Raw genomic sequence first — 115,343 nt, 5'->3', positions numbered from 1 at the left:
AAGGAGAGTTAGTGCCAGATCAGGTTACTATTGATATGCTAAATAAAGAGGTTGAAAAAAATGCCGATGCTAACGGATTTATTTTTGATGGTTTTCCGAGAACTAATGCACAAGCAAAAGCATTAGATGAGTTAATGGATAAAACCGATTCACAAATTAATGCCATGGTAGCTTTAGAGGTAGATGATGAGGTTTTAGTAACACGCTTATTAGAACGAGGAAAAACTAGTGGTAGAACTGATGATGCAGACGAAGGTATTATTAGAAACCGAATTAAAGAGTACTATAACAAAACTGCTATTTTAAAAGACTACTACGCTGAGCAAAATAAATATTTTGGTGTTGACGGTGTTGGCAGTATCGAAGAGATTACAGTGCGTTTAAGTACTGTTATTGATAAACTGTAAAATCGTTTAAAGGGTTTATCTCAAAAACAATTAAATAATTAAACTTTTAAACCCATCAAATGACTGAAGGAAATTTTGTAGACTACGTAAAAATGCACGTTACTTCCGGAAATGGAGGTAAAGGGTCTTCGCATTTACATCGCGAAAAATATATTGCCAAAGGAGGACCAGATGGAGGCGATGGTGGACGAGGTGGTCATGTAATTTTACGTGGAAACTCTAATCTTTGGACATTAATTCACCTAAAATTTAAACGTCATATTAGAGCAGGTCATGGTGCACATGGAAGTTCTGGTAGAAGTACAGGTGCTGATGGTGAAGATGTCTTTTTAGAAGTGCCTCTAGGAACGGTTGTACGAGATTCTGAAACCAATAAAATCTTATTTGAAATCACCGAAGATGGCGAAGAACGGATTGTTGTTGAAGGCGGAAAAGGAGGACGAGGTAACTGGCATTTTAAAAGTTCAGTAAACCAAACACCAAGATATGCACAACCTGGAATTCCGCTAGAGGAAAAAGATATCACTTTAGAGTTAAAAGTTTTAGCAGATGTTGGGTTGGTTGGGTTTCCTAATGCAGGGAAATCTACACTATTATCTGTTTTAACGTCTGCAAAACCAAAAATTGCAGATTATGAATTTACAACCTTAAAACCCAATTTGGGAATTGTGGAGTATCGCGATTTTCAGTCGTTTGTAATGGCAGATATTCCTGGTATAATTGAAGGAGCAGCCGAAGGTAAAGGATTAGGGTATTACTTTTTACGGCATATTGAGCGTAATTCAATTCTCTTATTTTTAATTCCTGCAGATGCTAAAGATATCGTAGAGCAATACGAAATTTTAGAAGACGAATTAAGACGCTACAATCCTGAAATGCTAGATAAAGAACGTTTAGTGGTTATCTCTAAATCTGATATGTTAGATGAAGAACTGAAATCTGAAATTTCAACAATTTTAGATAAAGATTTAAAGGCTAATTATCTATTTATTTCATCAGTAGCTCAACAAGGCTTAACAGAATTAAAAGATCAACTTTGGAAAATGTTAAACGATTAATGTTTCATTTTTAAACATGAAAGCATATCTTAAAAACCTAGTAGAACTTAACGATAGTAAGCGTAGCAGACGTTTTGCGTATTTTATTCAGTTTTTAATTATATTTTCTGTAATCACATTTTCTATTGAAACCTTACCAGATTTAAAACCGCAAACAAGAGTGGTTTTAAATGCAATTGAAGCATTTTGTGTAGTAGTTTTTACATTTGAGTATTTGGCTAGAATTTATGTTGCAGACAACAAGCCTAAATTTATTTTTAGTTTTTTTGGACTTGTAGATTTTTTGGCTATTCTTCCGTTTTATTTATCATTTGGCGTTGATTTGCGTTCATTGCGATTATTAAGAATGTTCCGATTATTCAGGCTGTTTAAATTGGTACGCTATAATAAAGCCATGCGTCATTTTGCGAATGCCATGAAATTAGCAAAGGAACAAATCATCTTGTTTATGATTATTACCATTATGCTTATTTATTTTGCAGCAGTTGGTATTTATTATTTTGAAAACGAAGCACAACCCGATCACTTTTCTTCAATTTTCTCTAGTCTATGGTGGTCTATTGTAACTTTAACAACCGTTGGTTATGGTGACGTGTACCCTATTACGGTTGGCGGAAGAATTTTTACATTCTTTATGCTATTAATTGGTTTGGGCGTTGTAGCCATTCCTACAGGTATTATTTCGTCGTCATTAACAAAAGCCGTTGAACCGCAAGACGAAGACAATAAGAGTAACTTAAAGGATTAACTTTTAATTAGCTTAAATTTTGCATTTTGAATGTAAATTTTTCATAATTTTAAAATAAAAAATGATGAAAAATATAATATTCTTAAGCGTACTACTTGTTCTTACATCTTGTGGAAGCGTAGTTAACTACGACTACGAAAAATCTACTGATTTCAGCAATTATAAAACCTATAGTTATTACGATGATATGGAAACGGGTTTAAGCGAATTAGATACTAAACGTTTAATGAGAGCCATAGATAGTGAGCTTAAAACAATGGGCTTAACACGTTCAGATAATCCTGATTTTTTCATAGATATTCAAAGTCAACAAGTTACAAACCGCAATAATAGTACTGTTGGTGTTGGCGTTGGAGGTGGTGGAGGACGCGGTTTTGGAGGTGTTTCTGTTGGTATTCCCGTTGGTCAGAATCAGCAGACAAGAGAAATTATTATCGATTTTGTTGATGAAACAAAAACAGGATTATTTTGGCAAGCCGTAAGCGAAAGCAAATACAATTCTAACGCGTCTCCAGAAAAACGCGAAGCTGTATTCGCAAAATTAGTAGAGAAGGTTTTTGCAGAATATCCACCAAAATAAGATTAGTTAGAAGTCCTTTTTTTCTTAAAATTTATAGAATAGGTAAAACTTCCGTTTAGCATATTCAAATTACCACTCGTCATATTTTCAATGGGTTGAGATTATTTCAAATTTATATTTACAGAAATAAGTGTAACATTTTTATAAAATCGTTAACTGATGAAGTAACATTCTAAACTGTAAATTAAATTAAAATAATCATCATGAAAAAAACAAAATCAAATTCAAGTTTAATACTAAGCATACTTGCATTAGTATTTTCAATTAGCACTTTTGCTCAAGATATCTCAGGATCTTGGAAAGGGAGTTTAAATGTGCAAGGCCAAGAAATTCCATTAATATTCGATGTAAAAAATGATGATGGTGTATTGTCTTCTACTATGGATAGCCCTAGCCAAGGTGCAACAGGAATTCCTATGGATAAAACAGTCTTTGAGGCTAATGAGTTAACCATTGCATTTACTCAAGGAGGAATTAAATATGTTGGTGTTTTAGAGAACGAAACAATTACTGGCACCTTTTTTCAAGGCGGTATGGAATTACCACTTAATTTAACCAAAACTGTAAAAACAAAACCAGGCGACGTGTCTTTGCCGTCATCTAAAGAAGCCCTAGATAAGTTAGCGGCTTTCGATAACGCGACTTACAAATATTCTGCAGAAGATTATTTTGCCGATCCTACAAAAAGTTCATTTCAATTTTCGCCAAAAGGAAACTATTTTTCATTTAGAGAAAAGGACGAAAACGGCAAAAATCATGTATATGTAAAAGATACAAAAACTGAAAAAGTAACTTTAGCTATTAAAGAGGGTGAAGAGCTTATTAGAGGTTATGGTTGGGCTAACGATAATAGATTAATTTACATAAAAGATAATGGAGGTAATGAAAACTATCAGCTTTTTGCAGCGAATTTAGATGGAAGTAACCCAAAAGCTTTAACACCTTTTGAAGATGTAAAGGTCAACTTCTCTAATCTTTTAAATGATCAACCAGATCATGTTATTATAATGATGAATAAGGATAACAAGCAAATATTTGAGCCTTATAAATTAAACATTGTTACTGGCGAAATGGAAAAATTGTTTGAGAATAAAGATGCTACATCTCCAATTGCTGGTTACGAATTTGATAAAGATGGTGAGCTTAGAGGTTATACTAAACAGCAAAACGGCGTAGAATATGTTTTGTATTACAGAACAGGAGTTAATGAGCCTTTTAATGAAATTGTGACTACTAACTGGCAAGATTCTTTTTCTATAGTAGCATTTAATTACAACACACCTTATAAGCATGATGCATATGTATTAACTAATTTAGAAAGTAACACAAGCGAACTAGTACTTTACGATTTAGCCAAAAAAGAAATTATAGAAAAGGTTTATAGTAACGATACTTTTGATGTTGGAGGCTTAAGTCGTTCTAAAAAGAGAGATTACGAAGTGGATTATTATTACTATACAGGGGAAAAAACACATGTAATACCAGTGAGTAAATATTTTAAAAAATTAGATAAAAAGTTTAAAAAAGAATTTGGAGACAAAGTATATTCTATTGTAGACAAAACAGAAGATGAAGACAAATACTTAATCATCTTACAAACAGATAAGCTTTACGGAACGTACTATACATACGATGTTAAGAAAGATGAATTTACTAAACTATTAGATTTAATGCCTCAGTTACATGAAGAAGATATGGCAGAAATGCGCCCTATTAACTTTACAACAAGAGATGGATTAAAAGTTTACGGTTACATCACAATTCCAAATAATATTAAAAAAGGTGAACGTGTACCTTTAATTGTAAATCCGCATGGTGGACCGTATGGTGTAAGAGATTATTGGGGTTTTAATCCAGAAACACAATTATTTGCAAGTAGAGGTTATGCAACCTTACAAGTTAATTACAGAGGTTCTGGTGGTTATGGAAAAGATTTCTTCTTGGCCGGAAATAAGCAAATAGGTAGAAAGATGCTTAACGATTTAGAAGATGCTGTCGCTTATGCTAAAACTTTAGATTTTATTGATAATGAAAAAGTAGCCATCTATGGTGCAAGTTATGGAGGATTAGCGACTTTAGGAAGTCTTGTAAAGACACCAGATTTATATACTTGTGGTATAGATTACGTAGGTGTGAGTAACTTATTTACATTTTTTGAATCGTTCCCAGAATACTGGAAACCTTACATGGCTCAATTTAATGAGCAATGGTATAATTCTGAAGATGAAGCAGACCAAAAGATAATGAAAGAAGTATCACCAGCATTACATGTAGATAAAATTAAAAAACCATTATTTGTAATACAAGGTGCTAATGATCCAAGAGTAAATATTGATGAATCTGATCAAGTAGTAAAAAGTATGAGAGCGAGAGGAATAGATGTGCCATACATGGTAAAATACGATGAAGGTCATGGTTTTTCTCACGAAGAAAATAGAGTAGAATTGTACAAGGCCATGTTAGGTTTCTTTGCACAACATTTAAATTAAAAACGATAACCAATCAAACAATCAATCTAATTTGTTGAAAGCCTTTTAAGAGTTAGTCTTAAGAGGCTTTTTTATTAGTATTAACCTAATGGTTTCCGCTCGCCATAATCTATTTACCACTCATCATATTTTCAATTTTAAAACCTATTTGCTGTCTTATATTTATACTATCAATTAAAAACGAATAGAATTCATCAATCAAAAAACAACAGTATTATGTTCAATTTAGTAAAAACCATTGTCGAGTTTATAGTAGACATAGTCTTCATTTAAGCCTGTTTATTAATCCGGAAAATTACAAGAGAAGAATATTAACATAGAAGAATTTAAAAAAGGTTTTAACCTTATCTTGTGCTAACAATAAAAGAAATGCCTGCATGAAATTATCATTTAATAAATATTATATAGTATTCAATCTATTAGGTTGGATACTGTTGTTTTTATTCACACTAACAATAAGAAAAATTTATTTGTTTGAAGGTGAAGATATTTCTGATGCTAGATTTAAATATTTATGGGTAGAAGGTATTGCCTGTGGTTTTTTAGGCTTTGCGCTGTCTTTTATTGTGTCTGTATTTATAGATTTAAAACTTAATTTTAACGCTATTAAAAGGTTAGATGTCTTTAAGGTTTTAATTTTATTTTTATTTATTCAGATAATATATTCTTTACTTATTTGGCCATTTTTAGATTTTGTGGATTTTTTTGGAGGAAGCTTACCAGAAATAGCAGGAGGACCATTAACAATTGCAGGTAGAGTATCTAATTTTCTTTATTTTGGAACCTTATTTGTTATTTGGCTTTTTGTTTTTTTAACAATAAAAATTTATTATCAATTAAAAAAAGTACAATTAAGACAATTGCAACTAGAAGCAAACTTAAAAGAGTCCCAGCTCAATACATTAAAAGGGCAAATAAATCCACATTTTATGTTTAATAGCTTAAATAACATCCGTGGATTAATGTTAGAAGATGTAACCAAAGCAAGAGGCATGTTAACCAATCTATCTGAAACTCTTAGGTATTCCCTTACAAAGAGTGAAGTCAATTCCATTGCCTTAGAAGATGAATTAGAAATGGTAGAAAATTATGTAGAAATTTCTAAAATTCAATTTGAAAATAGATTAAAATTTGAAAGCAATATTGAAAGCGATACTTTAAATATACAAATTCCTCCAATGATTATTCAAATGTTGGTAGAAAATGCGCTTAAGCATGGAATCTCTAATTTAAAAAGTGGTGGAATTGTAAAACTATCAACGATTATTGAAAATAATCAATTACAAATAAAAGTTGCTAACTCCGGAACACTTAAAAAAAGTAATAATTCAACGCATTTAGGATTGCAAAACATTAAAAAACGTCTTGAATTATTATATGGAAAAGATGCAAGTTTTACTTTAAATGAGATAGAAAAAGAAGTAATTGCTACTATTAAAATGCCATTAATATGAATATCTTAAAAGCTGTAATTGTTGAAGATTCTCGTTTGGCTCGTAATGAGTTAAAAGAACTTTTTAAAGCACATAAAGAAATAGAATTAATTGGAGAAGCTGCTAATGTAGATGATGGTTTTACACTGATTAATAGAACGAATCCAGATTTATTGTTTTTAGATATCAATATGCCAGAGAAAGATGGTTTTGAACTTTTAGAAATGTTAGATGAGGTGCCAATTACCATATTTACTACGGCTTTTGATGAATATGCGATTAAATCTTTTGAGTATAATGCGTTCGATTATTTATTAAAACCCATCAGTCAAAAACGATTTACAAGTTCTATAACAAAAGTATTAGAGAAAGAGCATACTGAAACTGATACAAATAAAAAGAGTGGTGGATTAAGTTTAGACAAACAGATTTTTATTAAAGATGGTGACAACTGTTGGTTGGTAAAAATTAAAGATATTTCTCTTTTTGAAATTGTTGGTAATTACACCAGAGTCTTTTTTGATAATAATAAACCATTAATTTATAAGTCGCTTGCTCAAATAGAAGAGAAGCTACCCCAAGATGTGTTTTTTAGAGCCAACCGTCAGCAGATTATTAATATTAACCACGTAAATAAAGTAGTATCTTGGTTTAATGGAAAACTAAAAATTGAAATGAATTCTGGAGAAGAAATAGAAATCTCCAGAAGACAATCTTATATTTTCAAGGACCAATTAAGTTTTTAGTTCACACTGATTCTAACACCTTCACTATGGCTGCTAAACTCTGGCGCATACATGCTTTGTATAGTGCTAATACCATTACTCATATCTCCTGCGTTGTTCACTCTCAGGTCATATTCAAATACGTAAATTCCTTTTGGTAAATAGTCCATAAAGAAATTTGTAGCAGCATCTTTTGTGCTTTCGTAATAGCCTAAACCATCTTGCCATTTGTATTGAGATAACACATTTACAGGTTCAAATCCCGCGGCTCTCATATCTTTTAAATGTACAAATTCCATAGTTCTATCTGTTCTCAGTTCTATTCTTACCCTCACTAAATCACCTACTTTTAATTTTGAATCTTTTGTGATTTCGGTAATCTCTTCGCCTTTATATGTATTGGTTTTTAAGAAAAGTTTCTTGCTTAGTTTTAAAGGTGTTTCTGCTGAGGTTATTTTATCTAAGTCTTCAAAATATTGCCAGTATAAAGCGCCCCAAGCTATGCCTTCTCCTTTTTTAGTAATAGTAATATCGGCTTGTTCTGGTTTAATTTCAGAACCAGTCCAAGCAGTTTTATAATACCCAGTACCAGCTTCTACTGTTACATTATCTAATTTTTCTGGAGAAATGTTTTCATTTCCAACTTTTATAGCTACTTGGTCTGTAATACTTAACCAATCACTACCTTGTAATAGTAAGGCATATACAGCTTCAGTTGTGGCTTTGGTGGTTTTCCAACGGTTGGTTTGTTTATTTTTTAGCAACCATATTTTTAAATTATCGATGTCGTTGAGATTCTTCGTTTCGCTCTGAATTTTAATACCAACTTCAGAAAATACTTCAATCATTAACGCTTGTGTTTCAATAGGTGCTTGGTACCAATTCCAAGAATTAGTGTTGGTTTTCCAATACATGCCTAATTCGTCTGAAGTAATACTATTCTCCTTTAAAGATTTTACAATTTTACCAGCTGTTACTGTATCGTTTATTCGGTTCATCGCTAAAGCCATTAAACCTTTGGCATATAACGAACGTTTTAACCAATAGGTTTGAATCTGAGACTGGTAATAATCCATAATGTTTTGTACTTCTTTTGAAGGTGTCATTTCAGGATAAAAGCTTCGTGTGTATAAATAATGTAATTGCATTGGCGACAAATGGTCTTCACTTAAATCCGCATTTTTATTATACTTTCTGATGTCTTTATATTCTTGTACAAATGCTGTATCTAAATAATTTAAAGCATTTTGAATCATGTGAGACTCCTCGTTGTTATGCTCTGTTGTAATGACATTTAGTGCCTTAAGATGGCCAAAACCAGCAATAATATGTTGTGTAATAAAACGATTATCGCGTCCGCCATTAAACCAAGGCCATGCACCAGAATTGTGCTGATTGTTCTTTAATTTACTCTTGGCAGATTGTAACTCATTATTCATTTTGTTTAAATCGAATAATAAAGCGATACGGTTTTTCTGTTCGGTTTCAGATTGTGCATCGCGTAACCAAGGGGTTTCTTGTATGAGTAACGATTTTAATTCTTGATTCTTTTCTAAATTAGAAAGTAGAACGTCTGTTGATTTCCATTGATTAAAAACCGCTTCTATTTTTGGGTTGGATTGCACAATATGTTGCGCTAAAGCATTGGCATAATAACGAGAAAATGTTTGCTCATTACAATCGTAAGGATATTCCATTAAATATGGCAACGCTTGCACAGCGTACCAAGCCGGATTAGACGTCATCTCTAACGTTAATTTATGGTTGATTAATGTTGTAGAAGAATTAGTCTTTAACTTATCTAGAGTAAACGTTTTAGTTTCATTAGAACGAATCCACATTGGCATCGTTTCCGTCACTAACATTCGGTTGCTTAAAACAGGTAAGGCATTTTGTTCGCCATCGCTAAAATCGCCTGCTTTTGCAATAATTTTATATTGCACAGCTTGGATACCTTCTGGGATTTCTAAATTCCACGTTACTTGCGTATTGCCTTTAGCATTAACTTTAAAGCCTAAGTCATTATACGTATTTGATAATTCGCCATCAATTGATTTGCTTGTAATTGAATTGGTTAGTAATAATTGCGCAACACCAGACAATTCGTTTTCTGTAAGATTTGCAATTTTTGCACTAATAGTAATTTTATCACCTTCTCTTAAAAAACGTGGCGCATTTGGTATAACCATTAACTCTTTTTGTGTAACAGTCTCTAATCGTTTAATTGAACTTTCTAAGGTTTTAGTATGCGCTAATAATTGTAATTTCCATTGGGTTAAGGCTTCTGGTGCTATAAAGTTAAAACTAACATTACCTTCATTATCTGTTTTTAACTGCGGAAAGAAAAATGCGGTTTCGTTTAGGTTTTTTCGAACTTTAACTTTTTGCAATTCATTGAAGCTAGTGTTTGTGGTAATAATAATGACTCCATTCTTACCTTTTTCACCATAAGCAGATGTAGCTTCAGCATCCTTCAAAACTTTAATTTCTAGTATATCTGAAGGCTTTAATGTTCTGAAACTAGATTCGCTTACAATTTTTCCATCTATAACAAAAAGTGGCTCTGTATTACCATTTATTGATGTTACACCTCTTAAATTAACTATAGAATCTGAGCCTTGTGGTGCATTATTAGATAAAATATTTAATCCTTTAATTTGACCAGATAAAACCTTTGAAATACTCGCATTTGGTCCATACTCTGCTAATTCCTCTACAGCAACATCAGCTATTTCAATGGTATGAGGAGTAGCCATACGTTTCATGTTGCCATAACCTCGTCTCAAATAACGATTATTTCCAAAATAAAACCCAAACCAATTTAATTGATCGTAACCTTGGTATGGATAATTCTTGGTGGTATCAAAACTATTATAAACCCTAAAATAAGTTTTGCCAAAACTCTGTTGCGCGTTTTTATAAATTCTACCGTAATAAACAGGGTTACTAATTGGATTAAAACTCCAGCTATGTCCTTTAAATTCGTCTAAAGACGCATCATACATACTGGCTAATAATTCGGCAGTTACTTTTTCACCTTTTGGTCCTTTAATTTTAAAACTCCAGGTTTCGTCTTGTCCTGGTTGTAGTTTATCTCTAAATGTAGTGGTCTCAATTTGTAGATCAGTCTCAGGATACGGGACATTAACGTTAAAACTTTGTGTTTTAAACTCGTTATACGCCGAAAAAAATGTGTGTATGGCAAAACCACCCAAATCGCTATCTAAAACCGGAACGCTAATTGTTTGTTTAGAATTGTTAAGTTCTACTAATTGCGTCATTATTATTTTATTGTCCTTTTCAATTTCTACAGTAACGGTTATGTTTTTAGCCGCAGAACCTAGAGTTAATTTTGCAATAGAATTTGTAGTGTAACGGTCTTTATCTAGTTGTGCAGTATACAGTTGGTTGTCTGCAACGGTTTTGTCCTTTTCGCTATATAAGGTTGTAAATACTTGTGCTTTTACGTTTTGCCCAAACTTGTCTTTACTTTCTGCAACAATTAGGTACTTACCAGAGGTCCATTTGTTTATCTTTTTTAGCGGTATTGTTTTGTTTTTTTCGGTATCAAAAGATGTGCTAAAAACTTCTTTACCCTTTTCCCAATTTGTGAATTGGTTCTCGTCTTCGTAAGCTTCATGCGGAAACAAATTTTTAAATTCTGATTCCGGAATTGTTTGGTAATCTGGTGCTGCCCAAGGTCTAGTTCTTAGAACACGTTCTGGAGCATTGAGTTTATATATTTTTAATTCACCTTTTGCAGGTGCAAAGCCACCATTTAAATTTTGAGAATTCAGACTTAGTTCAAAGTCTTTAGCACTTTTATCAATTTTTTGAGGTGCAGAAATAGTTAAGGTCATGGCATGGTAACCTACATTAACAATGGTAGAAGTAGAGTGTGTTTCGCCATTAATATCTGTTATGTCTGCAGTAACTTCATAATTAAACACAGGCAGATTATCTTGCGGAACACTTTTATCGGGTAAAGCTTTAAACTTAATTTCAAATTCGCCTTTGGCATTGGTTTTAGTTTCGCCAAAAGTTATTTCTTGAGCTTCTGTATTGTAAGAAGGTCGTCTCCAATAATACCAACCAGGAAAACGAACATTACGCTTTACAGTGTAAACTACTTTTGCGTCTGTAATAGAACTGCCAGCAAATGCAACAGCAGTACCATTAACCGTAATGCTATCATTTACTTTAAATGTTTCGGTAATAGGTTGAAATTCTGGTTTAAATTTAGGTCGTTTGTATTCTTCAACTGATATGTAGGCATATGCCGATTTGTTAGAAAACATTTCAATGGTAAAGTTACCAGTTAAGCCATCATTAGGTAAAATGAATTCACCTTGTACAGAACCATATTCATTAGTTTTTAGCAGCAATTCACTAACCACTTCACCATTTACGTTTTTTAATCTAATTTTTGCGGCTTCATCTGCTGAGACTTCTGTTTTACCGTTAGAGGATTTAGTAGCTATACCTTTAAAATAAACAGTTTGTCCTGGTCTGTAAATACTACGGTCTGTAAATATAAAATTTCTGTATTGTGTGTGGTTACCAGCGTCATTGTTGTATTTTCTATTAATGTAATAGTCTCCAAAATAACCAGTATCTTCTTTAGATGTTACTTTTACTTCTACCTCTCTGTAATAATTATCGTCTTTTTTAAACTTAAATTTACCAAAGCGGTCTGTTGTAAAAGATTTGGTTTTTCTGTTGCTATTGCCATTGTTAATATAACTGACTTCTACTTTAGCATCTACTTTTGGTTGTCCATTATGTCTATCTATTATTTGGTAAATATGGTCTTCGTTTTCATTACTCTCAACTAAAACTAAATCTGTAACTTGTATATGTGCTGCAGCAAAAACCCTATCACTTTTATTGGTTTCTGCTTTTATAAGGTATAAGCCATTGGCTAAGTTTGGAAAAACAACTTCTGTACTATGCAGTTGATAATCGCCTTCGGTTTTTAACGGACGAGAAAATGTTTCAACTGCAGTTAGTTTTTTGAAAAATGCATCCTTTTCATCAGCTCTATATATACTTTCATAACGTTGTAATTGTTTTTTTGAAACTTTATAAATTTTAAAATTTAGTTGCTTTAAGTTTTTATAGTTTACTAAAAGTTTTGATGGTAAATTAATGCCTATAAATTCTTCTGCTTGAAATTGTAAATACGGTTGTTTTATCTCTTCAATTAATACGGCACATTTCTGTGTACCAATACTTTCTGGGTATTTAGATATAGCAGAATTACAAATTGAAACAGCTTCTTTTAATTTCCATTGTTGTTCTGAGTTTTCTGGACTACCATTTATGTTAGCATCAAAAAATTGGCCTTGGCTTTTGTAAGTATTAGCAATTTCATAATCGTATAAAGTGGAAAGTTCTGAGGCTTTTAACTCGGCTGACTTAGACTCTAATGTTTTTAAAAGTAAAGCATCAACATTAGCAAATGTAGCGTGCTTCTTAACAAAGTTTAGACGCTCAATATCTACATTTACAAATGCTTTTGTTGTTTTGTTGTGGCGATGAAATTTTATTAAATTCAGATAAATTATTAAAGCATTTCGTTCTAATGATAAGGTATCGTTAGAGGATAGTTCTGCATTTATAAAAATGTTACTATCTGCAATAAAATCTTCATTATCTATGCTAAATTTATCTGCAGGTTGTGTTATGCTACTTTCTGGTGTTTTATAGAAGCTTAAGGCATTATAACTTAACAAATCAAATAAGGTAGGACGATAGTCTTTAGAGTTCTCAGCTTCATTTAACAATACACCATAATTATTCAGGGATTCTTGTTGCAATAAAATTCCGTTGTCTAGAGAACGTTGGTAATAGGTATGTATTTCGTTAAAAATAGTTTCTAAATCCCATGTTCTAAAATCATCACTAACCTTCTTTGAGGTTTTGGTTCTATTGTAGAATTTATATCGATTTTGCTGAAAATATTGCCAATACATTGTGGCTAACAAATTTTCTAAAAGGTGTTTGGTGATGATATCTTTAGTTGAATTAATTTCTGTTTTAAATCTATTTACAATAGTGAGTTGTGCATCTTCTTCTAGAATTAATTGGTATTTGCTAATGTATAATAAAGCTTTAATTCTTTGTTGCGTGTCTTCAGCTTTTACAGCATTTTTATAGATGCTTTCAACCAAATCTGAAGCACTTTTTGTTAGACCTTCGTTTTCTAGTTTTGATACTTCTTTCCACTGATTTTCAAAATTATTTTGAGTATGAGAGAAAGAAGCAAAACAGATGAGCATAAATAGAGATATATAGTGTTTCATGAAAATTTTTATTTATAGCAAAATACCTTCAAAAGGTATTCCAAAAACAGCTAAAATGAGTGTAAGGTTTATTTCGGTGAGTGAAGTTAACAATTTGTTGAGGATTCCAAACGTTATTAAATTATATATTTGTCTTATATACGTTATAATTATATGCTAAGAATTTTATTTGTATTAATGCTGTCATCGGCTTGTTTTGCGCAAACTTCTATTGAAAATGCAGAATTATTTATTGCTAAGAAACAGTTTGAAAAAGCGCAAAATGAAATGATTCAGTTTTTAAAATCTAATCCAAACGATTTAAAAGCAATTGAACTTTTGGGTGATGCGTACGGTCACCAAAAGCAATGGGATAATGCTATTGAACAGTATAAAAAGTTAAAAGATAAGCATTCAGATAATGCAAATTATCAGTATAAATATGGAGGTGCTTTAGGTATGAAAGCTTTAAGTATTAGTAAAATTAAAGCCTTAGGAATTATAGGAGATGTAAAGGAAGCTTTTCTAAAGGCAGCAGAATTAGACCCAAACCATATTGAAGCACGTTGGGCATTAGTAGAATTATATGTGTCACTTCCCGGTATTGTTGGTGGCAGTTTTTCTAAAGCTTTGGTTTACGCTCAACAATTAGAAGATTTGTCTAAAGTAGATGGATATTTGGCTAAAGGTTATGTGTATGAATATGATGACGAGCCAGAATTGGCCGAGAAATATTATAGATTAGCTATTAAAGTTGGAGGGTCTGTAACTTGTTATGAGAAGTTAACCGATTTCTACCAAGGACAAAAACAACCAGAAAAAGCTATTGATAATTTAGAAGAAGCAAAAGATAAACACCAACGTAATGCCATGCATTACCAAATAGGTAAAGTTTGCGCAGATTATAATATTCAGTTAGATAAAGGCGAAGCTATGCTAAAAGTTTATATTAAAAATCATTCTGCAAAAGATGGTGTGCCAAAAGAATGGGCTTATTATCGTTTGGCGCAAATATATAAACATAGAGATAATAAAGACGAAGCATTAGTTTGGATTAATAAGGCTATTTTAGGTTTGCCTGATTTGGAGGTTTTTCAGGAATTTAAGGAAACGATATAGTTTTTATTAGTTAGTTTGGTCAGTGAATAAAATTATATTCAGCTATTTAGTTTTTCTCTGTGAATCTTTGTGTTTTTTTGTGTAATCATTTTCTAGTGAGCATACGTCGGTTAGAATGATTTTTTCTTTCAAAAATTGTACTGAGAACCTTGAGTGATATAGTCTCATTTCAAAAAACTTGTAGTATTTTTACAGTACATATTTTTGGATACAATGAACGTACATTTTATAGCAATTGGTGGTGCTGCAATGCACAATTTAGCCTTAGCACTTCACAATAAAGGGTATAATATCTCAGGTAGTGATGATGAGATTTTTAACCCTTCAAAAGCAAGATTAGAAGCTAAAGGTTTACTGCCAGAATCTTTTGGCTGGTATCCTGAAAAAATAACATCTAATTTAGATGCTATTGTTCTAGGTATGCATGCAAAAGCAGATAATCCTGAATTGCTGAAAGCGCAAGAATTAGGCTTAAAAATATACAGTTATCCAGAATTTTTATATGAACAATCCAAGCATAAAACACGAGTTGTTATAGGAGGAAGTCATGGAAAAACAACCATTACTTCCATGATTTTACACGTGTTGCATTATCATGATAAAGATGTAGATTACATGGTTGGTGCGCAGCTAGAAGGATTTGATGTTATGGTAAAACTTACCGATACTAATGATTTTATTGTGTTAGAAGGAGATGAATATTTAAGTTCGCCAATAGATAGACGACCAAAATTTCATTTATACAAACCCAATATTGCGTTGTTAAGTGGCATTGCTTGGGACCATATTAACGTGTTTCCTACTTATGAAAATTATGTAGAGCAGTTTAGCATTTTTGTAGATTCAATTGTTACAGGTGGAAGCATTAATTATAACGAAGAAGATGCTGAAGTAAAACGAGTAGTGGAAGCTTCAGAAAATCAATTACGTAAAATTGCTTACCAAACGCCTGAATATACAGTTGAAAACGGAGAAACACTTTTAGAAACACCAGAAGGCCCAATGCCAATTGAAGTGTTTGGTGCACATAATCTCAATAACTTAGCAGGAGCCAAGTGGATTTGCCAACATATGGGAGTCGATGAAGATGATTTCTACGAGGCTATTTCAACCTTTAAAGGCGCTAGTAAACGTTTAGAAAAGATTGCCGAATCTAATACAAGCGTAGCGTATAAAGATTTTGCCCATTCACCAAGTAAAGTAAAAGCGACAACAAAAGCGGTAAAAGAGCAATATGGTAATAGAACTTTAGTAGCTTGTTTAGAGTTACACACGTATAGTAGTCTTAATGCTGAATTTCTTAAAGAATACAAAGGCGCTTTAGATGCGGCAGATGTGGCTGTGGTATTTTACTCGCCACATGCTGTAGAAATTAAAAAGTTAGAGGAAGTCTCCAAAGACCAAATTGCTAATGCTTTTGAGCGCGATGACTTAATTATTTACACCAATCCAGAAGAATTTAAAGATTTTCTATTCTCTCAGAACTTTAATAATAAATCATTGTTGTTAATGAGTTCTGGTAATTATGGAGGTTTAGATTTTGATGAGGTGAAAGGTTTGATTGGTTGATTCATGTATTAAAAACTAATTTTAGAATCTTACTCATTCTCAATCTTCTCAATCATTTCTCTAAATAAATTTAGTAGATAAGTTAATTTACTAGCATCACCTGCAGCTCTAAAACGTTGGTTCTGAATTTTTACACCATACCAATCTTGTTTGCCATTTTCGTTAAGAACCCATTTTATTTCAAGATTAGCAATGGAAGTTTTTGAGATGTCTATTTCAACATCCCAACCTGGATTATCTAAGGTAGTAATTTGAATTGCATCTCCATGTTCCCAGTCTCCATCGCAATTGTTTTGAAACCAGTTTTGTATCCACTCTAATATTTCCATGATGTATTGTTTTTTGTTGCTTCCCAAATGTCAGTTCGAGTGATTCCGTTTTTCAGCAATCGTATCGAGAACATTTAATTTACCGAAGGTTCTCGATACATTTATTTATTCTTCGTTTCACTTTGATTTAATAAACACTTGAACTGATTAAAAATAATCCGTGTTTATAGGTCTTTCACAAACTCTAAAAACACTTTCTTATGAAGTTCCAAATCCATATCTGGAGATAGAGCAACTCTGGCAATATAATCTTTATCACCTTCTTTGGTTGTGCCTTGTGTTGAGGTCGCAGGTATGGTCCAATACACACCTTTTAATTGACCGTAGCTAACGCAATATTTACTTTCATCAGGAATTTTGGTAATCATTAAATCAATTAATTTATGATTTAGTGCTCTTTTATAGGTTTCCTTTTCTTCGGCTGTGTTACCTTTTGTTGGCAAGTCTAAAGAAAACACAGAAGGCGTAAAACCTTGTGAAGCTAATTCTTCTGACACAAAATTAATTTTTGCACCTGGTAAGTTTTTATGTATAAAATTTACAAATGCTCTTGTGTTGGTGTAAGCATCTGCAATTCTTTGTTTCATAGACGGCATTTGCTTTGCTAATATCTCGTATTGAAGTGCAGTGGCTTCATTATCGCAAAGGTCTAAATGCAAAGCGATGTTAGGCATTAAATCTTCAGCCTTTTTATTCGCAACACAATAACCAGCTGTACATTTTCCACCACTCGGAAATTTAGAACCACTCACATAAGATATTGTTCTTACCACAGAAAGCGTGTCGTTTTCACCTAAAAAGTGAATATTAGGACAAAATGTTTGGTCTAAAATAAAAACAGGATCAATGGCTGTTTCTCCATTTGCTGTTTTGCGTTTTTTGCTAAGAACGTTTTTAAGCGCTTCTAAATCCGGAACTTCAACACGTGGATTGGTTGGGATTTCTGCAATAATATACGGAATAGCATCTTCTAAAGCCACTGTTGTTAATACAGTATCTATACTTTTTACCATATCATTGTCGCCATCGACTTCTAAATCTACCACGTCTACATTATCCATGCAAGCAGCAACACGTCTGGCTTGGTCATTAGTACCACCATAACAATTGGTTGGTACAATAAACTTAATTGGTTTGTCTATGTGATTGTCTAATGCGGAATGAATTAATCCCATCATTATAGCATACTGAATAGATAAACCACTAGAACCAACAACAGCTTGTGTTGCCGAATTGGTAATGGTGTTTATCTCGCTTAAAACCGTTGCTTTATCGTCTACGTTAGTTTGTTTTACTTTGAAAGACGTTTGCTCCGTAAGGGCTTTTAAAGCTAATAACGTATTAGAAGGCGTCATGGCAATAGTTTCGCGACGTCTTACATGCTGAATATCTGAAATATAGTGGTCATTTTTATCTCCATTAGCAAATAAAACACTGCCTAATTGATGGTAAAGATTAATGTAGAAATCTACATTTGGATTAAGTTCAATGACATCAATTTGGTTGTGTTCTGAAATAAAAATAGTACTTCCGTCATAGGCTTCAACCTCTTCTAAACGTTCTACTTTTTTTAGTTCAAACTTATAACCATAAACTCGTTTTATAAGGTCTGCATTAAAAGATTTAGGCAAGGTATTGGTATATACAATTTGAGTGCTTTTATTGGTAAATAAATTTGCTCTTAAAATAGATAATACAGGCACTGTTTGTGATGAAAAACTGATAACATTTTCTGCCTTTAAACCATGCAAATTAGCCATTGTCCATTCTAGTACAGAAGATAATGGATGTCCTAATCTAATATAATCGTAAGCTGTTGGTAAAGCCTTAAGTGTTTCCAAATCTGAATTACCGTTGTTATACAAGGTTTCAAATGCTTCTAAAAACTCTATTTTCGCCAGGCTTTCATTGTAAATGTCTAAACGATGCGTTGTTAGATTAAGCCAATCTGTTGGCATGTTTTTTATAACGTCTTTTATATAGTTTAGTATTTTATTGTTTGTCATGATTTTCTTTTTCAAATGGGTTGCAAAGATACGTTAGTTGGTTTTTTGTAGAAAGGCTTACATGGTGTTTGTTAAAACTAGGTTTATTTAAAAGACTACAAAACTAACAACCCAAATCCACGCAAAATATCTACAGGCTTAGAATACCAAAACAACTCAAAATCTTCAAATTGGGTTTCAAAACTGGTTTTTAATTGCTTAAAAGTCTGTGGTGCATTTTGTGGTTTTATGTCTTCTAAAGTGTCTAAAAGCCAAAGGCCTTTAGCTTTCTCTACTGTAATTTGATAGCGTTCTACAGCATCATGAAAGGTAAATTCTACGTAATCAATAGTTTTTCCTTTTTTCGATTTAGAAAACTCAGATGCTAAAGGTAAACTACCTAACCAAGTGATTTTAGCACTTGGTTTTATAGTTGGTTTTGCTTCTTCTGCAAAACAATTATAGATAAAATCCGGATGAATTGTAGTTTCTGGAACATCAAAATCAAACCAATCTTGTAACGGAATTTCAAATCCAATGCCATGCATAAAATTAAAGAGTGATTTCTTTAATCCGAAACTAAATTGGCTGTGGTCTATACCTGTTGAATCTGTAAAGTCTACATCATTATTAGCAAAACTGATGGTTTTGTAGTTGGGTGTAATTCCGTAATCTTCGGGATGTAAACCAATAGGACTATGTGCGGTTAAAGCAAACTGGTGCCAAAATCCAGATTGTAAAATGCCAATTTCAAATAGCTGACGCACCATTTCTAAACTATCCACAGTTTCTTGTACAGTTTGCGTTGGGTAGCCATACATTAAATACGAATGTACCATAATATTGGCTTCCGTAAAATTACGAGTGACTTGTGCTACTTGTGCCACAGTTACACCTTTGTCTATTAGTTTTAATAAGCGGTCAGATGCCACTTCTAAACCACCAGAAACAGCAATACAGCCAGAAGCTTTTAGTAAAAGACAGAGGTCTTGTGTAAAGTTTTTTTCAAACCTAATGTTAGTCCACCATGTAACGCTGAGGTCTCGTTTTAAAATTTCGAGCGCTAAAGCTTTCATTAAAGATGGAGGGGCAGCTTCATCTACAAAATGAAATCCGGTTTCTCCTGTTTGCGCAATTAATGTTTCCATTCGGTCAACTAAAAGCGAAGCAGCAACGGGTTCATAAATTTTAATATAATCTAAGGAGACATCGCAAAAAGTACATTTTCCCCAATAACAACCGTGTGCCATGGTGAGTTTGTTCCACCTGCCATCACTCCATAAACTGTGCATTGGATTTGCAATTTCTATGACAGAAATGTATTGATCTAATAATAAATCTGAATAATCTGGTGTTCCAACTTCGGCTTGTTTGTAATCTGGTATTGTGCTGTTATTTTTGTACGTAACAATACCATCTTCGAGTAAATAAGTGCGTTTAAATTCTTGCTCTGAGATTCTTAGTTTTGGCTCTGATTGACAAACGTTTTTATAGAGTAATTCTATAGGTAATTCACCATCATCTAAGGTGATAAAGTCAAAAAACTCAAAAACTCTAATGTCTGTTACAGAGCGTAATTCGGTATTAGGAAATCCGCCACCCATGGCGATTTTAATGTCTGGATAATGGGTTTTTATAAATTGCGCACAACGGAAAGCACTGTATAAATTCCCAGGAAATGGCACTGAAAAACAAATGAGTTTTGGTTGTGTTTCTTTAATTTGAGCTTCTAATAACTCTAACGTAATTTGGTCAATATAGGTAACGTCATCCTGCAATTGTGCATAGAGTTCGTCAAAGGCATTGGCACTTTGGCCTAAGCGTTCTGCGTAACGGCTAAAACCAAAATCTGGATCTATACATTCTACAATAAAATCTGATAAATCCTCAATATATAAGGTCGCTAAATGTTTTGCTTTGTCTTGCATTCCCATAGAGCCAAAAGCAAAATCCATGTCGTCTAATTGATCAAAACGAGATGCTTGTGGTAAAAAACCACCACTACAAATTTGTCTGGCGAAGGTTTGGTTTTTACCTTGAAGAAATAAAATAATATCATCTAATGACTTTAAATAAAGGTCCTTTAATGCATAAATACGTTGACAGTTGTCTGATTGAATACGGTCGTTTTCTAAAGCAAGTTGAAACAAGTCTTTAAATGTAGATTTAGAAAAAAGTTCTAAAATCACTTCAATACCCAAATCCATTTGAAAAGCCTCTATTCCTTTTGTATTTAAAAATCCTTTAAGATACGCTGTGCCAGGATAGGGCGTGTTGAGTTGTGTAAAGGGAGGTGTTATGAGTAAGAGGTCTTTCAACTTTATAGATTATATTAGAGTTGCAAATATAGTTGTAAAATGGTTGAATTTTTTGAATTTGAATAGAAGTTAAGAGTCAGTACTAGTGATTCCTATTTAGATATTGTGTAGATAACCATTTGGTAAACTAGAGGTTCTTAATCCATGTGTTTTTTTTCGTTGCAATTCAAATGACTAAACATGGGAACAGCCGTTTATGTAAATCGAGAAAACAATTTTCACCCATTCTTCAAAATCTCGGCAACCGCTTGTTGGTAAGCTCTAGGATTATTCGCTTTTTTAATTTTCTTAAACGTTTTTTGAGGATTAGAAAACGACTGCGAAAAGTATTCCCAAAACCCTTGCATTTTCATTTTTATAGGTGTTGGGCCTGATAAAGCTTCATCATATTGATGGTAAATGGTATCATGGAATTCTCTAAAGATTTCCCATCTGTTTTCGGGATAGGTTGTGGTGTTGTTTTTAATCATGCTTGGTAAAAATGGATCTGCAATTAAACCTCTACCAATCATAAAATGGTCTATACTAGGAAAACGCGTTTGCATTTCTTTCAATTTTGCCACAGATGTAATATCACCATTGTAATATAATTTGTGTTTAGTGCTTTCTATACATTTTTGAAACGCCTCTAAATTTACACCACCTTTATAAAGTTGTTTACCAATAAGTGCATGAATGGCAATATTTTTTAATGGATACGTGTCTAAAATCGGAAAAACATCGAGTATTTCTTCTGGATTTTCATAACCCATTCTCATTTTCATGGAAACCAAAATGTCAGTTTCTTTGTGTACACGATTTAAAATATGGTTTATTTTTTCGGGCTCACAAATTAATCCAGAACCCATACCACGTTTAGTTACCATTGGGTATGGGCAGCCTAAATTCCAGTTCAATTCTTTATAACCTAATTCTTGAATATAATCTACAACAAAAAGAAACTCATCAGCGCTGTTAGTCATTATTTGCGGAATAACCTCGAGTTCTGTGTTATGCTCAAGCTTTAAATCTCGTTGATAAGAGTTTTTAATAACAAGCTTATTATTGAATCTGATATAAGGTGCATAAAAGGTGTCAATACCACCAAAGTAATGGTTAAATGCATTCCGAAACCTAAAGTCAGTAAACCCTTGTAGTGGTGATGATAGCAGTGTTATTGACATTTAGTTTAAAATTTAGAGTAACGAAAGTCGTTCAAATTAATTAAAGTGCAAAATCTTGAGATTAATTATATAATAAATCATAAAACAAAACGTTAAGATTTTAACTAACCAACACATAGCCTTATAAAACACGATTACGTTTCAACTATTAATCAATCTTATCAATTATGAAACGAATCGTTTATGTCTTATTTTTTGCTTTAATAGTATCGGCTTGTTCTTTAGATAAAGACGATAATTTACAAGCTACAAGTTCTAATTTTTACGCACTTACCGTTGGTAATCAATGGGTTTACAAAAACTATAAATATAATACTGCAACTGAAGATTATGAGGATACTGGTGTTGTAGATAGTGTGAGTATTATTGGTACTGAAACTATTAATGGTAATGTGTATTATAACTTTAAGCGCGTAACAACAGGAAATGAAGAAGGCATTACATACTGTAATCCTAATGGTGAACATTACGAATTGTTACGAGATTCTTTAGGGTATTTAATTAATGATGGCGGACTGATAAAATATGCTAATAATGATTTTACAGAAAGAACAATGAGCCAACAAAATTGGGGAACTATTTATGATCAGCTTATTGCTTTAGATAATGAGATAACTGTTGAGGCTGGTACTTTTGAAAGTACCTATACGCAACGTTACGTTATATTATCTAATGGAGAGCAAGCTAATGGTTTAGACCACTTTTATTATGCTGATGGTTTTGGTTTGATATTTGACACCACTTCTTTTGTGTCTGGTGATATCCCAATTATTAAAAGACGTCTAGATTCTTACGTTATTAAGTAACTAGTAGTTTCATTACCATTTATTGTAAATGCTTTTTGAAAAACGCTATTGTACGTTCCCAAGATAAGGTTGCAGCAGCTTTGTCATATCTTGGTGTTGTGTTATTATGGAATCCGTGATTTACCTCAGGATAAATATAAGCAGTGTGTTCAATATTGTTTTCTTTTAAGATTTTTTCAAAAGCAGGCCAACCAGCATTTACTCGTGTATCTAATTCACCATATTGGAGTAGAAGCGGTGCTTTTATTTTTACTGCGTCTTCTGCTTCTGGTTGTCTACCGTAATACGGAACTGCCGCACCTAATTCTGGTAAGCGTACAGCCATCATATTAGCAATCCAACCTCCAAAACAAAAACCAACAACACCAACGTTTCCATCGCAATTCTCATGGGTTTTTAGATAATTGTATGCTGCAATAAAGTCTTCTAGCATGTCTTGTTGATTGCGCTTTTTTTGTAGGGCTCTTCCATCGTCATCATTACCAGGATAACCACCAAGAGGAGATAAAGCATCTGGTGCTAAAGAAATAAATCCTTCTTTTGCAGTTCGTCTTCCTACATCTTCTATATACGGATTTAGGCCTCTGTTTTCATGCACAACAATAATACCAGGTAATTTTGTTTTGTTATCTTTTGGTTGAGATAATAAGCCTTTTATTTGGCCGCCACCTTTAGGTGAGTTGTAGGTAATGTATTCTGAGTCTAATGTTGGGTCGTCTGGTTGTACAAGTAATGTATTTATATAATCTGGCGACATAAAATTTAGCAAAGAGGATATGGTAATACCACCAACAGCATATAAAGATAGCTTTTCAACAAATTGCCTTCTATTGAGTTTGTTGTGCGCGTAGTCATCGTACAAATCAAAAACTTCTTGTTTAATATCTTCTTTTTTTAGGTCTTTCATAATCAAGAATTTTATATGGTTTGTATTATAGAGGATAATATACAGTTTTTTAAATTATGGTCTTCTATTTTTTTTGCTTTTAACACGATTTAAAGTAAGTGTATCTTCATTAAATTCTGTTGGTCTGTTATCATCAAAACTAATATTTAATTGTAAAGTGTCTTTGTCTAAAAAGTTAGCGATGCATCTTAAAGTTCTGTATTCACCAGACTCAAATTGTGTAACTATAAAATCTATTTCAATTGGTGATTTATGGAAATCTATAATGTAGGTCATTTGTCCTTTTTTACCTTTTAGTTCAAATTCTTTGCCACCATATATTTTGCCATCTATTTCAAAAGAGGCATATTTTTCGGTTTCAAAATTTATATAACCTATTTCGTTTTTATCTTCACCTTTCCATCTCCCCATAATATTTTCTTGCTGCGCAATAGACTTAAAAAAGACTAAGGGAATAATTAACCATACTATATACTTCATTACATTTACATTTTAAATATAGAATCTAATAATTTCTCAATACTAATTTGGTTAGCTCTAATTAACTCTTGGCGAGCAGCTTCTATATCTGTTGGTATCTTGTCTTGAGACAGTTTAAATTTCCCTTCCCAGTTAGTAATTGTAATTTCAAACATTTCAATATATTTTAGGTTGGCGTCTAACCGTGGATTGTTTGCATCTAAAACATACTGATGATGTGGCGCTTCTAAAAATTCTGTCATTGAAATTAATGATTGTTTTAGAGCAGCTTTATCTTCAATGCCTTTTACTTTTCCTTTTAAATGTACTTTAATATAATTCCATGTTGGTAATTGTGTGGTAGAATAGATGCTTGGGGAAATATAGCATTCTGGTCCTCCAAAAATAACGGTTATGTCGTTGTTGTTTTTAAGAAGTTGAGCTTGTGGGTTATTAATATCAATATGGCCTACAAGCTTTTCGTTTTCATAAATTAAGGGTAAATGTGTAATTAGTGGTTGATTATCCTTTACTGAAATAACTGTAGCTAAAGGGTAAGTTTTTAGCACTTTAACCATATGTTGTAAATTATTGTCTTGATGCTGTTTTGGAGGATACAATAGATAGGTAATTAGAGGTTTAAATAGTATTTGTTTTGAATAACTTTAAATTTATTGATGCTTAAAATTACAATTTTTTATCTTTAGAGCATGCCACAGAAATCAAATTCATTTTCTATAAAAAATTGGTCGCAAGACGATCAACCACGAGAAAAACTAAGAGACAAAGGGAAAGCAACTTTAAGTGATGCCGAATTAATTGCTATTTTAATTGGTTCTGGTAACAGAGAAGAAAGTGCAGTAGCCCTTTGTAAGCGTATTTTTGCAAGTGTAGATAATAACTTAAATGCTTTAGGAAAATTATCTATTGCGCAATTAATGGAATTTAAGGGCATTGGCGAAGCTAAAGCAATAACTATCGCAGCTGCTTTAGAATTAGGGAAAAGACGACGACTAGAAGAAGCTTTAGAATTAGATAGAATAACATCTAGCCGTTCTGTTTTTGAAGTGATGCAACCCATTATTGGTGATTTGCCACACGAAGAATTTTGGATTTTATATCTCAATAATTCAAACAAAGTGATAAAGAAAAATCAATTAAGTAAAGGGGGAATTACGGGTACTTTAGTTGATGTGAGATTAGTACTTAAAAATGCTTTAGAGGTAGGAGCAATAGCCTTAATTTTGTGTCATAACCATCCATCTGGAACTTTAAAACCTAGTAAAGCTGACAAGGATATTACTCATAAGTTAAAACACGCAGCCCAGAGTTTAGATATTTCGGTATTAGATCATCTTATTGTTACAGAGAAAGCGTACTTTAGTTTCGCAGATGAAAATATTTTATAAAACCGAATAGTGCAGCTAAAAATATGCTACTAGTTTATACACATAAAATTACACCGCGCGTTACCTATACGTTTAAGCATATTTGTAAACGTATTTTGGGTATTGACGTTAGTTTTACATCTAAAGTAGAAGATTTTATTGCTCATGATAGTCTTAAGATGTCATATGCAAAGCAGCCTTTAAGTAATGAGTTATTTATTAGAAGCCACGATTTATTGTTTGAGACAGGGTTATCAGATTTAGATTTCACCGTTCAACCATGGGAAAACACAAAGGGCTTTTTTGTAACAGGTGAACGCAGTGCTTTACCTTTTGATATTTTTGCAGCTTCATTTTATTTACTAAGCAGATATGAGGAGTATTTACCACATGTAAAAGATGATTACGGCCGTTATTTGGCATCAGAAAGTGTTGCTTATAAAAACAAATTTTTACATCAGCCTGTTATAGATATTTGGGCTTATAAATTAAAAGCGGTTTTAAAAGAGCGTTTTTCAGATTATGAATTTCCAGTAAGAACCTACAGAGTTCTACCAGTAATAGATGTGCCTGTTGCGTACTATTTTAAGCACAAAGGATTATTGCGCAGTATTGGTGGTACTTTAAATGACATAAGACGGTTTAAATTTAAACAACTGTATTTTAGATTTTTGGTTTTAATGGGTTTTAAGCGCGATCCATACGATACATTTAAGTGGATAATAAGGAAACAAAAAAACTATAAACATAAGTTTATGGTATTGTTTCTAATAGGTGAATATTCAACTTTTGATAAAAAAATAAATACTAACAGAAAACAATTTGTTTCACTTATAAAATCAGTTGCAGATTATTGTGATGTAGGTATAAAAGCTTCTTATTTTTCTTTAGATAATATTGAAATTTTAAAAGAAGAAAAACTTAAAATGGAATCCATAACTCACAATGACTTGCAAGCGGTTAGACATTCATTTTCTAAATTAAATCTACCAACATCTTATCGTAATTTGGTGGAGTTAGAAGTTAATCAAGATTTTACAATGGGTTACATAGATATTATGGGTTTTAGGGCCGGAACGTGTACACCTTTTCATTTTTATGATTTAGATTATGAAGTACAAACACCATTAAAGGTTAATCCATATCAATGTTTAGATTTTGCGTTACTTAAGTACAATTCGCAATTAGATAAAACCGAACATTTACAACAAATAATTAATGAAGTTAAAGCAGTAAATGGTACTTTTATACCTGTTTTTCATAATTATTCTTTTAGTGATTTATCGCGCTGGAAAGGCTTTAGAACTCTATTTAATTTAATATTAGAATCGGCAGAATGAAGCATAAAATAAAACATGTTTTTTTTGATTTGGATCATACACTTTGGGATTTTGATAAAAACTCTGGCTTAACGTTCGAAAAAATTTTCAATTTAAATAATATACAAGTAGATGTTGAAGATTTTCTTCCTGTTTATGAGCCAATAAATTTAAGATACTGGAAACTTTACAGAGAAGAAAAAGTTACAAAAGACCATTTGCGTTATGGCAGACTAAAGGAGGCTTTTGATGGTATTGGTGTTGGGGTTGAAGATGATGTAATTCATAATTTATCTGAAGCTTATATTAATCATTTATCATCGTTTAATTACCTTTTTGAAGGTACTTTTGAAATACTAGACTATTTACAAAATAAATACAGTCTCCATATTATAACCAATGGATTTGAAGAAGCTCAAGAAAAGAAAATGACGACGTCAAATATTAAAAAGTACTTTACAACCGTTACTAATTCTGAAATGGTAGGTGTAAAGAAACCTAACCCAAAAATTTTTAATTTTGCATTAGAATTGGCGCGAGCAAAAGCGTCAGAAAGTATTATGATTGGCGATAGTCTTGAAGCAGATATTGAAGGTGCCGACGCAATTGGGATGGATACCATTCATTTTGATTATAAAGATGCATCCTCATTAAATAAATTTAAAAAAATATCCAAACTAAAAGAATTAGAAATATATCTATAAACAATTTAATTATGTTGAAAAAAAATATAATCTCAATTACCTGTTTATTATTAACTGTATTTAGTTACGCTCAAAAAAGTATTAATAATTACAAGTATATTATTATACCAAAGGAGTTTAGTTTTTCTAAATCTGAAGACCAATATCAGTTAAATTCTTTAACTAAATTTTTATTTAATAAGCATGGTTATGAGGCTTACTTTATTGATGAACTGCCTGAAAACGTAAAGGCTGATCGCTGTAATGCTTTAAACGTTAATGTGTCTAAAGAAAAAAGTAACATGTTTAAAACAAAAATTGAGATTACACTCAAAGACTGTTATGATGCTGTTGTAATGACTTCAAAAGTTGGAGAGTCTCGTTTAAAAGTTTATAATAAAGCTTATACGGAAGCTTTAAGAGATGCCTTTGAAACGTATAAAAATTTCAATTATAAATATTCTGGAGAAAATAAGATTGAAGAATTTGCTACTGTAAAGAATACAGCAGAACCAGTAAAGGAAGAAGACAAAGTCATTGTAGAGAAAACTGTAAAACCTCAATTAGAAGCAACTGTTAAACCTATCCCTGAAAAGGTTTCAAAAAAGGAAGAGATTGATAAAGCTCCAACAACCGTAAAGCGAGAATTATTTTATGCTCAAGAAATAGAAAATGGTTATCAACTTGTAAATTCAGAGCCAAAAGTAGTAATGATATTATTAAATACAGCCGCAATAGACGTTTATTTAGTTAAAGGAAAAAGTGCCATTGTATTTAAAGAAGATGGATTTTGGTATTACTCTGAAAACAACGGAACATTAAGAGAAAAAGAAACTCTTAATATTAAGTTTTAAAAACTAATAACCATACTTCTCTTTCCAAAGCGTTTTAAGATAGTTGCGTTGCGCTTGTTCTCTAGCGTTGTTTCCAGGATTGTATAACGTTGTATTCGCTATTTCTTCTGGTAAAAATTCTTGAGCAGCAAAGTTATTCTCATAGTTATGCGAGTATTTATACGTATCTCCATAACCTAATTCTTTCATTAGTTTAGTAGGTGCATTCCTAATGGCTAACGGTACAGATAAATCACCGGTTTCCTTTACTAATTGTTGTGCTATATTTATAGCTTCATAAGCAGCATTACTTTTTGGTGAACTAGCCAAATAAGTAGCACACTGACTCAGAATAATACGAGATTCTGGATTGCCAATTACAGAGACTGCCTGAAAAGTATTGTTGGCAATAACTAAAGCTGTTGGGTTAGCATTGCCAATATCTTCACTGGCCAAAATTAAAAGTCGTCTAGCAATAAATTTTACATCTTCTCCACCTTCAATCATTCTTGCTAAATAGTATACAGCCGCATTTGGGTCACTACCTCTTATCGATTTTATAAATGCCGAAATAATATCGTAATGCTGTTCTCCTGTTTTGTCGTAACGAGCCGCATTGTTCTGTATTTGTTTTGTAACTAAATTATTGGTGATTATAATTTGGTCATCCTCAAAAGAGGCTATTAATAATTCAAAAATATTGAGTAATTTTCGGGCATCGCCTCCAGATAACCGTAACAGGGCTTCTGTTTCTTTTAGTTTTATATTTAATTTAGAAAGCTTTGTGTCTTCCTTTAATGCGCGTTGTAATAAAGCTTCTAAGTCGTCTTTGCTAAAGGCATTTAAAGTGTAGACTTGACATCTCGACAACAGTGCAGAGATAACTTCAAAACTTGGATTTTCCGTAGTTGCTCCAATTAATGTTACCCAACCTTTTTCTACTGCTTCTAATAATGAATCTTGCTGAGATTTGCTAAATCTATGGATTTCATCAATAAATAATATGGGGTTTTTAGCAGTAAATAAGCCACCACTTTTTTTAGCTTTATCTATAACTTCTCTAATATCTTTTACGCCAGAATTTATAGCACTTAGTTTAAAGAAAGGACGTTCAGATTCATTAGCAATTATATTAGCTAGTGTTGTTTTGCCAATACCTGGAGGTCCCCAAAAAATCATAGATGGAATTACACCACTTTTTATTTGATGATACAGTATACCATCTTTACCTACTAAATGTTGTTGACTTAAATAGTCTTTTAAAGTGTTTGGTCTAAGACGTTCGGCTAAGGGTGTATTCATAATTCAAAATTACAAAATGCATTTGTGATGGATTCATTTTAAATAATAATTTCATAATAAAACTAGTTTTTTAGGAGTTGTTGTTTCTGACAATGTAGCAGATATTTTTGTTTTGGATTTAAATTTGAATTGTATTTCGTAAATTTTAGGATGAGTAAAGAGCAACAGTTTAAGTATTCTAATAGCGTTGTAGTATATCCATTAATCATTTTGTTTTCAATTTGGTTAACGTTTTGGTATCAGGTTAGAATAGATGGTAATATTAAAAATTTTGGAATTAGGCCTCAAGATTTAGAAGGACTTTTAGGGATAATTACCAGTCCTTTTCTGCATGGAGATATTAATCATATTTATAATAATTCAATCCCACTTTTTGTTCTTAGCTTATCATTATTTTATTTCTACAATAAAATTGCCTGGAAGGTTATTGGTTTTGGAATCTTAATATCAGGTTTTTTAACTTGGTTAATTGCTAATAATGGGAACCATATTGGGGCGAGTGGTTTGGTATATGTATTAGTAAGCTTTATCTTTTTTAAGGGGATTTTTGCGAAACATTATAGACTAATTGCATTATCACTGTTGGTTATTTTTTTATACGGAAGTATGATTTGGTATGTATTTCCTATAAAAAGCGGTATGTCTTGGGAAGGGCATTTAGCAGGTTTAATTACAGGTTTGATTTTTGCATTATTTTTTAGAAAACAAATTGCAAAACCAGAACGCTACAAATGGGAAGAACCTCACTATAACGAAGATGATGATCCATTTATGAAGCACTTTGATGAAAATGGAAATTTTATAGAGTTAGAATCTGAGGGAGATATTGAAATGAATACTAACGAGGCATCTAAAATCACTTATTTTTTTAAAGAAAACAAAGACTAAAATAAAAGAAAGAAGGCTGCCAATTAATGGCAGCCTTCTTAATTAGACTAATATCAAATAGAAATATATATTAGAGGTCATTACATAGGTTAATAGGGATAGGTCCAGCAGTAGGGGATGGGCCAAAATCACCAACTAAGTTGCCGCTTGGAGCATAAATTTGGAAGGTAACTTCACTGTCCCAAGAGCCGCTTACAAATTCCCAACTAAATTCATTCGAACCATCAGGAATAGTAACTGTATGGATAATGTCAGACCCAGAGGTCATACCGTATGATGTTGTAGTACCGTCTACTGTAATATCAATAGACGCTCCATTCCATCCATCACCATAAGAATCTTGTCCTTCTATAGTCCAAGATCCAACTAATGTACTAGGTAATGGACTTGGAGCTAAACATACAACAGTACCAGAATATCTAAATGGTGTACTGTGAGAGGTGCTGGCTACATTAACACCAACGTTATCTGAAGAATATATACTTCCATCAGTTAAAACTAACTCGTAACGCACAATGATTATATCTCCTCCATCTAAAACAGAAGATTCAATACCCAATGCAGTTAAAGCTTCTTCCCCTGTTACCGTAATTTCTGAAGTTGGATAACCTGAACTATCATCTACAATAAACTCACTTGCATCTATGGTTTTTAAATACATTTCATCTACGGTTATTACTTCGTTATCAATAGGAGTAGTGTCTGCAAATTCTACATAAACATTAACAAAATCCATAGTGTCATTGTCATTAAAATCGTTAAAATAGACTATAACACTAATTTCTGAAGCAGCGGGATCTCCTTTGTCTATATCTGTGCTGATTATTTCAACTTCTGTTAGTACAGCACCTTCAGTGTACGAGCTGACGTCTAGCTTATTTAAATCTTCATCTTCACATGATGTAAAGAAAAGTAAGCTTAAAATAGTTAAAAAATAAAATAATTTTTTCATGAGTTTTTTTTTAATTTATGAAATCTGTATCTGGGTTTGTGTCCCAAAATACTTTTTGGAGTACATCAGATTTTTGTGTTGCGTTAGAATTTAAATTTACATAGTCTGAAGGATAATAAAAAGATCTCAAGAACATGTTTGTGTCTTCTAGTAATAAAGGTTGTAAAGCATCTGGTTTACCTGTTCTTCTGTAGGTGTTATATGCTTCAATACCATTTCCGTATAGAGCCAGGAAATATTCTTTAACAATAATATTTAGTTTATCGTCATCAGATGTAGCTGATGCGTATCCATCTGTAACAGCAGTAATATAATCTGCTACATCTGTTGCGCTTGGCGTATATGTTGGGTCTGCATATGCTGCTCCAAAATCCATAACTTTATTTATAGATTGGGTTATCCCATTTTCTAAGTAGGTTGCGGCATTACCTGTTGTACCTAATTCTAAGCTAGCTTCAGCTAACATAAATTGTACATAGCTAGATAACATAATAGGGGATATTCCTTGTCCTTGTGTGGCTATATCTCTAGTGGTTATAGATTCAAAAGAATTGTCGTCAAAATTTCCACCGATAGGGTAAACTCCCCAAGTAGCTCTTCCTCCAGTATCTGGTGGAATTCCACTGTCGTTACCATGGTCTCTTCCCCAGTAACCTTCATCTAATGAACAATATGGAATAGAAAATCCGTACCAGCTTGGAGGTAAAGTTCCGTAGCATTCTTGTTCTGTGGTGTTTTCTGCGCTATATGAACGTTGTCTGTAAATGTAATATCTTAATCTCGGGTCTTCTACAGATTGTCCTTCTCGTAGTTCATTCATGTAGTGGTTAGACATGTAATCTGTGATGTTACCACCATCATCAAAGTTTCTTGAAAAAATTGGGTGACGGCTGTCTGGAGCACTATCATTGGTAGACCATGTAAAAATAAAATCATCTGAAGCATCTGTGATATAATCACCGCTACTAATAATAGTGTTAATACCCGCTATTGATTCCGCTTCATTTACTAATCTAGATTGTAAGTATAATTTAATTTTTAATGTATTTGCTAATTTTATCCATTTAGATTCGTCACCATCATAGAATAAATCATCTGAAGGTAATTCAGCCTCTGTTTTATTTAAATTAAGAATGGCGTCATCTAATAGCAATTGTAGGGCTGCATAAATATCCGCACCACTATCTGCGTTAGGGTTTAGAATAGAAGAATTGATAGCTTCAGAATATGGAACGTCGCCAAAGTAATCTACTAATGTTGCCATCATATGAGCTTCAATAATTTGACCAATAGCTACATGTGTATATAGTTCTTGTTCTAATGCAATTGGTGTATACGTTCTAATATCTGCTAAAGCGCCGGCATAGACGTAGCTCCATGCAGTATTAAAATCTGAGGCTGTATATGCATTGTCATAAAATGGTCCGTACATATGAATAATTCTTGTTGTTTCCATTCCTGGTTCTGAAACAGCTTCAAAAAAATTAGCCATATCTATTTGCACTGAGTTTAAGAAAAAATCTATATCAGATTCCTCAGGACTCAAGGCATTTGGGTCTGTTAATAATTCTAATTCTGTAGTCTCGCAAGAAAGATTGAGAATAAGAAAAAGAAATGCAAAAAGTTTTATTTTGTTTTTTCTATACATAATATTAATACTTTAAATAAATATTTTTAAAAAGAAAGTTTTACGCTACATCCATAACGCGCTGCACTAGGCCCTGTTAGATAGTCTATACCTAAAGAGTTTCCTACACCAGCACTAGATGAGTTAGTATCGAAATTAACATCTTTTGGCATGTTAACTGCTCTATACCATAGGTTTGATCCGCTTGCTGTAATTGAGATTGCAGAGAAAGGTGTTTTTTCTAAAACATTACTTGGTAATCTGTAACTTAAAGAAACTTCATTTAACCTAATAGTTGTACCATCAAACACTCTGTATTCATTAGCGCCATATAGCCAGTTGTCAAAAGCAACGTCAGTGGCATTTATTTGAGTAGTGTTAGGTGTTCCATCAGCATAAACGCCTGGTAAAATATATGTTCCGTATCTATCTAATGGAAAATCTACTAAACCTCTATTAACTAGGGTAGCTGCGGTAATAGAATAAATGTCTCCTCCTTTTCTATAATTAAGACCTACAGATAATGATAAGTTTTTGTAAGAAAATGTATTGGTAATAGTGCTTGTGTAATCAGGATTTGGATCACCAATTATTAAATCTGTTTCTGAGGTTACGACGTAGTTACCGTCAGACCCAACTATTGCTTCACCTGCATCATTTCTTTCAACTTGACTTCCTACTATAACACCAAAAGCTTCTCCTTCTATAGCAGCATTCAATCCACTATTTAAAAATATCATATCAATTCCGTCTGGTAATTCCGTGATTTCTGTTTCGTCGCTGTAAAATGTTACACCTGTATTCCAGCTGAAACCATCTCTATTTTTAAACCAATCTACATTTAAATCTAATTCTAGTCCTTTAACTTCTAGGCTACCACCATTAATATAGGTTGCTGTAAAACCAGTAGATGGGTCTAGTTCTCTTTGGGTTAATAAATCCGTAGTTTCTTTACGGAATAAACTTAAGTTAAGGCCAACTCTATTATTAAAAAATCTTGAATCAATACCGAATTCTAATTCAGATACTAATTCTGGATTTAAATTCGGGTTACCAAGGAAATTAGAAGTTGCATTGGACGAAATTACGTCACCCTCACTCGTTACAAATTCTCTTGCGTTTAGAGACAATGTATTTCTAGTGGTATATACAGGTGGGAAACCAGATGATGTTCCATAACCTAAACGTAGTTTTAAATAATTTAAACCAAAGTCACCATTACCTACTAAATTATCAAAGGCTGCTGTTGGAATAAATGACACACTAGCTGAAGGATAAAAAATTCGGTTGTTATCAATTTCTAAAGTAGAAGTCCAGTCATTTCTAGCTGCTAGATTTAAATATAAATAATTTTCATATCCAAGTGTAGTGTCTATATATAAACCAACAGTGTTTCTTTCACTTTCATATTGAATGTCTGCTCCAGAGTATGAATTAACCGATGAATTGTTAATATAGTTATAGTGTTTTTGTACACCAAAAACAATTTGGTTTGTACTTTCTATACCATCTCTCTCATAAGTACTTCTGGTTGCATTAGCTCCTATTAAAACTGATAGATTTAATTTATCCGTAATATCTTTATTGTAGGTTGCTGCTAAGGTATGGTCTAAAAAATTACTTGTACCTGATGTAGTTCTTAAAATACCTGTTGTTTCTCCGTCAATTCCACCTTTGTTTTGTGAATAAAACCCATTCTCTGTGTAAGTGTCTAAACCATATTTATAGTTTAAGCTTAAAGCTTCAGAAAGTTTATAATTTACGTTAAAACTTCCATAAATACGATTTACCAGCTGTCCAGTTTTAGAATTTTTTACCGTCCAAAGTGGATGTTGAATACCATTGGTTTCTCTATAATATAAAGAACCTCCATCGGCTCTTTCGTATGGGATTCCTAATAAATCTACATTTCTAGGTGTGTACATAATGTCACCAAAAATTGAAGTGCCATCACCAATTACACCACTACCATTAGATGCTGCAATAGGAGGTGATTTGTAATCTGTTTTGCTGTAGTTTAAAGTTCCTCTTACTGTGAGATTCCCTTTTTTAATTCTTCCACCAACACCAAAATTGTCTCTAGATAATTCATTGCCAGGTGTAAAACCGCTATCATTTAGCTTGCTATAATTAACGCTATATTTTACATTAGATGTGCCACCTTGCACTGCAACTGATTGATTTGTTGAAACTCCAGTTCTAAAGAAGTTTTCTACGCTATCGTACGGTTTGTAGGCATATGGAGATGCTGCTAAATCTTCGTAACCTATAATGTAATCTTGAGCTACATTAGTTGCAAAAGGGTGATTTACATATACTTGACCGTCTACTACAGAATTAAAATAAGATCCATAAACGTCAGGGTTGGTATCTGTAAATGCAGGTCCCCAATTACTAAAAAACCAGCCGAACTCTTGGTTAAAACCACCTCCAAACTCATCTTGATAATTAGGTAAGTGCGGTGTAGAGAAAAACACAGAACTAGAAATGTCTACTGTTGTTTTTTCAGAATTTCCAAAACTACCGTTTTTTGTGGTAATTAATATAACTCCATTTCTTCCTCTGTCTCCATATAGTGTAGAGGCACTTAACCCCTTTAATACATTGACGCTCACAATATTATTTGGGTCTAAATCTAACATTCTGCTAGATTCTGTTGAGCCATCTATATAAGAGTTTTGAGAGTTTGTGTCTGAGTTAAATGGTACTCCGTCTACAATAAAGAGCGGTTGGTTAGAACCAGAAATAGAAGTAAACCCTCTAATTACCATATTTGTTGCAGAACCAGAAGTACCGTTAGTACTTGTTACCGCAACACCGGCTGCTTTTCCTCTAAGTAGTCTACCAACATCACCTTCAGGTTGTTGACTTAACTCTTCACCTTTTACTTCTGAAACGGCATAACCAAGAGAACTTTTTTCTTTTTTAATACCTAAGGCGGTCACAACAACGGTATCTAACATGGCTACATCTTCTGTTAATACAATGTTGATTGTTGTAGTGTCGCTAACGGTAATTTCTTCTGTTGTGTAACCGACGTAGCTAAAAGCAATTATAGATCCTGTGTTTGTTGTAATAGAATAATTGCCATCAAAATCTGTTTGTACACCATTACTTGTTCCTTTTACCAAAACTGTTACACCTGGTAAGGGAATTCCAGATTCGTCTGTTACTTTTCCTGTGATTGTTTTCTCCTGTGCAAATGATATATGCACAACAAACGCCATGAAGAGCGTTAAGATTAATTTTAATTTTGTTTTCATATTTCTGTTAAAATTTTAACAAAAATCTAAAGAAAACATAGTTATTCCTATGGTTATATTGCAATAATGTGTTAATTATTTAACGATTATCTATTTAATTACTTAAATATTTGAAAATATGATAATTGCGAATTTAACCTAAGTGAATTCACTGCTAATTAACATTTTGTTAATAAAAAATTAACATTGTTTTTCAAAATTAAAAACGTTGCCTAACAGCTTCGTATAAAAACGCACCACAGGCTACAGAAACATTTAAAGATTCAATGTCTCCTAGAATAGGAAGTTTAGCTTGATGATCTACGACTTTTAAAACTGAAGGGTTAATTCCTCTGCCTTCAGAACCCATGATTATTGCACAAGGTTCTTTAAATGAAATATCATACAAATAATTTTCAGCTTTTTCAGTAGCTGCTATTACTCTAATACCTGACGATTGCATATGGAAAACAGCATCCTTTATATGGTCTACTTTGCAAATAGGTATTTTAAATATGGCACCAGCACTGGTTTTTATAGTGTCTCCATTTATTGGTGTACCACCTTTTTTCTGAATAATTATACCATTAACACCAGTACATTCTGCCGTTCTTACAATTGCGCCAAAATTTCTAACATCGCTTAACTGATCTAATAATAAAAATAATGGCATTTGGTCAGACTCAAGAACACTCGATACTAGATCATCAATATCATGAAATTCAATTGGAGATATTTGTGCTACAGCACCTTGATGATTGCCTTTTGCTAAACGATTCAGTTTTTCTACAGGTACATAAGATGAGTTAATGCTCTCCAAACGTATAATACTCTCTAATTCTTTAAAGAGGTCGCCATGTAGTCCTTTTTGCAAAAATACCTTATCAATAGTTTTACCTGATTTTATGGCTTCAATAATAGCTCTTATGCCAAAAATTGTGGTTTCGTCTTTCATGTATATAAAATATCCTAAAATTAAATGTGTATAATGTGCAAATGTATTGAAACAGAATTAAAAACTAGCTGTTAAACTTAAATGCACTTTAGAATCTGATAATTTAAAAGAAGTATTTTCTGTTTTACCGCTAGAGTAATTTAAACGGAATAAACCAGCATTGGTAATTAAGCCAATACCAAAACCAAATCCAAAAAGTTTTTCTTTGCTGTCGTTAAGTTTGTTTTCAAAATAGGCAGCATCAAAAACAGAATGCACATAAAGCGAATTGCTTAAGCGATATCTATATTCGGTGTTTAAAACACTATAAAGATGGGCAACTATACTATTTTCTTCAAACCCTCGTATAGAATTAATGCCTCCAAATCGAAACAGTTCATTGTCTAAATAATTATCTGAGGTTAATTTAGCGCTATTTAGTCTGGTGTAAATGCTATTCTTCCTATTTAGGTTGAAAATTTTATAAGTATCTAAAGTAAAGATAGATTGTTTTTGTGAGCCTAAATTATTATCGCGATTACCATAGCCAGATAAAAAATTAAACCAAAAGTTAATTGGAAACAAAAGGTCTGTGGGTTCTGTTTTTAGGTGGTTGTATTGAATGGTGTAATAATTTGCAGTATAATCATTTAAAATATCGGAATCAGACTCCAATAGATTTGTAGATTTTGTAGAGCTAATTCCAATACTAACTTTATTTCGGGGATTAATCAGGTAATTAATTTTAGCATATTGGCTTGCGTTTAAAAATGTAGAGTCTTTTCTAAATAGGTTTAATCCTATTTGGATTCCAATAGGTAAAGAAAAGATATAGGGTAATTCAGTGTCTATTTTTAGGGTTTGTTGGTCTATCTCGTCGCTTTTATAATATAGGTTTAAAGTTTCTCCGTAATTAAGATTATTTATTAATCTTAAATCTAAATAGCCATCGAACTCAATTTTGTTTGTGTCTTCATTGGTTCCAAATCCTAAAAATCCATCAAAAATATTAGTCTTGCTTTTTTCTACATATATATATAAGGATGTAGAATCTTCTGTAAAAAGAACTTCAGGGTCTTTAATTTTATTTGCGAATTGTAAATTATTTAAAAGTTCAGTCTTTTTTTTAATAGTGTTTAGGTTAAAAGTTTTTCCTGATTTCAATTTTAAAAAATATGTAAGATATGATTTTGGGAATTTTTCATAGCCTTTAATAATAATATGATCAATTCGTCTTTTTTTGTTAGAATTGATTATAAGTTCCGCAGAAATGATGTCTGTCGTTAATTTGGTATGGTTAATTAGTTGCAGACTAGAAAAAGGGTCGCCATTTTCAGTCATTTTAAGATTAAGGTTGTTTAGATAGGTGTTTAAATCTTTAATCTCAATATCTATGTAATTTTTGTCATTGTAATTAGTTAGAAGGTTTGGGTGGTTTTGTTTAAGTTCTGAATTTATAAAGAGTCGCAGTTTTTTGATTTTATTTCCCAAGTAGAGTTTAGCTTCAAATAGTGAATCATTAATTTTAGCGATTTTTTCAATAGAGGTATCTATATAGCCTTGCTTTGTAAGTAGTTGTTTTAATATTGAAACTTCGGCTTTTAAATTCTGATAATTAGAAAATTGTTTTTTATAGGAAATAGAGTCGATTATGGTAGTTTTCTCAATAGTTTCACCAGTAATCTTCAAATTTATGGATTGAGCTATGCTGTGATTTGAAAAAATCAGTATAACAATAGTAAAAAAAAATCTTTTGTAAAATGGCATGAATACTAAATAGTGTAACTTTTATAACAACGTAAAAATAACGGATAAAATATACTCAAGAAATGAAAGTTTATAAATCTTTTGAAAATTAATTCCCAAGTATTTGAATAATAGATATTAATTCATACCTTTGCAGCCCTCAAAAGTGAGGGTTAATAAAATTTTATATAGAAATATATGCCAACAATTTCACAATTAGTACGAAAAGGAAGAGCCAAAATAACCAAGAAGAGTAAATCGGCTGCTTTAGATTCGTGTCCTCAGAGACGTGGTGTATGTACTCGTGTTTATACAACGACACCTAAAAAACCAAACTCAGCAATGCGTAAGGTGGCAAGGGTTCGTTTAACAAACGGAAACGAAGTAAATGCATACATCGGTGGAGAAGGTCACAATTTACAAGAGCACTCGATAGTATTGGTTAGAGGTGGAAGGGTAAAAGATTTACCAGGAGTTAGATATCACATCGTTCGTGGTGCTTTAGATACAGCAGGTGTATCTGGAAGAACACAACGTAGATCTAAGTATGGTGCAAAACGCCCTAAGAAGTAATTTAAAACTTTAAGAAGAAGACATGAGAAAAAGAGCAGCAAAAAAGAGACCGCTTTTACCAGACCCAAGATTTAATGATCAGTTAGTGACACGTTTTGTTAACATGATGATGTGGGACGGTAAGAAGTCTGTAGCTTTTAAAGTATTCTATGATGCAATTGATATTGTTGAGGAGAAAAAAAATGATGACGAAAAAACAGCTTTAGAGATTTGGAAAGAAGCTCTATCTAACGTAATGCCTCACGTCGAAGTACGTAGTCGTCGTGTTGGTGGTGCTACATTTCAAATACCGATGCAGATTCGTCCAGATCGTAAGGTTTCAACTGCGATGAAATGGTTAATAGGCTATTCTCGTAAAAGAAACGAAAAATCTATGGCGCAACGTTTAGCTTCGGAAATTTTATCTGCAGCTAAAGAAGAAGGAGCTGCTGTTAAGAAAAGAGTAGATACGCATAAAATGGCAGAAGCAAATAAAGCATTCTCACACTTTAGATTTTAAGAAATGGCAAGAGATTTAAAATTCACAAGAAACATTGGTATTGCAGCACATATAGATGCTGGTAAAACAACAACTACAGAGCGTATCCTATATTACACTGGGGTTTCTCATAAAATTGGAGAAGTTCACGATGGTGCGGCAACAATGGACTGGATGGAGCAAGAGCAAGAAAGAGGTATTACAATTACTTCTGCTGCTACTACTTGTACTTGGAAGTTTCCGTTAGAAAACGCAAAACCAACACCTCAAACTAAGGATTATCACTTTAATATTATTGATACTCCTGGCCACGTTGACTTTACCGTAGAGGTAAACCGTTCATTACGTGTTTTAGATGGTTTAGTATTTTTATTTAGTGCAGTTGATGGTGTTGAGCCACAATCTGAAACTAATTGGAGACTTGCAGATAATTATAAAGTTCCTCGTATTGGTTTTGTTAATAAAATGGATCGTCAAGGGTCTAATTTCTTAGCAGTTTGCCAGCAGGTAAAAGATATGTTAAAGTCTAATGCAGTGCCAATTGTGTTAAATATTGGTGACGAAGCAGACTTTAAAGGTATTATTGATTTAGTAAAAAACCGTGCTATTGTATGGCACGATGAAACTCAGGGGTCTACGTTTGACGTAATTGATATTCCTGAAGATATGAAAGAAGAAGCTCGTAAGTACCGTGCGCTTTTAATTGAAGAAGTAGCAACTTACGATGAAAATCTTTTAGAAAAATTCATGGAAGATGAGGATTCTATTACAGAAGATGAAGTGCACGCTGCGCTTAGAGCTGCTGTAATGGACATGGCTATTATTCCAATGATTTGTGGTTCTGCGTTTAAAAACAAAGGGGTTCAGTTCTTGTTAGATGCTGTATGTCGTTATTTACCTTCTCCAACTGATAAGGAGGGTATTGTAGGTACTAATCCAAATACAGATGAAGAAGAATTGCGTAAGCCAGATGTTAAAGAACCATTTGCGGCCTTAGCATTTAAAATTGCTACAGATCCTTTTGTTGGTCGTTTAGCATTCTTTAGAGCATACTCTGGTCGTCTAGATGCAGGTTCTTATATTTTGAATAATCGTTCTGGTAAAAAAGAACGTATATCTAGGATATATCAAATGCACTCAAATAAGCAAAATGCTATTGATTTTATCGAAGCAGGTGATATTGGAGCAGCAGTAGGATTTAAAGATATTAAGACTGGTGATACCATGTCTGATGAAAAACATCCTATAGTTTTAGAGTCTATGGACTTCCCTGATCCGGTAATTGGTATCGCAGTTGAGCCTAAGACTAAAGCAGATGTTGATAAGTTAGGTATGGCTTTAGCTAAACTAGCCGAAGAAGATCCAACATTTACAGCAAGAACTGATGAGGCTTCAGGACAGACTATTATTTCTGGAATGGGTGAGCTTCACTTAGATATTATTGTTGATCGTCTTAAGCGTGAGTTTAAGGTTGAAGTAAATCAAGGTCAACCTCAAGTTGAGTACAAAGAAGCGATTACTAAAAGAGCAGAGCACAGAGAAGTTTATAAGAAACAATCTGGTGGTCGTGGTAAATTTGCTGATATTGTCTTTACATTAGAACCAGCTGAAGAAGGAAAAGTTGGTTTAGAGTTTGTTTCTGAAATTAAGGGTGGTAACGTTCCTAAAGAATTTATCCCTTCAATAGAAAAAGGTTTTAAAATGGCAATGGTTAATGGACCTTTAGCAGGTTATGAAGTAGATGCTATGAAAGTAACTCTAACTGATGGTTCTTATCATGATGTGGATTCAGATCAATTATCATTCGAATTAGCGGCAAAATTAGGATTTAAAAATTCAGCTAAAGCTGCTAAAGCTGTAATTATGGAGCCAATTATGAAATTGGAAGTTATCACACCAGAAGAAAACATGGGTGATATTGTAGGTGACTTAAATAGAAGAAGAGGACAAGTAAGTGAAATGGGAGATAGAGCTGGTGCAAAAACTGTAAAAGCAACTGTTCCGTTATCTGAAATGTTTGGATATGTAACTACTTTAAGAACGTTATCTTCTGGTAGAGCAACTTCAACTATGGAATTTTCACACTATGCTGAAACACCTTCTAATATATCAGAAGAAGTAATTAAAGCTGCTAAAGGCGTTGAATCGTAAATCTTAAGAAAATGAGTCAGAAAATCAGAATAAAATTAAAATCTTACGATCACAATTTAGTAGACAAGTCTGCTGATAAGATTGTAAAAACAGTAAAGAGTACAGGTGCGGTTGTAACAGGACCTATTCCGTTACCAACTCACAAGAAAATTTTCACTGTGTTACGTTCACCTCACGTAAATAAGAAGTCTAGAGAACAATTTCAATTAAGCTCTTACAAGAGGTTATTAGATATATACTCTTCATCTTCTAAAACAATTGATGCTTTAATGAAGCTTGAATTACCAAGTGGAGTAGAGGTTGAAATTAAAGTGTAATTGCACAGTAACATGTCCTAAGCTGCGGGCGAAGGAAAAACGGTAAAAAATACAATTCAAGGCTGAAACGTATTTTTCAGCCTTGAATTTTGAATAACAAATAGTAATAATTAATAAATAATAAATATGTCTGGGTTAATTGGAAAAAAAATCGGTATGACCAGCATTTTCGATGAAAATGGAAAGAACATTCCATGTACAGTAATCGAAGCTGGACCATGTATCGTTACCCAAGTCAGAACTGAAGAAGTGGATGGTTATTCAGCCCTTCAATTAGGTTTCGATGACGCGACAGAAAAAAGCGCTACTAAAGCAGACTTAGGTCATGCTAAAAAAGCGGGTACTTCTGTAAAACGCAAAGTTGTTGAATTCAAAGGTTTTGATTCGGAGTACAAATTAGGAGATGCAATCACAGTAGAACAATTTACTGAAGGAGAGTTTGTTGATATTTCAGGAACTTCAAAAGGTAAAGGTTTTCAAGGTGTGGTAAAACGTCACGGATTTGGTGGTGTGGGTCAAGCAACGCATGGTCAACATAACCGTTTAAGAGCTCCTGGTTCTATTGGTGCAGCTTCTTATCCTGCGAGAGTATTCAAAGGAATGAAAATGGCCGGAAGAATGGGTGGTGAAACAGTAAAAGTTCAAAATTTAAGAGTTTACAAAGTAGTTGCTGAAAAGAACTTACTTGTTGTAAAAGGATGTGTTCCTGGTCACAAGAATTCTTATGTAATCATTGAGAAGTAATGAAGGTAGCAGTTTTAGATATAAACGGAAAAGATACGGGAAGAAAAGCAGAGCTTTCTACAGACGTATTCGCTATAGAGCCTAATAATCATGCTGTCTATTTAGATGTTAAGCAATACTTAGCAAATCAAAGACAAGGAACGCATAAGGCTAAAGAAAGAGCAGAGATTGCTGGTAGTACACGTAAGATTAAAAAACAAAAAGGAACAGGTACAGCACGTGCTGGTTCTATTAAGTCTGGTGTATTTAAAGGTGGTGGACGTATGTTTGGTCCTAGACCAAGAAACTATGGCTTTAAACTAAATAAAAGTTTAAAGCGATTAGCACGTAAATCAGCATTGAGTATTAAAGCAAATGACAATTCAATTTTAGTTATGGAAGACTTCAATTTTGAAGCTCCAAAAACTAAAAACTTTGTCAATGTTTTAAAGGCATTAGAGGTTGAAAACAAAAAATCTCTTATTGTGTTGGGTGGGTCAAATAATAATGTATATTTGTCATCACGTAATTTTAAAGGTTCAGAAGTGGTAACTGCTTCAGAATTAAGCACTTATAAAATAATGAATGCTAATAAAGTTATTCTTATTGAAAGTGCATTAGAAGGAATTGAATCGAATTTAAGTAAATAGAACAGATGAGTATCTTAATAAAACCTATAATCACAGAAAAAGCAACTATGCAAAGCGAGTTGTTAAATGCTTATGCATTTGAAGTGAATACTAAGGCGAACAAGGTAGAAATCAAAAAAGCGGTAGAGGCTGCTTATGGAGTTTCTGTAGAAAAGGTTCGTACAATAAATGTCCGTCCAGATAGAAGAACACGTCATACAAAGACTGGTATTCAACATGGTAAAACAAATGCTGTAAAAAAGGCAATTGTACAACTGGCGGAAGGTGAAGTAATAGATTTATACACTAACATGTAATTTATATATTAATGTCAGTAAGAAAATTAAAACCGATCACATCAGCTCAGCGATTTAGAGTAGTAAATGGATTTGACGCCATAACTACTGATAAGCCGGAGAAAAGCTTGCTTGCTCCGAAAAAAAGATCTGGTGGTAGAAACAGTCAAGGAAAGATGACCATGCGCCAATTAGGTGGAGGTCACAAGAAACGTTATCGTATTATTGATTTTAAACGTAACAAGGCAGGAATTCCTGCTGAAGTTAAGTCAATTGAATATGATCCAAACAGAACAGCATTTATTGCTTTACTTAATTACCAAGATGGTGAGAAACGTTATGTTATTGCTCAAAATGGTTTACAAGTAGGACAAAATATTGTGTCTGGTGAGACAGGTATTGCTCCAGAAATTGGAAACGCAATGCCATTAAGTGAAATACCTTTAGGTACAATTATTTCATGTATTGAATTACGTCCTGGTCAAGGAGCTGTTATGGCTCGTAGTGCTGGAGCATTTGCTCAGCTAATGGCAAGAGGTGATAAGTTTGCTACAGTAAAATTACCATCTGGTGAAACTAGAATGATTTTAGTTACTTGTATGGCTACAATAGGAGTTGTTTCTAACTCTGATCATCAATTATTAGTATCTGGAAAAGCAGGTAGAAGTAGATGGTTAGGTAGACGTCCAAGAGTAAGACCAGTTGTAATGAATCCAGTTGATCACCCAATGGGTGGTGGTGAAGGTAAATCTTCAGGTGGACATCCAAGAAATAGAAACGGTGTTCCTGCTAAAGGATTTAGAACACGTTCTAAGACGAAGGCGAGTAATAAGTATATTGTAGAACGTAGAAAGAAATAATTAAGATAGTATGGCACGTTCATTAAAAAAAGGACCTTATATCCACTATAAATTAGAGAAAAAAGTTGCAGATAATGTAGCTTCAAACAAAAAGACGGTAATTAAAACTTGGTCTAGGGCATCAATGATTTCACCAGATTTCGTTGGTCAGACTATAGCAGTTCATAATGGTCGTCAATTTGTTCCAGTATATGTTACTGAAAATATGGTAGGTCATAAATTAGGAGAATTTTCACCAACAAGATCTTTTAGAGGTCATGCAGGTGCTAAGAATAAAGGTAAAAAATAAGAATCATGGGAAGTCGTAAAAAACAAATGGCGGAAGCTATTAAGGCTGAAAAAAAGCAGGTTGCTTTTGCTAAGCTAAATAACTGTCCTACATCACCAAGAAAAATGCGTTTAGTAGCGGATTTAGTAAGAGGTGAAAAGGCAGAGAAAGCTCTTCAGATTCTTAGATTTAGCCAAAAAGAAGCCTCTCGTCGTTTAGAAAAACTTGTAATGTCTGCAATTGCAAACTGGCAAGCTAAAAATGAAGATGCAGATGTGGAAGAAGCTAATCTTTTTATTAAAGAGATAAGAGTAGATGGAGGAGCTATGCTTAAGCGTTTAAGACCAGCACCTCAAGGTAGAGCACATAGAATTAGAAAAAGATCTAACCATGTAACTGTGGTTGTAGATGCATTAAATAAAACACAAAGCTAAGATAGAGATATGGGACAAAAGACAAATCCAATCGGAAATCGCTTAGGAATTATCAGAGGATGGGAGTCTAACTGGTACGGAGGAAACGATTATGGTGACAAACTTGCCGAAGACGATAAGATTAGAAAATACGTTCACGCGCGTTTATCTAAAGCTAGTGTAAGTAGAGTAATTATTGAGCGTACGCTTAAACTTGTAACCGTTACTATCACTACTGCTAGACCTGGTATTATTATTGGAAAAGGTGGGCAAGAGGTAGATAAGTTAAAAGAAGAGCTTAAGAAGATTACTGGTAAAGAGGTTCAATTGAACATCTTTGAAATTAAAAGACCTGAACTAGATGCATACTTAGTAGCGGCAAGTGTTGCGCGTCAAATAGAAAGTAGAATTTCTTACAGACGTGCTATTAAGATGGCTATTGCAGCTGCTATGCGTATGAATGCAGAAGGGATTAAAATTCAGATTAGTGGTCGTTTAAATGGTGCTGAAATGGCACGTTCTGAGCACTATAAAGAAGGACGTATTCCTTTATCTACATTTAGAGCAGATATTGATTATGCTCTTGTAGAAGCACATACTACTTATGGTAGATTGGGCATCAAAGTTTGGATAATGAAAGGCGAAGTATATGGTAAAAGGGAACTTTCTCCATTAGTTGGATTATCTAAACAAAAAGGTAAAGGTGGACGCGGTGGAAACAAGAACCAATCTCGTCGTAGAAAGTAATTTTTTAAAGAAAAGAAAAAATGTTACAGCCTAAAAGAACAAAATTTCGTAAGCAGCAAAAAGGGCGCATGAAGGGTAATGCAGGAAGAGGTCATTTATTATCAAATGGTACTTTCGGTATTAAGTCTCTAGAGTCAACTTTTATCACTGCACGTCAAATAGAAGCAGCACGTATTGCAGCAACTCGTTACATGAAGAGAGAAGGGTCATTGTGGATTAAAATATTTCCAGACAAGCCTATTACAAAAAAGCCTCTTGAAGTACGTATGGGTAAAGGTAAAGGTGGTGTTGAATATTGGGCAGCAGTTGTTAAACCAGGACGTATATTATTTGAAATAAGTGGTGTGCCATTAGACATAGCTCAAGAAGCTTTACGTTTAGCAGCACAGAAACTTCCGGTAAAAACTAAGTTTATCATAGCTAGAGATTACGAAGCTTAATAAAAAAATATTATGAAGCAATCAGAAATTAAACAGCTTTCAACAGCTGAGTTACAAGAGAAACTTAGTGAGACTAAAAAGAGTTATACAGACCTAAAAATGGCTCATACTATTTCTCCTTTAGACAATCCTATTCAGTTACGTGTCGCTCGTCGTGCATTAGCTAGAATGGCAACTGAATTAACTAAAAGAGACGTACAATAATTGTATTCTGCTGAAAGATGGAAAAAAGAAACTTAAGAAAAGAACGTATAGGGATCGTAACTAGTAACAAAATGGAGAAATCTATTGTTGTTTCAGAGGTTAAAAAAGTAAAACACCCTATGTATGGAAAATTCGTGTTAAAAACAAAGAAATATGTTGCACACGATGAGACAAATGACTGCAACGAAGGTGATACTGTAAAGATCATGGAAACAAGACCTTTAAGTAAATCTAAATGTTGGAGATTAGTAGAAATAATTGAAAGAGCGAAGTAATTATGGTACAACAAGAATCAAGATTAAAAGTAGCTGATAATACTGGTGCAAAGGAAGTTTTAACGATCCGTGTACTAGGAGGAACTAAAAGAAGATACGCTTCTGTAGGTGATAAAATTGTAGTATCGGTAAAAGATGCAACACCTAACGGAAACATCAAAAAAGGTGCTGTTTCAACAGCAGTTGTTGTACGTACTTCTAAAGAAGTAAGACGTCCAGATGGATCTTATATTAGATTTGATGACAATGCATGTGTACTTTTAAACCCTCAAGGGGAAATGAGAGGAACTCGTGTTTTTGGTCCTGTAGCTAGAGAACTTCGTGATAAACAATTCATGAAAATTGTATCATTGGCACCAGAAGTGCTTTAATTGATAAATAAAATGACAAAGCTTAAAATAAAATCAGGAGATACGGTAAAGGTAGTTGCTGGAGACCATAAAGGTTCTGAAGGTAAAGTGCTTAAAGTATTAATAGATAAGAACAAAGCCATTGTAGAAGGTGTTAACATGGTTAAAAAACATACTAAACCAAGTGCACAAAACCCTCAAGGTGGCATCGTAGAGAAGGAAGCATCAATTCATATTTCTAATTTAGCATTGTTAACTTCAAAAGGAGAAGTAACAAGAGTTGGTTATAGAATGGATGGTGATAATAAAGTGAGATTTTCTAAGAAATCTAATGAAGTAATTTAATTATGGCTTACGTTGCAAGATTAAAACAAGAGTATCAGGACAAAATTGTTTCTGCTCTTACAGAAGAATTTGGATATAAAAATGTAATGCAAGTACCAAAACTAACTAAGATAGTTATATCTAAAGGTGTTGGTGCCGCTGTTGCTGATAAGAAATTAATTGATCACGCGGTAGAAGAACTTACAAAAATATCCGGACAGAAAGCTATACAAACTATGTCTAAAAAGGATGTTGCTTCTTTTAAGTTACGTAAAGGAATGCCTATTGGCGCTAAAGTAACATTAAGAGGTGAGCAAATGTACGAATTTTTAGATCGTTTAGTAACTTCAGCTTTACCTAGAGTTAGAGATTTCAGCGGAATTAAGGCTAATGGTTTTGATGGTCGTGGAAATTATAACTTAGGTATTACAGAACAAATCATTTTTCCAGAAATTGATATTGATAAAATCAATAAAATTTCAGGAATGGATATTACATTTGTGACTTCTGCTGAAACAGACAAAGAAGCGAAGTCTTTATTAACAGAACTAGGATTACCATTTAAAAAGAATTAAGTATGGCTAAAGAATCAATGAAAGCTCGTGAGGTGAAGCGTGCAAAGACTGTAGCTAAATATGCTGAGAAGAGAAAGGCTTTAAAAGAGGCAGGAGATTATGAAGCATTACAAAAGTTACCAAAAAACGCATCACCAATACGCATGCACAACCGTTGTAAACTTACAGGAAGACCAAAAGGTTATATGAGACAATTTGGGATCTCTCGTGTAATGTTTAGAGAAATGGCTAATAAAGGGTTAATTCCTGGTGTAAAGAAAGCAAGTTGGTAAAATTTACGAAGCGAATAAGCTTCAGTACAATTATCAATATAATTATTGTATAATCGGAATTTAGGTTCGAGAATTTCGAAAACCATTTTCCAAAATTTAAAACTATGTACACAGATCCAATAGCGGATTATTTAACGCGAGTTAGAAATGCTGTGAAAGCTAACCACAGAGTGGTAGAAATTCCTGCATCTAACTTAAAAAAGGAAATAACTAAAATATTATTCGATCAAGGATATATTTTAAGTTATAAATTTGACGATTCAACAGTACAAGGTACTATCAAAATTGCTTTGAAGTACAGTAAGGAGACTAAAGAGTCAGTCATTAAAAAAATTCAAAGAATCAGTAAACCAGGTTTACGTAAATATGCTGGTGCTAACGAAATGCCAAGAATCTTAAACGGTTTAGGTATTGCAATTGTTTCTACGTCTCACGGTGTGATGACTGGTAAGCAAGCGCAAAGAGAAAATGTTGGTGGCGAAGTATTATGTTACGTTTACTAAAAACAGGAAATTATGTCAAGAATAGGTAAAAGCCCAATCACAGTTCCTGAAGGTGTAACTGTAGAAATTAAAGATAATGTAATTACAGCAAAAGGTAAGTTAGGAGAATTAACTCAACCTTACTCTGATGTTGATATTACTATAGAAGACGGTACAATTACTTTAACTCGTTCTTCGGAGAGAAAAGATCAGAGAGCAAAACATGGTCTATATAGAGCGTTAATTGCTAATATGATAGAAGGCGTGTCTAAAGGATGGACTAAAGAGTTAGAATTAGTTGGTGTAGGTTATAGAGCGTCTAATCAAGGACAGAAATTAGATTTAGCCATAGGATTTTCTCATAATATTGTTATGGACATTGCACCAGAAGTGAAAGTTGAGACAATTTCTGAAAAAGGTAAAAATCCAATAGTAAAATTAACTTCTTTTGATAAACAATTAGTTGGTCAAGTTGCTGCTAAGATTCGTGGCTTCAGAAAACCAGAACCTTACAAAGGAAAAGGTATTAAGTTTGTTGGTGAAGAAATTAGAAGAAAAGCAGGTAAATCAGCGTAATAATTAAGTTATGGCATTGACAAAGAACGAAAGAAGATTAAGAATTAAAAACAGAATACGTAAAGTAGTATCTGGTACTGAAACAAAACCAAGATTAGCTGTTTTTAGAAGTAATAAAGAAATTTATGCTCAAGTTGTAGATGACGTTTCTGGTAAAACTTTAGCTGCTGCGTCCTCAAGAGATAAAGATATAGCTAAAGCTAAGGGAAACAAAACAGAAATAGCAACTTTAGTTGGTAAGTCTATTGGAGAAAAAGCTTTGAAAGCTGGTATTGAAACTATTTCTTTTGATAGAGGTGGTTACTTATATCATGGAAGAGTAAAATCATTAGCAGAAGGTGCTAGAGAAGCAGGACTTAAATTTTAAGACATTATGTATCAAAAATATAAAAACGCAGAGCTTGTTAAACCAGGCGGATTAGATTTAAAGGACCGTTTAGTTGGTGTACAGCGTGTAACTAAAGTAACAAAAGGTGGTAGAGCATTTGGTTTTTCTGCAATTGTTGTTGTAGGTGACGAAACAAATGTTGTAGGGCATGGTTTAGGTAAATCAAAAGATGTTGCTACCGCAATTGCAAAAGCTGTAGAAGATGCTAAGAAAAACTTAGTAAGAATACCAATTATAAAAGGTACTTTACCACATGAACAAAAAGGTAAATATGGTGGGGCAAGAGTAAACATAATACCAGCTGCACCAGGTACAGGAGTTATAGCTGGTGGTGCAGTGAGAGTTGTACTTGAAGCTGTTGGAGTCCATGACGTGTTATCTAAGTCTCAAGGGTCTTCAAATCCTCATAACGTAGTAAAGGCAACTTTTGATGCTTTATTACAATTAAGAGATGCTAAGTCTGTAGCTAAAGAACGTGGTATTTCACTTGAAAAAGTATTTAACGGATAATCGATAGTATAAGATGGCAAAGATTAAGGTAAAGAAAGTAAAAAGTGCAATCAATCGTACTAAAAGACAAAAGTTAACATTATTAGCTTTAGGTTTAAAAAAGATTGGTCAAGTAGTAGAGCACGATGCCACACCAAATATTCTTGGTATGGTTAAGAAAGTTGAACACTTAGTTTCTGTAGAGGAAGCTTAATAATATAACTTAACAATGGATTTAAGTAATTTAAAACCTGCAGAAGGTTCAGTAAAAAGTCAAGGAAAACGTATTGGACGTGGACAAGGTTCTGGAAAAGGTGGTACGGCTACACGTGGTCACAAGGGAGCAAAATCTCGTTCAGGTTATTCTAAGAAATTAGGATTTGAAGGTGGTCAAATGCCATTACAAAGACGTGTGCCTAAATTTGGTTTTACTAACATTAATAGAGTAGAGTATCAAGGTATAAACCTAGATACGTTACAAAAGTTAGTGGATGAAAAGAAGATTAAAGATAGTGTTGACTTTGAGTCTTTAGTATCTATGGGATTAGCTGGGAAAAATGAACTAGTTAAAATTTTAGGTAGAGGAGAGTTAAAAACTAAATTAACAGTAACTGCTCATAAATTTACTGCTACTGCAAAAGCTGCAATTGAAGCAGCTGGTGGTGAAGCTGTAACTTTATAAGATTTATAGGATGAAAATAATAGAAACATTAAAAAACGTTTGGAAAATCACAGAACTTAAGGATAGAATTATTCTAACCTTAGGTTTACTTTTGGTTTATCGTTTTGGTGCTCAGGTTGTATTACCTGGTATTAATGTCGATGCTTTAGGTGGTTTACAAGATGGAACTACAGGTGGTCTTTTAGGATTACTAAATGCCTTTACAGGAGGTGCTTTTGCAAATGCTTCTGTATTTGCTTTAGGTATTATGCCTTACATATCGGCTTCAATTGTAGTTCAGTTAATGGGTATTGCGATTCCTTATTTACAAAAGCTTCAAAAAGAAGGAGCTAGCGGTCAGAAAAAAATTACTCAAATAACGAGATGGTTAACCATTGGTATTTGTTTGGTACAGGCGCCTGGTTATTTAGCTAGTATTCCTGGATTATCTGGTGCTTCTTCAATGAGTTCTTTGTTAGTATCAGGGTTTAGTGAGAGTATTTTTTATTTCTCTTCTGTAATTATTTTAGTAACAGGTTGTGTATTTGCAATGTGGTTAGGTGAAAAAATTACAGATAAGGGAATTGGTAATGGTATTTCATTATTAATTATGGTTGGTATTATTGCAACATTGCCTGCATCATTTATACAAAATGCAGCTTCTAGATTAGAAGGTGGTAATGGTGGATTTATGATGATATTAATAGAACTAGTAATATGGTTCTTAATAATCCTAGCATCTATATTTTTAGTAATGGCTGTAAGAAAGATTGCGGTTCAGTACGCTAGAAGAACTGCTTCTGGTGGTTACGAAAAAAATGTTTTTGGTTCTAGGCAATTTTTACCACTAAAATTAAATGCTTCAGGTGTAATGCCTATTATCTTTGCACAAGCTATTATGTTTGTACCAGGTTTAATTGGTAGTTCTTCTTGGTTAAAAGATACAACTGCTGGTGTATGGATGCAAGCTAATTTTGCAGATATGTTTGGTTTTTGGTATAACTTAATGTTTGCTTTATTAATCATTATATTCACATACTTTTATACAGCAATTACTGTACCTACAAATAAAATGGCAGATGATTTAAAACGTAGCGGAGGATTTATTCCAGGTATACGTCCTGGATCAGAAACGTCAGAATATTTAGATAAAATTATGTCTCAAATTACTTTACCTGGCTCTATATTCTTAGCATTAGTGGCAATTTTTCCTGCTATAGTTATGAATTTAATGAAGGTACAAGCAGGTTGGGCATTATTTTTTGGTGGTACATCTCTATTAATTATGGTAGGTGTGGCAATAGATACTATGCAACAGATTAATTCTTATTTATTAAATAAGCATTATGATGGTTTAATGAAGACTGGTAAAAACAGAAAAGCGGTTGCGCAATAAGATATTATTATGGCAAAACAAGCAGCAATAGAACAAGACGGAACAATTATTGAGGCATTATCTAATGCTATGTTTCGCGTAGAATTAGAAAATGGTCATATAGTGACTGCACATATCTCTGGTAAGATGCGTATGCATTACATTAAGTTGTTACCAGGTGATAAGGTGAAATTAGAAATGAGTCCTTACGATTTAACTAAGGCTCGAATAACTTATAGATACTAATACGATGAAAGTTAGAGCATCAGTAAAGAAAAGAAGCGCAGATTGTAAATTAGTGCGCAGAAAAGGTAGACTTTACGTCATTAACAAAAAGAATCCTAGATTCAAACAAAGACAAGGGTAATTATGGCAAGAATTGCAGGTGTAGACATACCAAAACAGAAAAGAGGAGTTATCTCTTTAACTTATATCTACGGAGTAGGTAGAAGTAGAGCGAAAGATATTTTAGCAATGGCTAAAGTAGACGAAAGCACTAAAGTACAAGACTGGACTGATGACGAAATTGGAGCAATCCGTGACGCCGTTGGGACATTCACAATTGAAGGTGAATTACGTTCTGAGACTCAAATGAACATTAAGCGATTAATGGATATTGGATGTTATAGAGGTATTCGTCATAGAGTTGGACTTCCGTTAAGAGGTCAACGTACTAAGAATAATTCTCGTACTAGAAAAGGTAGAAGAAAAACGGTTGCTAATAAAAAGAAAGTAACTAAATAATAAAATAGTCTTTGGTCTTTAGACGTTGGAAAGAATCTGTTTGAAATTTTAAGGTTTAGGATTCTAGCGACTATATACTAAAACTAAAAACTAAAAGTAAACATGGCAAAGTCAAGTACTAAAAAACGTAAAGTAATTGTAGATGCAATTGGTGAAGCACATATAACAGCTTCATTTAATAACATTATTATTTCTTTAACAAATAAAAAGGGTGACGTTATTTCTTGGTCATCAGCAGGTAAAATGGGATTCAGAGGTTCTAAAAAGAACACGCCATACGCTGCACAATTAGCTGCAGAAGATGCTGCAGGTGTAGCAAAAGAAGCTGGATTAAAGAAAGTTAAGGCGTATGTCAAAGGTCCTGGTAATGGTAGAGAATCTGCTATTAGATCTATACACAACGCAGGTATCGAAGTTTCAGAAATTATTGATGTAACTCCAATGCCACATAATGGTTGTCGTCCTCCAAAAAGACGTAGAGTTTAATCTGAAATATATTCAGTACCCTAACTTTAATAAGTTAGATATATACTCAAAACTATAAGTAAACTAATATCATTCATAAAAAATGTATTGATATTAGTTTATTTTGCATAAATTTGCAAACCGAAAAAATTAACACAAGTATCAATCGAGAGGTTAACGGTTACAGAAGGATAAGATTAAGACCTTAATTCTTTAATCACTCTCAAAACAAATTAGAAATGGCAAGATATACTGGTCCTAAAACTAAAATCGCTCGTAAATTTGGACAAGCGATTTTCGGAGATGATAAAGCCTTCGAAAAAAGAAATTACCCTCCAGGGCAACACGGAAACAACCGTCGTCGTGGTAAAAAATCTGAATATGCTATCCAATTAATGGAAAAGCAAAAAGCTAAATATACTTATGGTATATTAGAAAAGCAATTCAGAAACATGTTTAAAAGAGCAACGGCATCTAAAGGAATTACTGGTGAAGTTTTACTTCAGTTATGTGAGTCTCGTTTAGATAATGTAGTTTATAGAATGGGTATTGCTCCAACTAGAAGTGGTGCAAGACAATTAGTATCTCACAGACACATTACTGTAAATGGTGAAAAGGTTAATATTCCTTCTTACCAATTAAAAGCGGGTGATGTTGTAGGTGTTAGAGAAAAATCTAAATCTTTAGAAGCTATTCAGAATTCATTAGCTAACTCAAGTAATGTTTTTGAATGGATTACATGGAATACGGGTTCTATGGAAGGAACATATGTTGCTGTACCAGCAAGAGTTCAAATTCCAGAACAAATCAACGAACAATTTATCGTTGAACTTTACTCTAAATAATAATTAATCATATTGGTATTTGGCCAAAGGATTTATTTGACTTCTTCAAACTTATAAATCGCGCAACCAAGTCACAATTAAAACGAAGAAAAAATGGCAATATTAAATTTTCAAAAACCTGATAAAGTAATCATGATTGATTCTACTGATTTCGAAGGTAAATTCGAATTCAGACCATTAGAACCAGGATACGGATTAACAGTAGGTAATGCTCTTAGAAGAGTATTATTATCATCTTTAGAAGGTTTTGCAATTACTTCAGTAAGAATAGAAGGTGTAGATCATGAGTTTTCTACCATTTCTGGCGTAGTAGAGGATGTTACTGAAATGATTTTGAACTTAAAGCAAGTAAACTTTAAGCGTCAAATTGATGAAATTGATAATGAAGCAGTTACGATTTCTATTTCAGGGCAAAATCAAATTACAGCGGGTGATTTCCAAAAATTTATTTCAGGCTTCCAAGTATTAAATACAGATTTAGTAATTTGTAACTTAGATCCTAAAGTAAATATCAATATGGAATTGACTATTGAAAAAGGAAGAGGATACGTACCTGCAGAAGAGAATAAGAAGGCTTCTGCTCCAATCGGAACTATCTTTACAGATTCAATTTTCACACCAATTAAAAATGTGAAGTACGCTATTGAAAATTACCGTGTTGAACAAAAAACAGATTATGAAAAATTAGTTTTTGAAATTCAAACTGACGGTTCAATAAATCCAAAAGATGCTTTAACTGAAGCAGCAAAAATATTAATTCACCACTTTATGTTATTCTCTGATGAGCGAATCACTTTAGAGGCTGATGAAATAGCACAGACTGAAACTTATGATGAAGAATCACTTCACATGAGACAATTATTGAAAACTAAATTAGTAGATATGGATCTTTCTGTACGTGCATTAAACTGTTTAAAAGCTGCAGAAGTTGATACCTTAGGAGACTTAGTATCATTTAATAAAAATGATTTAATGAAATTCAGAAACTTTGGTAAGAAGTCTTTAACTGAGCTAGAAGAATTAGTAAATGTTAAAGGATTAAATTTCGGAATGGATTTAGCAAAATATAAATTAGACAAAGACTAATATTAATTAATACAAATCATATTTTGCTCCTCACAATGAGTTTAGTAGCAAGATGATAAAACAAAGGACATGAGACACGGAAAAAAATTCAATCACTTAGGTAGACAAACAGCACACAGAAAAGCAATGTTAGCCAATATGGCTTGTTCTTTGATTGAGCACAAGCGTATTAATACAACGGTAGCAAAAGCAAAGGCTTTAAAACAGTTTGTAGAGCCAATGATTACAAAATCTAAGACAGATACTACACACAACAGACGTATTGTAATGTCAAGACTTAGACAAAAAGAAGCTGTTTCTGAATTATTCAGAGAGGTAGCTTCAAAAATTGGCGATCGTCCAGGTGGATATACACGTATAATAAAATTAGGAAACAGATTAGGTGATAACGCTGATATGGCAATGATAGAATTAGTTGATTACAACGAAATCTACAACGCTGGTAAAGCACCTAAGAAAACAACACGTAGAAGTAGAAGAGGAGGTAACAAATCTACTACAACGCCACCAGTGGAAGCAAAAGCTTCTAACGAGGAAGAATAATAAAATGCTAGTAAAAGTGAATGTAAAGTTTAAACTCTATAGAGAAAAAAATTTCACAATGACTTTTTCATTATTTAAATCTCGATTATCGGGTGTTAATAAGCATTAATAAATATAAAGGATAGACTGTTTTAGTTTATCCTTTTTTTTTGGATTTTTGCAAAGCAATTTCAAGATTTGGGCGTTACCCAATTAGTTTTTAATAAAACTTATTCGGTCGCGCTTTCACTACTCGCTCTCTGCGAGGAGCTTAAACAAATCGTTCAATCGCTAATGCAAAAGGAATTTGACAGTACATCAATAACAACAGAATATAATTTTTGAGTTAATAGCAACAAACGATTCAACATAACAACGATGAAATATAAACAAAGAAAAAAAGCCCTTATTCTTCTAGCAGACGGAACAATTTTCCATGGTAAATCCATAGGTAAAGAAGGTTCTGCTTTTGGTGAAGTTTGTTTTAATACCGGAACAACAGGTTATCAAGAAATTTTTACAGACCCTTCATATTATGGGCAACTTATGGTAACTACCAATGCACATATTGGAAATTATGGAACCAAGGAAGACGAAGTTGAATCCGATGATATTAAAATTGCAGGTTTAATATGTAAAAACTTCAGTTTTAATTATTCAAGACCTGCAGGAGACTCATCTCTTGAAGATTTTTTTGAAAAGCATAATAAATTAGCCATAGCTGATGTAGATACAAGAGCATTAGTAAGCTATATTAGAGATAATGGAGCAATGAATGCTGTAATTACTACAGAAATTGATAAGCTTGAATCACTTAAACAACAATTAGCCGAATTACCTTCAATGAAAGGATTAGAATTAGCCTCTAAAGTGTCTACTAAAGAACCATATTTTGTTGGTGATGAAAAGGCAACTTATAAAATTGCAGCTTTAGATATAGGAATAAAAAAGAATATTCTTAGAAACTTAGTAAAACGTGATGCTTATGTAAAGGTATTTCCGTACAATGCTAAATTTGAAGAATTAGAAGCATTTAATCCTGATGGTTATTTTCTTTCAAATGGTCCAGGAGATCCAGAACCATTAGTGGATGCACAACTTTTAGCAAAAGAAGTAATAGCTAAAAACAAGCCGTTATTTGGGATATGTTTAGGTCACCAAATAATAGCTTTAGCTAATGGTATTTCTACATATAAAATGCACAATGGTCATAGAGGTATCAATCACCCAGTAAAAAATTTAATTACAGGGAAAGGAGAAATAACATCACAAAATCATGGTTTTGCTATTAATAGAGAAGAAACAGAGGCCAATAAAAATGTTGAAATAACACATGTTCATCTCAATGATAATACGGTTGCAGGTATTAAAGTAAAGGGCAAAAATTGTTTTTCAGTTCAGTATCACCCAGAAGCTAGTCCTGGTCCAAATGATTCGTTATATCTTTTTGATCAATTTATAGAGAACATCAAAAATAATAAATAATAAAAACGCAATAAAAGAGATCTTTTATTGCGTTTTTTTAGTTTCGAAAACAATATCGTAAATATTAATAGGAAATATGATTTTTGTTAGGTTTTACGGGGTATATTTTTGTAAATTTGATAAGAAATCAACATTAAAAATAATATAAAAATGAGCATTATAATCAATGTACACGCAAGACAAATATTAGACTCTAGAGGTAATCCAACCGTAGAAGTTGATGTCACTACAGAGAACGGTGTTATGGGAAGGGCGGCAGTACCTTCGGGAGCATCTACAGGAGAGCACGAAGCTGTAGAATTAAGAGATGGTGGAGATACCTATATGGGTAAAGGTGTTTTAAAAGCTGTAGAAAATGTAAACTCAACAATTGCTCAAGAGTTATTAGGTGTTTCTGTTTTTGAACAAAATGCTATAGATCAAATGATGATAGATTTAGATGGTACACCAAATAAATCTAAATTAGGTGCTAACGCAATTTTAGGTGTTTCTTTAGCTGTAGCTAAAGCTGCTGCTAATGAATTAGGTATGCCATTATATAGATACGTTGGAGGCGTTTCTGCAAATACACTTCCATTACCAATGATGAATATCATTAATGGAGGATCTCATAGTGATGCGCCAATTGCGTTTCAAGAGTTTATGATTATGCCAGTAAAGGCCAAAGATTTTACTCATGCTATGCAAATGGGTACTGAGATTTTCCATAATCTTAAAAAAGTATTACACGATAGAGATTTAAGCACTGCAGTTGGTGATGAAGGTGGTTTTGCACCTAATTTACCAGGTGGTACAGAAGATGCTTTAGATACTATTAAAACGGCTGTAGAAAAAGCAGGTTATAATTTTGGAGAGGATGTAATGATTGCATTAGATTGTGCTTCTGCCGAATTTTATAAGGATGGAAAGTACGATTACACCCTTTTTGAAGGTGATAAAGGTGTTGTAAGGACTAGTGCAGAACAGGCTAAATACCTAGCAGAATTAACAGTAAAGTACCCTATTATTTCTATTGAAGATGGTATGGATGAAAATGATTGGGATGGATGGAAAGATCTTACTCAACAAATTGGAGATAAGGTACAGTTAGTAGGAGATGATTTATATGTGACTAACGTAGAACGTTTATCTCGAGGTATTGAAAATGGAATTGCAAATTCTATTTTAATTAAAGTAAATCAAATAGGTACTTTAACCGAAACTATAGCAGCAGTCAACATGGCACACAATGCTGGTTATACATCTGTGATGTCTCACAGATCTGGCGAAACAGAAGATAATACTATTGCAGATTTAGCAGTGGCATTAAACTGTGGGCAAATAAAAACTGGTTCTGCATCGCGTAGTGATCGTATGGCTAAATACAATCAGTTATTACGTATAGAAGAAGAATTAGGAGATGTAGCTTATTTTCCTGGAGCAAATGCTTTTAAAGTGAAGTAAAAATTATTAATTAACAAAAAAACCTGTAAACTTAATTTACAGGTTTTTTTATGTTTTGATTTAAGGAAATTTATTATGTTAAATTTTACAGATAAGACAAATAATTAAGCAATAATTTTTTAACAAAGAATAAAACTTTTTTAAAACTTAATTGAATTGTTAAAACGATTAAAATTCTACTTTCGAAATCGTTTGATATTTTGTAGATTTACCACTCTAATAATATATAAAAATCCGAAAAATAAATATGTCAGATAAAGCTACATTAGAAATTAATGGTGAAAAGTATGATTTTCCATTAATTGTAGGTACAGAAAACGAAGTTGCAATTGATGTTAAAAGTTTAAGAAGCGCTACAGGTGGTGTTATTACATTAGATCCTGGTTACAAAAACACCGGAAGTTGTGAGAGTGCTATTACATTTTTAGATGGAGAAAAAGGTGTTTTGAGATATAGAGGTTACTCTATAGAAGAACTTGCAGAGAAAGCGGATTTTTTAGAAGTTGTTTATTTGTTAATTTTTGGCGACTTACCAAACCAAAAAGAGTTAGATAAGTTCCATGCAGATATTAAAAGTCATTCAGTAGTTGATGATGATTTAAAAAAGATTTTAGATGCTTTTCCTAAGTCTGCACATCCTATGGGTGTATTATCATCTTTAACGAGTGCTCTTACAGCCTTTTATCCGGCTTCTGTAGATGTAAGTTCAGAAGTTGCTATGTATAATTCAATTGTTACAATTTTAGGTAAATTTCCAGTAATTGTTGCATGGACTATGCGCAAAAAGCAAGGTCTACCATTAGAATATGGTGATGATAAATTAGGGTATGTAGAGAATATATTAAAAATGATGTTTAAGAGTCCAAATAGTGACTATGAACAAAATCCTATATTAGTAAATGCTTTAGACAAATTACTAATATTACATGCAGATCACGAGCAAAATTGTTCAACATCTACTGTAAGAATTACAGGATCTTCTCATGCAGGACTTTTTGTATCACTTGCTTCTGGTATCTCTGCACTTTGGGGACCATTACATGGAGGTGCAAACCAAGCTGTATTAGAAATGTTAGAAGCCATTAGAGAAGATGGTGGAGACACTAAAAAGTATATGGCTAAGGCAAAGGATAAAACAGATCCTTTCCGTTTAATGGGCTTTGGTCATAGAGTTTACAAAAACTTTGATCCTAGAGCTAAAATTATTAAAGTAGCAGCAGATGAAGTATTGTCTGATTTAGGAATAGAAGACCCAATATTAGATATTGCTAAAGGTTTAGAAAAAGAAGCTTTAGAAGACAAATATTTTGTAGATAGAAAATTATATCCAAACGTTGATTTCTATTCTGGTATTATATATAGAGCAATGGGAATACCAGTAGAAATGTTTACAGTAATGTTTGCGCTAGGACGTTTACCAGGTTGGATTGCACAATGGAAAGAGATGCGTACGAGACAAGAACCAATTGGTCGTCCAAGACAACTTTATATAGGTGAAACATATAGACCATTTAAGTCAATTGATAAAAGATAATTTATCATTATAAATGTTTAAAAGCTTCATATTTATTATGGAGCTTTTTTTATTTTTACATCTATGAAATTAAACATAAAAAACGAAACTTCTCGTCTTAAAGCTGTTATTTTAGGAACAGCAGAAAGTGTTGGGGAAATACCATCAATACAAGATGCTTATGACCCTAAATCTGTGCAGCATATAAAAGCTGGTACATACCCTAAAGAAAGTGATATGGTTATGGAGATGGAAGCTGTGGATGCTGTGTTTAAAAAATATGATGTTAAGGTTTACAGACCAAAAGTTATAAAGAACTATAATCAGATCTTTTCAAGAGATATAGCTTTTGTGATTGAAGATAAATTGATTAAAGCAAATATTTTACCTGACCGTGAACGTGAATATGAAGCCATAGACCATGTGTTGGACGAAATAGGTGAGGAAAATATTATTATTCTACCAGAAGAATGCCATGTAGAAGGAGGAGATGTAATGCCTTGGAACAACTATATTTTTATTGGCACTTATTCCGGAGACGATTATTCTAACTACATCACTGCTAGAACCAATATGGATGCCGTGATTGCAATACAAGAATTGTTTCCACATAAAATTGTGAAATCATTTGAATTAAGAAAATCTAACACAGACCCAAAAGAAAATGCATTGCACTTAGACTGTTGTTTTCAGCCTATCGGAAAAGACAAAGCAATTCTGCACAAAAATGGATTTTTAGTAGAAAAGGAATATGAATGGCTCTTAAATTTTTTCGGAAAAGAAAATGTATTTGAAATAACAAAGGACGAAATGTATAATATGAATAGTAATGTCTTTTCTATTTCTGAAGATGTTATTATTTCTGAAAAGAATTTTACTAGATTAAATACCTGGTTAAGAGAAAATGGCTTTATAGTAGAAGAAGTTCCTTATGCTGAAATTGCGAAACAAGAAGGTTTATTAAGGTGTTCTACTCTACCTTTAATTAGAAAATAGGGCTACTATTTTCTGTATAGAAAATAATTATTAACAAGATTAATGTATTCTTGTTTAGCTTCATCTTGGGTAATGTCTTTAACCTGAAATAAAGCGTTTGTTTTAAAAGCATTAATTATAGGTTTACGGCTACTAGGTCGTGTATAGTTATTTGTTGCTTTCTTGTAATAAGCGTATAAACGTAATAGAAAATCTGCAGGAAAAGGCTCTGTATAATCGTTTACACGATCTACAGCTGCATTAAATTCTATATCTAATTCTTTTGAAACCATCTAAAAAGATTACTTCATTTCTGCAATAACAGATTCTCCTCCACGAACTTTTTGGTTTAGCTCTACCTTAATATCTGCATCTAACGGTAAAAATAAATCTACTCGTGATCCAAATTTTATAAAACCAGAATCAGCACCTTGTTCTACTGTAGTCCCAACTTTAGCATAGTTTACAATGCGTTTAGCTAAGGCACCTGCAATTTGCCTATGTAATACTTTACCAAAACTTTCGTTTTCTACAACAACGGTTGTGCGTTCATTTTCTTCACTTGCTTTTGGGTGCCAAGCAACTAAATATTTACCTGGATGATATTTGCTAAACGTAACATTACCATCTATAGGGTATCTTGTAACATGGACATTAATTGGAGACATAAAAACAGACACTTGTATACGTTTGTCTTTAAATACTTCATTCTCTTCAACTTCTTCAATGACTACAACTTTGCCATCAACAGGAGATAAAGCTTGTTTATTGTTTGCATGTGTGTTTCGTTTTGGGTTTCTAAAAAATTGAAGTATAAGCACAAAAAACACTAGTACAACTAGCATTAAACCTTTTCTTAACCACTCGTTAGTTATGAATTCGTCGATTAAAAAAAATGAACCGACTACCATAACCAATGTTATGAATATAATTTTATGACCTTCTTTATGAAACATGAGTTGTAATTCTTAAAAATAAATAAATAAATGGTGATGCAAATATAATACTATCTAGTCTATCGAGAAGCCCACCATGTCCTGGCATAATAACGCCACTATCTTTTACACCAGCTTGACGTTTAAATTTTGATTCAATTAAGTCTCCTAGAGTGCCTAAAACACTCACTATTATCGCAAGGATTAACCAATAATTAAAATTAAGTGTCTTAGTTAACAGTGCAATAAAATAACTAGAAATACAGGCAAAAAATAAACCTCCTAAAAATCCTTCTACTGTTTTTTTTGGTGAAATGCTAGGAAACAGTTTTTGTTTTCCAAAATTCTTTCCAACGATATAAGCGGCACTATCATTTACCCAAACTAATATAAATCCGCCAAGTAATAATAATGGTGTAAATTCATTATTAAAATTAGCTACTAGAAACATAAATAAGAAACCACTGGTTAAATAAAATGTGGTTACGATATAGCGTTTAGTTTGAAACAAAGGAATTTTCTTAGTTGTAAACAAATCTTTAATTAATATTAGGTTTACAAAAATTGTAATTACTAAAATAATTTGTATTGCCGCTTTACTGCTTGTTGAGTGGTTACTTTTATAGCAGAAAAACCAGACTCCAACATAAATAATTAAGAAAATAAGATACTGAATGCTAGATTTAAGCTTAATAAGTTTACTGAATTCTGCTAAACTGATAAATCCTAATATGCCTATCAACACAAAGGAAGTTTCTTGCATAAATAGCGAACCTATTAACAGCAAAACGTAGATTGCACCAGAAAGTGCTCTTGTTGCTAATTCTTTCATTATAGATCTTCTAATAGAAGCAGGTACAAGTTTTTAGAACTACTTCCATAAGTTAAAAAGTCCTTATCATCTGCAGTTTTAAAATGCTTTATTGTTGTAATGTTTGTTGGTATTGCGGCTTTACTTTTTGCTTTAATACCTTTTAAACCTTCTCCAATGGTTTCAACAAATTGGCTTGTTGTTGCATAAATGATAAAATGATCGGGTAATTCAATTAATTTTTTTTCCGCAATTTGATTCGATGAAATTAATAACGAGCCATCATCAGAAATTAAATATTCACAAGTTGAGAGAAAATATGTACTTTCCGATAGTTTAGAAGAACTATTGAGATTAAAATCTTTAAACAATTCCGTTAACCGTTTGTCTATTAAAAAAACTTTATCGTTATGCCAATTATTTTCATCTAGGATAGCGTTAAAACTTTCTTTTACTTCTTCAAGATTTTCGCAGTATAAAAATTTACCACCATTGGCTTTAAAGTTTATGGTAAAACGTTCATCAGCAGGTAGTTTTACTTCAGGCATATATTTGCCTCGCTCTTGATTTGGTATGTCTTCTTCAGTCTGTTCTGACTTTTTTCCGAAGATTTTACGAAATAAGCTCATTCAATAGTTGCGATTAATCCTAACGTTTGTGATAATTTCAAATATAAAAAAACTTAAATTAACTATTGGTTAATTTAAGTTTTTTATATGATTATAGAGTAGTAAGATTACTCTTCTTCCTCAGTGATAATTGATTTTTCAAAAGCACGTTCACCAAATATCTTTTCTAAGTTATCTTTAAAAATCACCTCTTTATCTAACAGTACTTCTGCAAGTTCAGTAAGTTTATCTTTATTGTTTTCTAATAACTCAATAGCTCGTTGGTATTGTTTTTCAATAATATCTGATATTTCTTTATCTATCAGTTCAGCTGTTTTTTCACTATATGGTTTAGAAAAACCATATTCTGATTGTCCTGAAGAATCGTAATATGTTAGGTTACCAACTTTATCGCTAAGGCCGTATACAGTAACCATTGCTCTAGCTTGTTTAGTAACCTTTTCTAAGTCACTTAATGCACCCGTAGAAATTTTATTAAAAATTACTTTTTCTGCAGCTCTACCACCTAATGCAGCACACATTTCGTCTAGCATTTGTTCTGGTCTTACAATTAAGCGCTCTTCTGGTAAATACCATGCCGCTCCTAAAGATCGTCCTCTTGGTACAATAGTAACTTTAACTAATGGCGCAGCATGTTCTAACATCCAGCTCACCGTAGCATGGCCAGCTTCATGAAAAGCTACGGCTCTCTTTTCTGAAGGTGTAATTATTTTATTTTTCTTTTCTAAACCACCTATGATTCTATCAACAGCATCTAAGAAATCTTGTTTGTTTACTGATTTTTTGCCTTTTCTTGCTGCAATTAAAGCCGCTTCATTACACACATTAGCTATGTCTGCACCTGAGAACCCTGGAGTTTGTTTAGCTAAGAAATCAATATCTAATGTTTCTTCTTTTTTTAGTGGACGTAAGTGTACTTCAAAAATTTCTTTACGTTCTCTAACATCTGGTAAGTCTACATAAATTTGTCTGTCAAAACGTCCAGCTCTCATTAAAGCGCTATCCAATACATCAGCTCTGTTAGTTGCAGCTAATACAATTACGTTTGTATTTGTTCCAAAACCGTCCATCTCTGTCAGGAGTTGGTTTAGGGTGTTTTCACGTTCATCATTAGAACCAGACATATTGTTTTTACCTCTTGCTCTACCAATGGCATCAATTTCATCTATAAAAATAATGGATGGAGATTTTTCTTTAGCTTGTTTAAATAAATCTCTTACTCTAGAAGCACCTACACCAACAAACATTTCTACAAAATCTGAACCAGATAAAGAAAAGAATGGAACTTTAGCCTCTCCAGCAACGGCCTTTGCTAATAAGGTTTTACCTGTACCAGGAGGTCCTACTAATAATGCTCCTTTTGGTATTTTACCACCTAAGGCTGTATATTTTTCTGGGAATTTTAAGAAATCTACAATTTCTTGTACTTCTTCTTTTGCACCTTCTAAACCTGCAACGTCTTTAAAAGATGTTTTGGTATCTGTTTTCTCATCAAAAAGTTTTGCTTTAGATTTTCCGATGTTAAATATTTGTCCACCAGCGCCTCCGCCTCCGCCAGAAGACATACGACGCATAATAAATATCCATACACCTACAATTAATACAAATGGTAATAATGAAATTAATATATCACCAAAAGCATTGTTTTCTATGTCAGCATCTCTGGTTGTAGATAAATTATTATCCTTTATAATTGTGTCAATTTTATTTTCAAAATTCTGAAGGTCACCAAATTTTAGGGTATAATTAGCTTCATTAGCTGCAGGTAAAAATCCTTTTGGTTTAGCATTTTTATGTACATCTTTTTCTAATGCTGCTTTGGTTAAAAATACTTTTGCCGTTTTAGTATTACTAATAACCATAACTTCTTTTACATCACCATTTTTTAGGTAGGTTATAAAATCTGAAGTTTTGATTTCTTTTGAACTGTCAAAAGCACTACCTCCAAAAATTTGGATAGAGATGAAAATTGCTATAATTATTCCGTAAATCCAATACGGACTAAATTTTGGTTTCTTATTGGTGTTTTTATTGTCTTTAGCCATTCGTAGCGGTTCTCGTATTAGTAACTTGTTTCTATTTGGGTAGTTTTAGCGTCTCCCCAGAGACTTTCTATATCGTAATACTCTCTAATATGTTTTTGAAACACATGTACAACAACATTGACATAGTCCATTAAAACCCATTCAGAATTCTCGGTACCTTCAATATGCCAAGGTTTGTCTTTTAGAGATTTGCTTACTTGTTTTTGTATGGAGTTAACGATTGCGTTTACTTGTGTATTAGAAGTTCCTTCGCAGATTATAAAATAATCACAAACTGTATTTTCAATTTCTCTTAAATCTAGTAGAGTGATTTCTTTTCCTTTAACCTCTTCTATGCCACCAATAATTGTTGTGATGAGCTGGTCTACAGGGATTTTATCTTTCGTCATTAAATTGTGTTAATTTTGTGCAAAGTTATTATTTTTTTAGTTCTTGTGGGCTCAAAATGTCATAAGAAAACTATAAAATAAAATTGCCATATTAAATGTATATAATCAAACTTAATGCCATTGACTCAACAAACTCCTATTTAAAAGACTTAGTTTCAGCTGCTACACAAAAGGATTACACTGTTGTAGTGGCAGAGACGCAGACAAAAGGTCGAGGTCAAATGGGTTCTCAATGGCAAACTGAATGTGGTAAGAATCTAACAGCTAGTGTGTTTAAGCGAATTTTGTCGGGTAAAATAAGCGATCAATTTTACATTAGTATGGTAGTTGCTCTTTCAATTTATAAAGCATTACGTGCTTTTGAAATTCCTAAACTAAGTATTAAATGGCCAAACGACATTTTGTCAGCAAACACCAAATTATGTGGTGTTTTAATTGAAAATGTCATAAAAAGCAATCATCTTCAAGGTTCAATTATAGGGTTTGGTCTTAACGTTAATCAGAAAACTTTTACTAATCTACCACAAGCTTCGTCAATGCAATTGGTAACCGGAAATACCTATAATAAAGACGAAGTACTTTCTGAAATATTAACACAGTTAGAACGATACTTTAACCTTTTTGAGTTAAATTATTTTGATGAGATAAAATCTGAATATGAAAGTCTTCTTTTTAGAAAAGATAAACCGTCAACGTTTCAGACTTTAAACAATCAAAATTTTACAGGTATAATAAAAGGTGTGACCGAAACCGGACTTTTAAAAGTTTGGACCGAAGATGATATTATAAAAACCTTTGACCTAAAGGAAATAAAGCTATTGTATTAAATAGCTGTTTTCATATTAGTGACTAAAGTCTCAATAAATTTACCAATTGGGCCTTTAATCATCATTGCCATCATAGCATTAAATTCACCTTCAAAATTTAATTTCACATCCGTTTTATTAGCTTCAAGTTCTGTAATATCAGCAATTAAAGCAAAATCTAATTTTCCACCAGCAGCACCTAAAACTATTTTATTGTTAGCTACAGCCTCTTTTTTCTTCAAGACAATTTCTGGCATTCCTTTTAAAGCAAAGAGAAACTTATCGTTTTCTAAAACTTCAAATTTGCTAATGTTTTCAGGCATTAAGCTTTCAAAATTTTTAACGTCAGATAGAAAGGTGAATGTTTCTTCTGCGGACTTATCTAAAGTTACTTTTGGTGATTCTAATTTCATTTATAATTTTGTTATGTTGTTATACCGAAAACAAATTCAGTAGTCATAGATTTGATGTTAATTTGAAAAAGTTAAGCTAATCTACTAATTTAATATATCAATTAGCGTTCCATTTACTCGGATTAGCATTCCATTGTGTTAAAATGTCTTGTTGCTCTTTGGTGATATAAAAAGTGTCTACAGCTTGTTCTAATAGGTTTTCGTAATTACCAAGGGTGTGTAACTGAACGTTGGCATTTTTAAAGTTATCTGTAGCAACCTGAAACCCATAAGAAAAAATAGCCACCATTCCTTTTACATGTACTTCTGCTTCATTTAATGCTTTTACGGCATTAAGACTACTCATTCCTGTACTTATTAAATCTTCTACAACGACTACAGTTTGTCCTTTTTCTATGTAGCCTTCAATTTGGTTTTGGCGACCGTGTTTTTTAGCTTCTGGCCTTACATAGACAAACGGAAGGTTTAGGTATTCTGCTACCAATGCACCAATACCAATTGCACCTGTTGCTACACCAGCAATAACATCTGGTTTGCCATAGAGTTCTTCTATGTTTTTTGCAATGGTTTCCCTTATGTAATTTCTAATTTGAGGATATGAAAGTACAATTCTGTTATCACAATAAATTGGTGATTTCCAGCCAGAAGCCCATGTAAAAGGGTCGTTAGGCTGTAGTTTTATAGCATTTATTTGAAGTAAAACTTCTGCTGTTTTCTTGGCTGTATCTTTGTTGAAAATCATGCTACAAAAATAATGAATTTTCGAGGTTAGAAAATTTAATTTGAAAATAAATTTCATTTCAAATAGATTCTCGTAAAAAATAATAAATTTACAGTTCTAAAGGAAAAAGAACCCTAACGATGTACACTATTTATGTAGGTGATAAACCTATTATTCTTACTACTGAAATACATAAAGAGACGGACTTTAAAACCTTCCTATTAAATTCTGTAAATATTGGTAAGGTTATTAAAACCTTAAATAAAACTGAATTAAAGGCTGTACATTTGGTTCATAAAAATCCAGATAAACTTTTAAAAAAATTCTTGAAACTTTTGCCTAATGTGGTTGCAGGAGGCGGAAAAGCTTATAATGCTAAAAACGAAATTCTTTTTATTTACCGAAATGAAAAATGGGATTTACCAAAAGGAAAAGCAGAGCGTAAAGAATCTATAGAAGAAACCGCTATACGCGAAGTAGAGGAAGAAACAGGTGTTAAAGGTTTGGAAATTGTTAAACCTTTGCCTACCACATATCACATTTTTAAGCGTAATGGTAAACATAGAATTAAAGTAACTTATTGGTTTGAAATGAAAACTAACTTTGAAGGCAAACTGTTTCCGCAAATAAAAGAAGGTATTACTAAAGTAGAATGGTTAGACGAAAAAGCATCTAAAAAAGCCTTAGAGAATAGCTATGCTAATATTAAAATTTTGGTTTAATTTCAGGTCAAATACCTTTAAAATCTGTTCTTATAGTTAAACTACATCTCAACACAACGTTTAAATCTCACTTTAGGTACAAGCATAAATCACAATGTTTTGCTTGAAACATCTCAGTTTTTAATTTAGTATACGATAAATAGGATATTGCAAATGCGCTGGTTCATAATGTTTGCTTTGCTTGTGTAGCCAATCTAATTGCGCATACCAATTATTAGCAAAATCCTCTTCGTAACTAATTTTTATGTTGTATTCCATTTGGATTTTTGGATTGTTTTTTAATAATTCTTCGGCTTTATCTTCCCAAACATAAGGAGAAAACCCTTCTTTTTGTTGTAAAATAGTATCAAAGAAATTCCAATTAAAAAATGAATCTGGCGCAGATGGTTCTAGGGTTTCAAGGAGATAACGCATTGCTTTTTGTTTAGTGTAAACGATATAATCTCCTTTTCTAAAAGTGATGTTTTTGTTTTTAGAATTTACATTAGTATTAAAATGGGCATAGTGGCCTTCGTAAGGTTTTTTTCTAGTTTCAAAAGCACCAATTTTGTAAGCCTCTACATTTATAAGCGTATCTTTTTTGAATTGGGAGAATTCCACATTATTTATCTTTAATAAATCTATAATAGTATACCAACCTTGTGGAATAATGTATGCTTTTGGTATTACAATTTCTTCAGTTGGTTTAAAATAATTTTGATAAGTTATCTCTTTTATAAAAGGTTTTGATTTATCGTATTTTAATCGTTTAGCACCTGTTAATTCGCTAGCAATCATTTCACCTTCATAACCTTTAAATTTTAGTGTAGAGGTTTTGGAGGTGTCTATTTCCCATGCTAAAGGGTAGTTGTCACCAGCTTTCCATAAACTAGTTTGTTTTGTTCTTAGCTGTGTTATTTTATCACCTTGTTCTTCTGTGATTTCTATCATGCTTTTCATTAATTCATAAGTACCTATAACACGTTGTTTGTATGGTTTTAGCATATGTGTTTCTATCATCATTCCTAAGGAATTAAATAGAGTAGTGTAACCTGTAGAATATCTAGGTGAATCTAAAAACTGAGAAAAACCAGAATCTGGTGTACGATTAAATACATTAACGTAAGGTGTAATATCCCACGATTTTTCTTGTAATTTTTGCTCTAATTGAGGCATCATTTCAGAATGTATAAAATTGCCTAATGGTCCGCCTAGTTTGTTATGTTGTGTAAACAAGTGCGTTAGCGTGTATTGGTAGTCTGTACCATTACTTACGTGGTTATCTATAAAAACATCTGGTTGCACTAAATGAAAAATTTGCGCAAATGCCTTAGCGTTTTTAGTATCAGACTTTATAAAGTCTCTATTTAAATCGTAATTTCTGGCATTACCTCTAAAACCATATGATTTTGGACCGTTTTGATTGGTTCTAGTTGTAGAGTTTCTGTTTAAACTTCCTCCAATATTGTAAATAGGTATGGTAACAATAATGGTGTTTTTTGGTGCTTCAATTTTACCTTGGGCAAAATCTCTAAATAGCACCATAGTGGCATCAATTCCGTCGGATTCTCCAGGATGAATACCATTATTAATTAGTAGTATTCTGTTGTTGGTTCTTAAATTTTCAAAAGTATCTTCAGGGCCATTCATATTTAAAGTCACCATATGTAAAGGTTCTCCAGAATCGGTTTTACCCATGCTTTTAATGCTTATTTCAGGATATTGTGCCGCTAAATCATTATAATAGGTGATTGTTTGTTGGTATGTGGCTGTTTCTAAACCGTTACTTTTTTCAAAAACAGTGGTGAAGTCTTTGGTAGATGGTTTATCTTCAGTAATTTGCTGTTCTGTTTTGTTGTTGCAAGCGTATAACAATAGAAGTAAGAGTAGCAATTTTTTCATTATGATGTATTTTTTCTAAATTTAGCTATTTTTATTGACATGAAATCACATCAATTGTCATTTGGCTAGATTATAATACTGAAAAATAATTTGGCTGAAGTTATCATCAATCAGGGTATATTAATGGATTTGGAGATGGTAGAAGAATACCATCAATTTTTAATCAATCATTTAAAAGCTCCGTTTTCTTTATTAATAAATAAAAAATATGATTATACGTATACTTTTGAAGCTCAAAAGAAAGTAGGTGCTTTAGATGAAATTAACCGTATTGCCGTTATCGTTGAGAGCTTTATTGCTAAAAAATCTACAGAGTTTCTAATAGCAATTAATGAGCCAAGTGATTGGAATATAAGGATTTTTAATGATAGAAATTCTGCACTAAATTGGGTAGAAAATGAGGGTTGATTTTTAGTTATTATTGTATCGGAAATGAATAACTTTGCACAACTTTATTTTAAACGGTATGCAACAAACAACTAATTCTATTTTAATGATTCGACCTATTAATTTTAGGAAGAATGAACAAACAGCTGTAAATAATTATTTTCAAGAAGATTTAGAGATTAAGAATGCCGAAATAAATATTAAGGCACAAGAAGAGTTTGATGTTTTTGTGCAAAAATTAAGAGCTGTTGGAGTTAATGTTATTGTAGAAAGTGATGATGAAAAAGATGATACACCAGATTCTATTTTTCCTAATAATTGGGTGAGTTTTCATAGTAATGGCGATATCGCAAAATACCCAATGTTTGCAGAAAACAGGCGTAAAGAGCGAAGAGATGAAGTTTTTATTAGACTAGAAGAAGAAGGATTTAAAATTGAAAATATAATAGACTACACATCTGCAGAGCAAGAAGAAATATTTCTTGAAGGAACAGGAAGTATTGCGCTAGATAGAGTAAATAGAAAAGCCTATTGTGCTTTGTCTCCAAGGGCAGATGAAGAACTGTTTATTGAATTTTGTGAAGATTTTGAATTTACACCTGTAATTTTTACTGCGAACCAAACAGTAGACGGAAAACGATTGGCAATTTACCATACCAATGTTATGATGTGTATTGCAGAGAATTTTGCTGTAATTTGTTTAGATACTATTGATGATAAAAAGGAACGAAAGAATGTAGTGAAACATCTAAAGCAAGACGGTAAAGAAATTATAGCTATTACAGAAGAGCAAATGCATCAATTTGCAGGAAATATGTTACAAGTTAAAGGTTATAACAATCAACTTTATTTGGTTATGAGCGCTGCTGCACATAATAGCTTAACGCAAAATCAAATTAAAACTATAGAAAAATATTGTCCTATTCTCTCGAGTTCTTTGGAAACCATTGAAACATGTGGCGGCGGAAGTGCACGTTGTATGATGGCAGAGGTGTTTCTTCCTAGAAGCTAATTATTGTGTTTTGAATGTGTTTAACTTAGATTATTGTATAAAGTTTATTGTTTTACTTTAATCAATTTTATTAAAGATATAACCGCTTTTTTCTGCTCCCCAAACATAGTTGCCTTGAGCATCAAAACCGCGATCCCAAGAGATAACTTTATCTTCTAAGATTTCTACTTCACTGCGTGCATAAGAGGCACCGCGCATTGTACTTATACAAGTGTTATCACCAGTTTTGCCAATAAACTGTTTTGGAGCAATGCGTTTAAGTATTACTTCGCAACCTTCTTTAAGTGCAATATCTTTTAAAGTAATAGAATCAAAAGCTTTTGGGTTTTTCCATTTACCAATCCAAAGCGAGTCTGTATCTAATTTATAAATGGCAGAACTAAATGTGCTATCCGTATCTCTTTTTACCTCGTAAATTCTTTGTCTATAAGGTTTGTTAGGTGTACTTGTAAGTGATTGTTCTACATACAGAAAGTTACCTTTGTCTTCCCAAATAGGATACATGTGTAAAGAAATATTATAATAGGTTGAATCTATTTCGGCTTGTATGGCAGAATTAAAAGATCCTTGCATTAAGGTAAATAATTCCTTTAGTTCCAAATCTACTTTTACCGTATCTTTTGTCTCTTCATTGACTTCTTTTTTTGTCTCGGTTTTACAACTTAAAATAGATAATACAATAATAAAAGGAAGTAAGCGCATCATAAATATAAAATTTAGAAGCTAAATATACTTAAAATAAATAGGAGAATTAATTTTTACTTTTTGGTAATTCTACAAAGAATTTGCTGCCAACGTTTTGCGTGCTCTCAACCCATATGTTACCGTTATTTAGTTCTACTAAATCTTTGGCAATAGTTAAGCCAAGCCCTGTGCCTTTTTCGTTTTTGGTACCTACAGTTGTAAAGTTTTTGTGCGAAGCAAACAACTTGTCAATATGCTCTTTAGCTATACCAACACCAGTATCTTCAATACAAATTAATGTTTTGCCATTAATTTCTTGGTTAGAAATAGTGATTACATCTCCAATTCTACAAAATTTAACCGCATTAGTTATTAAGTTTTGAATTACAATTTCTACCATGCTGCGATCAGCATAAACAAAACCGTTTTGAGACTCGTCTATAAGCACAATGCGTTTATCTTCAACTTTTTGTTCTACTAAAGCTATTTTAGTATCAAACACGTCTTGAATATTAAATAATTCTGGTTTTGGTTCTAAGTTTTGAAGTTGAGATTTAGACCAGTTTAACAAATTATAAAGTAGTGAATTTGCATTATTGGCATTTTCACTTAGTTCAGGTATTAATTCGTAAAACTCTTCTTTAGAAATACTATCATCCTTTAACAAATCTAAAAATGCTTTAATAGAGGAAATTGAATCTTTTAAATCATGAGATACAATAGAAAACAGTTTGTCTTTAACTTGGTTAACTTCTTCTAAATGATGTGTTTGTTCTAGTATAGCTTCGGTTCTTTCTTGTTCTTGGTTTAATTTTTTCTTTTGTTTTTCGAGTTCTTTTTTATAAGATTTTGTTTGAGATAAATTATATACTAATAGACCAAGTGCCAATGCCAAAGCAACAATAAGACCATAGAGAAGGATAGAGTTAGTACTCCAAGATTCAGTAGTTTCTGGTTGCTCAATGATGTTGTTCTCAGTTAACTCACTCGTCTCTTTAATAGGTTGTTCTACTATTAATTCTAAAGGATTAACATCTGTAGGTAAAACAGGTTGATTTATTCTAGATAAAGAATCTTTAAGACTGTAAAATTTATTTTGCCAAAAAAATGCATTTTGAAAATAGCCACGTGTAGAATCTAAAGCCATATGTAGCTTATAATTCTCTAAAAGTTCTGATTTATTATTTGTTTTTTTTGCTATTTCATAAGCTTCGTTAAGCTGTCTTTCTGCTAATTTTACTTTTTTATTTTGTAAATTTAAGTTACCTACCGCATTTAGTGCTCTAAGTAGGCCTTCTTTGTTGTTTTGTTTTCGGTTGTATTTTAAACCTTCTACTAAATACTCTGTAGCTTTATCATATTCTTTAAATCGTAAATACTCACTTCCTAATTTAGGTAAAATTTCACCTCTTAAATCTTGGTCTGTTTTAGGGTTTAGAATATCTAATGCTTTCTCGTAATATTCAATAGCTTTTCTATGCTCTTTTAATAAAGAGTATAATTCAGCAATGTTTTTTGTAGACATTTTAATGCCATGTTTATCTTTAATTTCTTTATTAACCTCTAAAGCTTTAAAGTTAAACTCAATTGCTTTATCTATTTGATGTGTTTTGTAGTACGCCTCTGCGAGATGATGGTAAGCTGTGGATAGCTCTTTTTTAAGATTTTGCTTTTCAAAAATAGAAATTGCTGATAATGAATTTTGTAATCCTACTGTATAATTACCACGTTTAATTTCTAACAATCCTATATTATTACTCACTTTAGCAACACTTAAGGTGTCTTTGAGTTTTAAATAGAATTCTCTAGACGTTTCGTAATTATTTATTGCATTATAATAATCATGCTTTTCTGCAAGAATTCGGGCTTTAAGGTAGGTGGTTTGGGCGAGTCCTTTGGTATAATTTAAGTCTTTAGAAAGCGTAGAAGTCTTATTAGCAAAAAGTAAGGCTTTGTCGTATTCTTTAATTTTAAGAAGTTCATTAATGAGTACTAACGAGCCCTCTACTTTTGTAGAGTCTGCGTTTTGATATGCTAATTGAACAGTTAGTTCATCTATTTTTTCATTTTGAGAAAAAATAAAAAACATCATAAGACAAGCAGCAAAAGTGAGTACCTGCTTCATCTTAAAATAGCATTAAAACGAATTGCGATGTTTTGTTGTGAAAAACTCTTATTGAGGGAAATAAAAAGTAAGTTGACACAAAACAATAACAACTTAGTTATAGTTTCATCATTAAGTTCCATTAATGTTTGGGACATTAAATTAATAGCAAGTCAAAAGTGCTATTATGTATACAAATATGCTAATTATTAGGATTTAATACATATTTATTAGACAAACGGTTAAATATTATAGTGTCTAAAATTCGTATTTCGATAAACTGCATAAAAAATTGGTAGTAATGCGGTTTTGTAGATGAAATATTTCTCTAGATAAAATAACTGATTTAGAGTTTGTTGTATTACAAATTATTGTTAAAAATGGCTATTAAATATGAGAATAATTAAGTGTAATCATAGCTGTAATAAAACAATAAAACCTCTATCTTTGCAACCGTTTTTAAATGCCAAAATAGAATAGAATATGACGCTTCAAGAGACTTTAGAATTACATGTAAAAGCAGCAATTAAAGCTTTGTTTCAATCGGAATTAGAATCGGTAGAATTTCAAGCAACAAGAAAAGAATTTGCAGGAGATATTACGGTTGTTATATTTCCAATGTTACGTGTGGTTAAAGGAAGCCCAGTTGTTATTGGTGAGCAAATAGGTCAGTATTTATTAGATAATGTAGATTTAGTTAAAGGATTTAATGTTGTAAAAGGATTTTTAAACATTGAGATAAGTGATTCTTATTATCTAGATTTCTTTCAATCCGTAAAAGACAAAAGCAATTATGGTTATGCAGAGCAGAAGAATGATAATGCCATAATGGTAGAATATTCATCGCCAAACACTAATAAACCTTTACATTTAGGACATGTAAGAAATGTGCTTTTAGGCTATAGTGTTGCGGAAATATTAAAAGCTTCGGGTAAGAAAGTTTATAAAACTCAGATTATTAATGATAGAGGTATTCATATTTGTAAAAGTATGTTGGCATATCAAAAATTTGGTAAAAATGAAACACCAACTGAAGATTTAAAAGGTGATAAGTTAGTTGGGAATTATTATGTAAAGTTTGATCAAGCATATAAGGCTGAAATCGCAGAATTAGTAAAACAAGGTCAGTCAGAAGAAGACGCAAAAAAGAATGCGCCTATATTATTAGAGGCACAAGAAATGCTAAGAAAATGGGAAGCAGGTGATGCGTCTGTTGTAGCACTTTGGAAAAAAATGAACCAATGGGTTTATGATGGTTTTGATGTAACTTATAAAAACATTGGTGTTGATTTTGATACTTATTATTATGAAAGTAACACTTATTTATTAGGTAAAGAATTTGTTGTAGAAGGTTTAAAAACAGGTGTGTTTTATACTAAAGAAGACGGTTCTGTATGGTGTGATTTAACCGAAGATGGATTAGATGAAAAAATCGTTTTACGTAGTGACGGAACTGCTGTTTATATGACGCAAGATATTGGTACAGCAATTCAAAGAATTAAAGATTATCCAGATGTTGGCGGAATGGTTTACACAGTAGGTAATGAGCAAGATTACCATTTTAAAGTGTTATTCTTAATTTTGAAGAAATTAGGTTTTCAATGGGCTAAAAACCTATTTCACTTAAGTTACGGTATGGTAGATTTGCCAAGCGGTAAGATGAAAAGTAGAGAAGGAACTGTTGTAGATGCTGATGATTTAATTCAAGAAATGGCAGATACAGCAGAAGAAATTTCTAAAGAATTAGGTAAGCTAGAGGACTATAATGAAGATGAAAAGAAAGCACTTTATAAAACCATTGGTTTAGGTGCTTTAAAATATTACATCTTAAAGGTAGATCCTAAAAAGCGTATTTTATTTGATCCAAAAGAGTCTATAGATTTTCAAGGTAATACAGGGCCTTTTATTCAATATACATTTGCAAGAATTCAGTCTATTTTAAGAAAAGCAGAAGCAGATAATGTGGCCAAAACTACAATTGATGACGCTATTGTAATGCACGAGAAGGAGAAGCAACTTATAAAACAATTAGAATTGTTTCCAGAGATTATTAAAAATGCAGCAGAGCAACATAGTCCGGCTTTAATTGCAAATTATACTTATGATTTGGTAAAAGAATTTAATTCGTTCTATCAAAACATATCCATTTTTGGAGCTGATACAGAAATAGAAAAAAGCTTTAGAATTGATTTGTCTAGGTTAGTGAGTTATACTATAAAAAATGCATTTAAGGTCTTAGGTATTGAGGTGCCTGAGCGTATGTAAATACGTAATTCTATAGCTTTTTAAGGCTATTTTATTTGGTTAAAAAATTATAAAAAATCATCTAAGATTTTTTTTGTAACTTACTAAAGCTAAATAAAATACAACAGTTATGGAAAAATCTTACACATTAAAAAATTACGCAAGTGCATTTATTTCAATTTTCTTTTTAGCATTTTCTCTCAATGCTCAATCTGATTTTGTGGAATATAACGGAAAGGTTATTGATGGACGTACTAATAAATCTCTAGAAGCCGCAAGCTTAAATGTTAACGGAACAAATATTAGTACCATCTCAAATTCTGAAGGTAAGTTTACTTTAAAAGTACCAAAAAATTATTCAGATTCTAAAGTGAAAATTTCACTTTTAGGTTACAATACTTATGTGATACCTTTATCTCAATTAACTAATGGTAATACTGTAAAACTATACGCAGCAGTAACGGAATTGTCTGCAGTTAGTATCTCTACCTATAAAGACGCAAAGAGTTTAATAAAAAAAGTATTCAACGATAATAACGATAACTTTAAAAATGAGTCTGTCTATATGACGGCGTTTTATAGAGAAACCATAAAGCGAAGAAATAGAAATGTTTCATTAACAGAGGCTGTTGTAAATATTTTGAAAGAACCTAATAGTTCTAAGAGTCATGATGCTATTCAGTTAGGTAAAGCTAGAAAAAGTACAGATTACAAACGTTTAGATACCGTTTCTGTAAAATTACAAGGTGGGCCATTTTCAACGATTTATTTGGATATAATGAAGTATCCCGAATATATATTTAATGAAGAAAATATTAATTTTTATCAATTTAGTTTTGATGCACCATCAACGCTAAATAATAGAAATGTTTATGTGGTAAATTTTCTGCCAACAAATAAAGATTTAAAAGTAAACTATGTTGGTAAACTCTTTATCGATGTAGAAACTTTAGCACTTGTTAGTGCAAATTATGCTTTAGATTTAAGTGATGTAAACCGAACCAAAAATTTATTGGTAAGAAAAAAGCCAAGTGATATAGAAGTTTACCCTTTAGAGGCAGTATATAAAGTTGATTATAAAGCTAAAGATGGTCAATGGTATTATAGTTATTCTAATTTGAGTTTGTCGTTTAAAGTGAACAAAAAACGCGAACTATTTAATAAAGTATACACCTTATCTAGTGAAATGGCTGTAACTGATTGGGAAGTTAATACGGAAGCTAAACGTATAAAAAATAAAGATAGGTTAAGACCAACAGTAATAATTACAGATGCAATTTCTGGTTTCTCTGACCCTGATTTTTGGGGAGAGTATAATCTTATAGAACCAGATAAATCTATAGAATCTGCTATTAATAAAATTAGAAAAGGTATAGAAAAGCAAGAGCAACGTGAAAATGCTAAAACAATAAACGGCAGACCGTAAAATGCATAATTGTTTTTCTACTAAACGCAGTTGAAAAATATTAGGTTAGAGAGTACTAATATTATTTTGACTGCGTTTTTTTAATACCTAGACATAAAGCAGTTACGTTTTTAATAAAGGTCTTTGTGTTCTAAAGCTTGTATAATATGAGCTATGTGATGATTGCTGTGCCAAGCGTAAATACCAATGGTTTCTTCTAAACTAAAACGTTTGCCATGTTCTGGGTGAATAAACTCTAGTTTTAAATCTGATTGGCTTAAGCTTTTAAGTAATACGCCTAATTTTTTATGAACACCTTTTAGAATTAAAATTGAATCTTCAATGGGTTCAGTATAATCAACTAATTCTGCAAAACGATCTTCAAAATAAGGTCTAATAGTTGGTGTTTTTTCAGTAAGGGTTATTTTAAACCGTAACAGGCTGTTAATATGGCTATCTGCACAATGATGAACGACTTGTTTTATGGTCCAGCCATTAGGTCTATATTTGTAGTTAAGTTCCTTCTCTGAGAGATTTTTAGTTAGGTTAATAATAGTTTTTGGTAAAGCTTCAATATCCGCAATCCAGCTTTTTATATGGTTAATAGTTATGCTTTCTGGTTTTGTAAATTCGCTAATTGGAAATTTTAATTTGTATAATTCTGATTCAGTCATAATTATTAATTTTTTGTTTTAAAATTAAACCTATAAACGTAACCTAAACTCAATTCTGTAAAATCGGCCTGCCCAAGATTAGCATTAATATGTGCACCAATATAAAGGTTGTGTTTTGGCGCTTTGTTTGTAGACCAAACATAATATTTTAAGCCCATTCTTGCAGAAACGGTTCGTTTTATTTCGTAATACCAATCTAGCTCTCCAAGAACTTCAATAGTTTCGTTTTCAGCATTTTCAAAAGAATATCCTTTGTTAAGTTGCCAATCTATTTTGTAAAAAGGTTTGTAAATGTTTAAACCTAAATCTAACTCAATACCTATATGACTTATTAAAAGCTCTGAAGTAGCAAATAGCCCAAAAGCGGTAGCATAACCAAATGGATTTTTAGTGTAATGTGGTACTTGCTCTGCTACTAAAGCTTCATTATTATTTATATAATTGTAATAATGCTCATAGAATCTGTAATAAAATCCACCGCCAAATTTAAAGGTGTTATTAATAATTTTTCCTGCAGAAGCAGCCATAGAGTAGACTTCTTTTTTTGAGTTAAATTTTTCAGATAACACATTTTGTCCTATACCTAATCTAAAGTCTAAAAAGGTTTGAGATTTAGGTTTAAAATTATGGGTCTCTATGTTTAAAGCAGTTTTTTTTCTACCGTCTATTTTTGCAGAAATACTTGTTGCTAAAGAGTTGAGTCCTTGGTTGGGTAGTTTAGTGTGTCCATTAGAATGGTGTAAAAACCCTAAGCCAAATCGCCAATCCGTGGTTTTGTTTTTAAACACATCATAATATAAAAATGAACGGAAAGACCAATTAATTTTTGTGGTTATTGCTCTGTTAAATTCATTTGAAATTTCATTGTATTGTGTGTCTATGTAAGAACTACCAAAGCCAACATGGAGGTTGAGTCCTTTAATTTTTTGTTTTAAAATTGAAAATTCTATGAAAGGTAAAATGCTATATGCATAACCAATATTTTCAGAATTACCAAAGTCTGTAAAACCTAAAGAAACTCCTACGTTTGGGTAGTTTAATCTAGAAGCCCATTCTTTATCTGTGTTATTATTATACCAGCCAAGACTGAAAAATAGGTCTTTTTGAAGTTTAGTATCTGGAAAATCTGTATTAGCTTCTAACGTTTTACCAATTATAATTTCAGGATTAAAAAAAACCATTGAAGTTTTAGAGTGATCAGTTGTTTGTGCAAAACAATTCTCATATAAAACCATAAAAGTTAATATTATAAGGAAACTTATATAGTTTTTAATATACATATGATGCCGTTGGTTGGTATTGCAATTATACCATTTTAATGCTTAAAAATTAAGTCTAAAACTAAAGTTGGGTGTAATTTTTAAAGAACGATTATCAATTTTTATTACAGAACCGTCTTCATCTAAACTATAATAACGGTTAATAATATTGGTTTGGTTAAAGATATTCCAAACCGAAGCACCTATGTTTGCTTTAATGCCCTTTGATAATTTAAAATTATATATCGCAGAAATATCTGTTCTAAAATAACTAGGTAAATTAGAGTTGTTAGGCGTATCATACTCTATGTTAAAATTACTTTGGTCTTGTGTAATAGAAGGCTCGGTGTATGGTCTACCAGAATGCCAGTTAATACCAAAACCAATTTTAAAATTACCCATACTATAAGTAAGCGACGTATTTACTACATGTTGTAAATCTATAGTATTAGGAAAGGCATTTCCGTTATATAAATTCTCAAAATGATAGTTGTTTTTACTAAACGAATAGCTTAGCCATGTGCTAAAATTATTAATACGTTTATTAATAAGAAAATCTAAACCTTTAATAGTATAAGAGCCAATATCGTTGCTAAATTGAAACTGATTTTGAAACCCTTGACTTTGAGCACTAATATTACTGACGTTTTTGTAATAACCTTCAAAAGAAATTAATAAGTTGTTTTGATTGTAACTTAAACCAGCTGAAATCTGTTGACTCTTAATTAAAGGATTATTTGTGTCGTTAGCCAATTGCCATCTGCGTTTTTCTACGCCTAAGAAATCTTGTTGTAAATCTATAACTTGGCTAATTGACTGACTTTTTAATTCGCCTAAAACTTCTAGCCTAAAATATTCTGATAGTTTTTGATTAAAAGCAAAACGAGGTTCAATAAAAAGTTCCTGTAGTTTATCAAAATAACTAATTCTAGCACCAAAACGTACATGTGTGTTTTTGGATTTTGAATAACGTTCTACTTCTCCAAATATAGCATGTGTTCTTATAATTTCTTTTTTTAAACTGATGAAGTTTGGGTTGGTAACGTCTTCAAAATCTGTAACACCAACTTCATTAAATTGATAACCAACATTTACATTTAAGCTTTTATTTACGGCGTTAGAAATATCAATTCTTAAACCATAATCTTCAACAATATTTTCTTGCTCTAAGGTCTGATTGCTCGTTATATTATTGTTTTTAGCATCTAAATCATAGTTAGAATAATAAATTTGAGAGGATAAGTTAAGACCTGGTTTTAAAAGTTTAGAGTAATTAATACTTGTACCAAAACTAACTTGTTTAAGGTTACTGTTGGTTTCTTGTAAGTCATTTTCACTTGTTATATAAACTTGCTTATAATCTAAGTCGTTGTACATGTTAAGAAAGTTAACTCTTAATTTAGTGGTATTATCAATATTATATAGAAATTTGGCATTAATATCGTAAAACAAAAAGCGTTCGTTTAAGGCTAATTGAGAGTTGTTGTCTGTGTTAAATTCAGAATCTCTAAAAATTCTATCAAAGTAAACATCATATGTCTTTGAAACTAATACATCTGTAAAAGACCGTCTCAACGCTAATTGTAGTTCTGTTTTTTTTGTCAGTTTTAGTTTAGTGAAACCATCAACACTTAACATATTTCCTCCAATACCAGAGCTGCTTTTTAGACTTAATTCATCAGAATTTTGTATAGCAATAGTGCTAGATACTGCATTACCAAATTTAGCACTTGTACCATTTTTAGAAATTGTTATTCCTTCTGATAAATAAGGGTTGAAGGCAGAAATTAAACCAAAAAAATGTCCAGATTGGTACATTCTGATGCCCTCATACAGTATGAGATTTTGGTCGTTGGTACCACCTCTTACATTTATATTAGAAATACGTTCATCTACACTAACAATACCAGGAAGGTTCTGTACTATTTGTAATACATCTGGTTCAATTAAACCTGGTAATATTTCAAATGCTTTTTTGTCGGCTTCAATGGTTCCGTTATTGGTTTTAGATAAACCTTTTGTAAGGTAATTAGTTACCACTACTTCTTCTAATAGTTGAATGCTGTTTTGTACATCTAAAGTATTATTTGGTGTTATGGCTATAAAACGGTCGTTTAAAACTTTAAAATTAAGTTTTGTAACAAGTTGTAGTTGAGTAATTGCTTGCTGTAAAGAAAGTTCAGGATATAAGGGAGAAATGAAAATTTCTTCAATGGTTTTAGTTTCAAATGAAAATTTCACATTGTATTTTTCTTCTACATCTCTAAGAATATGAGCGAGTGATTGTTTTTCCTGTTGCTCTTGGCTATGCGTTTTGCTACAGAAGTAAATGGTTAATATGAAGAAAATTAAACAAAGTAATTTTTTACTCACGCTTTAATAAAATAGATTGTCCTGATTTACTATAGCTTAAATTTAATGGTATTGTTACAGATTTTAAGGCTAAATCTAAATTATTATGTGTAAAACTTCCTGTAAATAAACGCGAGGTATCAATATCTTCTACATTAATACTTACATTGTATTGATTCTTTATCTCAGTAATAACATGTTTTAAAGCGACACTTTTAAAGCTACTTTCGCCATGCAACCAATTGGGTTGCACAGCGTTTTCTTTTTCATTTGCAAGTAGTTTCCCATCAATAAACGCGAAAGTTTGTCCTGGTTTTAATGTAATAGTTTTATTGTTATGTGTTACGCCAACTAATCCTTCATAACATGTAACTTCAAAATAAGACTCTCTCTCTTTTACATTAAATTGAGTTCCTAAAACAGTTACAGTACCAGATGATGTTATTACATCAAATTGTTGACCTTTGGCAACTTTAAAAAATGCTTCACCATTTAGTTTTACTTCTCTATTATCTGCCCAACTGTTCTCATTAAAAGATAATGAGGAATTTGCATTTAATTCTACTGTGGAGTTATCTGGTAATGCAATTGTATTCTGTTCTGCTACAAAAGTATTTATTTCTGTATCTAAATTAGATGTATAGATGTATACACTAAGTGCAATAGCTACCACAGCGGCAATTCTTAACAACGGTTTTAACCATTTTTTAGATGAAGATTGCTCTGGTTTAAGCTGCGGTTTTAAAGTTCTATAAGATTTTTCTACAGAGAATTTGGGTGCTTTAAAACCTTTAAGGCTTGCATCCATTTTAGTTAAATTGTTATAATCCTCTAACAGCTTAAAAGCTTTTTGCTCTTCAGTGTTTAGGTTGTTATCTAACCATTTTTTTATGAGTTCTTCTCTATTCATAATATATTTTCAAGTATATAACAGCTATGTTCCAAAAATCCCTACCTTTTTTAGTTTGAAAGTTTGAAAGTTTCTGAGTTAAAAAGTTTCTGTTAAAACTCAATTTTTTAATTATGCTTCACGCTTCACAGTTCACACTAAATCCCATCAATCTCTTTTCTTAATTTTTTTAAAGCACCATAAATTCGTTTTTCAACACCTTTTACAGATATATCTAGTAATTCTGCAATTTCTTTAAATCGTTTGCCTTCAACTCGGTTCATTAAAAAAGCCACGCGTTGTGCCTCAGTTAAATTACTAATGGCATTTTGTAATTTTATATGGTATTCTTTTTCTTGTAATACAAATTCTGGTGTTTCATTAGTAGTTGTTTTCTGTGGTTCTAAATGATGTTTTAAAACTACTTTTTTGTGAGCAATAACATTTAGCATTAGATTATTTGCCGTAGTGAATAAGTAACTTTTTGCTTTATCAGGGCTTATTTTACTACAATTCTGCCATAGCTTAATAAAAGCCTCTTGTACTTGGTCTTGCGGATTTAAATGGTCCCCAAATTTGTAGTATAAAAAATCGTGGAGATTTTTTGAATGCCTTTTATACAAACGCTCAAATAATTGTGATTCGCAAATATGGTCTTGTAAAGGTTTGCTCATAGTGTTTATTAGGTGCCACAAATTATAAATAATATTTTAATAATTTAAAGTAGGGATTTTTACTTTTAAACTGTTATATAATAAATAGTTAAACTAGCTTTACAATGAAATCAGTATTTAGGTGTCTTGTTCTTTTTATCCTTTTTGGGGTTTTATTTTTAACATCTTGTCAAGATGAAGTATCTGATATAGAAACTTTAGATGAGCAAGAAACCATTGTGCCAAATTCATCTTTGGCTAATTTAATGAGCAATGTTGCTACTAACAATGGCGCGGTAGATGATTTTTTAGATAATGCAAGTTGTTTTTCATTAGAATTACCAATAACAGTTATGGTTAGTGATGTAACTATTGTGATTGAATCTGAGGCCGATTTAGAAGAACTAGAATATTTATTTAATGATGTTTCTGTAAATGATGATATCTTAGATTTTGTGTTTCCTCTAACTATTATCTTTAGTGATTATAATGAATTTGTAATAGAGAATGAAGACCAACTTCAAACCTTTATTAATGAATGCGTAGAGGATGATAATGATATTATAGAATGTGCAGATTTTGTATATCCTATTTCGTTTTCTGTTTTTAATTCAGATTTTAACCTTGTTGAAACTGTTGTTATTGACAATGATCAAGCGTTATATCTGTTCTTAGATGCATTAGAAAATGATGAAAATGTTTTAATTGTAAGTTTAAATTTTCCGGTAACTTTAGAATATAATAATGGAGATACAATTGAAGTTACATCAAACAATGAGTTAGCAATTGCTATTGAAGGTGCAGAACAGTTTTGTGAAGATATTACAATAAATTGTGTTGAAGATGATATTCTTTTAGGTTTAATAGAATGTCCTTGGGATTTTACGGATGGTACAGATAACTATGATAGTTACCAATTAATATTTAACTCTAACGGTAGTTTAGAAATATCAGAAGGTATGGCTACTTCTGCCATTGGAGGTTATTGGGAATTGTCGTTAACTGATGATGGTATTGTATTAACCATATCTCAATTAACGGCTTTTCAAGATAGTTTAGAAGGCGAGTGGTTGGTTGTATCTTGTAACATTGATGATTATTCTGTAAATGAGCTCACTTTATTGCAAGGTAATCTAGAGCTTTATTTAGAACAAGATTGTTCGGATAGTGTTTTTAATTGCTTCGGTAATTTTGAAATTGTAGAATGTAACCAGCCAAATAATACTCCTGTTTACAACTTAAGTGCAAATACAATTGGTTTAGTAGATTGTACAGAATTTTATTATCCGTCATTCCACGAGACTTTAATAGATGCAGAGACAAATACAAACGCCATCTCAAATACAGAATCTTATGCTACATTAGCTTCTGAGGTTTATTTAAGAATAGAATCTGAAAATGGAAATTATCAAGTTTTCGTTATTTTCTTAAATACCGTAGACTGTAATTATTTTGAGTGTTTTCAAAGTTTTGATGCCGTTTTAGAAACCTGTTATACAGATGCAACTGTACTTTATGAATTTAATCTCGAAATAGCATTTGCAAATTGTACTCCAAGTGCAGATTATGTATCTTATTATGTAACGCAATCAGATGCAGAAACAGGAGTGAATCCTATTTCAACGCCTTGGGAATATACTACAGCAGAGTTAAATTCTACAGTTTATGTGCAGGTAGTTATCAATGATGTGTATGAGATTTTTCCAATTCAACTAAACGTTATTAATTGTAATGCTGGAAGCTGTACCGAAAGTGATATCGATGGAATATTAACCGAGTGTATCTGGAATGTAACTTATTACAACGGAAGCGATAATCTTAGCGATTATAATTTTCATTTTGAAGAAAATACAGGTGTCGTTGTAATATATAATGACTCAACAACAATAGATGCAACATGGTCTACATCGCAACCAAACGATGGTGTAATTATAGAATTCTCTAATGTTGCAGGTCCAAATATTCAAGCCATTAACGGAAGTTGGTTAGTTGTAGAATGTACCGCAGAACAGTTGGTTTTACACAATGTTAATGATAGTAGTAATGAAATTGTTTTAGATAGAACATGTAATTAATGATAATACTAAAAGTTAGTAATTTTAGTAAGTTATGTTGAAGAGGAAAGAGTCACTCACCATTTGTGGCTCTTTTTGTATATAAAATTATTAACTATTAATTTGAATTTTTGCCTGTAATTAACTGCTACTGCAACTGAAAAACTAATTTATAAACACATTAGTAATTCACTCATAAATTCTTAAATTTGCAACTTATTAAATATTACAGACTGCTTACTTGCAGACTGCAAACTGAAGACTAAAAACATGTTCAATAATTTAAGTGATAAGTTAGATAAAGCGTTACACGTATTAAAAGGTCATGGTAGCATTACAGAAGTAAATGTTGCTGAGACATTAAAAGAAGTAAGACGTGCACTTTTAGATGCCGATGTTAACTTTAAAATTGCAAAGGAATTTACCGTTCGTGTAAAAGAAAAAGCACTTGGCCAAGATGTATTAACCACATTACAACCAGGTCAGTTAATGGTAAAACTTGTTAAGGATGAGTTAACCGAATTAATGGGAGGAGATGCTGAAGGCATTAATCTTTCTGGTAAACCGAGTGTTATTTTAATGTCTGGTCTTCAAGGTTCTGGTAAAACTACTTTTTCTGGTAAACTGGCCAATTATTTAAAAAACAAAAAAACAAAAAAACCTTTATTAGTAGCTTGTGATGTTTATCGTCCTGCAGCCATCGATCAATTACATGTTGTAGGTGACCAGATAGGTGTTGAGGTATTTAGTGATAGAGGAAATACGGATCCTGTTGCAATCTCACAGGCTGGTATTGCACATGCAAAAGCCAATGGTCATAATGTTGTGATTATTGATACAGCTGGTCGTTTAGCCGTAGATGATGAGATGATGACAGAAATCTCTAACATTCATAAAGCTATTGAGCCACAAGAAACTTTATTTGTTGTAGATTCTATGACAGGTCAAGATGCGGTGAATACAGCAAAAGCCTTTAATGATATCTTAAATTTTGATGGTGTTATCTTAACTAAATTAGATGGTGATACTAGAGGTGGAGCTGCAATTTCTATTAAATCTGTAGTTAATAAGCCAATTAAATTTATTGGTACTGGCGAAAAGATGGAAGCGATTGATGTATTCTATCCTTCTCGTATGGCAGATCGTATTTTAGGAATGGGAGATGTAGTTTCTTTAGTTGAACGTGCTCAAGAGCAGTTTGATGAAGAAGAAGCAAGAAAACTTCAGAAAAAAATAGCTAAAAACCAATTTGGGTTTGATGATTTCTTAAAACAGATTCAGCAGATCAAGAAAATGGGTAACATGAAAGATTTAGTAGGCATGATTCCTGGTGCAGGAAAAATGATGAAAAATATTGATATAGATGATGATGCTTTTAAAGGAATTGAAGCTATTATTCATTCTATGACACCAGAGGAACGTTCTAACCCATCAGTTATAAATGCAAGTCGTAAAAAGAGAATAGGAAAAGGGTCTGGTACATCTGTACAAGAAGTAAATCAACTCTTAAAGCAGTTTACGCAAATGAGTAAAATGATGAAGATGATGCAAGGTGGTGGCGGAAAACGCATGATGCAGATGATGAAGAATATGCCTAGATAAAGTTTACAGTATTAGTCTTCTGTAGTTAGTTTTATGATATAGAACTCAGAAGGCTTTTTTAATAGTATTTAATCAATTAGAGCTTTGCGCCATAGCGTCTTTGCAAGAAAACAATAACCAAAAGCATGACAATTTTAGACGGAAAAAAAGTAAGTAACGACATTAAAAACGAAATCAAAGCGGAAGTTGATAAGATGAAAGCTAACGATGAAAAAGTACCACATTTAGCCGCAGTTATTGTTGGTAATGATGGTGCAAGTTTAACTTACGTTGGCAGTAAAGTTAGAGCCTGTGAACGCGTAGGTTTTGAATCTACAATGGTACGTTTATCTAATACCACAAGCGAAGTTGAGTTACTAGATAAAATAGACGAGCTTAACAATAACGACGATATCGATGGTTTTATAATTCAATTGCCTTTGCCTCCACAAATTAATACGCAAAAAGTATTAATGGCTGTGGATCCAAATAAGGATGTTGATGGATTTCATCCAATGAATTTTGGTAAAATGTCATTAGACATGTCCACCTTTATACCTGCAACACCGTTTGGTATTTTAGAGTTGTTAGATAGATACGAAGTTGAAACAAAAGGTAAGCACACCGTTGTAATAGGTCGTTCTCATATTGTTGGCCGTCCTATGAGTATTTTAATGGGAAGAAAAGGTTTTCCAGGAAATTCTACAGTAACACTAACGCATAGTCATACAAAAAATATAACGCAGATTACGTCTCAAGCAGATATTATAATTTCTGCTTTAGGAATACCTAACTTTTTAAAAGCAGAGATGGTTAAAGATGATGCTGTTATAATAGATGTTGGTATTACAAGAGTACCAGATGACTCTGAAAAAGGCTATTACATTACTGGTGATGTAGATTTTGAAAATGTGAGTAAAAAATCTAGTTTTATAACACCAGTACCAGGAGGTGTTGGACCAATGACAATTGCTATGTTGTTAAAAAATACATTAATAGCAAGAGAGCGTCATAGAAATGGTAATTAATATTGAATTCTATAATAGAACAAAACGGGAATAATTTAAATTATTCCCGTTTTTTATTTGAGAAAATTAATGATTTTAATGAATACAGTTTACTTAGCAAATAACTGACTCTTATCTTTAAACGCTTTAAATTCTAATGCATTTCCAGAAGGGTCTTTAAAAAACATAGTGGCTTGTTCTCCTATTTGTCCTTCAAATCTAATATAAGGTTCTATAATAAATGAAATGTGTTTAGATTTTAATAATTCTGCAAACTCTTCAAACGTTTTCCAGTCTAAAACAACACCAAAATGTGGTACAGGAACATCTTTTCCGTCAACGGCATTTGTATGAGTTTCTTCTTCGGATTTAGGTTTATAGTGAATGACTAATTGGTGACCAAAAAAATTATAATCTACCCAATGGTCGCTGCTTCGTCCTTCTTCAAAATTTAAAACATTAGTGTAGAAATCTCTACATGCAGATAAATTTGAAACCGGAATTGCTAAATGAAAAGGAGATATAGCCATAATTAGCGTCTATTTTTTCTTGGAGTAATAAGATTTTCCTCATAAGTTTTTTTAGAATCACTTATAAGATCTTGTAATGTTGCAAATTCGTCTTTTGTTAATTCTCTATACTTTCCAATAGGCATATCTAGCTTAATATTCATTATTCTAACACGCTTTAAGGTTTGTACTTCGTAATTAAGATATTCGCACATTCTCCTAATCTGTCTGTTTAAACCTTGCGTTAAAATGATGCTAAACGTAAATTTGTCTATTTTTTTTACAACACATTTTTTAGTGCGTTTCCCTAAGTCTTCAAGATAAATTCCTCCTGCCATTCGTTCTATAAAGGTTTGAGAAATAGGAATGTCTACAGTAACAATATATTCTTTTTCGTGATTATTGCTAGCTCTTAAAATTTTGTTTACAATGTCACCATCGTCGGTTAAAAGAATTAAACCTTCACTGGGTTTGTCTAATCGACCAATAGGAAAGATACGTTTTGGGTAGTTTATGTAATCTATAATGTTATCCTTTTCTACACGAGTATCTGTAGTACAAACAATACCAACGGGTTTGTTAAACGCTAAATAAACAAAGTCTTGTTTGCGCTCGCCAATGATTTTGCCATCAACTTTTACAACATCCTCAGATGCAACTTTTGTACCCATTTCTGGGATAACATCGTTTATGGTAACTCTTCCAGCTTCTATTAATCGGTCTGCGGCTCTTCGAGAGCAATAACCAGCTTCGCTGAGGTATTTGTTAAGGCGTTTTAAATCTTCTGACATATTGCAAAAGTACAACAAAGATTAGTGATTTATAAACTCAATAATCTTTGGTGTTAGAGAAACATCTTTTAAGCCATGGCCAAAACCTGTTGTGGTTATAAATTCAGAGTTTTTATAGCGGTTAGCAATTAATTGTCCGTCTTCATAAGGAATAATTCTATCCTTTTTATCATGAATTACTAAGCCTTTTACATTGATAGTCTTGCAAAAATCTGCTGTAGAAAAATAGGAGACAGGATGCCCAAAACGGTCTAAAACAATTTTGTCTAAGCCTTTAGAAATTTTATTGTTGTAACCCATCATTTCTTTATACCTGCTAAAGACACCATAAAAATGAGCAGGTGCCCCAAGCAATATCATTTTTTTTACTGAGGGTAAATTGTTTAGGTGTTTACTAAAAACACTTGCCATACCACCAACGGAATGTCCTATTAAAACTTCGGGTTTAAATTTTAAAACAACTTCTTTTATAAATTCAGAGTATAAAACAGCGTTAAATTGTTTACCATGAGAACGTCCATGTGCTGGAGCATCTAATGCAATAATGTTATAGTCTTGTTCTTTTAAATCTTTTAAAATGTATGCCCAACGCGATGCGTTACTTTCCCAGCCATGAGCTAGTAAAATTGTTTTGCCGTTACCTACCCAACGATAGGTGGCAATTTCCATATTGTTATAGGTGATTTCTTCAAAAAAAGCAGATTCTACAATATGTTTTTGGTGGTCGTTATAACGTCCTTTTCTTGGCGATGCAAATAAGGATAAGGCTTTTTTTGTAGCCATTTTAGACGAAACAAAACTTGTTACATTAAGCGCTTTTCCTATTGTTTTTAATACTTGGCTACTCATATTTATTTGTCTTCCCTATTTACAGAATCTATTGAAAATGCAGGTAAGCAAATAGCTAAATATTCACAAGGTTCTGTAAAAGGATTGGAGTATTGTAGTCTTGTGTTTTTTTCAACCTTAATAGATTGACCAGCTTCTAAGATAATAATCTCGTCATCTATTATAAATTGTTTTTTACCTTTTATTATAAAGGTGTATTCATCAAATTCTGGTGTTTGAAACGGCTCAGACCAACCAGCAGGAGCAACCATATGAGCAATACTAATTTGTGAGTTACCATCTGAAGCATTTCCAAAATGTTCTTTAATTATTTTACCATCTTCTGTAGGAACTACAAAAGGAGAATTCTGAATTTTATATTTTTTCATTTTAGCTTACTACTTACCAGTGAATCATAAAATATTTAATTTTCGCTTTTTCTGGAATTTGAATGGGATCAATAGTCATATCCATATCAAAACGCATACTTGCAGGTAGTTCTTTTTTATCAATAGTAAATGAGGCATTAATCTCGTTTACAGAAACGACAATTACATTTATAAGATTATCTACTTTAGAAATTTTATATGCTGCTTTTATGTCTTTAAAAGTACTTAGTGCAGAAATGTTTTTCTCTGTCTTATAACGGTCGTCTATAATACGAACACTGGCAATTACAGATGTAGAATCTAAAGCTTCTCTTGGTGATAAGTCTAGTAGTTTTTTACCACCTTTTTCAAATATTTCAATGGTGTTTACAGAGCCTACAAATTCATCGCCAGCAATGTAGCGTACTACAGAATCTTTACTAAAAATAGTTTCTAATTCTTTTACTTGTGTAGAATCTGTAAGTAAGCCAATATGGTCTTTTTTAATTAAAAATGGATCTACTTCTTTTGTATTACAACTCGATAACAGAATTGCGCAAATTAATAAAGTGAATAATGAGTTTTTCATGTTTTGTTTAAGAGTTGTTTTTAACTCTATTTTTTTGAGTTATTGAAGATTTGGTTTTTAATTATTTTATCATTTTACTTAAAATACCTAAAACACCTCTTATTACAGTAGCGCTTGTTAGTACCTTAACTAAAGGATTCATAGCTGTGCTTTTTCTTCTGGTAGTACTTGTTTTTCGTTTAGACTGGGCACGTTTTAAAGCTTCTTTTTCTTCTTTAGCTTTTTGTTTAACTTCTTCTGCTTCTGCTTTTTCTATTTTTTCATTAAGCATTTCATAAGCACTTTCTCTGTCAACTTCTTTATTGTATTTTTTTGCTAATTGAGATTGTGCTAATAAAGCACTAAGTTCAGATTCAGTTAATATATCCATTCTACTCATAGGTGCACGCATCATGGTTGCTGCCAACGGTGTTGGTTTTCCCTTTTCATCTAAAGCAGAGACTAAGGCTTCACCAATACCTAAAGAAGTTAAAACCTCTGCGGTATCATAATATGCTGTGTCAGGATAATTTTGAGCGGTTAACTTAATCGCTTTTCTATCTTTTGCAGTAAAGGCACGTAAGGCATGTTGAACTTTTAAGCCTAATTGTCCTAAAACCGATTCTGGTATATCTGTTGGGTTTTGTGTTACAAAATATAAACCAACACCTTTACTTCGTATTAACTTTACTATGCTTTCAATTTGATTTAATAAAGCACTAGACGCTTCGTTAAAAATTAAATGTGCTTCATCAATAAACATAACTAATTCTGGTCTTCCGCTATCACCTTGTTCAGGGAAGGTAGAATAGATTTCGGCTAATAAACTCAACATAAATGTTGAAAATAATTTTGGCTTATCTTGTATGTCTGTTAAACGGATAATGTTAATGTAACCTTTTCCGTTTTCATCAATGCGTAATAAATCTTGAGTATCAAATGAGGTTTCTCCAAAGAATAAATCACCACCTTGTTGTTCAATTTCAATTAATTTTCTAAGAATTGCACCGGTTGATGCCGTTGAAATACGACCATAAGCTTCTTCAAATTCTTTTTTGCCTTCATTTGTGGCATATTGTAAAATTTTCTTAAAGTCTTTAAGATCTAACAACGGTAATTTATTGTCGTCACAATACTTAAAGATAACAGAGATAATTCCGGCTTGTGTTTCGGTAACATCTAAAATTCTAGAAATTAAAACAGGCCCAAATTCACTAATTGTAGCTCTTAGCCTTACACCATCTTGTTCAGATAATGTCATAACTTCAACAGGGAAACCTTTTGCTTCAAACGGTAAGCCAATTTTTTCGTGACGTTCATCAATTTTTGCATGGCCAGGACTTGGTTTTGCTAAACCACTTAAATCTCCTTTAATATCCATTAACAAAACCGGAACCCCTTTTTCAGAAAGATTTTCAGCTAAAACTTGTAATGTTTTTGTTTTGCCTGTACCAGTTGCTCCTGCAATAAGTCCATGTCTGTTCATGGTTTTTAAAGGAACATTTACAAAAGTATCTGTAATTGTTTCTCCTTCTAGCATTGCTGAACCTAAAGTGATATAATCACCCTTAAAGTTGTTTCCTTCGTTAATATCTTTTATGAAAGTTTCAGTATTCTTCATTATTTAGAAAATTTGGTTAAAAATAATGTAATTTTATTAAGTTTAAAACGAAATTACAGGAAGTCCTAAATTCATTATTCAGTGTTTAAGGTATAGCAAAAGCTGAAACTTGAGTGCACGTCTATTTAATTAATTTTTTTTAAAATAAAACGGGGACTGATGGCTCGCAATACTTTATGACTTTGTTTGCTTGTTCATAATTTAAAATTTCTCTTTTTTTACTAAAAACAGCAACGGTGACTGTAAACTAAATAACTATCTTTGCACTCTTATGACGAGAAGAGAAAGACAAGAATTAATAGATAAAGGATTATTGCTTCCATTAATGGAGGAATTTTATACCATACAAGGTGAAGGTTTCCATAAAGGTACTGCGGCTTACTTTGTAAGAATAGGAGGTTGTGATGTTGGTTGCCATTGGTGCGATGTTAAAGAGAGTTGGTTAGCAGAATTGCATCCTCCTACAGAAACCCAAAAGATTGTAGAAAATGCTGTAAAGTATAGTGATACTATTATTGTAACTGGTGGAGAGCCTTTAACTTGGGATATGGGACCATTAACTACACAGTTAAAAGCAAAAGGTGTGCAGACGCATATTGAAACTTCGGGAGCTTATCCATTATCTGGTGAATGGGATTGGATTTGTCTGTCTCCTAAAAAAATGAAATTACCTACCCAAGAGGTTTATGAAAAAGCCCACGAACTTAAATGTATAATTTATAATAATGACGATTTTAAGTTTGCAGAAGAACAAGCTGCAAAAGTGAGCAAGGATTGTATTTTATATCTTCAACCAGAATGGAGTAAGCGCGATAAAATGATGCCTAAAATTGTAGACTACGTAATGGCTAATCCTAAATGGAAAGTGTCTTTACAAACGCATAAGTATCTAAATATACCTTAGAATTTATTAAAATGTAATTTTGGCATAGAGATTGAGTAATGAATAAAAACTAATTTAATCATTATGAAAAATTTTACCCAAAAACTTCTTATTACCTTAACATTTATTTTTTTCTCAATTTTAAATACTGATGCACAAGTAAGAATTGGTGGAGGTGTAGAAATAGATATTAGAGTTGATTTACCAGAGATTATAGTAAAACCGGCACCAAGAGAAAATAAGCCAGTGCCTAAACCTAAACGTCCTATAATTATTAAGGAGCGATTACCAAAAGAGGAACCATGTCATTGCAACGTAGAAAGCTATGGCCAAATAATGCATCAAAATAATGGTAGAGTTGACTATTCTGTAGTTGATGGTTTTATTAATTATTATGAAAACAGTGAAATAGATTTAGTGTTTAATTTAGAATCGGGTGACCAAATGATGATTACTGTTTTAGAATTGAATTCTAACGATTATAATTTTCATTATAACGCAAATAGACAAAGTAATGCTATTTTAAATGTTAGTATAAATGGTGTTGATGTTGCATTAAATAGTGGAGCTGTAGCCTTACAACCAACTAACGACGGTTATAATATAGTGTTAAACCTTCATTCTGCATTTGATGGAAGTTTTCATGGTACTGTGAATTTGTAATTAATTAAAATTAGTAATAAAAAAGCACCTTAATATTTTAAGGCGCTTTTTTATTTTATAATAAGATGTAATTACATTGTAAATGGAATAGCAACTCTAACGGTTCCCCAACCTAAATGCATGCTAACACCATTATCGTTATTGTTAAAAGCAATTGAGAATGCTTCTAAAGATTCCTCTCCTTCTGTTACAGGTACATTTATACGTGCAACATCGTTTTTTTCATTATAAGAATAACTTCCCCAGCTATTAAGGTCACTACTTATAATTGCGGTCCAATTTGAAGCTTCAGGAATAATGAAAAAAGAATATGTTCCGGCCTTTATTACCGTGTTATCTAGTTTTACATCTTTATAAAATGTAATTTCTGCAGCTTCATTTGCGCCTACACGCCAAACTTTACCTTCTTTTACTAAGTCCTCTACGGAACGTCCTTTTAGTTGTGGACGACTGTATACTATTTTTACTAATTTATCTGGGGCTTTATGAGCACTTGGATAAGAAGCTGCATCCATTGGGCTTTTGTCTAATCCTTGAAAATCTTGTGCATTTAACTGAAAAGAGAACAACATGGCAATTGCAAAAGTTGCAGCAGAAATAAATTTAAAATGTTTCATAATATTTAGTGTGATTTTTCTGCTAAAATTAGCAGATATAAAAACCAATAGTCCAAATGAAATATTAAAATTTACAGATTAAAAGTTAAATAGCTCTTTTTACCTATTGATGCTTTAATATTGTCATTAATTGGTTTTAAATTGTGTTAATTTAAAACTATTAATACCTTTTGTGTTTATAATATGAAAGTTTTATGTAATATTTGCTTCAGAATTAATAATTAAAAATAGGATAACAATCCAAATTCAAAAAAAATAAAAGTTATGTGCGGAATAGTATGTGCGTTTGATATAAAACAAAAAGTAGATGATTTAAGACCTCAGGTTTTAGAAATGGCCAAGGCAATACGTCATAGAGGACCAGATTGGAGCGGTATTTATAGTGATGATAAAGTAATTATGGCTCATGAACGTCTGGCAATTGTAGATCCTGCTTCTGGAAAGCAACCCTTGTTTAGTCCAGATCGTAAATTAGTATTAGCTGCAAATGGAGAAATCTATAACCATAGAGATATAAGAAAGCAGTATGAAGGCAAATACAATTTTAAAACTCAAAGTGATTGTGAAGTTATACTTGCTTTATATCAAGAAAAAGGTGTTGATTTTGTAGATGATTTAAACGGAATTTTTGGCTTCGCAATTTATGATGCTGAAAAAGATGAATATTTTATAGCTAGAGATCATATGGGAATTATTCCATTGTACATTGGTTGGGATAAAAACGGAACTTTTTATGTGGCTTCAGAATTAAAAGCTTTAGAAGGTATTTGTACTAAAATTGAATTATTTCCTCCAGGACATTACATGTCTAGTAGTGATGGAGAATTTGTTAAATGGTACGTGAGAGATTGGACCGATTACGAGGCGGTTAAAGACAACGAAACAAGTATAGCAGAAGTAAAACAAGCTTTAGAAGCTGCGGTACACAGACAATTAATGAGTGATGTACCATATGGTGTTTTATTGTCTGGTGGATTAGACTCTTCAGTAACATCAGCAATTGCTAAAAAATATGCCCAAAAACGTGTAGAATCTGATGATACTACTGATGCGTGGTGGCCGCAACTACACTCGTTTTCTGTAGGTCTAGAAGGCTCTCCAGATTTAGCTGCTGCACAAAAAGTAGCAGACCATATAGGAACGGTTCATCATGAAATTAAATTTACAATTCAAGAAGGTTTAGATGCTATTAAGGATGTAATTTATAACATAGAAACTTATGATATTACTACCATTCGTTCTTCTACACCAATGTATTTAATGGCAAGAGTGATTAAATCAATGGGAATAAAAATGGTATTATCTGGTGAAGGTGCCGATGAAATTTTTGGAGGCTATTTATATTTCCATAAAGCACCAAGCGCAAAAGATTTTCATGATGAAACGGTACGTAAATTAGATAAACTTCATATGTACGATTGTTTAAGAGCTAATAAAAGTTTAGCAGCTTGGGGAATTGAAGGACGTGTACCATTCTTAGATAAAGAGTTTATGGATGTTGCTATGCGCATTAACCCAAAAGACAAAATGATTAATGGCGAACGTACGGAAAAATGGGTGGTACGTAAAGCATTTGAAGACTTAATACCAGAGAGCGTAGCTTGGAGACAAAAAGAACAATTTAGTGATGGTGTAGGTTACAGCTGGATTGATACACTTAAAGAGTTGGTAGAAAAAGAAGTTACAGACGAGCAAATAGAAAACGCAGCATTCCGTTTCCCTATAAACACACCTTTAAATAAAGAAGAATATTATTACAGAAGTATTTTTGAAGGACACTTTCCTAGCGATGCAGCAGCATTAAGTGTGCCCCAAGAAGCAAGTGTAGCTTGTAGCACTGCAACAGCTTTAGAATGGGATGAGGCGTTTAAAAACATGAATGACCCTTCTGGTAGAGCAATTGCTAATGTACATGATAAGGCATATTAAAAATGACTTCAAAATAGTTTTTTAAAAACTAAATCATTATCAACTTAACTTATAAAATCTCGCTTTTGCGAGATTTTATGTTTTACTGTAGTTTTTTTTAGGAGCATGAAACTTTAAAATTTAATTTAAGCTATTTTTTAGGCGTTTTAAGGCACTTTTAAAATAATTAACAAATGTTAATAATTAATCATTGCAACGCATAAAAAGCTTTTAAAACGATTTTTAATTTCTTATATTTGTTAGTGTTCAAAAATGATACATTAGTGTCATTTTTTTATGCCTTAATTTGAACTAAAATTATTTCATTATAATGAGCGAAAAGAAAGAAGAATTTAATAAGGATAATTATTCAGCAGATAGTATTCAGGCCTTAGAAGGTATGGAGCATGTGCGTATGCGTCCATCCATGTATATTGGAGATGTTGGCGTTAGAGGTTTACATCATTTAGTATATGAGGTTGTGGATAACTCTATTGATGAAGCCTTAGCTGGTCACTGTGATAACATTACAGTAACTATTAACGAAGATAATTCTATTACCACAGAAGATGATGGTCGTGGTATTCCTGTAGGACTTCATAAAAAAGAAGGGGTTTCTGCATTAGAGGTTGTAATGACTAAAATTGGTGCTGGTGGTAAATTTGATAAAGATTCTTATAAAGTATCTGGTGGTTTACACGGTGTTGGTGTAAGTTGTGTTAATGCTCTTTCAACAAATTTAAAAGCCACTGTATATAGAGAAGGGAAAATTTACGAGCAAGAGTATGAGCGTGGAAAAGCAATGTATCCTGTAAAAATTGTGGGTGATACTGATAAAAGAGGAACGACTGTAACCTTTAAACCAGACCCAACAATTTTTACTCAAACTTTAGAGTATAGCTATGATACATTAGCAAGTCGTTTAAGAGAATTAGCTTATTTAAATAAAGGAATTACGGTTCATTTAATAGACAAACGCAACAAAAAAGAAGATGGAGAGTTTGAGGGTGAAACATTTCACTCAGAGGAAGGATTAAGTGAGTTCATTAGATTCCTAGATGCAACGAGAGAGCCTTTAATGAAAGATGTTATTTCTTTTGAAGGTGAAAAAAACGGTGTGCCAGTTGAGGTAGCCATGGTTTATAATACGTCGTATGCAGAGAATTTACACTCCTACGTAAACAATATTAACACACATGAAGGTGGTACACACCTTTCGGGTTTCCGTAGAGGTTTAACACATACTCTTAAAAAATATGCTGATGAATCTGGAATGTTAGATAAATTAAAATTTGATATTTCTGGAGACGATTTCCGTGAAGGATTAACCGCTATTGTATCTGTAAAAGTACAAGAGCCACAATTTGAAGGACAAACAAAAACAAAATTAGGTAACCGTGAAGTTTCTGCTGCTGTTAGTCAGTCCGTTTCAGAAATGCTAACCGATTACTTAGAGGAGCATCCAGATGATGCAAAAACTATTGTGCAAAAAGTAATTCTAGCAGCACAAGCACGTCATGCAGCACAGAAGGCTCGTGAAATGGTTCAGCGAAAAACTGTGATGAGTATTGGTGGTTTACCTGGTAAATTATCAGATTGTTCTGAGCAAGATCCTGCAAAATGTGAAGTTTATCTTGTTGAGGGAGATTCGGCAGGTGGAACAGCAAAACAAGGACGTGATAGAGCGTTTCAAGCTATACTACCATTACGAGGTAAGATTCTTAATGTGGAGAAAGCTATGACGCATAAAGTTTTTGAAAACGAAGAAATTAAAAATATTTTTACAGCTTTAGGTGTAACTATCGGAACAGAAGAAGATAGTAAAGCATTAAATCTTTCTAAATTAAGATATCATAAAATTGTAATAATGTGTGATGCCGATATTGATGGTTCGCATATTGAAACGTTAATATTAACATTCTTCTTTAGATATATGAAGGAGTTAATTGAAAATGGTCACATTTATATCGCTACACCACCATTATATTTGGTTAAAAAAGGAGCCAAAAAGAAATACGCTTGGAATGATGATGAGCGTGCTGCAATAATGGAAGAGTATGGTGATGGCGCAAAAATTCAACGTTATAAAGGTCTTGGTGAGATGAATGCAGAACAATTATGGGATACAACAATGAATCCTGAGTTTAGAACACTGCGTCAAATACATATAGATAATGGCGTAGAGGCAGATCGTGTATTTTCTATGCTTATGGGAGACGAAGTGCCACCTCGTAGAGATTTTATAGAAAGAAATGCTATTTATGCAAACATTGATGCGTAATTATAATTTACAAATAAAATCATAAATCAGTTTTTAAAAACACCCATAATTGGGTGTTTTTTTATTTAAAATTCTGAAAGTTCATCTCCAAAATTGTGAAATATAAAGGCTCAAGTGTTGGTTTTCAAATTAATTTTATATGTTTATGCCAATAAAAATAAAATATTTATGAAAAATATTCTAACCCTAATTGTCTTAGTTTTGAGTTTTCAATTTGCTAAGGCTCAAGACTTAGAGACTATTTTATTAGCTTCGGATGATGCAAGTTTATTGTCACAGAATTATCTTAATCCTGCTATGGAAGGATTAATGTATAGTATGAATGGCGGATGGGCAACTACTGCTAAAGTTCATAAAAAATTTGGCTTTGACCTAACAATTGGAGCTAATGCATCTTTAGTACCAGATGAAGCCAAAACTTTTGCTTTTGTGCCAAGCGATTATACATATCTTAGTTTACAAAACAATGAGTCTGAAGTGCAAACTATAATGAGTGATGACGACACAGAGACAGTGGTAGATGTAGAAATAGATAATGGAGATGGAACTTATAAGGTGGTGAGTTTTAATATGCCTGGAGGTATTACAGAAGATTTACCTGTAAATGCTGTACCAGCACCAACAGTACAAGTCGGTTTTGGTTTACCATTTAAAACAGATATTAAGGCGCGTTTTGTACCCACTCAAAATTACGATGATGTTGAAGCAAAATTAATTGGTTTTGGTTTACAACACGATCTTACACAGTATTTAGGGATTATAGATGATTCGCCATTGAGCGTATCAGTCTTAGGTGCATTTACTAACATGAGCGTTGTTTACGACATGAAAGACGAAGATGCTACTGACTATGTTGAGGTGGTAAATGGTGAGGCAGAATTTAAAATGAATACATGGACGGTTCAGGCATTAGCATCTTTAGATTTTAAGTTATTAACGTTGTACGCTAGTGCAGGCTATAATAGCGGTAAAACAACCGCTAAAATGAAAGGTGACTATATTTTAACCTACGATGTTGAGGATGAAAATGGAAATCAAATCGGTACAGTAAATGAAGCGATTTCAGACCCAATAAATCTAGACTTTGAAAACAATGGAATGAGAGCTACTTTAGGTGCGCGCTTAAACTTAAGTATTTTTAAAATATTTGCAGATTATACATTTCAAAATTATAACACGGCAACTGTTGGTATAGCTTTCAGTGTAAGATAGTTTTAGTTATTTTCAAAATAGATGATAGCATAAGATTTACTCTTATGCTTTTTTCTTTTAAAGCAATTTTATTTGTAAATTTGTGTTCGTTTTTAACACGTAGTTTCACATTAAATAAACATAAAAAATTATGAAAGTAACCGTAGTTGGCGCAGGTGCAGTAGGTGCAAGTTGTGCAGAATATATTGCAATAAAAAACTTTGCTTCTGAAGTTGTAATTTTAGACATTAAGGAAGGCTATGCAGAAGGAAAAGCAATGGACCTTATGCAATGTGCCTCTTTAAATGGGTTTGATACTAAAATAACAGGAAGTACAAACGATTATACTAAAACAGCAGGTAGTGATATCTGTGTAATTACTTCTGGTATTCCTCGTAAGCCTGGTATGACACGTGAAGAATTAATTGGTATTAATGCAGGCATTGTTAAAACGGTATCTACAAGTTTAGTGGAGCATTCACCAAATACTATTTTAATTGTGGTTAGTAATCCAATGGATACTATGACTTATTTGGCTCATAAAGTTACAGGGTTACCAAAACATAGAATTATAGGAATGGGTGGCGCATTAGATTCTGCTCGTTTTAAGTACAGATTAGCAGAAGCGTTAGAAGCACCTATTAGTGATGTAGACGGAATGGTAATTGGAGGACATAGCGATAAAGGTATGGTGCCATTAATATCTCATGCAACTAGAAACAGTATAAAAGTCTCTGAGTTTATTTCAGCAGAAAGATTAGAGCAAGTTGCAGCAGATACTAAAGTAGGTGGAGCAACATTAACAGGTTTATTAGGAACATCAGCATGGTATGCTCCAGGTGCAGCTGTAAGTGGCTTAGTACAAGCCATTGCTTGCGACCAGAAGAAAATTTTCCCTTGTTCAACATTATTAGATGGTGAATACGGATTAAGCGACCTTTGTATTGGTGTACCCGTAATTTTAGGAAGAAACGGAATTGAAAAGATTGTAGATGTTCCTTTAAGTGATGCTGAAAAAGCACATATGGCAGAAAGTGCAGAAGGCGTAAAGAAAACTAACGGCTTATTAGAGTTATAGTCTTTATAACTTTTTTAAATAATAAAACCTTACTGATACTTGTTGTTGGTAAGGTTTTTTTAATATTAATTCTAAAATTAGAATAATGAAGAACATACTATTATTAAGTATCAGTTTAATATTTAATTTAATTCTTTGTGCTCAAACACAATTAAATGAAGGAGTTTTAATAGCTACCCAGACTATGTCTAGTGATAATGAGCAGATAAATATGCAATTACAGGCTATGGGAGATACAGAAAGCGTTATTTATTTTAAAGGAGATAAATCGCGCAGTGAAACAAGTAGTCCAATGACAGGTGATATGGTGATTATTGTTGATGGTACAACAAAAGAGATGCTTATGTTAATGAATCAACCAGGTTTAGGTAAAAAATATCTTCTTCAATCTTTTGTGCCAAGCGAAGAAGATTTAAATAATGTGGTTGTAACAAAAGGCGATGAGACAAAAACAATTATGGGATACGAGTGCCAACAATATTTAGTAAAGATGCAAGAAAAAGGCCAAGAAGTAGAGATGCAAATGTTTACTACAGATAAATTATCTGCATTTAGCCATAATACTACAGCTATGGGAGATAAAATTGAAGGATACCCGTTATATTTTATAATGACTATGAATCAGCAAGGTTCAAAAATTATCATTACATCTGAGATAACAGAAATTAAAGAAGAATTAGTTTCAGATGATAAAGTTAGCTTAACACCACCAGAGGGTTATACCGAAATGGGAGGAATGTAAATTGAAACAAACTAAAGATTTTATAATGGCTATATCTAATAAATAGAGTCTTTATTTTTTTGTCTATATTTGGCGCATGAAAATCAAATTGCATTTTGGAATTATTACTGTACTCTTAGCGTTATTAGGGACGTTTTTTGAGCAAAATACAGCACCAAATCAGCAAATTGTCATTCAGTTTTCAGACGATGGGTTTACTGTTGCAGATAGAGAGAATGCTATTGAGACTATACAAAGTCAACTTCGCAAAATAGGTGTTTCTCAAATCAATATAGGTCAAAGTCAATCTGGCCAACTAAGAATTACGTATTTCAGTGAAGAAGATGTTGCACATATTAAAGATGCGCTTTTTAACGCTGAAGACTTCAAGATTACTTATAATTCTTCTAATGAATCTTCACGTGATTTTCCCAATAAAAAAAATGTAAAAGATTACGAGCTTAATGTTTCAGAAATTAAAACGAGCACGTCTAATAACTGGGATTTAGAAGGTACTCAAGTCACTGAATTTAATCACAAGACGGATCATTCTAATACATTAAAGGTACAAGATTGTGGTCATCAGGTAAATTCAGAATTAAATAACCAGATCTTAAATACTATTATTACAAGCTATAAAGTTGAATTAATAGTAAGTAACAATTCATCTTACAAAATCCCAGAAGTAAGAGCAGGACCAATGGTTTAAGGAATTTTTAATCTGAAATAATTCCTCTTCAATTCAATAAGCTTTTGTCAATCAAAAAGCTAACCATCTAATTTATAAAAAACATTGTCGGATTATAGCGTAAAAGTTATATTTGCGCGCTAGTTTTTATAACTATCGTAATTAACTAACAATCCGACATTAAAAACAACAACAATGCAAAACAAAGGAATAATTAAGCTATTTGCGCTTTTATTTGGTTTGGTAAGTATTTATCAATTATCATTTACTTTTAAAGCGAATCAAATAGAAGATGCTGCAAAAGAAGCAGCAATTGCAAAGTATGCAGAAACAGAAGACGATTACCAATCTAAGAGAAGTTTAGAAGAGGTAAGATATTTAGATTCTTTAAAAACTGAAAAAATTAAAGTAGGTGATAAGTTTGAGTCTATTGATGTATATAACTTATTAGGTATAGCACAATACAATTATAATGAAGTAGAAAATAATGCCATGAATTTAGGTTTAGACCTTAAAGGTGGTATTAATGTAATTCTTCAAATTTCAGTTAGAGATATCTTAAAAGGATTATCTGATAACAGTAAAGATCCTTTATTTAATAAGGCGTTAGATGATGCGGAAGAATTACAGAAAAATTCACAAGATTCTTATTTACAATCTTTCTTTACAGCATTTGATGCTATTAAGGGTGATACAAAATTGGCGTCTCCAGATATTTTTGCTAATCGTTCATTAAGTGAGGAGATTAAATTTGACATGTCAGATGACGAAGTTAAAGGCATTATTGAAACTAAAATTGATGAGTCTATCGTTTCTGCTTTTGAGGTATTACGTAAGCGTATTGATAAGTTTGGTGTAGCATCTCCAAACATTCAACGTTTAGGAAACACTGGTCGTATTCTTTTAGAATTACCAGGAGCAAAGGATATTGAGCGTGTAAAAGATTTAGTGACTAAAACGGCACAATTACAGTTTTGGGAAACTTATAAAGCTCAAGAAGTTTTACCTTATATAATGCAAGTTAACCAAAAATTGGTTGAAGAAAATAAAGAGAAAGAAGTTAAGGAAGATGTTGCAGATGTTGAAGAAGATCAAGACGAAACATCAGATGCTATTGATGATTTAACGGGTCAGATAGAAACAGATTCTACTAATGTTGCAGATATAAATCCTATCGGAATTCAAGATTACGGTAGAGGTGGTGGAGTTGTAGGAATCTTCTTAAAAAAGGATAGGGAAAAAGTTTTAGCACATTTAAATGCTGCAAAAAACAGAACTTTGTTACCTGCAGAAATGCGTTATTTAAAGTTTGCTTGGGGATTACAAGCTGAAGATTCTGAATATTCTGAGTTATATGCCTTAAAAGGTAATAGAGAAGACGAACCAAGATTAAGTGGTGCAGTTATAACAGGTGCTGATCAAGATTACGATCAAGTAAGCAGACCTGCCGTTAGTATGCAAATGGATGCAAGAGGTGCTAAAATTTGGGAAGAAATGACCAAAGAAGCTAACCAAACAGACGGTAACATTGCAATTGTTTTAGATAATATTGTATATTCTGCTCCAGGTGTTACACAAGCTGGTGGTATTTCTGGTGGTAGATCTCAGATTTCAGGTTCATTTACTTTAGCTGAAGCAGTAGATTTAGCAAACGTATTAAGAGCCGGTAAATTACCTGCCTCTGCTGAAATTGTACAAGCAGATGAGGTAGGTCCATCTTTAGGTCAAGAAGCTATTGATAGTGGTATGTTATCATTTGCAATTGCCTTAGTCTTTGTATTATTATGGATGATTTTTTACTATGGTAAGGCAGGTGGTTTTGCAGATATCGCTTTACTATTAAACATCTTATTAATATTTGGTGTTTTAGCAAGTTTAGGCGCTGTATTAACTTTACCTGGTATTGCAGGTATTGTATTAACAATTGGTATTTCTGTAGATGCCAACGTTCTTATTTTTGAAAGAATAAGGGAGGAATTAGCAAAAGGGAAGTCGCAGAAAGAATCTATTAAAGATGGTTTCTCTAATGCGTTGTCTTCAATTTTAGATGCAAACATTACTACAGGTTTAACGGCTTTAATTTTATTTGTTTTTGGTACAGGACCAATTAAAGGATTCGCTACAACTTTAATTATAGGTATTTTAACATCATTATTTACAGCAATTTTTATAACACGTTTGTTAATTGATTGGTATGTGAATAGAGGAGGTAATTTAGATTTCGCTACTGGTATAACTAAGAACTTATTTAAGAATGTAAATATCGATTTCTTAAGAAAACGTAAGATTGCTTACATCATTTCTGGTGCATTAATTATAGTTAGTTTAGGGTCTTTATTTACAACAGGATTAGATCAAGGTATTGACTTTGTAGGAGGAAGAACTTATCAAGTACGTTTTGAGCAAGATATGAGTGTTGAGGAGGTTAAATCTGATCTTCATGCTGTATTTGAAAGTGCTGAGGTAAAAACAATCGGTGCACCAAATCAGTTAAAAATATCTACTAAGTATAAAGTAGAAGATAGTTCTATAGAAGCTGATGAAGAAGTACAATCTATGTTATTTAAAGCATTACAAAAGTACCTTCCTGCTGGTATGACTTATACTGAGTTCTTAGATGGATCTGGTGATAAGAAAATTGGTAAAATGTTATCTAGTAAAGTAAGTCCTACTATTGCAGATGATATTCAAAAATCTTCAGTTTGGGCTATTTTGGGATCGTTAGTTGTTGTATTTTTATATATCTTATTTAGATTTAAGAAGTGGCAATTCTCTCTTGGTGCTGTAGCTGCAGTATTTCATGATGTGTTAATTGTAATGGGTATTTATTCATTAACTTGGAGATTCATGCCATTTAGTATGGAGATTGACCAAACGTTCATCGCAGCAATATTAACTGTAATTGGTTACTCACTGAATGATACCGTTGTTGTATTTGATAGAATTAGAGAATACTTTAACGAGAACTTAGGTTGGGATTTTGATACAACAATCAATAAGTCTATAAACAGTACAATTTCTAGAACGTTAAATACATCTTTAACTACGTTAGTGGTATTATTAGCGATGTTCATATTTGGAGCAGATTCACTTAAAGATTTATTATTTGCTTTAATCTTGGGTGTAATTGTAGGTACATATTCTTCTGTGTTTATTGCAACACCAATTATGTATGATACCGCTAAAAAAGGTAATGCAACAGATGCACTTAAAAATAAAGTGAAAGAAGTTGAAGAAGAAGCTTAAGCTTTTTTAAAATCGTTTTTGTTCTGAATAATTTCAGAAACTAAAAATGCCTCTCTTAATTGAGAGGCATTTTTTATTCAAAATTTTTAATAATAATAAGATTATTTAAGAATAATTTTCAATCCAGCGATGCGTCATTTTCCATAATGAGTTTTTAAATTGATTTCTAAAGAATCCAAAATGTCCAATATCAGGAGTATTTAGTTCTTCAGGTAGAATATGTCTTCGGTTTATACTAGCATTTATAAATTGTTCAGCTAGCCAATTTACTGAAGATTTTGAGGCATATTCATCATTAGGAAAACTAAGCACTAAAATATTCTTTTTATAATTTTTGAATTGAAGTTGATTAAAATCAAATTCGCTCAACATGTAGTTCTTATGTTTTCCCCAACGTTGCCATTGATAAACCATATCTTTTGGTAGATTTTCAAAAAGCCTTAATTTTTTAGCTGGGAAATACCCAAATAAAGGTGTTAACCAAGGGATAAGCACATACCAAAAGGTCAGCATTTTAAATCGCTCAAATCCTTTCCAATGTTTCCAGTAACCACTTTGAGAAGCAACGGTAATTATGGCATCTAATTGCCTTATATTTTTATTAAACGCTAATAATTGTCCGCCAATACTATGCGTAATTAAAATGGTCTTGTGTAAAGGGTTTTTAGATTGAGCGTAAGCAATTACTGAAGCTTGGTCGTTTTCTCCCCAATCTTTTATGTTAAGTTTATTCTGCTTTAATTGAGATTTATTTTTGTTGGATCTGCCAATACCAGAATAATCAAACGTGTAAACAGTATAACCTAACTCCGCAAAGTAGGTTGAAAATTTAAAGTAGTAATGTTGAAGAACTCCTGTAGCAGAAGAGATGATGATGCTTTTGTTGTTTGAAGTTTTAGGTTTAAAAACCGTTAGACCTATTTGGTGTCCTAAGGGTGTATTGATATTTAAATCTACACCTTTAATCATTCGTTGTTTTAGTAAAACTAATTTGATCACCTACGTTTAGTTGCCATTCATCTGCAAGTCCACCATTAATTTCTAAAACATATTTTGCAGCAGCTTCAGACGGTAAAGATGTTTCATCAAAGGGTTTGGCGTTTTTTTGAAAACTTACAATCTTTAAATTTTCATCTATATAGATAATATCTAAAGGTATCTTAGTATTCTTCATGTAGAAACTGCGCATTTGGGCATCAGGAAAAATAAAGAGCATTCCTTGATTGGTTTCAAGTTTTGTTCTATACATTAAACCAGTTTGTGTTTCGTAGTCATCATCTGCAATTTCAATATCTATAGTTTTTATAATAGAATCTGAATCTGCTTTTTTTAATGTAAGTGTTCCTTCTTTTTTAAAGCTGACAATTACCTTGTCTTCTGTTTTTATAGTTTTTTCTTCTTTACAAGAAAAAAAGCATACTGTTATAGTAGTCAATAGCATAAATTTTAAAAAAGGATAAATACGCATGTGTTAGCTTAATTTTGTTTTTGGCTTGTAAAAAAACATAAAATATAAACCTATAAATATAAATGGTATACTTAACCATTGGCCAGTATTTAATACCCAATCCGCACGTTCAATATTTTGGGCTTCTTTTACAAACTCAACAAAGAATCTAACAGTCCAAAGTAAAACTAAAAATAATCCAAATAAGAAGCCTTGTTGTTCAGACTTTTTAGTTTTCCAATAGAAGTAAAATAGAATTATAAAAACAAAGATATAGCTAAATGCTTCATATAGTTGAGCAGGATGTCTAGGTTCGGTTTCGCCTAATTGTTTAAAGACAACTCCAAAATCGCTTCCTGTATATTTTCCTATAATTTCAGAATTAATAAAGTTACCAATTCTAACAAATACGGCACCAGATGCTACTGGTATAACTACACGGTCTAAAATCCATAGAACGGATTTGTGTAAAACCTTTTTATTATATAAATACATGGATATAATCATGGCAATTGCTGCACCATGACTTGCTAAACCTTGAAAACCTGTAAATTCAAATCCACCTTTAAACTTAAAAGGTAAAAAGATACTGAAAAAATCTTCTGTAATTAATTCAGACTGGTAGAATATAACATGGCCTAATCTTGCACCTAGCATAATACCAATAACGGAGTATATGAATAAAGAATCTAAGGATTCTTCAGATTCGCCTTCATTTTTGTAAATACGCTTCATAATAGTAAATCCTATAACAAAGGCTGTTATCCACATTAAACTGTAGAAATGAAGTTTAAAAAATCCTAAATCAATATACTTTAAAGGATCCCAGTCAATCTGTAATAAAAACATAGATAATTTTATTTAATGAGGTAAAGATAATATTTTGATTGTGATAGAATGTGAGATTAACGTAATATTAATGGTCTTTAGGCGGAACTGGGTCGTAGCCTTTGCCTCCCCAAGGATGACAACTAAAAATTCGCTTTATAGCTAACCATCCTCCTTTAAAAAAACCATGAACTTCTAATGCTTCTTTTGCGTAATGAGAACATGTTGGTTGATATCTGCATGTGGCAGGTGTAAAAGGCGATATAAAGGTTTGATAGACTTTAATGAGTAATAAGAAAGGTGCAACCAGAATTTTTTTCATAACAGCTGTAAATTCTACTTCTTATTGGTCATTTAAATTTATATATAAGTTAGTTGGTTGTAAATGTGGTACCTTCTCTACTATCGTTAAGTTGAATACCTGCTTCAGCTAATTCATCTCTAATTTTATCTGATAACGCAAAGTCTTTATTTTGTCTTGCTTCCTTTCTTAGGTTTATTAAAATCTCAACAGCACTAGCTAATTTGTCACTACCTGTGTCTTCTTTAGAGATGTTTACTAAGCCTAGTACGTCAAAAACAAAAGTATCTATAGTTTCTTTTAGGCTTGCTAAATCTTCTGGAGTTACAGTTGCCGTACCGTCTTTTATTAAGTTAATAAATTTTACAGCTTCAAAAAGAGTAGCAATTAAAATAGGCGTGTTAAAATCATCATTCATAGCGTTGTAACATTTCTGTTTCCATTCTGTTACATTAAACGAGGATATTGTATCTGTTTTTAAGCTTTCAATTAAGCCATAAGCATCCATTAATCTATGAAATCCTTTTTCTGCAGCTGCTAAACCAGCATCTGTTAAATCTAAAACACTTCTGTAAGATGCTTGCATCATAAAAAATCGAATAACGCTTGGATTGTAGGCTTTAGACATAATGTCATTTTCACCAGAAAGCAATTCAGCAGGATTTATATAATTACCTGTAGATTTACTCATACGAGCACCATTAAGCTCTAGCATATTGGCATGCATCCAATATTTTACAGGTGCTTGTCCTTTTGCAGCTTGGTTTTGTGCAATTTCACATTCGTGATGCGGAAATTTTAAATCCATACCACCACCATGAATATCAAAAAACTCACCTAAATATTTGGTGCTCATTGCTGTACATTCTAAGTGCCATCCCGGAAAACCATCACTCCAAGGTGAAGGCCAACGCATAATGTGTGTTGGTTCTGCTTTTTTCCAAAGTGCAAAATCTTGTGGGTTTTTCTTATCACTTTGTCCATCTAAAGCTCTAGTGTTATGAATTAAGTCTTCAACCTTTCGCTTACTTAAAATACCATACTCATTAGTTTCATTATATTTATGGACATCAAAATAAACAGAGCCGTTAACAATATAGGCGAAACCATTGTCTATTATAGATTCAATTAATTCTATCTGTTCAATAATATGACCAGTAGCCGTTGGTTCTATACTAGGCGGTAAAAAATTGAAGGTATTTAATACATTATGAAAATCAACCGTATATCGCTGTACAATTTCCATAGGTTCTATAGCCTCTAAACGTGCTTTTTTAGTAATTTTATCTTCACCAGCATCAGCATCATTTTCCAAGTGACCAGCATCAGTAATATTACGTACATATCTTACCTTGTAACCCAAATGTTTAAGGTAACGAAAAATCATATCAAAAGACATAAAGGTTCTTACATTACCTAAATGCACATTACTGTATACTGTTGGTCCACAAACGTACATACCAACATAGCCTTCAGTTATAGGTTGAAAAACTTCTTTTTTGCTAGATAGCGAATTATATATTTTTAATTCTTGAGTGTTATATAAAGACATGATGCTAATTTGAAAAATAAATCAATAGGTTGAATTAAAACTGCGTATCTAATTGAATATAATCTAGTAATTCTCTTCGAGTTTCTTTTTCTTTAAATTTTCCTCCGAATTCTGAAGTTACCGTACTACTTTCAATATCTCTAATACCTCTAGAGTTTACGCACAAGTGTTTAGCGTCAATTACACAAGCAACATCTTCGGTATTTAATACACGCTGAAGTTCTTTAACTATTTGAATTGTTAAACGTTCTTGTACTTGTGGACGTTTGGCATAATAATCTACAATTCTATTCATTTTAGATAGCCCTACTACAGTACCATTAGAGATGTATGCAATATGCGCTCTACCAACTATTGGCAATAAGTGATGCTCGCATGTAGAATAAACCGTAATGTTTTTTTCTACTAACATTTCACCATATTTATACTTATTATCAAAAGTTGAAGCACTTGGTTTTTTGTTAGGATCTAAACCACCAAAAATTTCGTTTACAAACATTTTTGCAACTCTGTTTGGTGTTCCTTTTAAACTATCGTCATTAAGGTCTAATCCTAAAGTTTCTAATATATGTTTTACATCACCTTTAATAATGTCAATTTTTTCAGAATTAGAGAGTTCAAAGGCATCTTCTCTTAAAGGTGTGTCACTAGATGTGCCTATGTGGTCATCACCTAATGCGTCTATATCGTTAAAATCACTATCGATTTTCATTTGTATAATAATTGTTTTTCTGTTTTTATAAGCAAGTTGCAAAGATAAACAATAAAAATAGTAACCATTGGGTAGGGAAAATATTTATATAACTGTTATATTGTTAAAACCGTTAAAGTGTCAATATCCTTGACAAATTAACAATGGTTTTATTAAAATTTTCTTAATTTTCGAAACTTTAAAAAATCCATTTGAATAATGAAAAAACTATGTGCCATAGTAGCCTTTGCTATGCTTCCCTTACTAGTATCTGGTCAAAAAAATCAAGGTCAACAGCCTCTTCCTGTTATAGAATTTAAAGACAATGTAAAACTTCCATTAACGGCTAATGAGCGTGCTCAAATTGAAGAGGTTTATGGAGAATTTGCTGAGAAATATATTTACAGTAATCCGTTTCGATTGTTGAGTGTTAAAAATATTCTAAGAAACAGGGTTGTTATAGAATTAGCTTCATCTGATACAAAAACTAAAGATTGTACCAAGCTTTCTGAGGTTACTTTATGTAATTATTATGTAAAGGATTTGGAAAGAGATGTCGTTTTTAACCCTGAAAATTTTAACCCATTGAAATATAATTTTCAATTTCATTCGCGTTCTGCAGCAATGTATCATGTAGACAATACAAATTATTACATTTTAGTTAAGTCGCAATATCAATAAGAAGAAATTTAATATGAAAAATTTAATTACAATTTTCGCATTGTTATGCTCTTCATTTTTGATTGGGCAAGAGGTAATAATGCAAACAGCTACAGTTAGTCAATGTGGAGGCGTTTTTTATGATTCTGGAGGAGAATTTGGGTCTTACGGTAACGATGAAAGTTTTGTTTTAACGATTTGTCCTGAAAACGCAGGTCAACAAGTGCAAATAAATTTTACTGATTTTAGTACACAGTTGAATTCTGATGTTATGACTATTTATGATGCTGATTTTGCAGATCCGGCTAATGCATTTGGAACCTTTTCTGGGGTTAATAATCCTGGTCTAATTACGGCAACACCAAATAATACAAGTGGATGTATAACCATAGAATTTGTATCAAATGATAGTGGAGTTACAACAGGTTGGGCTGCGGATATCAGTTGTTTAACACCTTGTCAAACAATTACATCTCAAATCGATACATTTTCTCCTACACCAAACGGTGATGGTTATATTAGAGTTTGTCCTAATGAAGATATTACATTAACTGGTAGTGGTAATTTTTCATCAGATGGAACAGGCGCAACGTATGAGTGGGATTTAGGAGACGGAAATACAGTTGCAGGTCAAACGGCTACTTTTTCATATGATACACCTGGAGTATACATTGTTAACTTAAATATTACAGACACAAATACTTCAGTAAATCCAGAGGGTTGTTCAAATACTAATTTAATAAATCAGGTTGTACAAGTAGCAACAGAGCCAGATTTTACAGGTACAGGTGCAGCAGATACTGTGTTATGTTATGGAGAAAGTACCACAATTTCTGGTGTAGTCAATGCCGTGGAATATATTAATGATTGTACACCACCTACTAGTGGTGTAACCGTACTACCTGATCAGTCTGGAGCTACTTATGAGACGTCCGTAACGGTAGACTGTTTTGATTCTTCAGCGACGTTAACAGACGTTAGCCAAATAGTTGAAATATGTATAAATTTAGAACATTCTTATTCTGGTGATTTAGAAATAGATATTATTAGTCCGTCGGGTCAAGTTGCTCAGCTTTATGATCAAGGTGGTGGAGGCACTTATTTTGGTGGAGCCAATAACTTAGACAACCAAGTGCCAGGCGAAGGTGCTGATTATTGTTTTTCATTGTCAGGGTCAGTAACCGTTAATAATGGAGCAACTGTTATTGCTGGTTCAAACCCAGCAAGTAATTCATGGGCACCTGGTACTTACTTACCTATAGATGATTTTACTAGTTTATTAGGTAGTCCTTTAAATGGTGATTGGACTATTAGAGTTGTCGATAATTATGCTATTGATGATGGTACTATTTTCTCATGGTTTATTAATTTTGATCCAAACCTACAACCGCCAGAATTATCGTTCACACCAGTAATTACGTCAGAAGCTTGGGATGCAGACGCTACAATAACAAATGTAAATGGTAATGATATTACAGTGCAACCAGACACAGCAGGAGAACATTGTTATACCTACAGAGTTACCGATGATTTTGGGTGTGAGTATACAGAAACTGTTTGTATAGATGTGTATCCAGAGATTGTTACAGAAGCACCTAATAATTTGTTTATATGTGATGCAGGTGCACCGCCTTTTGAATTCGATTTAGAGTCTAATACTTCAGTTGTTTTAGAGAATACTGCGAATCCTACAGATTTTGTAGTTACGTATCATAATTCCTTGTCAGATGCTGAAGGTGATACAGGTGTTATTGCTAATCCAAGTACTTATTTAGGTGCCGATGGAGAAACTATTTACATAAGAGTTGAATATTTAGATACGGGATGTTATGAAATTTTATCGTTTACTTTAAATGTTGCGGGTCAGCCTACTATTAATCCAGCATCAGATTTAGAATTGTGTGATGATGAAAGTAACGATGGTTTTGAAGAATTTGACCTAAGTACTCAGACAGCAACTATTTTAGGAACCCAATCCGCGGCAAATTACGAGGTATCTTATTATTTAA

The 115,343-nt window shown here is 32.3% G+C and carries 114 protein-coding genes (1 of these 114 running past the window's edge); 71 read left to right on the top strand and 43 right to left on the bottom strand.

The features are described 5' to 3' along the window. The 7 genes from GN138_RS14005 to GN138_RS13975 all read left to right on the top strand — a co-directional run. A protein-coding gene (locus tag GN138_RS14005) for an adenylate kinase (RefSeq protein ID WP_157364629.1) crosses the window boundary here: on the top strand, window positions 1–407 show its 3' portion. 703 nt of this gene lie to the left of the window's left edge; the window shows 407 of its 1,110 coding nt (coding positions 704–1,110); its start codon lies beyond the left edge, outside the window; the stop codon is at window positions 405–407. Between the two features lie 59 nt (window positions 408–466). Continuing rightward, the gene (gene obgE, locus GN138_RS14000; RefSeq protein ID WP_157364628.1) at window positions 467–1,465 is read left to right on the top strand and encodes a GTPase ObgE; all 999 of its coding nucleotides are present in this window, start codon (window positions 467–469) and stop codon (window positions 1,463–1,465) included. 16 nt (window positions 1,466–1,481) lie between these two features. Then, entirely contained in the window at window positions 1,482–2,213 is a 732-nt protein-coding gene (locus GN138_RS13995) for an ion transporter (protein WP_157364627.1), read from the top strand. A gap of 64 nt (window positions 2,214–2,277) precedes the next feature. Next, complete coding sequence (locus GN138_RS13990) at window positions 2,278–2,793, top strand: DUF4136 domain-containing protein (protein ID WP_157364626.1); 516 nt, start codon at window positions 2,278–2,280, stop codon at window positions 2,791–2,793. A gap of 203 nt (window positions 2,794–2,996) precedes the next feature. Further along, window positions 2,997–5,282 (top strand): S9 family peptidase, encoded by a 2,286-nt coding sequence (locus tag GN138_RS13985; RefSeq protein WP_157364625.1) that lies wholly within the window; start codon window positions 2,997–2,999, stop codon window positions 5,280–5,282. A 377-nt stretch (window positions 5,283–5,659) separates the two neighbouring features. Beyond that, window positions 5,660–6,736, top strand: a complete 1,077-nt coding sequence (locus GN138_RS13980; RefSeq protein ID WP_157364624.1) for a sensor histidine kinase — start codon at window positions 5,660–5,662, stop codon at window positions 6,734–6,736. Then, complete coding sequence (locus GN138_RS13975) at window positions 6,733–7,461, top strand: LytR/AlgR family response regulator transcription factor (RefSeq protein ID WP_157364623.1); 729 nt, start codon at window positions 6,733–6,735, stop codon at window positions 7,459–7,461. The genes GN138_RS13980 and GN138_RS13975 overlap by 4 nt, the downstream gene beginning before the upstream one ends. Here the strand turns inward: GN138_RS13975 and GN138_RS13970 are convergent. Continuing rightward, window positions 7,458–13,745 (bottom strand): alpha-2-macroglobulin family protein, encoded by a 6,288-nt coding sequence (locus GN138_RS13970; protein WP_157364622.1) that lies wholly within the window; start codon window positions 13,743–13,745, stop codon window positions 7,458–7,460. The two genes, GN138_RS13975 and GN138_RS13970, sit on opposite strands and share 4 nt — an antisense overlap. A 153-nt stretch (window positions 13,746–13,898) precedes the next feature. Between GN138_RS13970 and GN138_RS13965 the strand changes: the two genes are divergently transcribed. Then, window positions 13,899–14,843 carry a tetratricopeptide repeat protein gene (locus GN138_RS13965; protein WP_157364621.1) on the top strand — a complete coding sequence of 315 codons (945 nt, stop codon included), beginning with the start codon at window positions 13,899–13,901 and terminating at the stop codon, window positions 14,841–14,843. A 213-nt stretch (window positions 14,844–15,056) separates the two neighbouring features. Beyond that, on the top strand, window positions 15,057–16,412 hold the full coding sequence (locus GN138_RS13960; protein ID WP_157364620.1) for a UDP-N-acetylmuramate--L-alanine ligase: 1,356 nt from the start codon (window positions 15,057–15,059) through the stop codon (window positions 16,410–16,412). A 29-nt stretch (window positions 16,413–16,441) separates the two neighbouring features. On the opposite strand, the gene GN138_RS13955 is transcribed toward GN138_RS13960, so the two are convergent. The 4 genes from GN138_RS13955 to GN138_RS13940 all read right to left on the bottom strand — a co-directional run bounded on the left by GN138_RS13955 (window position 16,442) and on the right by GN138_RS13940 (window position 22,207). Further along, window positions 16,442–16,741, bottom strand: coding sequence for an immunity 53 family protein (locus tag GN138_RS13955; protein ID WP_157364619.1), 300 nt, complete (start codon window positions 16,739–16,741; stop codon window positions 16,442–16,444). Window positions 16,742–16,905: 164 nt separating this feature from the next. Further along, on the bottom strand, window positions 16,906–18,747 hold the full coding sequence (locus GN138_RS13950; protein ID WP_157364618.1) for a PLP-dependent transferase: 1,842 nt from the start codon (window positions 18,745–18,747) through the stop codon (window positions 16,906–16,908). A gap of 95 nt (window positions 18,748–18,842) precedes the next feature. Further along, window positions 18,843–21,044: a B12-binding domain-containing radical SAM protein gene (locus GN138_RS13945; RefSeq protein WP_157364617.1), complete on the bottom strand. Its 2,202-nt coding sequence runs from the start codon at window positions 21,042–21,044 to the stop codon at window positions 18,843–18,845. 218 nt (window positions 21,045–21,262) lie between these two features. After that, entirely contained in the window at window positions 21,263–22,207 is a 945-nt protein-coding gene (locus GN138_RS13940; RefSeq protein ID WP_157364616.1) for a tRNA dihydrouridine synthase, read from the bottom strand. 167 nt (window positions 22,208–22,374) lie between these two features. Between GN138_RS13940 and GN138_RS13935 the strand changes: the two genes are divergently transcribed. Beyond that, on the top strand, window positions 22,375–23,013 hold the full coding sequence (locus GN138_RS13935) for a lipoprotein (RefSeq protein ID WP_157364615.1): 639 nt from the start codon (window positions 22,375–22,377) through the stop codon (window positions 23,011–23,013). A gap of 19 nt (window positions 23,014–23,032) precedes the next feature. Here the strand turns inward: GN138_RS13935 and GN138_RS13930 are convergent, their stop codons facing one another. Genes GN138_RS13930 through GN138_RS13920 form a run of 3 tightly spaced genes read right to left on the bottom strand, consistent with a single transcriptional unit; the run spans window position 23,033 to window position 24,999 of the window. Then, entirely contained in the window at window positions 23,033–23,920 is an 888-nt protein-coding gene (locus GN138_RS13930) for a dienelactone hydrolase family protein (protein WP_157364614.1), read from the bottom strand. Window positions 23,921–23,974: 54 nt separating this feature from the next. Next, window positions 23,975–24,400 carry a hypothetical protein gene (locus GN138_RS13925; protein ID WP_157364613.1) on the bottom strand — a complete coding sequence of 142 codons (426 nt, stop codon included), beginning with the start codon at window positions 24,398–24,400 and terminating at the stop codon, window positions 23,975–23,977. 5 nt (window positions 24,401–24,405) lie between these two features. Further along, window positions 24,406–24,999, bottom strand: coding sequence for an FMN-binding negative transcriptional regulator (locus GN138_RS13920; RefSeq protein WP_262884652.1), 594 nt, complete (start codon window positions 24,997–24,999; stop codon window positions 24,406–24,408). Window positions 25,000–25,089: 90 nt separating this feature from the next. On the opposite strand from GN138_RS13920, the gene radC reads away from it, so the two are divergent. From radC to GN138_RS13900, 4 genes are read left to right on the top strand one after another with little or no spacing between them, the layout of a single operon-like run. After that, window positions 25,090–25,788, top strand: coding sequence for a RadC family protein (radC, locus tag GN138_RS13915; protein WP_157364611.1), 699 nt, complete (start codon window positions 25,090–25,092; stop codon window positions 25,786–25,788). 23 nt (window positions 25,789–25,811) lie between these two features. Then, on the top strand, window positions 25,812–27,107 hold the full coding sequence (locus GN138_RS13910; RefSeq protein ID WP_157364610.1) for a polysaccharide deacetylase family protein: 1,296 nt from the start codon (window positions 25,812–25,814) through the stop codon (window positions 27,105–27,107). Next, window positions 27,104–27,790, top strand: a complete 687-nt coding sequence (locus GN138_RS13905; protein WP_157364609.1) for a YjjG family noncanonical pyrimidine nucleotidase — start codon at window positions 27,104–27,106, stop codon at window positions 27,788–27,790. The genes GN138_RS13910 and GN138_RS13905 overlap by 4 nt, the downstream gene beginning before the upstream one ends. A gap of 11 nt (window positions 27,791–27,801) precedes the next feature. Then, entirely contained in the window at window positions 27,802–28,623 is an 822-nt protein-coding gene (locus GN138_RS13900) for a hypothetical protein (protein ID WP_157364608.1), read from the top strand. A 3-nt stretch (window positions 28,624–28,626) separates the two neighbouring features. On the opposite strand, the gene GN138_RS13895 is transcribed toward GN138_RS13900, so the two are convergent. Further along, window positions 28,627–29,904: a replication-associated recombination protein A gene (locus GN138_RS13895; RefSeq protein WP_157364607.1), complete on the bottom strand. Its 1,278-nt coding sequence runs from the start codon at window positions 29,902–29,904 to the stop codon at window positions 28,627–28,629. Between the two features lie 150 nt (window positions 29,905–30,054). Here GN138_RS13895 and GN138_RS13890 point away from each other — a divergent pair, with 150 nt between their 5' ends. Then, complete coding sequence (locus tag GN138_RS13890) at window positions 30,055–30,792, top strand: rhomboid family intramembrane serine protease (protein WP_157364606.1); 738 nt, start codon at window positions 30,055–30,057, stop codon at window positions 30,790–30,792. Window positions 30,793–30,862: 70 nt separating this feature from the next. Here the strand turns inward: GN138_RS13890 and GN138_RS13885 are convergent, their stop codons facing one another. The 5 genes from GN138_RS13885 to GN138_RS13865 all read right to left on the bottom strand — a co-directional run bounded on the left by GN138_RS13885 (window position 30,863) and on the right by GN138_RS13865 (window position 39,236). Then, on the bottom strand, window positions 30,863–31,744 hold the full coding sequence (locus GN138_RS13885) for a hypothetical protein (protein WP_157364605.1): 882 nt from the start codon (window positions 31,742–31,744) through the stop codon (window positions 30,863–30,865). A gap of 10 nt (window positions 31,745–31,754) precedes the next feature. Then, window positions 31,755–33,392 (bottom strand): SusD/RagB family nutrient-binding outer membrane lipoprotein, encoded by a 1,638-nt coding sequence (locus GN138_RS13880; protein ID WP_157364604.1) that lies wholly within the window; start codon window positions 33,390–33,392, stop codon window positions 31,755–31,757. 26 nt (window positions 33,393–33,418) lie between these two features. Beyond that, window positions 33,419–36,634, bottom strand: coding sequence for a SusC/RagA family TonB-linked outer membrane protein (locus GN138_RS13875; protein WP_157364603.1), 3,216 nt, complete (start codon window positions 36,632–36,634; stop codon window positions 33,419–33,421). A 199-nt stretch (window positions 36,635–36,833) separates the two neighbouring features. Continuing rightward, window positions 36,834–37,568, bottom strand: a complete 735-nt coding sequence (rlmB, locus tag GN138_RS13870) for a 23S rRNA (guanosine(2251)-2'-O)-methyltransferase RlmB (protein ID WP_157364602.1) — start codon at window positions 37,566–37,568, stop codon at window positions 36,834–36,836. Between the two features lie 57 nt (window positions 37,569–37,625). After that, window positions 37,626–39,236, bottom strand: coding sequence for a POTRA domain-containing protein (locus GN138_RS13865; RefSeq protein ID WP_231743086.1), 1,611 nt, complete (start codon window positions 39,234–39,236; stop codon window positions 37,626–37,628). A 255-nt stretch (window positions 39,237–39,491) separates the two neighbouring features. On the opposite strand from GN138_RS13865, the gene rpsL reads away from it, so the two are divergent. The 36 genes from rpsL (at window position 39,492) to GN138_RS13685 (ending at window position 62,258) form a co-directional block, all read left to right on the top strand. After that, the gene (gene rpsL, locus GN138_RS13860; RefSeq protein WP_019386263.1) at window positions 39,492–39,866 is read left to right on the top strand and encodes a 30S ribosomal protein S12; all 375 of its coding nucleotides are present in this window, start codon (window positions 39,492–39,494) and stop codon (window positions 39,864–39,866) included. A 22-nt stretch (window positions 39,867–39,888) separates the two neighbouring features. Next, window positions 39,889–40,365 carry a 30S ribosomal protein S7 gene (rpsG, locus tag GN138_RS13855; RefSeq protein ID WP_157364600.1) on the top strand — a complete coding sequence of 159 codons (477 nt, stop codon included), beginning with the start codon at window positions 39,889–39,891 and terminating at the stop codon, window positions 40,363–40,365. A gap of 3 nt (window positions 40,366–40,368) precedes the next feature. Next, window positions 40,369–42,495: an elongation factor G gene (gene fusA, locus GN138_RS13850; protein ID WP_157364599.1), complete on the top strand. Its 2,127-nt coding sequence runs from the start codon at window positions 40,369–40,371 to the stop codon at window positions 42,493–42,495. A gap of 11 nt (window positions 42,496–42,506) precedes the next feature. Further along, window positions 42,507–42,812 carry a 30S ribosomal protein S10 gene (gene rpsJ, locus GN138_RS13845; protein ID WP_007650482.1) on the top strand — a complete coding sequence of 102 codons (306 nt, stop codon included), beginning with the start codon at window positions 42,507–42,509 and terminating at the stop codon, window positions 42,810–42,812. 126 nt (window positions 42,813–42,938) lie between these two features. Next, window positions 42,939–43,556 (top strand): 50S ribosomal protein L3, encoded by a 618-nt coding sequence (rplC, locus tag GN138_RS13840; RefSeq protein ID WP_157364598.1) that lies wholly within the window; start codon window positions 42,939–42,941, stop codon window positions 43,554–43,556. Beyond that, window positions 43,556–44,185 carry a 50S ribosomal protein L4 gene (gene rplD / locus GN138_RS13835; protein WP_157364597.1) on the top strand — a complete coding sequence of 210 codons (630 nt, stop codon included), beginning with the start codon at window positions 43,556–43,558 and terminating at the stop codon, window positions 44,183–44,185. The genes rplC and rplD overlap by 1 nt, the downstream gene beginning before the upstream one ends. A gap of 5 nt (window positions 44,186–44,190) precedes the next feature. Next, window positions 44,191–44,481, top strand: a complete 291-nt coding sequence (gene rplW, locus GN138_RS13830; RefSeq protein ID WP_157364596.1) for a 50S ribosomal protein L23 — start codon at window positions 44,191–44,193, stop codon at window positions 44,479–44,481. 11 nt (window positions 44,482–44,492) lie between these two features. After that, window positions 44,493–45,320, top strand: coding sequence for a 50S ribosomal protein L2 (gene rplB / locus GN138_RS13825; protein ID WP_157364595.1), 828 nt, complete (start codon window positions 44,493–44,495; stop codon window positions 45,318–45,320). Window positions 45,321–45,330: 10 nt separating this feature from the next. After that, window positions 45,331–45,609, top strand: a complete 279-nt coding sequence (rpsS, locus tag GN138_RS13820) for a 30S ribosomal protein S19 (RefSeq protein ID WP_157364594.1) — start codon at window positions 45,331–45,333, stop codon at window positions 45,607–45,609. A 5-nt stretch (window positions 45,610–45,614) separates the two neighbouring features. Next, a complete protein-coding gene (gene rplV, locus GN138_RS13815; RefSeq protein ID WP_157364593.1) occupies window positions 45,615–46,022 on the top strand; it encodes a 50S ribosomal protein L22 in 408 nt (135 codons plus the stop codon). Window positions 46,023–46,031: 9 nt separating this feature from the next. After that, complete coding sequence (rpsC, locus tag GN138_RS13810; protein WP_157364592.1) at window positions 46,032–46,748, top strand: 30S ribosomal protein S3; 717 nt, start codon at window positions 46,032–46,034, stop codon at window positions 46,746–46,748. 20 nt (window positions 46,749–46,768) lie between these two features. Next, the gene (gene rplP / locus GN138_RS13805; RefSeq protein WP_157364591.1) at window positions 46,769–47,188 is read left to right on the top strand and encodes a 50S ribosomal protein L16; all 420 of its coding nucleotides are present in this window, start codon (window positions 46,769–46,771) and stop codon (window positions 47,186–47,188) included. A 12-nt stretch (window positions 47,189–47,200) separates the two neighbouring features. Further along, window positions 47,201–47,392 (top strand): 50S ribosomal protein L29, encoded by a 192-nt coding sequence (rpmC, locus tag GN138_RS13800; protein ID WP_157364590.1) that lies wholly within the window; start codon window positions 47,201–47,203, stop codon window positions 47,390–47,392. A 17-nt stretch (window positions 47,393–47,409) separates the two neighbouring features. After that, window positions 47,410–47,667 carry a 30S ribosomal protein S17 gene (gene rpsQ / locus GN138_RS13795; RefSeq protein ID WP_040756784.1) on the top strand — a complete coding sequence of 86 codons (258 nt, stop codon included), beginning with the start codon at window positions 47,410–47,412 and terminating at the stop codon, window positions 47,665–47,667. Between the two features lie 2 nt (window positions 47,668–47,669). Beyond that, window positions 47,670–48,038 (top strand): 50S ribosomal protein L14, encoded by a 369-nt coding sequence (rplN, locus tag GN138_RS13790; RefSeq protein WP_157364589.1) that lies wholly within the window; start codon window positions 47,670–47,672, stop codon window positions 48,036–48,038. Window positions 48,039–48,050: 12 nt separating this feature from the next. Next, entirely contained in the window at window positions 48,051–48,362 is a 312-nt protein-coding gene (gene rplX / locus GN138_RS13785; protein WP_157364588.1) for a 50S ribosomal protein L24, read from the top strand. Window positions 48,363–48,364: 2 nt separating this feature from the next. Further along, window positions 48,365–48,916 carry a 50S ribosomal protein L5 gene (gene rplE, locus GN138_RS13780; RefSeq protein ID WP_157364587.1) on the top strand — a complete coding sequence of 184 codons (552 nt, stop codon included), beginning with the start codon at window positions 48,365–48,367 and terminating at the stop codon, window positions 48,914–48,916. A 2-nt stretch (window positions 48,917–48,918) separates the two neighbouring features. Continuing rightward, window positions 48,919–49,188: a 30S ribosomal protein S14 gene (rpsN, locus tag GN138_RS13775; protein WP_076620346.1), complete on the top strand. Its 270-nt coding sequence runs from the start codon at window positions 48,919–48,921 to the stop codon at window positions 49,186–49,188. Window positions 49,189–49,292: 104 nt separating this feature from the next. Then, the gene (gene rpsH, locus GN138_RS13770; RefSeq protein WP_157364586.1) at window positions 49,293–49,691 is read left to right on the top strand and encodes a 30S ribosomal protein S8; all 399 of its coding nucleotides are present in this window, start codon (window positions 49,293–49,295) and stop codon (window positions 49,689–49,691) included. Between the two features lie 12 nt (window positions 49,692–49,703). Next, the gene (rplF, locus tag GN138_RS13765; protein WP_157364585.1) at window positions 49,704–50,246 is read left to right on the top strand and encodes a 50S ribosomal protein L6; all 543 of its coding nucleotides are present in this window, start codon (window positions 49,704–49,706) and stop codon (window positions 50,244–50,246) included. Window positions 50,247–50,256: 10 nt separating this feature from the next. Then, entirely contained in the window at window positions 50,257–50,613 is a 357-nt protein-coding gene (rplR, locus tag GN138_RS13760) for a 50S ribosomal protein L18 (RefSeq protein ID WP_157364584.1), read from the top strand. A gap of 6 nt (window positions 50,614–50,619) precedes the next feature. After that, window positions 50,620–51,144, top strand: a complete 525-nt coding sequence (gene rpsE / locus GN138_RS13755; protein WP_157364583.1) for a 30S ribosomal protein S5 — start codon at window positions 50,620–50,622, stop codon at window positions 51,142–51,144. 13 nt (window positions 51,145–51,157) lie between these two features. Continuing rightward, on the top strand, window positions 51,158–51,337 hold the full coding sequence (gene rpmD / locus GN138_RS13750; protein ID WP_008269164.1) for a 50S ribosomal protein L30: 180 nt from the start codon (window positions 51,158–51,160) through the stop codon (window positions 51,335–51,337). A gap of 15 nt (window positions 51,338–51,352) precedes the next feature. Beyond that, on the top strand, window positions 51,353–51,805 hold the full coding sequence (gene rplO, locus GN138_RS13745; protein WP_157364582.1) for a 50S ribosomal protein L15: 453 nt from the start codon (window positions 51,353–51,355) through the stop codon (window positions 51,803–51,805). A gap of 10 nt (window positions 51,806–51,815) precedes the next feature. Next, complete coding sequence (gene secY, locus GN138_RS13740; RefSeq protein ID WP_157364581.1) at window positions 51,816–53,180, top strand: preprotein translocase subunit SecY; 1,365 nt, start codon at window positions 51,816–51,818, stop codon at window positions 53,178–53,180. A gap of 9 nt (window positions 53,181–53,189) precedes the next feature. Then, window positions 53,190–53,405 (top strand): translation initiation factor IF-1, encoded by a 216-nt coding sequence (gene infA, locus GN138_RS13735; protein WP_007094967.1) that lies wholly within the window; start codon window positions 53,190–53,192, stop codon window positions 53,403–53,405. A gap of 4 nt (window positions 53,406–53,409) precedes the next feature. Continuing rightward, window positions 53,410–53,526 (top strand): type B 50S ribosomal protein L36, encoded by a 117-nt coding sequence (ykgO, locus tag GN138_RS13730; RefSeq protein WP_008269159.1) that lies wholly within the window; start codon window positions 53,410–53,412, stop codon window positions 53,524–53,526. A 2-nt stretch (window positions 53,527–53,528) separates the two neighbouring features. Continuing rightward, a complete protein-coding gene (gene rpsM / locus GN138_RS13725) occupies window positions 53,529–53,903 on the top strand; it encodes a 30S ribosomal protein S13 (protein WP_157364580.1) in 375 nt (124 codons plus the stop codon). A 102-nt stretch (window positions 53,904–54,005) separates the two neighbouring features. After that, on the top strand, window positions 54,006–54,389 hold the full coding sequence (gene rpsK, locus GN138_RS13720) for a 30S ribosomal protein S11 (protein WP_115818536.1): 384 nt from the start codon (window positions 54,006–54,008) through the stop codon (window positions 54,387–54,389). Between the two features lie 218 nt (window positions 54,390–54,607). Continuing rightward, window positions 54,608–55,213, top strand: coding sequence for a 30S ribosomal protein S4 (gene rpsD, locus GN138_RS13715; protein WP_157364579.1), 606 nt, complete (start codon window positions 54,608–54,610; stop codon window positions 55,211–55,213). 93 nt (window positions 55,214–55,306) lie between these two features. Next, a complete protein-coding gene (locus GN138_RS13710) occupies window positions 55,307–56,299 on the top strand; it encodes a DNA-directed RNA polymerase subunit alpha (RefSeq protein WP_157364578.1) in 993 nt (330 codons plus the stop codon). A 69-nt stretch (window positions 56,300–56,368) separates the two neighbouring features. After that, window positions 56,369–56,842, top strand: a complete 474-nt coding sequence (gene rplQ, locus GN138_RS13705; protein WP_157364577.1) for a 50S ribosomal protein L17 — start codon at window positions 56,369–56,371, stop codon at window positions 56,840–56,842. A 357-nt stretch (window positions 56,843–57,199) separates the two neighbouring features. Beyond that, window positions 57,200–58,306 carry a glutamine-hydrolyzing carbamoyl-phosphate synthase small subunit gene (gene carA, locus GN138_RS13700; protein WP_157364576.1) on the top strand — a complete coding sequence of 369 codons (1,107 nt, stop codon included), beginning with the start codon at window positions 57,200–57,202 and terminating at the stop codon, window positions 58,304–58,306. A 150-nt stretch (window positions 58,307–58,456) separates the two neighbouring features. Beyond that, window positions 58,457–59,749 (top strand): phosphopyruvate hydratase, encoded by a 1,293-nt coding sequence (gene eno / locus GN138_RS13695; protein ID WP_157364575.1) that lies wholly within the window; start codon window positions 58,457–58,459, stop codon window positions 59,747–59,749. A 247-nt stretch (window positions 59,750–59,996) separates the two neighbouring features. Then, complete coding sequence (locus GN138_RS13690; protein ID WP_157364574.1) at window positions 59,997–61,283, top strand: citrate synthase; 1,287 nt, start codon at window positions 59,997–59,999, stop codon at window positions 61,281–61,283. 63 nt (window positions 61,284–61,346) lie between these two features. Beyond that, the gene (locus tag GN138_RS13685) at window positions 61,347–62,258 is read left to right on the top strand and encodes a dimethylarginine dimethylaminohydrolase family protein (RefSeq protein WP_157364573.1); all 912 of its coding nucleotides are present in this window, start codon (window positions 61,347–61,349) and stop codon (window positions 62,256–62,258) included. 5 nt (window positions 62,259–62,263) lie between these two features. Here the strand turns inward: GN138_RS13685 and GN138_RS13680 are convergent, their stop codons facing one another. The 6 genes from GN138_RS13680 to rsfS form a co-directional block, all read right to left on the bottom strand. After that, window positions 62,264–62,530 carry an acyl-CoA-binding protein gene (locus tag GN138_RS13680; protein ID WP_157364572.1) on the bottom strand — a complete coding sequence of 89 codons (267 nt, stop codon included), beginning with the start codon at window positions 62,528–62,530 and terminating at the stop codon, window positions 62,264–62,266. A gap of 9 nt (window positions 62,531–62,539) precedes the next feature. After that, window positions 62,540–63,193, bottom strand: coding sequence for a phosphatidylserine decarboxylase family protein (locus GN138_RS13675; protein WP_157364571.1), 654 nt, complete (start codon window positions 63,191–63,193; stop codon window positions 62,540–62,542). Next, window positions 63,183–64,004, bottom strand: coding sequence for a phosphatidate cytidylyltransferase (locus GN138_RS13670; protein WP_157364570.1), 822 nt, complete (start codon window positions 64,002–64,004; stop codon window positions 63,183–63,185). Before GN138_RS13670 ends, GN138_RS13675 begins: the two co-directional genes overlap by 11 nt. Then, the gene (locus tag GN138_RS13665; RefSeq protein WP_157364569.1) at window positions 64,004–64,612 is read right to left on the bottom strand and encodes an LUD domain-containing protein; all 609 of its coding nucleotides are present in this window, start codon (window positions 64,610–64,612) and stop codon (window positions 64,004–64,006) included. Before GN138_RS13665 ends, GN138_RS13670 begins: the two co-directional genes overlap by 1 nt. A gap of 107 nt (window positions 64,613–64,719) precedes the next feature. Further along, on the bottom strand, window positions 64,720–66,657 hold the full coding sequence (gene ftsH / locus GN138_RS13660) for an ATP-dependent zinc metalloprotease FtsH (RefSeq protein WP_157364568.1): 1,938 nt from the start codon (window positions 66,655–66,657) through the stop codon (window positions 64,720–64,722). A gap of 17 nt (window positions 66,658–66,674) precedes the next feature. Continuing rightward, window positions 66,675–67,046 (bottom strand): ribosome silencing factor, encoded by a 372-nt coding sequence (gene rsfS / locus GN138_RS13655; RefSeq protein WP_157364567.1) that lies wholly within the window; start codon window positions 67,044–67,046, stop codon window positions 66,675–66,677. Between the two features lie 95 nt (window positions 67,047–67,141). Between rsfS and GN138_RS13650 the strand changes: the two genes are divergently transcribed. Then, window positions 67,142–67,873: a biotin--[acetyl-CoA-carboxylase] ligase gene (locus GN138_RS13650; RefSeq protein ID WP_157364566.1), complete on the top strand. Its 732-nt coding sequence runs from the start codon at window positions 67,142–67,144 to the stop codon at window positions 67,871–67,873. On the opposite strand, the gene GN138_RS13645 is transcribed toward GN138_RS13650, so the two are convergent. Both GN138_RS13645 and pyrE read right to left on the bottom strand, forming a co-directional pair. After that, window positions 67,870–68,265, bottom strand: coding sequence for an SRPBCC family protein (locus tag GN138_RS13645; RefSeq protein WP_157364565.1), 396 nt, complete (start codon window positions 68,263–68,265; stop codon window positions 67,870–67,872). The genes GN138_RS13650 and GN138_RS13645 overlap by 4 nt on opposite strands. Window positions 68,266–68,362: 97 nt before the next feature. Beyond that, window positions 68,363–69,007: an orotate phosphoribosyltransferase gene (pyrE, locus tag GN138_RS13640; RefSeq protein ID WP_157364564.1), complete on the bottom strand. Its 645-nt coding sequence runs from the start codon at window positions 69,005–69,007 to the stop codon at window positions 68,363–68,365. A 119-nt stretch (window positions 69,008–69,126) separates the two neighbouring features. Between pyrE and GN138_RS13635 the strand changes: the two genes are divergently transcribed. Then, window positions 69,127–69,708, top strand: a complete 582-nt coding sequence (locus GN138_RS13635; RefSeq protein ID WP_157364563.1) for an NUDIX hydrolase — start codon at window positions 69,127–69,129, stop codon at window positions 69,706–69,708. Window positions 69,709–69,828: 120 nt separating this feature from the next. On the opposite strand, the gene GN138_RS13630 is transcribed toward GN138_RS13635, so the two are convergent. Beyond that, the gene (locus GN138_RS13630) at window positions 69,829–71,589 is read right to left on the bottom strand and encodes a M14 family metallopeptidase (protein ID WP_157364562.1); all 1,761 of its coding nucleotides are present in this window, start codon (window positions 71,587–71,589) and stop codon (window positions 69,829–69,831) included. Between the two features lie 90 nt (window positions 71,590–71,679). Here GN138_RS13630 and GN138_RS13625 point away from each other — a divergent pair, with 90 nt between their 5' ends. Together GN138_RS13625 and ctlX are read left to right on the top strand one after the other, a co-directional pair. Further along, a complete protein-coding gene (locus GN138_RS13625) occupies window positions 71,680–71,997 on the top strand; it encodes a hypothetical protein (protein ID WP_197429356.1) in 318 nt (105 codons plus the stop codon). A gap of 58 nt (window positions 71,998–72,055) precedes the next feature. After that, entirely contained in the window at window positions 72,056–72,988 is a 933-nt protein-coding gene (gene ctlX, locus GN138_RS13620) for a citrulline utilization hydrolase CtlX (protein ID WP_157364561.1), read from the top strand. A gap of 57 nt (window positions 72,989–73,045) precedes the next feature. Here ctlX and GN138_RS13615 read toward each other — a convergent pair whose 3' ends face one another. Both GN138_RS13615 and GN138_RS13610 read right to left on the bottom strand, forming a co-directional pair. Next, on the bottom strand, window positions 73,046–73,693 hold the full coding sequence (locus GN138_RS13615) for a chromophore lyase CpcT/CpeT (protein ID WP_157364560.1): 648 nt from the start codon (window positions 73,691–73,693) through the stop codon (window positions 73,046–73,048). 46 nt (window positions 73,694–73,739) lie between these two features. Next, on the bottom strand, window positions 73,740–75,797 hold the full coding sequence (locus tag GN138_RS13610) for a tetratricopeptide repeat-containing sensor histidine kinase (RefSeq protein ID WP_157364559.1): 2,058 nt from the start codon (window positions 75,795–75,797) through the stop codon (window positions 73,740–73,742). Between the two features lie 462 nt (window positions 75,798–76,259). Here GN138_RS13610 and argS point away from each other — a divergent pair, with 462 nt between their 5' ends. Together argS and GN138_RS13600 are read left to right on the top strand one after the other, a co-directional pair. Further along, entirely contained in the window at window positions 76,260–78,041 is a 1,782-nt protein-coding gene (gene argS / locus GN138_RS13605) for an arginine--tRNA ligase (RefSeq protein ID WP_157364558.1), read from the top strand. A 109-nt stretch (window positions 78,042–78,150) separates the two neighbouring features. After that, window positions 78,151–79,446: a carboxypeptidase-like regulatory domain-containing protein gene (locus GN138_RS13600; protein ID WP_157364557.1), complete on the top strand. Its 1,296-nt coding sequence runs from the start codon at window positions 78,151–78,153 to the stop codon at window positions 79,444–79,446. Window positions 79,447–79,556: 110 nt separating this feature from the next. Here GN138_RS13600 and GN138_RS13595 read toward each other — a convergent pair whose 3' ends face one another. The 5 genes from GN138_RS13595 to GN138_RS13575 form a co-directional block, all read right to left on the bottom strand. After that, window positions 79,557–80,099 carry a YfiT family bacillithiol transferase gene (locus GN138_RS13595; RefSeq protein WP_157364556.1) on the bottom strand — a complete coding sequence of 181 codons (543 nt, stop codon included), beginning with the start codon at window positions 80,097–80,099 and terminating at the stop codon, window positions 79,557–79,559. A 5-nt stretch (window positions 80,100–80,104) separates the two neighbouring features. Continuing rightward, a complete protein-coding gene (locus GN138_RS13590) occupies window positions 80,105–81,334 on the bottom strand; it encodes an acyloxyacyl hydrolase (RefSeq protein ID WP_197429355.1) in 1,230 nt (409 codons plus the stop codon). Between the two features lie 87 nt (window positions 81,335–81,421). After that, window positions 81,422–83,731: a TonB-dependent receptor domain-containing protein gene (locus tag GN138_RS13585; protein WP_317162760.1), complete on the bottom strand. Its 2,310-nt coding sequence runs from the start codon at window positions 83,729–83,731 to the stop codon at window positions 81,422–81,424. After that, window positions 83,724–84,620 (bottom strand): FecR family protein, encoded by an 897-nt coding sequence (locus GN138_RS13580; RefSeq protein ID WP_157364554.1) that lies wholly within the window; start codon window positions 84,618–84,620, stop codon window positions 83,724–83,726. The genes GN138_RS13585 and GN138_RS13580 overlap by 8 nt, the downstream gene beginning before the upstream one ends. 137 nt (window positions 84,621–84,757) lie before the next feature. Continuing rightward, window positions 84,758–85,273: an RNA polymerase sigma factor gene (locus tag GN138_RS13575; protein WP_157364553.1), complete on the bottom strand. Its 516-nt coding sequence runs from the start codon at window positions 85,271–85,273 to the stop codon at window positions 84,758–84,760. Between the two features lie 104 nt (window positions 85,274–85,377). Between GN138_RS13575 and GN138_RS13570 the strand changes: the two genes are divergently transcribed. The 3 genes from GN138_RS13570 (at window position 85,378) to GN138_RS13560 (ending at window position 89,915) form a co-directional block, all read left to right on the top strand. After that, entirely contained in the window at window positions 85,378–87,327 is a 1,950-nt protein-coding gene (locus tag GN138_RS13570; RefSeq protein WP_157364552.1) for a hypothetical protein, read from the top strand. Between the two features lie 249 nt (window positions 87,328–87,576). Then, a complete protein-coding gene (ffh, locus tag GN138_RS13565; RefSeq protein ID WP_157364551.1) occupies window positions 87,577–88,908 on the top strand; it encodes a signal recognition particle protein in 1,332 nt (443 codons plus the stop codon). A 125-nt stretch (window positions 88,909–89,033) separates the two neighbouring features. Next, complete coding sequence (locus tag GN138_RS13560) at window positions 89,034–89,915, top strand: bifunctional 5,10-methylenetetrahydrofolate dehydrogenase/5,10-methenyltetrahydrofolate cyclohydrolase (protein WP_157364550.1); 882 nt, start codon at window positions 89,034–89,036, stop codon at window positions 89,913–89,915. Between the two features lie 89 nt (window positions 89,916–90,004). Here the strand turns inward: GN138_RS13560 and GN138_RS13555 are convergent, their stop codons facing one another. The 6 genes from GN138_RS13555 to GN138_RS13530 all read right to left on the bottom strand — a co-directional run bounded on the left by GN138_RS13555 (window position 90,005) and on the right by GN138_RS13530 (window position 94,579). Then, complete coding sequence (locus tag GN138_RS13555; protein ID WP_317162762.1) at window positions 90,005–90,427, bottom strand: VOC family protein; 423 nt, start codon at window positions 90,425–90,427, stop codon at window positions 90,005–90,007. Further along, window positions 90,427–91,194, bottom strand: coding sequence for a 23S rRNA pseudouridine(2604) synthase RluF (gene rluF / locus GN138_RS13550; protein WP_157364548.1), 768 nt, complete (start codon window positions 91,192–91,194; stop codon window positions 90,427–90,429). Before rluF ends, GN138_RS13555 begins: the two co-directional genes overlap by 1 nt. A 21-nt stretch (window positions 91,195–91,215) precedes the next feature. After that, window positions 91,216–92,043, bottom strand: a complete 828-nt coding sequence (locus tag GN138_RS13545) for an alpha/beta fold hydrolase (RefSeq protein WP_157364547.1) — start codon at window positions 92,041–92,043, stop codon at window positions 91,216–91,218. A 2-nt stretch (window positions 92,044–92,045) separates the two neighbouring features. Continuing rightward, window positions 92,046–92,411 carry a cupin domain-containing protein gene (locus GN138_RS13540; RefSeq protein ID WP_157364546.1) on the bottom strand — a complete coding sequence of 122 codons (366 nt, stop codon included), beginning with the start codon at window positions 92,409–92,411 and terminating at the stop codon, window positions 92,046–92,048. A 13-nt stretch (window positions 92,412–92,424) separates the two neighbouring features. After that, entirely contained in the window at window positions 92,425–92,979 is a 555-nt protein-coding gene (locus GN138_RS13535; protein WP_157364545.1) for a hypothetical protein, read from the bottom strand. A 61-nt stretch (window positions 92,980–93,040) separates the two neighbouring features. Beyond that, entirely contained in the window at window positions 93,041–94,579 is a 1,539-nt protein-coding gene (locus tag GN138_RS13530; protein ID WP_157364544.1) for a helicase HerA-like domain-containing protein, read from the bottom strand. A 271-nt stretch (window positions 94,580–94,850) separates the two neighbouring features. Between GN138_RS13530 and GN138_RS13525 the strand changes: the two genes are divergently transcribed. After that, window positions 94,851–95,483 carry a 7-carboxy-7-deazaguanine synthase QueE gene (locus GN138_RS13525; protein WP_157364543.1) on the top strand — a complete coding sequence of 211 codons (633 nt, stop codon included), beginning with the start codon at window positions 94,851–94,853 and terminating at the stop codon, window positions 95,481–95,483. Between the two features lie 63 nt (window positions 95,484–95,546). Beyond that, on the top strand, window positions 95,547–96,125 hold the full coding sequence (locus GN138_RS13520) for a hypothetical protein (protein ID WP_157364542.1): 579 nt from the start codon (window positions 95,547–95,549) through the stop codon (window positions 96,123–96,125). Between the two features lie 71 nt (window positions 96,126–96,196). On the opposite strand, the gene GN138_RS13515 is transcribed toward GN138_RS13520, so the two are convergent. After that, window positions 96,197–96,742 (bottom strand): DUF2911 domain-containing protein, encoded by a 546-nt coding sequence (locus tag GN138_RS13515; protein ID WP_157364541.1) that lies wholly within the window; start codon window positions 96,740–96,742, stop codon window positions 96,197–96,199. Between the two features lie 264 nt (window positions 96,743–97,006). On the opposite strand from GN138_RS13515, the gene asnB reads away from it, so the two are divergent. The 7 genes from asnB to secDF all read left to right on the top strand — a co-directional run bounded on the left by asnB (window position 97,007) and on the right by secDF (window position 107,855). After that, window positions 97,007–98,671, top strand: coding sequence for an asparagine synthase B (gene asnB, locus GN138_RS13510; protein WP_157364540.1), 1,665 nt, complete (start codon window positions 97,007–97,009; stop codon window positions 98,669–98,671). Window positions 98,672–98,981: 310 nt separating this feature from the next. Next, complete coding sequence (gene gyrB, locus GN138_RS13505) at window positions 98,982–100,931, top strand: DNA topoisomerase (ATP-hydrolyzing) subunit B (protein ID WP_157364539.1); 1,950 nt, start codon at window positions 98,982–98,984, stop codon at window positions 100,929–100,931. Window positions 100,932–101,099: 168 nt separating this feature from the next. Beyond that, a complete protein-coding gene (locus tag GN138_RS13500; RefSeq protein ID WP_157364538.1) occupies window positions 101,100–102,143 on the top strand; it encodes a DUF6588 family protein in 1,044 nt (347 codons plus the stop codon). Between the two features lie 130 nt (window positions 102,144–102,273). Beyond that, a complete protein-coding gene (gene mdh, locus GN138_RS13495; RefSeq protein ID WP_157364537.1) occupies window positions 102,274–103,200 on the top strand; it encodes a malate dehydrogenase in 927 nt (308 codons plus the stop codon). Between the two features lie 85 nt (window positions 103,201–103,285). Next, window positions 103,286–103,942 (top strand): DUF4412 domain-containing protein, encoded by a 657-nt coding sequence (locus tag GN138_RS13490; protein ID WP_157364536.1) that lies wholly within the window; start codon window positions 103,286–103,288, stop codon window positions 103,940–103,942. 76 nt (window positions 103,943–104,018) lie between these two features. Further along, a complete protein-coding gene (locus GN138_RS13485; protein ID WP_157364535.1) occupies window positions 104,019–104,630 on the top strand; it encodes a hypothetical protein in 612 nt (203 codons plus the stop codon). Window positions 104,631–104,804: 174 nt separating this feature from the next. Next, a complete protein-coding gene (secDF, locus tag GN138_RS13480; RefSeq protein ID WP_157364534.1) occupies window positions 104,805–107,855 on the top strand; it encodes a protein translocase subunit SecDF in 3,051 nt (1,016 codons plus the stop codon). Between the two features lie 105 nt (window positions 107,856–107,960). Here the strand turns inward: secDF and GN138_RS13475 are convergent, their stop codons facing one another. From GN138_RS13475 to folE, 6 genes are all read right to left on the bottom strand, one after another. Then, a complete protein-coding gene (locus GN138_RS13475; protein WP_157364533.1) occupies window positions 107,961–108,824 on the bottom strand; it encodes an alpha/beta hydrolase family protein in 864 nt (287 codons plus the stop codon). Further along, complete coding sequence (locus tag GN138_RS13470; RefSeq protein WP_231743085.1) at window positions 108,817–109,296, bottom strand: DUF192 domain-containing protein; 480 nt, start codon at window positions 109,294–109,296, stop codon at window positions 108,817–108,819. The genes GN138_RS13475 and GN138_RS13470 overlap by 8 nt, the downstream gene beginning before the upstream one ends. 30 nt (window positions 109,297–109,326) lie before the next feature. After that, window positions 109,327–110,151 (bottom strand): prolipoprotein diacylglyceryl transferase, encoded by an 825-nt coding sequence (gene lgt, locus GN138_RS13465; RefSeq protein WP_157364531.1) that lies wholly within the window; start codon window positions 110,149–110,151, stop codon window positions 109,327–109,329. Window positions 110,152–110,218: 67 nt separating this feature from the next. Beyond that, window positions 110,219–110,452 carry a membrane protein insertion efficiency factor YidD gene (gene yidD / locus GN138_RS13460; RefSeq protein WP_157364530.1) on the bottom strand — a complete coding sequence of 78 codons (234 nt, stop codon included), beginning with the start codon at window positions 110,450–110,452 and terminating at the stop codon, window positions 110,219–110,221. 49 nt (window positions 110,453–110,501) lie between these two features. Then, the gene (cysS, locus tag GN138_RS13455; RefSeq protein WP_157364529.1) at window positions 110,502–111,983 is read right to left on the bottom strand and encodes a cysteine--tRNA ligase; all 1,482 of its coding nucleotides are present in this window, start codon (window positions 111,981–111,983) and stop codon (window positions 110,502–110,504) included. Between the two features lie 34 nt (window positions 111,984–112,017). Further along, on the bottom strand, window positions 112,018–112,695 hold the full coding sequence (folE, locus tag GN138_RS13450; protein WP_157364528.1) for a GTP cyclohydrolase I FolE: 678 nt from the start codon (window positions 112,693–112,695) through the stop codon (window positions 112,018–112,020). A gap of 198 nt (window positions 112,696–112,893) precedes the next feature. On the opposite strand from folE, the gene GN138_RS13445 reads away from it, so the two are divergent. Together GN138_RS13445 and GN138_RS13440 are read left to right on the top strand one after the other, a co-directional pair. Next, a complete protein-coding gene (locus GN138_RS13445) occupies window positions 112,894–113,355 on the top strand; it encodes a hypothetical protein (protein ID WP_157364527.1) in 462 nt (153 codons plus the stop codon). A 13-nt stretch (window positions 113,356–113,368) separates the two neighbouring features. Further along, window positions 113,369–115,343 (top strand): PKD domain-containing protein (locus tag GN138_RS13440; RefSeq protein WP_157364526.1); only part of this gene is annotated, 1,975 nt, incomplete at its 3' end.

It is taken from the genome of Winogradskyella endarachnes (assembly GCF_009741275.1).
GTDB lineage: Bacteria > Bacteroidota > Bacteroidia > Flavobacteriales > Flavobacteriaceae > Winogradskyella > Winogradskyella endarachnes.
This window is presented reverse-complemented; position numbering and strand designations above follow the sequence as displayed.

Excerpts from the sequence above, each read along its gene's own strand:
- obgE (WP_157364628.1), top strand. The coding sequence starts at position 467 with ATGACTGAAGGAAATTTTGTAGACTACGTAAAAATGCACGTTACTTCC.
- GN138_RS13995 (WP_157364627.1), top strand. The coding sequence starts at position 1,482 with ATGAAAGCATATCTTAAAAACCTAGTAGAACTTAACGATAGTAAGCGT.
- GN138_RS13990 (WP_157364626.1), top strand. The coding sequence starts at position 2,278 with ATGAAAAATATAATATTCTTAAGCGTACTACTTGTTCTTACATCTTGT.
- GN138_RS13985 (WP_157364625.1), top strand. The coding sequence starts at position 2,997 with ATGAAAAAAACAAAATCAAATTCAAGTTTAATACTAAGCATACTTGCA.
- GN138_RS13980 (WP_157364624.1), top strand. The coding sequence starts at position 5,660 with ATGAAATTATCATTTAATAAATATTATATAGTATTCAATCTATTAGGT.
- GN138_RS13975 (WP_157364623.1), top strand. The coding sequence starts at position 6,733 with ATGAATATCTTAAAAGCTGTAATTGTTGAAGATTCTCGTTTGGCTCGT.
- GN138_RS13970 (WP_157364622.1), bottom strand. The coding sequence starts at position 13,745 with ATGAAACACTATATATCTCTATTTATGCTCATCTGTTTTGCTTCTTTC.
- GN138_RS13965 (WP_157364621.1), top strand. The coding sequence starts at position 13,899 with ATGCTAAGAATTTTATTTGTATTAATGCTGTCATCGGCTTGTTTTGCG.
- GN138_RS13960 (WP_157364620.1), top strand. The coding sequence starts at position 15,057 with ATGAACGTACATTTTATAGCAATTGGTGGTGCTGCAATGCACAATTTA.
- GN138_RS13955 (WP_157364619.1), bottom strand. The coding sequence starts at position 16,741 with ATGGAAATATTAGAGTGGATACAAAACTGGTTTCAAAACAATTGCGAT.
- GN138_RS13950 (WP_157364618.1), bottom strand. The coding sequence starts at position 18,747 with ATGACAAACAATAAAATACTAAACTATATAAAAGACGTTATAAAAAAC.
- GN138_RS13940 (WP_157364616.1), bottom strand. The coding sequence starts at position 22,207 with ATGTCAATAACACTGCTATCATCACCACTACAAGGGTTTACTGACTTT.
- GN138_RS13935 (WP_157364615.1), top strand. The coding sequence starts at position 22,375 with ATGAAACGAATCGTTTATGTCTTATTTTTTGCTTTAATAGTATCGGCT.
- GN138_RS13930 (WP_157364614.1), bottom strand. The coding sequence starts at position 23,920 with ATGAAAGACCTAAAAAAAGAAGATATTAAACAAGAAGTTTTTGATTTG.
- GN138_RS13925 (WP_157364613.1), bottom strand. The coding sequence starts at position 24,400 with ATGAAGTATATAGTATGGTTAATTATTCCCTTAGTCTTTTTTAAGTCT.
- radC (WP_157364611.1), top strand. The coding sequence starts at position 25,090 with ATGCCACAGAAATCAAATTCATTTTCTATAAAAAATTGGTCGCAAGAC.
- GN138_RS13910 (WP_157364610.1), top strand. The coding sequence starts at position 25,812 with ATGCTACTAGTTTATACACATAAAATTACACCGCGCGTTACCTATACG.
- GN138_RS13905 (WP_157364609.1), top strand. The coding sequence starts at position 27,104 with ATGAAGCATAAAATAAAACATGTTTTTTTTGATTTGGATCATACACTT.
- GN138_RS13900 (WP_157364608.1), top strand. The coding sequence starts at position 27,802 with ATGTTGAAAAAAAATATAATCTCAATTACCTGTTTATTATTAACTGTA.
- GN138_RS13895 (WP_157364607.1), bottom strand. The coding sequence starts at position 29,904 with ATGAATACACCCTTAGCCGAACGTCTTAGACCAAACACTTTAAAAGAC.
- GN138_RS13890 (WP_157364606.1), top strand. The coding sequence starts at position 30,055 with ATGAGTAAAGAGCAACAGTTTAAGTATTCTAATAGCGTTGTAGTATAT.
- GN138_RS13885 (WP_157364605.1), bottom strand. The coding sequence starts at position 31,744 with ATGAAAAAATTATTTTATTTTTTAACTATTTTAAGCTTACTTTTCTTT.
- GN138_RS13880 (WP_157364604.1), bottom strand. The coding sequence starts at position 33,392 with ATGTATAGAAAAAACAAAATAAAACTTTTTGCATTTCTTTTTCTTATT.
- GN138_RS13875 (WP_157364603.1), bottom strand. The coding sequence starts at position 36,634 with ATGAAAACAAAATTAAAATTAATCTTAACGCTCTTCATGGCGTTTGTT.
- rlmB (WP_157364602.1), bottom strand. The coding sequence starts at position 37,568 with ATGAAAGACGAAACCACAATTTTTGGCATAAGAGCTATTATTGAAGCC.
- rpsL (WP_019386263.1), top strand. The coding sequence starts at position 39,492 with ATGCCAACAATTTCACAATTAGTACGAAAAGGAAGAGCCAAAATAACC.
- rpsG (WP_157364600.1), top strand. The coding sequence starts at position 39,889 with ATGAGAAAAAGAGCAGCAAAAAAGAGACCGCTTTTACCAGACCCAAGA.
- fusA (WP_157364599.1), top strand. The coding sequence starts at position 40,369 with ATGGCAAGAGATTTAAAATTCACAAGAAACATTGGTATTGCAGCACAT.
- rpsJ (WP_007650482.1), top strand. The coding sequence starts at position 42,507 with ATGAGTCAGAAAATCAGAATAAAATTAAAATCTTACGATCACAATTTA.
- rplC (WP_157364598.1), top strand. The coding sequence starts at position 42,939 with ATGTCTGGGTTAATTGGAAAAAAAATCGGTATGACCAGCATTTTCGAT.
- rplD (WP_157364597.1), top strand. The coding sequence starts at position 43,556 with ATGAAGGTAGCAGTTTTAGATATAAACGGAAAAGATACGGGAAGAAAA.
- rplW (WP_157364596.1), top strand. The coding sequence starts at position 44,191 with ATGAGTATCTTAATAAAACCTATAATCACAGAAAAAGCAACTATGCAA.
- rplB (WP_157364595.1), top strand. The coding sequence starts at position 44,493 with ATGTCAGTAAGAAAATTAAAACCGATCACATCAGCTCAGCGATTTAGA.
- rpsS (WP_157364594.1), top strand. The coding sequence starts at position 45,331 with ATGGCACGTTCATTAAAAAAAGGACCTTATATCCACTATAAATTAGAG.
- rplV (WP_157364593.1), top strand. The coding sequence starts at position 45,615 with ATGGGAAGTCGTAAAAAACAAATGGCGGAAGCTATTAAGGCTGAAAAA.
- rpsC (WP_157364592.1), top strand. The coding sequence starts at position 46,032 with ATGGGACAAAAGACAAATCCAATCGGAAATCGCTTAGGAATTATCAGA.
- rplP (WP_157364591.1), top strand. The coding sequence starts at position 46,769 with ATGTTACAGCCTAAAAGAACAAAATTTCGTAAGCAGCAAAAAGGGCGC.
- rpmC (WP_157364590.1), top strand. The coding sequence starts at position 47,201 with ATGAAGCAATCAGAAATTAAACAGCTTTCAACAGCTGAGTTACAAGAG.
- rpsQ (WP_040756784.1), top strand. The coding sequence starts at position 47,410 with ATGGAAAAAAGAAACTTAAGAAAAGAACGTATAGGGATCGTAACTAGT.
- rplN (WP_157364589.1), top strand. The coding sequence starts at position 47,670 with ATGGTACAACAAGAATCAAGATTAAAAGTAGCTGATAATACTGGTGCA.
- rplX (WP_157364588.1), top strand. The coding sequence starts at position 48,051 with ATGACAAAGCTTAAAATAAAATCAGGAGATACGGTAAAGGTAGTTGCT.
- rplE (WP_157364587.1), top strand. The coding sequence starts at position 48,365 with ATGGCTTACGTTGCAAGATTAAAACAAGAGTATCAGGACAAAATTGTT.
- rpsN (WP_076620346.1), top strand. The coding sequence starts at position 48,919 with ATGGCTAAAGAATCAATGAAAGCTCGTGAGGTGAAGCGTGCAAAGACT.
- rpsH (WP_157364586.1), top strand. The coding sequence starts at position 49,293 with ATGTACACAGATCCAATAGCGGATTATTTAACGCGAGTTAGAAATGCT.
- rplF (WP_157364585.1), top strand. The coding sequence starts at position 49,704 with ATGTCAAGAATAGGTAAAAGCCCAATCACAGTTCCTGAAGGTGTAACT.
- rplR (WP_157364584.1), top strand. The coding sequence starts at position 50,257 with ATGGCATTGACAAAGAACGAAAGAAGATTAAGAATTAAAAACAGAATA.
- rpsE (WP_157364583.1), top strand. The coding sequence starts at position 50,620 with ATGTATCAAAAATATAAAAACGCAGAGCTTGTTAAACCAGGCGGATTA.
- rpmD (WP_008269164.1), top strand. The coding sequence starts at position 51,158 with ATGGCAAAGATTAAGGTAAAGAAAGTAAAAAGTGCAATCAATCGTACT.
- rplO (WP_157364582.1), top strand. The coding sequence starts at position 51,353 with ATGGATTTAAGTAATTTAAAACCTGCAGAAGGTTCAGTAAAAAGTCAA.
- secY (WP_157364581.1), top strand. The coding sequence starts at position 51,816 with ATGAAAATAATAGAAACATTAAAAAACGTTTGGAAAATCACAGAACTT.
- infA (WP_007094967.1), top strand. The coding sequence starts at position 53,190 with ATGGCAAAACAAGCAGCAATAGAACAAGACGGAACAATTATTGAGGCA.
- ykgO (WP_008269159.1), top strand. The coding sequence starts at position 53,410 with ATGAAAGTTAGAGCATCAGTAAAGAAAAGAAGCGCAGATTGTAAATTA.
- rpsM (WP_157364580.1), top strand. The coding sequence starts at position 53,529 with ATGGCAAGAATTGCAGGTGTAGACATACCAAAACAGAAAAGAGGAGTT.
- rpsK (WP_115818536.1), top strand. The coding sequence starts at position 54,006 with ATGGCAAAGTCAAGTACTAAAAAACGTAAAGTAATTGTAGATGCAATT.
- rpsD (WP_157364579.1), top strand. The coding sequence starts at position 54,608 with ATGGCAAGATATACTGGTCCTAAAACTAAAATCGCTCGTAAATTTGGA.
- GN138_RS13710 (WP_157364578.1), top strand. The coding sequence starts at position 55,307 with ATGGCAATATTAAATTTTCAAAAACCTGATAAAGTAATCATGATTGAT.
- rplQ (WP_157364577.1), top strand. The coding sequence starts at position 56,369 with ATGAGACACGGAAAAAAATTCAATCACTTAGGTAGACAAACAGCACAC.
- carA (WP_157364576.1), top strand. The coding sequence starts at position 57,200 with ATGAAATATAAACAAAGAAAAAAAGCCCTTATTCTTCTAGCAGACGGA.
- eno (WP_157364575.1), top strand. The coding sequence starts at position 58,457 with ATGAGCATTATAATCAATGTACACGCAAGACAAATATTAGACTCTAGA.
- GN138_RS13690 (WP_157364574.1), top strand. The coding sequence starts at position 59,997 with ATGTCAGATAAAGCTACATTAGAAATTAATGGTGAAAAGTATGATTTT.
- GN138_RS13685 (WP_157364573.1), top strand. The coding sequence starts at position 61,347 with ATGAAATTAAACATAAAAAACGAAACTTCTCGTCTTAAAGCTGTTATT.
- GN138_RS13680 (WP_157364572.1), bottom strand. The coding sequence starts at position 62,530 with ATGGTTTCAAAAGAATTAGATATAGAATTTAATGCAGCTGTAGATCGT.
- GN138_RS13675 (WP_157364571.1), bottom strand. The coding sequence starts at position 63,193 with ATGTTTCATAAAGAAGGTCATAAAATTATATTCATAACATTGGTTATG.
- GN138_RS13670 (WP_157364570.1), bottom strand. The coding sequence starts at position 64,004 with ATGAAAGAATTAGCAACAAGAGCACTTTCTGGTGCAATCTACGTTTTG.
- GN138_RS13665 (WP_157364569.1), bottom strand. The coding sequence starts at position 64,612 with ATGAGCTTATTTCGTAAAATCTTCGGAAAAAAGTCAGAACAGACTGAA.
- ftsH (WP_157364568.1), bottom strand. The coding sequence starts at position 66,657 with ATGGCTAAAGACAATAAAAACACCAATAAGAAACCAAAATTTAGTCCG.
- rsfS (WP_157364567.1), bottom strand. The coding sequence starts at position 67,046 with ATGACGAAAGATAAAATCCCTGTAGACCAGCTCATCACAACAATTATT.
- GN138_RS13650 (WP_157364566.1), top strand. The coding sequence starts at position 67,142 with ATGTATATAATCAAACTTAATGCCATTGACTCAACAAACTCCTATTTA.
- GN138_RS13645 (WP_157364565.1), bottom strand. The coding sequence starts at position 68,265 with ATGAAATTAGAATCACCAAAAGTAACTTTAGATAAGTCCGCAGAAGAA.
- pyrE (WP_157364564.1), bottom strand. The coding sequence starts at position 69,007 with ATGATTTTCAACAAAGATACAGCCAAGAAAACAGCAGAAGTTTTACTT.
- GN138_RS13635 (WP_157364563.1), top strand. The coding sequence starts at position 69,127 with ATGTACACTATTTATGTAGGTGATAAACCTATTATTCTTACTACTGAA.
- GN138_RS13630 (WP_157364562.1), bottom strand. The coding sequence starts at position 71,589 with ATGAAAAAATTGCTACTCTTACTTCTATTGTTATACGCTTGCAACAAC.
- ctlX (WP_157364561.1), top strand. The coding sequence starts at position 72,056 with ATGCAACAAACAACTAATTCTATTTTAATGATTCGACCTATTAATTTT.
- GN138_RS13615 (WP_157364560.1), bottom strand. The coding sequence starts at position 73,693 with ATGATGCGCTTACTTCCTTTTATTATTGTATTATCTATTTTAAGTTGT.
- GN138_RS13610 (WP_157364559.1), bottom strand. The coding sequence starts at position 75,797 with ATGAAGCAGGTACTCACTTTTGCTGCTTGTCTTATGATGTTTTTTATT.
- argS (WP_157364558.1), top strand. The coding sequence starts at position 76,260 with ATGACGCTTCAAGAGACTTTAGAATTACATGTAAAAGCAGCAATTAAA.
- GN138_RS13600 (WP_157364557.1), top strand. The coding sequence starts at position 78,151 with ATGGAAAAATCTTACACATTAAAAAATTACGCAAGTGCATTTATTTCA.
- GN138_RS13595 (WP_157364556.1), bottom strand. The coding sequence starts at position 80,099 with ATGACTGAATCAGAATTATACAAATTAAAATTTCCAATTAGCGAATTT.
- GN138_RS13590 (WP_197429355.1), bottom strand. The coding sequence starts at position 81,334 with ATGGTTTTATATGAGAATTGTTTTGCACAAACAACTGATCACTCTAAA.
- GN138_RS13580 (WP_157364554.1), bottom strand. The coding sequence starts at position 84,620 with ATGAATAGAGAAGAACTCATAAAAAAATGGTTAGATAACAACCTAAAC.
- GN138_RS13575 (WP_157364553.1), bottom strand. The coding sequence starts at position 85,273 with ATGAGCAAACCTTTACAAGACCATATTTGCGAATCACAATTATTTGAG.
- GN138_RS13570 (WP_157364552.1), top strand. The coding sequence starts at position 85,378 with ATGAAATCAGTATTTAGGTGTCTTGTTCTTTTTATCCTTTTTGGGGTT.
- ffh (WP_157364551.1), top strand. The coding sequence starts at position 87,577 with ATGTTCAATAATTTAAGTGATAAGTTAGATAAAGCGTTACACGTATTA.
- GN138_RS13560 (WP_157364550.1), top strand. The coding sequence starts at position 89,034 with ATGACAATTTTAGACGGAAAAAAAGTAAGTAACGACATTAAAAACGAA.
- rluF (WP_157364548.1), bottom strand. The coding sequence starts at position 91,194 with ATGTCAGAAGATTTAAAACGCCTTAACAAATACCTCAGCGAAGCTGGT.
- GN138_RS13545 (WP_157364547.1), bottom strand. The coding sequence starts at position 92,043 with ATGAGTAGCCAAGTATTAAAAACAATAGGAAAAGCGCTTAATGTAACA.
- GN138_RS13540 (WP_157364546.1), bottom strand. The coding sequence starts at position 92,411 with ATGAAAAAATATAAAATTCAGAATTCTCCTTTTGTAGTTCCTACAGAA.
- GN138_RS13535 (WP_157364545.1), bottom strand. The coding sequence starts at position 92,979 with ATGAAAAACTCATTATTCACTTTATTAATTTGCGCAATTCTGTTATCG.
- GN138_RS13530 (WP_157364544.1), bottom strand. The coding sequence starts at position 94,579 with ATGAAGAATACTGAAACTTTCATAAAAGATATTAACGAAGGAAACAAC.
- GN138_RS13525 (WP_157364543.1), top strand. The coding sequence starts at position 94,851 with ATGACGAGAAGAGAAAGACAAGAATTAATAGATAAAGGATTATTGCTT.
- GN138_RS13520 (WP_157364542.1), top strand. The coding sequence starts at position 95,547 with ATGAAAAATTTTACCCAAAAACTTCTTATTACCTTAACATTTATTTTT.
- GN138_RS13515 (WP_157364541.1), bottom strand. The coding sequence starts at position 96,742 with ATGAAACATTTTAAATTTATTTCTGCTGCAACTTTTGCAATTGCCATG.
- asnB (WP_157364540.1), top strand. The coding sequence starts at position 97,007 with ATGTGCGGAATAGTATGTGCGTTTGATATAAAACAAAAAGTAGATGAT.
- gyrB (WP_157364539.1), top strand. The coding sequence starts at position 98,982 with ATGAGCGAAAAGAAAGAAGAATTTAATAAGGATAATTATTCAGCAGAT.
- GN138_RS13500 (WP_157364538.1), top strand. The coding sequence starts at position 101,100 with ATGAAAAATATTCTAACCCTAATTGTCTTAGTTTTGAGTTTTCAATTT.
- mdh (WP_157364537.1), top strand. The coding sequence starts at position 102,274 with ATGAAAGTAACCGTAGTTGGCGCAGGTGCAGTAGGTGCAAGTTGTGCA.
- GN138_RS13490 (WP_157364536.1), top strand. The coding sequence starts at position 103,286 with ATGAAGAACATACTATTATTAAGTATCAGTTTAATATTTAATTTAATT.
- GN138_RS13485 (WP_157364535.1), top strand. The coding sequence starts at position 104,019 with ATGAAAATCAAATTGCATTTTGGAATTATTACTGTACTCTTAGCGTTA.
- secDF (WP_157364534.1), top strand. The coding sequence starts at position 104,805 with ATGCAAAACAAAGGAATAATTAAGCTATTTGCGCTTTTATTTGGTTTG.
- GN138_RS13475 (WP_157364533.1), bottom strand. The coding sequence starts at position 108,824 with ATGATTAAAGGTGTAGATTTAAATATCAATACACCCTTAGGACACCAA.
- GN138_RS13470 (WP_231743085.1), bottom strand. The coding sequence starts at position 109,296 with ATGCTATTGACTACTATAACAGTATGCTTTTTTTCTTGTAAAGAAGAA.
- lgt (WP_157364531.1), bottom strand. The coding sequence starts at position 110,151 with ATGTTTTTATTACAGATTGACTGGGATCCTTTAAAGTATATTGATTTA.
- yidD (WP_157364530.1), bottom strand. The coding sequence starts at position 110,452 with ATGAAAAAAATTCTGGTTGCACCTTTCTTATTACTCATTAAAGTCTAT.
- cysS (WP_157364529.1), bottom strand. The coding sequence starts at position 111,983 with ATGTCTTTATATAACACTCAAGAATTAAAAATATATAATTCGCTATCT.
- folE (WP_157364528.1), bottom strand. The coding sequence starts at position 112,695 with ATGAAAATCGATAGTGATTTTAACGATATAGACGCATTAGGTGATGAC.
- GN138_RS13445 (WP_157364527.1), top strand. The coding sequence starts at position 112,894 with ATGAAAAAACTATGTGCCATAGTAGCCTTTGCTATGCTTCCCTTACTA.